Here is a 99,198-nt window from a genome sequence, read left to right on the forward strand (position 1 = left end):
TCTGCTCGGCCAATGCTCGGCCGAACGGTCGGCGATCACAGAGGCGGGCCCGCCGACTCTCCGCCTGGGCGCTCGGGCCGCTCGGGCAGCTGGTCCGTCTCGTGGGTGAGCCAGCGCAGGAAGTCGCGAATGGCGGCACTGCGCTGTCCCGGGCCGAGCATCTCGCCGGCCCTCGACCATAGTTCGGCCTCGATCCGCACCGTCTGGCGCGGCGTCTTCTCTGCGTTGGGCATCAGCGGCTCTTCCGGGGTGTCATGGCGCCCGAGACTACGCCTTGCGGTGTCATGACACCAGGGGTACGGTGTCATGACACCTCGGTCTTCCACCCGGGGTGACGAATGCAACTTGAGAACCCTGCCCTGGAGTCCGTCACCGGACTCCAGGGCAGGGACGGCCGACAGCCCGGGGCTTCCACACACCCAGGCGGGCCTGACCGCACACCCTGACGAGACCAGGAGTCCGGCTGCCATGAATCGTCCCATGAGCGCGCCTGAGCGCGCCTACCCACTGCCCCACCCGGACAGCGCCTCGACCTTGCCGCGGTTCACCCTCGGCCTGGTGCTGGACATCGCCGACGTCCTGGAGCGCCACGGCTTCCCGCCGGTCCGGGCTGGCGAAGACCTCCTTGACCTTCACACGGCCCTCTACCGCTTCCTGTACGGCTCGGGCGGTGGCCAGCGGTGAGCGGGCCCAACCAGATGCCCGAGGGGCTGCGGGAGCTGCTGGATGCCGTTCACGAGGTGCTGGACGTGCCGGTCCACGTCCGGGCCGAGGACGAGACCGTGGCCCACCGTCTGCGCTACACGCGGGTCGTGATCGCCCGTGAGGCGTTGCGCCGTGCCCTCGCCGACGAGCGGCCGGGGCCGGCGGGGTGGGCGGCCGACGCCGCAGCGGCGCGGGCGATGGCTGCCGAGTACCCGGTGACCTACGCCGTGTGGCCGGAGCTGCCCGGCGGTGACCTGTGACCGGAACCCTCCCACCCCTGCCCGCGGACTGGCCGGTGTGGGCGGCCGGCGCGGCCGTCGTGATCGCGGGCTGCTGGCTGGTGGCGCTCGCCGTCGCCGCGGCCCGCCGGCGGCTGGCCGGCACTCCGGCGGCGGTGGTTGTCACCGCCGTGGCGGCGGCCGGCTGCACCGCCTACAGCGGCGACACCAGCTGGCGGTTCGCCGAGCACCACCTAGAGATGGTCAGCACCCCCGAGCGGGCCGCGCTGTTCGCCGCCGGGGAACTGGCGCTGGTTGCCTGCGCCCTGATGGCCCGCCAGTCGCTCGCGGACACCGGCTCGCCGGGCACACCCGGTGTCCTGGTGTGGGTCATCAGCAGCGTCCAGGTGATCCCGGCGTTCGCTGAGGGCGGGGTCGTCGGCGGTTTGGTCCGTGCGTTCTTCGGCCCGATCTTGGCGGCCGTGTTGTGGCACCTCGCCATGGGGATCGAGATTCGGCACGCCCGCCCCGACACCGCCAGCCACGGCCTGCTGGCCACGCTCAGCCGCGACTTGCGGGAGCGGGCCTTGTCCCGCCTCGGCGTCGCCCGCAGGGGCAGGGACGCCGCGCAGATCACCCGCGACCGAGCGACCGCCCGCGCTGTCGCCCTCGCCGCGCACCTCGCCGCCCTCCCCGGGGACGCCCGGCGCCGGCGGGCCCGCACCGAGCGCCGCCTGTCCCGCGCGGTCGCCGCCGCCGAGGTCGGCACCAACCAAGTGCAGCGCCGAGCCCTGCTGGATGCGCTCGCCGCCCGCCGAGGAGCTGCGCAACTCGCCGCCGTCGACGTGCCCGACCTGTGGACCCCGCCCGAGGCGCACCCGGCCGGGGACTCGCCGCGCGCTCTGGCGGGTGCTGAGCTGCGGCGGATGCACCCGGTGGATGCGGTGCGGGCCGTGGCGGATGCGCACCCAGATGCGCATCCCGCGCTGGTCGCCAGCATCGCGACCGAGCACGGCGTCCCGTGCTCCGAAGTCCAGGCCAAGATGGTCATTCGGCAGCGGGGGCGCGCCCTCGACATGGCGACCGGTGTCCCCGAGATGCGCTCGGGCACCGCATCCGGTGCTGGTCAGCCCGACGACGCGCGCACCGGCGCCGAGGTGCCCCAGCCCGAGCCGGATGCGGCCCCGGACGCGCATCCGGAGGGGGAGCCCGAGCACGCGGACGACGAGGACGACCTCCACCCCGACCCGCGGCTGCCCGAGGCCCGGGAGATCGATGCGGCGCACCGCGCCGAGCACGGCCGGCCCGCTGGGCTGCGCATCCTCCAGCGAGAGATGCGCATCGGCCAGCAGAGGGCGCAGCGCATCCGGGCGCAGCTCTGACCGCGCGGCCACCGCCAGCGCGGTCAGGTGAGCATCCTGGGGCCAGCCCGAGCACGGCAGCGCCCCCAGCAACCACCGATTGGTTGCTGGGGGCGTTTGTGCGTGTGGGTCAGTGGGGGATGGCGTTGGGCAGTTCACGGTAGAGGGGGGTACGGGGTCGGTCGGGCGTGGTGGGGAGGCGTTCGGCCACCAGGGGGTGAAGCAGGCGTCGCGCCTGCTGGATGGTGACCAGGTGCCAGCCGTCGATCTCCTCGACCTGGAGCTGCACCTCCTGTAGCGCGTCGGGTGGTAGCGGCGACGTGGTGAAGAGGAGAGCGAGCCGGGGGCGGCCGGGGGTCCGGGGCGGTATCCAGTCGGCGGCGAGTAGGGCGCCGGGGTGCACATGCAACCCCAGCTCCTCGCGCACTTCGCGGCGGGCTGCCTGGCGGGGGGACTCGCCGGGCTCGACCAGGCCGCCGGGGAGCTGCCAGCGCCGACTACGGGCCGCCCGCACGATGAGTACCCGCCCGTTTTGGTCGTGGACCAGGGCGGCGCTGGTGATGGCGAGGGTGGCGGCCGGCACGGATCGGTCTCCCTTTCTGAGGTAGGTGGCCGGCCGGGCCCGGGTGACTCGTCCCGGGTCCCGGCCGGGGGCGGCGGGTTGCATGCCGCCGCCCGCCCCGCGCGTGCATCGCCCAAACGCTGCGCGGGGAGCTGATGGTCAGCGGCCGGTCAGCCGGTTGGCGATGTCGGCAGCATCGCCCAGGGCCTCGTCTCGCTCCTCGGGTGTGGCGTCGCTGGACCTGATCGTGTTCGCGGCATCCCCGAGTGCGGCGACATGGGCGAGAAGCTCGTCGTCGGGCATGTCGTCAGCTGGGCGTCCGGTCATCGGGTGTGGGGTCCTCTCTGTCGGCCGGGGGCCGCGTGGTGAACTCGCGCATCGCCCACAGCAGCACGGCGAGATAGCCGGCGCTGACGGTGGTGGACAGCAGCATCACGAGCACGGGGCCTCCGGTGGGTGGCGGCTGCTCTGTGAGAGCGGCCGGGTGGGCACCCCCCGCCCGGGCCAGGGGGGCGGCTACCGGGCGGGGGGTGGGTCTGGGCGGCTACTGGCTTACGCGCCCGGGGCGGTGGCGGTCGCGCCTGCGGGGCCGGCCTCCAGGGCGTGCACGAGCTGCTGGGCCACGGGCAGGCCGATCCGGCCTAGCTCGATCATGGGTGTGGTGTCGGTGCGCGTGGCGGTCAGCGTGTCGAGTCGGAGACTCGGCAGCGTGATGCCGTGCGCCGCCAGGGCGGCGGCCAGGTCGCGGACAACGGCGTGCTCCCCGTTGTCCGGTACAGGGGTGAGGAGGTGGTCAGGGGGCGCCATCGCCTTCGGCTCCTTCGGTGTGTGGGTGGTGCGGCCCTGTCGCGGTCGGCCGCCTGCGGTGGGGGTGGGGTTGGGTGGCCCGCCCCCGGGGGTGGGGGCGGGCCGGCCCTGCCGCCGGCGAACGGACGGCCGCCAGCAGGGAGTCTGAGAGTCAGCCGCCGCGGGGCGGGCGGCCTGGGTGCGGCTTCACGGGATGAGCCCCCGCATCTGGCGGTCGACGGCGGCCTGGAGTACGGACACGTCGGTCAGGGCGTCACCGGCCGGGCGGCTGTGCCAGCTCACCGCAGGGCCGCCGTCCCATGGTTCGTGGACCAGCTCGGCGGCCGGGACGGCCAGGCGTCGGCCGGTCGTGACGATCTCCACCCAGCCGGGCCAGCCGGGCCAGCCGGGCCAGCCGGCTGCCGACCCGACCGGCACGAGCCAGGTCAGGGTGATGGTCACGAGATTGCGGATCGCGGGGGCTTGGCCGCTGGATGTACCCATGGCGGCGACCAGGTCCATGCCCCGGCCGAGCGGGAGCCGGACGGCGTCCCACCACTGCCCTGCGGGGAGCACGTCCACGCCGGCCGCCTCGGTAGGCATCCATTCTGGTCGGGTCATCGCCGCATCCCGGCCAGCGTGGCGTGGAGTTCGCGCAGCAGTTGGTCGGGCGGGGCGATCACGGCCCGCTCGCCGGGCGGCATCGTCCAGTGCAGCGGCGGGGGTTCGGTGTGGCGGCCGGTGCGCGCGGCCGGCGCTGGCGGGATCTCCATGTGCCCCTCGGTCAACAGCTCCATGCCGGCCGGCACGTCGGCGGGTTCGAATGACCCCACGGGGACCAGCCAGGCCAGGGTGTCGGTCCGCGGCTCCACGATCGCCGGGGCGTAGGACAGTCCCCCCGCGGTCGACCAGACCTGCCGCCGAGGAGCCCGCAGCGCGTGCCACCAGCGGCCGACGGGCAGCCAGGTGACGGCCCGGGCGGGCATCCACTCGGCGACCCGGGCGGCGTGGATCGCCGACATCAGCACAGTCGGGTCGGTGAGCCCGCGGCGCCTGCCCGGCGACGTGGCCCAGTGGATCACTGGGTGCACCGCTGCCCGGCCGTCGTAGACGTGTTCCGCGGGCGGGACCAGCACGGTCCGGCCGGATGGCAGGCGCCGGATGCCTGGGGGCAGACGCCACCAATTCACTGCCTCGCCCGGCACCAGCCACGTAAGCGTTGCCGACCGGCAGTTGTGGATGCCCGGCTGTCGCCGCATCCGCTCCAGGAGAGTCCGCCACTGGGGCAGCTGCGCCTGGACGGCGTCCCACATGATCCCGGCCCGGGCTGGGGTGACAATGTCGCCCTCCCGCTCGGTCGGCAGCCAGCCGGGGCGGTCCGGTTTCTGGTCGTCGTGCTCCACGGTGAGCCTCCGGGATGCGTGGGGAGCTGAGGGCAGAAGCGTCCCCGGAGATGCGAGGTTTGGGGATCTCCGGCGGGGGTTACCGCCTCGGTAATAGACTCACCGCTTTCCGTAGGTGACGATCTGTAGCGTTGCGGAGGTGGCGCACATGACCACACCACCCCAGTTCGACACGGCCTTACTGGACCGCCCCGACCTGCAACGCGCCCTCGCCGAACACGACTTCGCCGCTGCCTTCGCGCTGATCCGCAAGTACGGTGGCCTGAGTCAGAACAAGATCGCGTCGGCCTGCCAGCTCACCCCCGGCAAGGTGTCAACGATCATCCGGGGCACCCACAAGGTGACCTCCTATGACGTGATCGCGCGCATCGCCGACGGCCTGCGCATCCCCGGCCACATGCTCGGCCTCGCCCAGAGACCCTGGGAGTCCGCGAGCGCGCCGCACCCCCCGCCCACGACGGCCGCGCACCCAGCCGCCGACGGCCCATGGTCTCCGGCAGCAACGCGCGAGCGCGTCGCCCGTGTGACGAGGAACGATCTGCTCATGGACCGCCGCACCGCCACCCGCTCGCTCGTCGGCATCGCGATGGGCGCCAGCCTTCTGGACGACGTTGAGGAATGGCTGACCCCCGCGCCCAAGGGCGACGGCCGACGCGTTGGGCGGCTCGGCACGCGCGAGGTGGAGCAGCTGGAGGAGACGGCACGCGTGATGCGTCAGTGGGACCGCCGGCACGGCGGCGGCCTGCGTCGCCGCGCCGTTCTCGGACAGCTCGCCGAAGTTGCCGACGCGGCAGCAGAACACCAGGCCGAGGACATCGCGCGCCGGCTCTACCGCGTGATGGCCGACCTGGCGGGGACGGCGGCGAGCATGGCCTGGGACAGCGGCCAACAGCGGGACGCACAGACGTACTACCGCCTCGCGCTGCGATCCGCGCACGCAGGAGACGACCGAGCGCTGGGCGCCAACGTGCTGGCGGGAATGGCCCGGCAAATGCTTCACGACCACGACCGGCCCCAGGATGCCCTTGAACTGGTGCGGATGGCGCAGCACGGCTCACGGAACGTCGCGACACCACGGGTCTCGGCGATGCTGTACACCCGCGAGGCGTGGTGCTACGCCTCGGCCGGACGCGTGGGGGCGTTCCGCCGGGCGATCGATCAGGCATCCGAGGCGCTCGCCGAGGCCAGCCCGAGCATCGAGGAGCCCTACTGGATCGGGTACTTCGGCCCGTCCGAGGTAGCCGGCGTCGCCGGGAACCGGCTGCTGACTCTGGCGCGCCGGGAACCTGCCCGCTTCGCTGAAGAGGCGAGTACCGCGATCCGGACTGCCGTAGAGCAACGGGGGCCGGAGGGGGTGAAGAGTCGCGCGCTCGACCTGGCGGGGCTGGCCGAGTGCTCGTGGCTGCTCGGCGACACCCGCTCCGCGTTGGAGCAGACCCACCAAGCGGCGAACGCGGCGGAGGCCACGCAGGCATCCCAGGTACGAGCGAAGTTGATGCGGCTGTACCCCTATACCGCGCGGTATTCCACCCCGGAGGCGCGCGAGGCGCGCGACCGTCTCAGGGCGCTACCGTCGGACTGACACTTCACCCCCGAGGGAGAGCACGATCATGACGACGATCGCCGTGACCGGGCACATGGACCTGACTACCGAGACGGTGGCGCTGGTGCGCGCCGAGCTGCGGGCGCTACTGGGCCAGTACGCCCCGGCCGATCTGGTCGGGGTCTCGTGTATCGCCGCCGGCTCCGACTCGCTGTTCGCCGAGGCCGTGCTGGACGCGGGCGGCCAGCTGGTCGTCGTGGTTCCGGGGCGGGACTACCGAGAGCGCAAGGTGAAGCCCGACGAGGCAGAGCTGTACGACCGCCTGGTCACTGCGGCGGCAGAGGTGCACACGGTGCCGATCGATCGCGCGAGCCGGGAAGCCTACGAGGCAGCCGGTGCGGAACTCCTGCGCCGGGCCGACCGGATGGTGGCCATCTGGGACGGGCAGCCGTCCAACGGGCGTGGAGGGACCGCCCACACCGTCGACCAGGCGCGCGCGGCTGGTGTGCCCGTGGACGTCGTCTGGCCCGACGGCGCAGCACGGCGGTAACGCACGGAGAAAGGGGCCCCGTTCACCGACGAACGGGGCCCCTCGTTACGCCTCGGCGGTGAGGTTGATGTGCAGGCGCTCGCCGCCGGGGTTGCCGCCGACGATCCAGCAGCGGGACGCGACCTGGTTTCCGGTCTCGACGTCGGCCAGCCGGCCGGCGTCGTCCGTGATGGTCTTCAGGTGCAGCACGTCGTCGCCGACCGCCGGCGCCGCCGGCAGCTCGGCCGTCCACGACCGGCCGGTGTCCGTGTCCATGTAAATGAGCATGTCCCCTCCGGAGGGTTGGGCTGCTGAGGACGGCCCGGCCGGGACCACACCCAGTGCACCAGCGGGACGGCCGGCCGAGCAACTGCTGGGCGTTAGCGGTTCGTTAGCGCCCCAGATGGGCATGACGAACCGCCCCCGCTCTCCCGGAGGAGAGCGGGGGCGTGGTGCTTCGGGGTCAGCCGATCCAGCGCGCAGGAGTTCACCACTGCCGCCGTGCCGGGTCCAGGGCGCCGAGGAGCGTCCCGGCCGGCGGGGCATCTCCACCGGTCGGCTGGCAGGCGTAGTCCGTGCTGCCCGTGGCCACCGGGGTGCACCGGTACGTCGTGCCGTCCGGCCCCGTCCAGGTCCAGGCGGCCGGCGGCGGGCCGGCGGGGCCGCGCTCGCCGGTGGGGCCGCGGTCTCCCTGCGGCCCGGCTGGGCCCGCGGGTCCGGGGTCACCGGCAGGGCCGGGGGGCCCAGCTGGGCCGTCGGCCCCGTCGGGGCCCGGCTCTCCGTCGTCCCCGGGGTCGCCGGCCGGGCCGTCGCCGCCGTCCGCCCCGGGCTCTCCGTCCTCACCGGGCAGGCCCCGAGGGCCGGGTGGCCCGACCGCGCCCCGGTCACCCGGCGGCCCGGCCGGCCCCGGCGGCCCCATCTCGCCGGACTCGCCGCGGCTCCCCGGCGGCCCGGCGACGGGTTCGGCGCCGAGCTGCTGCACCTGGGCGGCGAGGGCGTCCCGAGCGCGGTTGGCGTCCCGCAGGTCGCCGGCGAGCTGCTGCATCGTGATGACCACCCAGGCCAGCACCGCGACGGCGCCGACCACGCCCAGGGCGTAGGCGAGGTCGCCTCGTGTCCTCCTCTTCACGCGGACCCCGCCCCCCTGGCTGAGAGGTACACCTGGAGCAGCAAGAGCAGCACCGGGGCGACGAGCGCAGAGAACGCCAACCGGCGGTCCGCCGCGCGGCGGCGGTCCCGCTCGGCTTGGCCCGCCTCAACGGCCGCCGCTCGGGCTGCGGCTTCCGCTATGTCTTTCTCCAAGGTCTTCATGCGCAGCTCGAAGATGTCCAAGCTGACCTTGCCGTCGAGCCGGCCGGCGAGTTGGTGCAGGTCTTCCTTGAGGTCGGCGTGGACGTCCGCGAGACGTCGCGCCACCTCGCCCAGGGTCGGCTCATCGGCCACGGTCACCCCCTCGTCAGGATCGCGGCAGTCCGGCGGCGGCCGGCGGCGTGGGCGTCTCGGTCGCGCCGGGCCCGCCCGGGGTGGCCACGGCGGTCAGCACCGCGAGGAGCGCGGCGCCGGCGGCCGTCGCCAACGCAGGGCCCCAGTCCACCGTCAGCAGATCCACGGCGCCGGCGCCCAGCACCGCCACGAGGGTCTGCGCGGCGGTGCGCACCGCGCGCTCCAGGGTGGCTCTCCACCAGGTCCAAGTCGTCATCGTTGTGTCCTCTCGGGTCACGCCGGCCACGCCAGCAGGGACGCGGTCAGCTCGTCTATCTGGATGGGCGCGCTGCCCGTGGCCAGCACCTCGGCCACCAGGCGGTTGTCGTCAGAGCCGGGCAGATGGCCCTGCCAGTGGTGCGCCGCGTGCAGCCGGCCGCCGTCGTGCACGGGGCTGCTGATCGGCCAGCTCTTCGCGCGGGCCCACTCCTGCCCCGGGCGCCGGTGGTTCCGGGCGACGCGCAGCTGGATCTCCTGGCCGCGTGCGAGCCCTTCAGCTCGGATCGCGAAGTCCAGCGAGAACGTGTGCTCCCCCTTGAGGAGCGTCTGCGCGAGGTCGCGGTCGGACCAGCCCTTCTCCGGTGCCCACACGCGGTCCCACGTGATCGTGTACCAGTCGCCCGGCGTCAGCGTCACCGGGTTCCGGCGCTCGTAGTACAGGTGCATCGGGGCCTCCTTGGGCCGCTCGTTGGGCGGGTTGGTGTCGCCGGGGCTCCAGTCGGCCGGATGCTTGAGGCGTTCGGCGACGCGCCGGCGGACGTCGCGCATCGTGATGCCGGGTCCGCGCGGGTCGACCTTGCCCGGCTGCCACTCGGAGTGGCCGATCACGGAGGTGTCGCCGGCCTTCCCCCAGCCGTGCGCGCGCAGGATCGCCGCCGAGGCGCGCACGACCGCCTCGACTTGCGCGGCCGGCCACGGGTCGCGGCCGTCGCCGAGGTTCACTGCCTCGAAGCCGTAGAACCGCGCGTTCCCGTCCGTGTCGGCCTCGTTGTCGGCCGGCAAGGCGCGCTCCGCGATGACCGCGGCCAGCACGTCGCCGTCGCCCAACCCGGCGTGGTTCGCGCGACCGTTGCCGACGAGGTAGACCGTGCCGTCCTTGGCGATCACGCCGTGGCACAGCGGTCCCGGCAGCGCCGAGTGGCCGTCGTAGCAGAGCCGGACGGAGGCGTCGGTGCCGCTGGTCACGGTGTGGTGGATCATCACCCCGTGGACCGGGCCCCAAGGGCCCTTCGCGTTGCGGTTGTTGCTGCGCCAGGAGCGGTGCTCGACCACGCGCACGCCTTCGGCGCGGAGGGCGGCCAGCAGCCGGTCAGCGGACAGCGGGGTGGCCATGGCCACCACCTCCAGACATGGGACAGCCCCGCAGCCGGACGGCGGCGGGGCGGGGGTGGTCAGGCGGGGCCGACGTAGTAGATGGCGACGCTGGGCCGGGTCGACCCGGTCGCGGTCGGTACGGGCGCCGGGTTGTTCTGAAACGGGCACAACTCGACATAGTCAGTGCCGGTAAGCAGCAGCGGCAGATCGGGCGCGGCGAACGCAAGGTAGGTGTCGCCGATCGAGCCGACCCACGGCCGGGTCGTGGCGGCTGGCGGAAGGCCGCCGTTCAGCCGCCAGGACGCACCTCGCAGCGGAGGGCTGCCGCCTGTGGCGCCTTGGAGGCTGGCTGTTCCGGTGACTCGGTACCAGCCGGCGATGGGTGGCTGGTACCGAGTCGGCTGGGCCGTGGACCAGCCGCCCAGCAGGTCCAGCGCCACGTTGTCCCAGGCCAACGCGTCGGACTGCTGGCCGACGGTGTTCGTGGAGATGTTCTGCGCAGCGTCGCGATAGGCGGCGAACACCAACCGGCCGATCAGCAGACCGCTGTTGAGGACGTTCGCGGTCAGGCGCTGGCCGGGCCGGACGACCGGCGGGGGCGTGGACATCAGCTCCTCCTACAGGGCGACGATCATGGGGTGGGCCAAGCGGATATCCGCGCCGCCCGAGTGCCGCTTGGCCACGCCGTTCACGGAGCGGTCCACCGTCATCAGCTGCGGGCTGGCCAACTCGAACCCTCGGTGCGCGACGGTGAGCCCGCTGTTGGTGTTGCCGGCCGACGTCATGGCCACGGTGCCGATGTAGCCGGACTCGATCGGGGCCGGATCGGTGGCGACGGCGTGCCAGTGGGCCGGCTCCCGGCTGGTGGCCGGCCACGCCCGGGCCTGGATCGTGTCGCCTGCCACGCGGGCCCGCAGCCACACCGCAGTGCCCCCGGTGTAGGTGTAGCCGGTCAGGGCCAGGGGGCTGATGGGCGTCACCCCTCGGGCGATCTCGATCCCGACCGTGCCGGCCGGGGTCAGCAGCAGCCGCGGCCAGTACCACTCGCTACCGGAGATCCGCAGCGCTAGGCCGGCCAGGATCGGCGCCCCGGCCGCCACCGCGCTCGGGCTGATGGACACCAGCACCTCACAGGAGGTGTACACCCAGCCGTCTACGAACTGGAAGCGCAGGCCGTTCACCGTCGTCAGCGCGACCAGGCCCTGGCCGCCGGCCACCGACCTGTCAGCCGGCGCGCCGCCGGACAGCACCCACGACACGGGGGTGGTGCACGGAAGCGACCCCCAGCCGGACGCCTCGGTGCGGGCGAAGTCATCCCACACGAAGGGCTCGCAGCTCTCCAGTGTCACCACCTCGCCGCCCACGGCCAGGTCCACCGGCAGGTCGCCCGCCGCCGCCGTCGGCGCGGGGCCGGCGGTGGTGACCCAGGTCGGACCGTCGAGGGTCTGCACGATCAGCTGCCCGCTGGTCGCGTCGACATCGGCCGCCAGCACGGAGCCGTCCGTGTCCACGTGGGTCGGGGCAGCGCCGCCGGCCGGATCGTCCCCGGCCACCTCGCCCACGGTCCACGGGGACGCCGGGGTGCACGTCAACTCCACGCCCCACGCGTACTGACCGAGGTGCTCCGTGTAGGACTGCACGATCAGATCGATTGGTTCGGGCGGCAGCCACTCCGGAGGGTTGGCGATCGTGATCCGGGCGCCGACGTCCAGCCGGTCCAGGTACGCCTGGACGAACTGCTGCATCCGCTGGTTGCGCAGGTTGAGCCGGACCACTGGGTACCGCATCTCGTCCACGGTGGCGAGGTGCAGCCGCCACGCCGCCATGTCCGCCAGCTGCCCGTCGCCGGCCACGTTGACGTCTACGGTCTCGTCGTAGACGCCGATGCCGTCGGGCGGGGCGTGGACGGACAGCGGGCCGGACTCCAGCACCGCCCGCGCAGAGCTTCCCTGGGTGCGGGTGACGGTGATGTCGTTGCGGACGGTCTGGTCGTCGTCCTGGGGCTCCAGAGGCGGCGCGATGTGCCCCGCGGCGTAGTCCAGGGTCAGCGCGGGCGCGCGGTTGAGCAGGCTGAACCGCGGCCGGTAGGCCAGGCCGAGGTGGTCCCGGGTCTCGCCCAGCTCTCCGCCGTCGGCCTCGGCGCACTGGCGCAGCAGGTCCAGCACCGTGGCGATGCGCTGCGGCCCCATCCGGGTGTACTCCGGGGTGATGCCGCCGGCCGCGACGATCGGAAGCGCCTCCTCCTGCGCCAGCCGCCGGATGCGGGCCGTGGCAGTCTCGCCGCGCCAGCCGTCCAACGGGCCCCCGACACCGGCCCCGTAGGGCTGACCGGAAGGGGTGTTGGTGTAGGTGACGTGCCCGATCGGCAGCCCCGCCGCCGACGACGGCCAGACCGTGTTGATCCGGCGCGGCGCGGCGTAGAAGGGGCGGCTGGAGCGCAGGCCCCAGTAGGCCACCTCACCGACCGGGGTGGAGTACATCTCCCAGGTCGCGGCGCTCCCATCGGGGATGGCGGTGAGGAAGAGCCGGCACCAGCCCCACCGCCACCAGGCCAGGATGTCGGGCTGTGTGGTCCCGGAGGTGGCGATCACCCCGCCGTCGGCGTCGTACCAGCGGGCGACCAGCTGAGCGGTGCTGATGGACAGCGTCATGCGGGCGACGCCACCGCCGGCCATGTCCAGCGCCACCAGCAGCGTCTCTGTGGTGGGCAGGGTGTCGAGGTAGTAGATCAGCTCGAACCGCCACCCAGCCGAGCCTGAGGGCAGCGCAGGGAGGGGCGCGGTGATCCGGGTGCCATCGGCCACCGTCGGCAGCGGCGCCGACGAGGGCAAGCCCGAGTTCGCGGCGAAGCGCAACCCTGACGTGGCCATGGCTGGGCCGTCGGGCAGCGCGGACGCGGCCTCGGTGGCATCCTGCCCATCCTCCATCGGCCAGTACGCCAGCAGGCTGGGGCCGTAGGTGGGGATCTTGCGGCGCAGCGTGCTCGCGAGGGGCCGGGCGCCCTGCCCGAGGCGCCGCAGGATGCCGGCTGCCGAGATCGGCACCCACACGTCCGCCTCGGACAGATCCCACCGCGCCGGCCAACTGGAGATCTCCCCGACCCACCGCGGGTACCAGTCGGTCCACTGCGCACCGCCGGACAGCACCCACTCGTTGCCCTGCGGATCGGTCGTGCTGGTGTCGCCGGGGGTGGCGGTGGACCAGTCCGGCGCCGCCGCCAGCGTGCCGTCGATGGCGATGCTGGCGCCGTAGTGCCGGCCGCCGTGCGCGATCAGCCCCTGGCTGGCCACCGCGCCGACGTTGATCGGGACCGCGGCGGCGTAGGGCGGTGCGCCGGTGCCGGACTGCTGCCCAACCTCGCGCCACGGGCCGGCCATGGTGGGCGCGTGGTAGGCGGCCGTCGTCCATGTGCCGCCGGACCAGGTGGCGACCACGCGCAGCGCGAACCGCTCGCCCGAGCGGTAGGGCACCGGGCGGTCGGACATCTGCGCGGTGACGATCGACCCGGCCCCGTTGGTGCCGTCCGTTGACCAGCGGATGGACAGGCCGCCGAACGCGTTGACGGTCAGGTACCAGCTGCGCTGGTCACCGGCCGGGACGTACTGCCCGATGACGTCGGTCCAATCCGCGCGCCAAGGCGCGGGCGCGGTGGCCGGCGTCTGCCCCGGCACCCTGGCCAGCGCCAGGTCCACCCGCACGTCCAGACCGGTAGTCGGGGTAGGCAGCGGGTCAGAGACCGCAGCGTCCATCCGCGTTGACTCGGGCACGTCGAGGTACGGCGCGCCTCCGCGCACACTGACCCTGACGGGGGTGTTGCGGCCGATCCGCCCATACAAGTCGGACCGCGGGTTCCGCGGCGAGTACCGGCCCACCACCCCGTTGACGCGGCTGGCACCGTTGTTGAGCTGGAACGAGGCGCTGCCGGGGTCGGCTGTGGTCGCCTCATCCGGCCGGCCCCGGCTGATCACCGTGGCCTCCCTCGTCCGGACATCCCCGGTGATGTCCTCCCAGCCAGCCCCGGTCCAGATCTCGTAGCGAAGCTCAGGCACGGGACCCCCCTCCCAGCACGGTCTGTACGTTGCCGCCCCGCACCCGCACGGCCCGGCGGAAGAGGCGCACCATGTCGTCGTCAGCACCGCTGAAGTCCAGCTCCAGCACCACGCGTTGCGGCTGCTGCCCGTCGCCGGCTCGGCGGACCGGGGCGGCGACCGACCGCAGCATGGAATCCAGCCGGGACAGCGGGAGCACCGCTTCGTCCTCGGGGCCCTCGCCGATCATCGCCAGGGTGGGGCCGGTGGTCACACCGCCGGCCGCCAGGTACGGGATGTTCGGGGTGTGGAGGGTGCCGCCGCCGATGGAGCCAAGCGGCCCGAGGTCGACGCGCGGCAGAGTGAAGGACAACCCGTTCCAGCCCGAGATGATCTCGTTGATACCGGACCTGAAGCCGCCGGCGATGCCGTCGCCGATGTCCGACCCGAGGTCGGAGAACCAGTTCCACACCTTCCCTGGCAGGCCGCGCAGGCCGTTCCAGATCTCCGTCGCTGTGTTGATCCCGGAGCGGAAAGTACTGGTGAAGAAGTTGACGACGTTGCGCACGGCGCCCTTGATCGTGTCGAAGTGCTTGATCAGCAGTCCGGGGCCCGGCCAGTTCAGGAAGATGTTCTTGGCCAGCTCGAAGCCGGCTTTGACCAGGTCCACGCACCAGTTCCAGGCGGCCACGATGCCATCGCACATGGCCTTCCAGATGTCCTGGAAGATCGTGGTCTGGGTCGCGATGTAGACGATGGCAGCCACCAGCAAGCCGATAGCGACGACCACGAGCCCGATCGGGTTCGCGGTCAGCGCGAAGTTCAAGAGCCACTGAATCGCCACCCACGCGGCGATAGCCGCCACGAGGATCAGCACCCCGGGAGCCAGCGCGCTGATCAGCCCCTGGTTCTGGGCGAAGAACCCCGACGCAAGCTGGAGCACGGGCAGCAGCGCCGTGCCCAGGGTCATCTGGAGCGTGCGTATCGCGGCGTCCATCTGCTGTGCCGGCGACGCCTCCATGTTGTCGACCATGTCGGCGGCAGCGCCGGCGGCGTCGTCAAGGCCGGTGCGGGCGTCCGCGCCGGCCGCCGAGATGTCCAGCAGAGTGTCGCCCATGTCCTCACCGGGCCCGCCGAACAGCTCGGCCTGGAGCATGGTGCGTTCGGTCTGGTCCTCGACTCCGCGGAGGGCTGCGACGACTTGGTCGAACGCCTCCGTGCCCCTGCCCTGGTTGACCAACTCCTGGATCTCGGCGATGTCTAGCCCGAGCTGTTCCAGCGGCTCACTCGCGGCCTCGGTATCCGCTAGTCGCAGCGAGAATTCCTTGAGAGCGTCCGCGACTTTGTCCAGCTCGTACAAGGGGTTCTGCGCCGCCTCGGCCAGGAGCCCCATCGCCTGCGGGCCGCTGAAACCGAGTTGCTCGAAGAAGGTGGCGTACTCGTTGGTGAGCACGGGCAGCTCTTCGCGCATCTGGGCAGGGACCCGCTGAGCGGCGGCGGCCAGCAGGTCGAACGCCTCGACACCGTTGTCTGCGAGACCGCTCTTGATCAGGGCGCCGGCTGCCTGCGCGCTGTCGGCGACGTCGAACTGGAATCGGTCGGCCAATGTCTCGGCCGACTTGGTCATCTGGATCAGTTCGGCGTCGGTGGCCTCGCCCATGTCCTCTACCGAGGAGATGACGGCGGACACGCTGTCGCCAACGCCGACCAGAGACTCACCGAACCCGGCCGAGTAGACCTCGCCCGCGATGCTGCCCGCCTGCTCAGCCTCGGCCGAGGTGAGGCCGAGCTGGTCTTCCAGGCGGGTGGTAACGGAGTCGATGTCCATCGCGGCGGACATCCCCATGATGAACCCGCCGGCGACGGCCGCGCCGGCCGCCGCGGCGGCGATGCCGCCCAGGGATCGCTCGACATCATCGGCCGCGCCCTGCGCGCCGTCGGTCAGCCCCGAGGCGTCCAGGCCGATCGCGACGAGCAGCTCGTCCAGCAGCGCCACCGCCACCACCCCCTACCGTGTGCGTGTGTCGGTGCCGCCGAACGCCGCCGTGATCGCGGTCGCCTGCGCCAGCTGTTCGTCCGGGGACTGGGCGCCGCCGCCGTCCCACTCGGGGATGAAGTCCTGCGGGCGAGCCCGCTTGCCGCGCTTGCCCTTCTGGGCGTTGACCAGGGCGGCGGTCTGGATGCCGTGCAGCGCGTCGGCGCGCTCCGGCCCGAGCGGGCCGGTGACGCGCTCGTAGGCCATCCACTCGGTCAGCTCCGCAGAGCTGACGCGCGACAGCAGCTCGGCCCGGGTGCAGCCGAGGGCGAGGGCTAGTCGGAAGGTGAAGCGGTGTCGGGGGTCGGCTCGGATTTTCCCGCCGCCTCCTCGGCCGCCTCCTTCCCGATGCCGGACAGCCGCCGGGCCACCGCCGCCAGGCGTTCGATGACGGCCGCCGACTTCTCGTTGAGCGCGGCCATGTCCTTGTCGGTGAACAGGCGCTCGCCGTCCTCGCCGATGACGGTGCGCGCGACCAGCCCGACGCGCACGCCCTTCGTGCTCCGCGCCTGGACCGAGCCGTTGGGGCCCAGCCGCAGCATGGACGCCTCCCACGCGTCGCGCTCCTGCCCGGTCAGGGCCCGAACACGGACGGTGCCGCCCCACTCGGGCACGGGTACGTCCTCGTGCGCCAGGTCGTCGGCGGCGGTGATCTGGTCTCGGTTCAGCAGGGCCACGGGGGCCTCCTTACGGTTCGTCGGGGAGGGTGCCGAGCACCGGCTTGCCACTGACCTTGAACGTCAGCGACGCGGCCAGCAGGTCGTCGTAGGGGCCTTCCGGCTCGAACCCGGTCATCAGGGCGGGGAACGTCCAGGTCGTTTGGGCCGTGTCGGGCCACACGATGCGGTAGGTGTGAGGGTCGTTGTCGTCCATGTGGGCGATCAACTCGTCGTGGAGCGACGGGTCATAGCGCACGTCCACGGACACCTCGCCGGGGTCCTTCAGCCCGCCGACGAACTCCATGTACATGTCGGGCGACTGGTGGGTGGTGGCGTCCAACGCTTCCCGCGACAGTCCGGGGCCGGAGATGTTGGTGGACTCGGCGATGGTGGTGAACGTGCCGCCGACGTCGTGCTGGAACTGGGTGCCGAAGCCGTTGATGCCGGCCATGGTTCCTCCCGGGTTGTTGTTGTCTGGGCCCAGGAGTGCGAGCCGCCCCGAGTCCTGGGGGCGCGGGGCGGCTCTACCCGCCGGTGATCAGCCGGGGGCGTTGGTGGTGCTCAGCTACGGGGTTGGTCGGTGCGGACCCGCAGCCGCAGCACGACGTGCCGGATATCGCCCGGCGCCGGGTCGACCAGCGTCTGCATGAACTCGTAGTTCGTGGCGATGTGGTCGTGCCCCTCGATGGCCAGCGGCTGGTGGTCCAGCAGCCCGACCACGCGGGTCGCGATGGCCAGCCCGGGGGCATGCCCGCGTGCCCGCGTCCACACGTGCAGCGTCACGACCGTCTGTCGGCCGAACCCGCCGTGGGTGTTGTCGGGAGTCTCGATCGCCTCGCCGATCACGATGTACGGGTGCGGGGCGGGCTCGGGCACGAAGTCGTACACCCCGCCGCTGGCCAACACCATCAACGCAGTGTCGCCCGTCAGCCGGGCGTAGATGGCGCGCTGGATCGCCGGGGCCGGCGTCGTCGGGGTCGTCACGGCAGCACCTTCTTCACCTCGTCGCGAATGCGGCCGGTGATCTGCCCGCGTTCGCGTTCCAGCGCCGGCTGGAGCTGCGGGTTGGCCGGGATACTGGACGTGCCGAACTCCTGGAACTGGGCGTAGGAGACGCCGGTACCGTCCCAACCGACCCGGGCGGTCAGGCCCGTGTCCCGGTAGGTGATGTCGACGGCGTCGCGCATCCGGCCGGTGTCCACCCGGACCCCCGCCCGCACCTCGGCGCGCACGTCCTCGGCCGCCTCCCGCACCGCGCGGCGCAGCGCGGCCCGCACCTCGTCGGGCAGCTCCTCCAGCCGGTCGCGCAGACCCTCGATGCCCTCCAGGCGCACCGTGATCCCACCGCCGCCCCGGCGTCCGGAACTGCCTCCGCGCCGGCCTCGCCGGCGGGCCATCAGCGGCCCTTCCCCAGCAGCCGCACCGCCCGCGACAGGTCCACGGAGATCGCCAGGAGTACGGCGATCAGCCGCTCAGCCTCGGTCTGTTCGGTGTCCTGCGCCAGCTGGCGCAGCTCGGCCGGCTCCATCGGTGGTGTGCTCACGACGGTTCCCCCTCGGTCTGGATCAGGTGGACGTCAGCGCGGCGGTAGATCGGCGTCGACGGGGAGATGACGGACAGCACCCGGTAGTGCTCGGGCCCGTCGCGCAACTCGTCACCGCGGCGCACATCAGCGCTGGGCAGCAGGTAGACGTTGTGGGTGTGCTCGGACCCGGCCTGCTGCGCCAGCATCCGCTCGCGCGCCGACGGCTGGTCCACCTTGGCGCTGACGGTGCCGACTTGCGCCCACGCGGTGGTCTGCCCGCCAGCCCCGTCCGGCGCGGTGGTCAACCGCCACACGGCCAGGCGGCGGTTCAGCAGGTGCCCCACGCGCAGGCGGGCGCCGGGGCTCACCGGAACCTCACCAGCGCCGCACCGCCGCCGAACCGCGCGGCCAGCCGCTCCCGCAGATAGTCCGGCAACTCCATCTCCGTGACCAGCCCATCCGAGCCGTAGGTCACCGAGTAGTCGCCCAACCGCTCCGAGCGCACATCTCCCGCCGCCAGCCCGCCACCGTCCGGCGCGGACCGCCACGCAACCAGCGCCGCCGCGGCGATCCGGCACACCAACTCGATGATGTCGGCCGGCACGTCGGGGAGGCCGTGCGTGTAGGTGACGGTCACCTCGGCCGGCGGGTCCCCACCGTGCCAACCAGACCGCCGCCACAACGAGTTCGAGCGCAGGCGCCAGTCCGTGACCGGCACCTCGTCGACCGCGACGGCCGCCACGGCGGTCACCGGCGGGCCCGGCAGGTGCAGCCACACCCCCGCCTCGCCCTCGATGTCCACCGTGCTGATCGTCTCGGAGATGGGGCAGCCCGCCGCCTCCCGAACCGCCGCCGAGGCGACGGCCAGCCAGTGAGCGACCAGGGGTTCCTCGTCCTCGGACACAGCTACGCCGGCGGCCCGCAGGTCATCCGGTGTCGCCAACGGGGTCAGCGCCACGACTGGCCCCTCTCTGTCAGGTGATGATGCCGCGGGTCCGCAGCGCGGCCAGCAGCGCGTTGAAGTCGGCCAGCAACGCGGCCGCGTCGGTGGCCTCGGAGTCGGGCACGGCCATCGCCGATCCGGTCATGAGCCCGCCGTGAGAGTGGGAGCCGGCGGCGGCCTGCTGCGCTCCCGTGCCGAGCGTGCGCACCGACGCGGTGCCGGCGGCCTGGTCGGCGGTCAGCCCTGGGTGGGTGTGGTTGCCGGCCGCGACGGTCCCGGCCGTTGTGCCGGTCGTCACCCCGATCGTGGCCGTCTCCTCGTCCCAGGTCACCGGGGCGACCGCCGAGATGTCGCCGGCGGACAGGCCCGGCTCGGGCGCCTCGCCGGCGGGGGCGAGGATCGGTACGTTCCGCACGATCCGGCCGTCGGGGTAGGCCACGTCGTACAGCCCGGCCTCGGCGACCGCCGACCATGCGCCGGTCAGGTCGGTGGCGACCGGGTTTGACAGCGGCACCTCCCCGGCCTCGTCGGCGAACAGGTCGACCAAGTCGACGGTGCCGGCGGCGAGGACGGCGACCCGTCCGGCTCGGATCAGGTCGCCGTTCGCCGCGCGGGCCACTTCGGTGTAGCGGCCCAGCGCCATCAGCCTTCGCCCCCGGCCAGGTCGATCAGGTCGGCCTTCGTCATCGCCTCGGCGTCCTCCCGGGACAGCAGCCCCCGCGAGACGACATGCCCGATCCACTCGGACTTGGGCGCCGCCTGCGCGGGACGGGCGGTCGCCCGGCCGGCGGCCGGGCTATCCGTGCCAGCCCCGTCAGCGCCAGCTGCCACTTGGACATCGGCCGTGCCGCCCTTGTGGGGGGAGCCGTCGCGGTTGACCTGGATCAGCTGCCCGGCCGCCAGCCGGTCGGCGATCGGCTCGGGCAGCGGCAGGTCCATGGGGAAGACGGCGCCCCCCTCCCCGCGCACGTAGATCCGCCCGCCGCTCATCAGGTGTTCCTCGGGATCAGAAGCGCCGCGATGGTGCCGGTCGTCGCGCTCGACTCGATCAGCATCGAGCCGTCGCCCTGGACGAACCGGCCTGACTCGAACGGGCCGACCAGCTGCACGCCAGACGTCGCCGCGACCGTGACTTCGAGGTCGCCCTGACCGGCGGCGATCGCCGGCGGATACGTGCCGGCCTTCACCGTCAGCGTGAGCGCCGAGCCACCGGTGTTCGTCACCCGCAACACCGTCAGCTCCGGACGGGAGTTGGCCAGCTGCATGTTGTCGGTCGGCGCCGCCACCAGCGTGGTGCCGGCGGGCTGCGCCACACCCCCGTTCGGGAGCAGGTCCGTGTACGTGAGTTGCGTAGTCGCCATGATCGTGTCTCCTCTCAGGCGGCTTCGACAAACGCCGCGGCCAGGGCGTTGGGGCGCACGACCTTGGCGCCGTACAGCGCCAGGCCCTTCACCGCGTCAGAGAAGCTGCTCTCCGGCCGGTACGCCTCGGTCTTGTTGATCTGCTCGGCGAAGGTGATCGCCGCATTCGTGCCGGCGGTGATCACGGCCACGCCGGCGGTCGGCTCGGGCACGTTGTTCGACTCGTAGATGTCGAACCCTGCGGCGCGGCCGACCAGACCGTTCCGCAGCCCCTCCGAGGTTCCGCTGTCGCCGACCTTCACGAACCGGTCGTCGTCCAGCAGCGATGCCATGAACTCGGGCGGAACGATGCAGTATCGGCCGGCGGTCGGCACGTTCGCCTTCCGCAGCCGGGTACGCAGCGGCACCAGCACCTGGCTGTACGCATCGGTCGGGGTGGTGTGGGTGTCGATCGGTGCCCCGGGGTCGTTCAGCAGGTTGGTGGCGGCGATCTGCGTGTACAGCGACGCCACGTACTGGTCGACGATATCGGCGACCTCGTGAGCGGCTTCGCTCATGGCCTGCGGCATCAGGTTGCTGCGAGCCTGCCGGGCGTCGACGTCATCGACCGAGAACGCCCAGTACTTCGCCTGGTCGACCACCAGAGTCCGCTGGCCGGTGACCAGCTTCTGCGGGGTGATGACGGTGGAGCCGGGCACGTAGTTGCCGACGGTCGGCCGGCCAACGCTGGTGATGCGGACGGTGTCGCCCGCCTCGGAGATGTCGCCTTCCCAGTCGCGGTTCACCACCTGGGGGCCGGCGTAGACCAGCTCCTTGCGGAGCGCGACAAGTAGCCGCGAACTCCAGATCTCGGGAACGAAGTTCCGGATCGTCATGGCTATGCCTTCCTGGCTATATGCCGCCCATGAGGTCATCGAGCTTCCCGGCCTCGCGGGCGGCGTCGATCTCCTCGGCGGTCATGGACTTAAGGTCGCTCTTGGTGAGCTGGCGTGGCCTGGACGCCTTGCGCGCCGCTCCGCCGTCGCCGGTGCCCTGGAACCTCGGGCGGCCTTGCGCTGCCAGGTAGGGCTTGTTCTTGATCAGCTCGTCGATCGCCTCTTCGATCTCGTCGGCGTCGATCTCGCCGTCGTCCCCGACCTCGAACTGATCGAGGTCCAGGAACGTCAGCGCGTCCTTGGGGTCGGCCAGCTTCCCCTTCGCGGCGGCGCGCACCTCGGCGCGCAGGATGCGGGCGTTGGCCTTCGCCAGCGCGGCGGACTCGGCGGCAGCACGCGCCCGCTCGGCGTCGTCCTGCCCCGCCTGCTGGTTCAGCTTCTCCTCAGCGGCCCGGCGCTTGTCGCGCTCCGCTCGCCACTTCCCCTTCATGGTGGCCAACGCGCGCTTGCCCTTGTCGCCGAGTTGATCGGCGCCTTCGGGGTCCGGGTCGGCGTCGTCGGAGTCGTCGCCCTCGTCCTGGTCGTCCTCGGGCGGCTCCTCGCTCTCGTCCTCGTCGCCACCGTCCGCGTACAGTAGCGGCGCCCACGGGTCGACAACGTAAGGGTGGGACCAGCCGGGCGCGTGCGCGCGGGCGCGGCGGGGCAGGGTACGGCGGTTCATGATTCTCCCGTTGCGGGTCGTGGAGGCCGGGCGTTGCGCCCGATCAGGCAGTGAGGTAGCCGTACTGCCGCAGCAGGGCGACGGCCTGTTCGCGGGTCGTGGCCCGCCGGTAGATCTCGGCCGGGGTGAGCCGCTGCGTCGGCAGCCGGTACCCGCGCGACGTCTGGGTGGCCGGGACGATCCCGGCGTCCTTCAGCCGCTGGAACTCCTGGCGGAACCAGCCGCCTCGGCGGGTCGTTCCTTCCGGCGTGGTGCCGGCCGCGCTCATGCCGCGGCGGGCGTTCACGACCTGGGCGATGTCGGCGCCGTGCCGGATCGCGTCGGCCGCGTCGCGCCCGAACCGGCTGGCCTGCTGCTGCGGCGTCATCCGGTCGAACACGGCGCGCGGGTCCTGCGCGGCCGGGCGGTGCTCGCGCGTGCGCGGCTCCATCCCGCACTGGCAGCGCGGATGCCGTAGGAAGCCCGTCGAGATGCCGTACTCCCGGCCGGCCAGGATCAGGCACCGGTCACACGCCCCGCCCTCCACCACCCTGATGTACGAGGTGACCGTGGGGCGGGTGATCATGCCGACGGTGTCCGCCGCCCGACCCGTGTCCGCGACCAGGGTGCGGACCGTCAGGTCCAGCAGCGCCCGCCCAGCGGAGAACGCCGCCGCGATCGTGGCGCCGCGGCCGATCGCGCCGAGGACGTGCAGCATCGGGCCCATCAGCGGAATGGCCAGCGGGCGGCCGTCCACCGTCGCCCCGACGAGGGAGCGGGCGCTGAGCCGGTTCCCCTCGGCCGGCGCCGCCTCGTCGCCGAGGAGCCGGGTCAGCCACGGCTCTGCCGCCTGCGCGACCGCGAGTTGCCCGCCGGACACCGCCGCGATGACGACCGCCAGCTGCACCCGCCAGGAGCCCCGGATGTCGTCCGGATCGAGTCGGGACCACGCCCTACCGGCCGCCCGCGCCGCTGCTTCGGAGGCGCGCGCTTGCTGCCGCTGGTGCGCGACGGCCGTCGGGGTGGGGCTCACGCCCCAGCCTCGTCTTCATCGGGGTCGCCCTCGTCATCCGGGCCGGGGCCGGGTTGCTCGCCGGCCATCATGCGGGTGATCTCCCCGACCGGGTCCATCTCCGCCTCGCGCTCGCGCATCGCGACCACGTCGGCGACTTCGGTCGGCGTCAGCCCGTACCGCAGCGCCAGCCACTCGAAGGGGAAGCCCAACTGCTTCAGCTTCAGCAGGCTGTCGGCGAGCTGGGAGTGGGAGCGGGACTCGGCGTCCGCCCACAGCACCCGGCCGGCCCGCATCTCGCGCGCCCTGGCGTCCTCGCCGCGGGCCAGCAGGATCAGCCGCGCGACCTCGCGCAACGCCTGGCCGAACCACATCTGCTTCTCGTTGACGCGCTTGACCAGACCGGTCTCGGCCGCAATCAGCGCGTCGCCACTCAAGTTGGCCATCTTGCCGATGAGGTAGTGCTGCGGAGTGCGGGTCTGCGCCGCGAGATGGCCCACAGCAACCTCGATGATCCCGCTGTACGCGGCCAAGTTCGCCGCCTGCCACTCAGCGATCTTCGCGTCTTTACCGGTGATCCACGCCACCCTGTCCACCGCGAACTTGGACAGGTCTACCGGCTGCTTCCCTACGATCTCTCCGGCCGCGTTGAGCTTCGGGATCATCGGCCGCTCAGCACCGAGCACCACCCGCTGCGGGAACGACGCGTAGTCGGAGGCGGTGAACAGCTGCGCCCACAACAGGTTGATGGCGTCCTGCATCGCCGTCACGCCGGACACGTCCGAGATCGGGTCGTCGACCAGCATCGGCTTGTTGGGCAGCTCCACCATCGGCACGGTGGCCATGGGGTTGGGCTGCGGGTTTGGCTCGTCGACCAGCTCGCGCGGCTCCCACTGCGCCAGCTCCTCGTCGACATCCGCCATCTGCGGGCTCTTGTCCTGGCGGGCCAGCGGCCGGGAGAACTTCCACACCTCGCTGGGCAGATACAGGGTGGCGAAGTCCTGGTTGCCGTCCTGCCACCGCTTCAGCGCCGCCCGCCGCCGGCGCCGCGACCCCGGCTCGTAGGCCACGATGCACTGCCCGGCGTCCTCGAACGAGACCAGCGGCGTGTCCTCGTCATCCGGATCACCCCACACCAGCACGAACGACCGCGCAGAGTTCACCGCCCCGAGGAACCCCAACTGCGAGTCGGCGTCCAGGCCGTTTGTCTGCCACACCCGCCACAACTCCTCGTCGGCGCGCAGCTCACCCGGCACCTGGAACCCCGTCACCTCCAACCGCTCCACCGGGGAGTCGGCCACGACCTGAACCCAGTTGTCGGAGAAGTCGCGGTAGCGGTCCCCGTGGAAGCGCCGGAACTCATCCGACGCGAACTTCAGCGGGTGCCGTCCCCGGTAGTAGTCGTCGTTCCGGTCGATCTCACCGCGGCGCCGGATCAACTCCGACTCCAACAGCCCCACCAGGCGCAGGGCCTGCGTCAGCGACGCCATGTCGCCCCCTATCCGCCGTAGTAGAAGCTCTCTTCGCGCTCAGCCAGGCCAGCCGCGATCACGTCACCCAGCGCCTCGTGCGCCAGGATGCTGGCCATGCTGGCGTCGATCTTCTGGGACGGCGCGGCCTTCCTCAGCAGGTACATCCCAGACGGCCGCACAGCCATCCGCGTGTTCTCGATGTGCGCCTGCGTCAGCTCGCATCCGTCGTGCGTGAACGAGCTGGCCCGCTGTCCGTCGGCGGCGTTGCGCTTCAGCACGTCCGTGCGCAGCCGCTCGGCCGCCGAGTGCATCTGCACCAGCCGGCGGGTGTACCAGCGGATCACCCGCTCTTCGCCGTATGTGTCCGCCCACTCGTCGACCTCGGTGTCCCAGTACGGCGGGTCCGCGTACAGCCGGACCACGTCGTACCGGGTCATCAGCTGTTCCATGGCCGCGCGCACCTCGGCGCGCGGAACCTGCCCACCGAAGTCGGCCGGGTTCCAGATCGTTGGGGCATCGTCCGGCCCGTACAGCGGCGTGAACTGGTGGCCATCCATCGTCTCGCCGCGGATCGCCGTCCAGTCGTCCACGTCCGACCCGTCGAAGCCGAGCACGATCCGCGTGAACGGCCGCACGCGCCGCGGCGCGGCCTTCGCCGCCCACTTCTCCCCAGCCAACCAGCCGGCCGAGCCGGCCACCGGCCGGTTGCCGAAGAACCGTTCCCCTTGGGCGGGGTCCTTCTCCATCAGCTCGGCCGTCTCAGCCTCGATGGCGTCGAGGTCGACGTGGGCACTGCCGGCATAGACGATCTTGTGGATTCTGCGGCGGGACCGCTTGTCGCCGTAGGAGAGGGACCGTGGCGCCTGCGGGTGGTACCGGAAGATGTCCTTCGCTCTCGACTCCGACGTTCGCTGGGCAACGGAATCCTCAGACGGGTCCCAGGCGTTCGTCGTCTCCACAGCCCGGCCGCCCATGCCAGCCAGACCACGGCGCTGCGTCTCCGCCACACGCCTCAGCTTGTTGGCCTCGGTCCACGTACCGGTCTCGTCCTGCCCGGCGAACGTGATGGGGTTCCCGAGCCTCGACATCGCCGACGAGGTGACCACGTCGGCCCGCCCGCGGTCGCCGATGCGAATGAACTCTTCGCCCACCCGCATCTGATCGGACAGTGGCCCGAGTTTCACCATGCTCTGCAAGGGCCGGTAGACGTTGGCGACCTGGTCTTCGGAGCTGGCTGTCAACTGGATCAGCGGAGTGGGCCAGGGAACGCCCATCGGCTCACCCGCGCGGTACTCGTACCACCAGCCACACGAACAACCATGGTCCGCGCACCGGTACCGCTCCCCGCCGCGGGCCCAGCCGGCGAAGACCACCGGTCCCGCCGCCTCGGCGGCGATGATCGCGGCCAGCCACGGCCCCTTCCCCGTCTTCTGCGGGGCGACAACGAGGCTGCGCCGGTAGTGGAACGCCGGCGCCAACTGGCCTGCGGCCGCACTGGGCTTGACCCGGTAGTGGTTGACCGTGCACCACAACTGCCACGGGTACAGCTCCAGGTCCCCGCCCTGCTGGAAACCATCCGGCACCGGACAATGGGCCTCGATCCAGTCCGGCACCACCCACAGCGCGGGGAAGTCGACAACGAACCCGGCCTCGGTCGGCTCAGGCACCGCCCTCGATGACCTTCATGCGGTCCCGCGCCGACCGCCGCGCGGGACGCTCGCCGCCGCCCGGCGCCAGCTCCTCGCCCGGCTCCTCGGCGACCGGGGCGACCCGCCACCGGTTCCGCAGCATCCCCGCCACGCTCAGGCCCAGTGAATCCATGTAGCTGCGTAGCTGCTTCCGCCGCTCCGAGCTGGCGTCCGGCTCCTCGACCTCGACCAGCAGCCGCACGAACAGCGCGACCTCCAGCGCCTGGTCCAGCGCTTGCCAGGCCACCGCCTGCGGCCGAGACCACAGCTGCGACCAGAGGACCATCTCCCGCGGCGACGGGTCAGTGAGCGGCCACTCCGGCGCCGGCGCCGACCGGCCACCAGCCGGCAACACCGTCCAACCGGCCTTGTCCGCCGGCCGCTCGCGCCGCAGCGCGTTCGGGTCCGGCGGCGGGCCGGAACGCGTCCGGGCTCCACCACGAGGCATCACGATCACTCCAACCGGTCACATTGCGCAACCAAAAGGCCGCCACATTGCGTGGCGGCCGAATGCCCTTATGAACCTGACTCGCCCCCCGGAGCCCTCCCCGGCGTTCCGGAACCCCAGGTCGGAAGGGGTCCACCCCCACCCCCGCGATCACCCGCAGTCACCAAGCTCGATCGTTCCAGCCTCCTGGCTGCTCTCGCGCAGTGTGCGCAGAGTGATGAGCCTTCGTCATGGCCTGCAAGTTCGCGGGGTCATGTCCTCGCGGTCCCAAGGGTCCGAGTCCGTCCCTGTGGTTGACCTCGGTAGCGCGAGGACGCAGCACCACAGGAAGTTGTTCGCACTGCTCGCACTCGCAGTAGGGATGCTCACGCAGGTATGCCGCTGCGGTGCGTTCCCACCTGGTGTCGTAGCCGCGGGCCCGGGCGCTGAGGCGGCCCTGGGTGGCCTTGGCCTGGCAGGGGGTGCATCTGCCCTGGGGGGTCAGGTTTGGGCACCCCGGTGTTGGACAGACCCCCAGGGATCGGCGACGGGGCATGGTTCACGCTCCCGTGCGTGTGGCTCAGTTGGCGTCGTTCCACCCGTTGTCGATGCAGGCTGTGGCGAAGGAGTCGGCTGCCATCTGCCAGTCGACAGTGTCTCCGGCCCCCTCGGCGACACGAACGAGCGTCGCTGCGGTGTCGCGGATGGGCTCCAGGTCGGAGTGGGGCGCCCACTCGTGCACAGCCTCGGCCAGGTCCACGCGGTCCTGCTGGGGCGCAAGCTCGTCGTAGCGCAAGGCGAAGTCCTCGCAGGCGTAGTACGCCTCGCGCTCCATGCCGTTCACGGTGGCGGCCTCGTCCTCGGAGCAGCCGGTGAGGGCCAGTGCAGCGGCGAGAGGTAAGAGGGCGACGGTTCGTGTTCGTCTCATGTGATGAGCCTGGCACTGGAGTTGAGCACGTGGGGGCGGTGTGATCCATCCGTGATGGTGGGGTGCGGCCCCGGGGCGCCCTCACACCCCCAGGGCCGCTCTCTCCCACTCCACCCGCCCAGGGTGGTCTCATGCCGAAGGGCCCCGACCGGTGTTCCGGTGGGGCCCTTCGGGCATACGTCTGCGGAAAGATCGTGACACAGCGTTCGATGCTGGTCAAGCTGCGGTCGGCCGCCGGGCACGGATCAGCGCTTGGACGTCGGCCCAGGCGTAGTAGGGCTGGCGTGGGCTGCCGCCGGCGCGCCGGAGTTGGCCGCGCCGCACCAGCTGGCGGACGGCGGGGAGTCCGATACCGAGCTGTGCGGCAACCTGGTGGGCGGTGAGGTGCCCGGGCGGGACGTACAGGGGCTCCATGGGGCCAGTGTCGCTCAGGGGGCCTGCCGGTGGCCGGGGCTGGCGCCGGGAGGCAGAAGGGCGGCTTTAACCAGCTCCAGCGCCTCGGCCTTACTGAAGCCGGCGCCCTGGAGCGCAGTGTAGAACTCGTGCAACTGGACGGCCGCCGCCGCCAGGGTGGTGAACGGGGACGGTGGCGGGGTCTTGTCGGTCATGCGGCGTGGACTCCTTCGGGGTTGTGGTGGGCGGCGAGCGTGCCCCAGGTGTCGGGCGGCCAGTGGGTTCCGCACCAGGGGCAGCGGGCGGTGGTGGCGCCCTCGGTGACGTGCACGACGGCGCCGCACGGGGTGCCGGCACCGGTGAGGGCGAGGCAGCAGCCGAGGCGCCGCCGGCGGGGGGCAGGGTCCACGATGCTCATCGCGGCGTGCTCCAGGTCGCGGATCTCACGGGCGAAGTCGCCGGCGGCCGGCCACGCCTCGGCGATCCAGGGGAGGTTGACGGCTAGGCCGTTGGCGGCGGCGGTGACGCGGTCGGTGATGGTGCCGGTGATGCGGGGCGGCTCCCATTCCAGGTCGGTGTGCAGGGCCGCGCGCCAGTCCTCCAGTACCCCGATGATGCCTCCGGGGCCCCGGAGGGTCAGCACCGTCTCGTCGACGGGGAGCGGGGCCTCGGCCGGTCGGGTCCCGCCCGCGTCGGCGGGGCGGCCGGCGGGGGCGAGGAACGCGGCCAACACGGTATGCAGCGAGGGGAGGCGTGCGAGGCGTTCGGGGGTTGCGCGGGTGCAGCCGGCGCACAGGTGATGCTCGGCGCTGTCGCCGGCCAGGTCGCGGTCGCAGAGTCCGCACTGGGCCATGGGTCGGTCCCTCCTCGGGTGCTTGTGGGTCAGTGGCGATGACGGAGGCCCGGCGGCTGGCCCGGGCCACCGGGACTACGGCGTGGGGGTGGCGGGGGTGGCGCGGGCGATCTCACCCGTCACGCGGTCGATGGCGTCGTTCCAGCCAGCGGCGTGAGCGGCGGCCAGCTCGGGGGCGCCACCGGGGTCGGGGGGCAGGATCGTGGCCAGGGCCCGCACGCGGTCCAGCGCGGCCTCGGCCCGGTCGGCGCGGGCGGTCTCCTGCTGGACCTCGGCGAGCACGGCGTGGACGATGCCGACGGGATGGCCGCTCTCGGCGTCGGCCTCGATCGCCGCCGCGATCCGGGCCCGGAGCCCGCCCGCCTGAGCGCCCGAACTGGCGTCCGCCGTCTCCGTGTTCACCCAGGGGGCTGGCGGGGCGTCAGGGGCCCTGTGGGGCGCCACGGTGGGGGCGGTGGCAGCCTTGGCGGCCATGCGGGCGTTGTGGGCCATGGCGGCGCCGATCGCCTCGCCGATGCTCGAATAGCGGTCAGGCATGGTCGGTCTCCAGGTGTCGGGCCAGCGCGGCGGCGGCGGCGAGGGAGCACGCGTCGGGCGCGCAGCCGCACTGCTCGTGGCCGTCCTCGTCCGCCTCGGAGGCGGTGCGCTCCAGCAGAGCGGCGAGCGCGATGCCGGCGGCCGGGCCCATGGCGGCGACGTAGTCGGCGACGGCTGGGAGGACGAACGGGTAGTGGCCGGCGCCGCGGCCACCACCGCCGTGGAGGAGCCGCCGGCCGGGCCCAGCGGTGAGGTCGGCGGCGCCGGCGTGGCGGTGGGAGGCGGTCCAGGTGTCGGTGCCGGACGCCTCGGCTGCGGCGCCGGCCAGGGCGCGGAGCCGGGCCGCGGCGGCGCGGACGGTCGGGATCGGGTCGGTCATCGGGTCTCCTTGGTGGTGGTGCGGAGGTTCTGCCGGTAGGCGCGTTCGGCGGCGCGGCACTTGCCGCAGGGGGTCTCCCCTCGGCGCCGGTGGGCCTCGTAGGAGGCATGGTCGCCGTGCCGCTCGCGGTCGAGGAGCCGTAGGCCGTGGGCGAGGTGGACGGCGTGGGCGAGGGAGCGGGCGCCGAGCGCGGCCCGCAGGCCGGTGCTGTCCTTGCGGATGGTGATGACGGCGCGGTCGAGGGCGCGGGCGATCTGCTGGTGGGTCTGGCCGGCCGCGACCCGCCGCAGGATCTCCAGCTGGCGCTCGCTCAGAGCCGCGGTGGGCGCGGTACCGGCTGCGCGGCTGGCGGTGTGTCGTGTCACCAGATCGCCCCCGTCGGTGCGTCGATGGGCTGGTAGGGCACCCACGGCCAGGTGTCGCCCTGGCGGACGAACTGCGGCCACTCCCGCTCGTCCCGCATGCCGCGCCACGGGATGACCCGACGCCCGCGCGCCCCAGCCTCGTTCGCCGCGGACTTCTCGTCTTCGACCGGGCGTAGGCCGAAGCCGAATTCGGGCCAGCGCATCCACAGCGAGCTGCCGAGGGGGCGCAGGGAGCGGGGGCCGATCGCGCCGCCGTGCGGGGAGTGGGCTTCCATCAGCACGGCGCAGTTCGCCGTGGCGCGCGCCTCGTCGATCACGACGCTGACCTTGCGGGCCAGTTCTTCGTCGTTGGGGTTGCCGGCGTGCAGCCGGTAGACGGGGCCGATGATCAGGACGTCCGGCATGAGGCGCTCAACCCGGCGCATCACCCATGCCCGATCCTGCGGGCGGGTCAGGTCCACGCCGGCCGGCCGGCACTCGATGCTGAACTGGCCGCGCCGCAGGCCCCGCCGCTGCCGCTCGGCCGCGTTCAGCAGCGGCCGGTACTTGCGGCGAGACGCCGGCTCGCCGTTCTCGCAGTCGAGGACCAGCACCCGCAGCGGGTCGATGTGCTGGCTGGGGTTGAACGGGTGCAGACCGGCGGCCATGCACACCGCCATCTGCCGCAGCAGCGTGGACTTCCCGCCGCCTTCACTGGCGGTGAGGATCAGGCGGTCCGCGCGCTCCAGCAGGCCGGGCACCAGCCAGTCGTAGGTGTCCTCGTGCTGCACGAAGTCCAGCAGATCCTGGGTGGGCAGGTCCTCGGTGGCCTGGCCTCGGTCCCGCAGTCCGCGGGCCATGGTGACGGCACGCTCGACCAGGTCGTAGGTGTCGTCGTCGGTGGCGAACCCCATGCCGGCGATGGCCGTGCCGAGCTTGATCAGCTCCCGGCGCAGGTAGCGGTCCTCGATGATCTCGGCGTAGTACTCACCGTTCGCCGCGGTGGGGACGACCTGAACCAAGGAGTGGACGTAGCCCGCGCCGCCGACCTTGGCCAGCTGCCCGGCGTCGGCGAGGTGCTTGGTGACGGTGATGGGGTCGATCGGCTGACCGGTGGCGTGCATTCGGCCGATGCAGTTGAAGATCAACGTGTGGCGGTTCTCGTAGAACGCCTCGGGGTTCAGGACGTCGAGGATCTCGCGGCAGGCCGGCTGGCTGATGAGGCAGGCGCCGAGGACGCTCTGTTCGGCGACTGCGTCGTGGGGCTGGGTGCGGCCCGGGTCGGGCGGCCCGTCCAGAGCGGGGTCCCATGTGATCTCGGTGGTCATCAGAAAATCCCTCGGTCTTCGGGGTTGCTGTACGGGGCGCCTACGGCTCGCAGGTGCGGCGCGGGCCGGTAGACGGGGGTGCCTTCGGGAGGGGCGGGGGGCAGCTCGCGCCAGCCCTGGAGGAAGTAGCGCGCGGAGGTCACCGGGGTGCGGGCGTTTGCGGCGGCGCGGTGCGCGTGCTCGACCATCGCCTTCACGCCGCACGACGTGATGAGCGCGATGATCGGGAACCACTCGTTGCCGCGGAATGGCCAGCGGACGTCCAGCCCGCTGGCGCTCATCGCGTGCACCAGAGGCAGGGCTTGGTCCGGGTAGCGGGCGGTGTCGGCCGCCGGCGCCCCCTCTTGTAGCTCTCTGGGAGTAGTTGGGTAAGGGGGGTCAGAACTTGACCCTCTACGGTTCGCTAGGGGGGCAACCTCTGACCCTCTAGCGGAAGAGTCCCCAACCCGTTGGGGGTCAGAAGTTGACCCGCTACCGGGGCCTTGGGGGTCAGAACTTGACCCGCTACCGTCTTCACCCTGACCCCGTAGAGGGTCAGGGCTTGACCCTCTACGGGGCTGGGGCAGCCGCAGGTACCCCACAGCTTTGGGCAGTCGGTAGAGCGCGGCGCGCCGGCCAGCGGCGGGCTCCAGCTCTTCCAGCTCGCCCAGCTCGATCGCTTCACGTATGGCCGACCGGACGGTGTTGCGTGACACGTTCAGCGCCGACTGGAAGTCGGCGTAGCTGAGCCGCACTTCACACGCCGGGGTGCGCACCTGATCCGCCACGGCCAGCAGCGCGACACGGGCGTTCCCGCGCGCCTGGGAGTGCTTCCACACCCAGCCCATGGCGTCGAGGCTCATGACCGCCTCCCGACGGCCGCCGAGGTGGCGGCCCGCAGGTCTGGGGTGCTGGGGATGCTCACGAACGGCTCTCGCTATCTGGTGGTGCCGACTGGGTGTTCGTGGTGCGTGGGGCCGCCGGGGCACGGGAAGGGCGTGCCCCGGCGGCCATCCGCGCTGCGGGTCACCCGGCGCGTGGTGCGGGTGCGGCGTGTTCGCGGCTGGCGGCGATGACGCTGGTGAGGAGCCAGCTGCCGCCTGGCCCGCCGCCGGCCTGCCGGAGGTTGATGCGGCTGGCGACCGCAGCGAGGTGGCCGCCGATGGCCCGCCCCATCTCGGGGTCCAGCAGCCCGGCGGGCACCCGGACATCGACGACCGAGCCGGGTGGGATGTGGCGGGTCTGCGCCCGCAGCTGGTCGCGCCAGTCACCGGGGCCGGTGAGGTCAATCTCTACCGTCAGGGTCACCTCGATCACGGGTTGCCCCCGTCCGGGGTGTCCAGCGCGGGGCCGCGCCGGGCCTTGCGCAAGGCTTCCTCTTCGGTCAGGTCGGTGCGGAACAGATCGCCTACGGCGTCGCCGTAGGTCTTCCGCAGGGTGAGCCCGAAGTGGTCGCTGGTGTTGTCCATGAACTCTTTGCCCCACGGACTGACCAGCAGCAGTGCGGGCAACCGGTAGTCAGCCACCAGCCAGTCACCGGCGTCCGACCACCGCCGGCCGCCGCCGTCGGGGCGGGCCTCAGGGTCATCGAGGGCGAGGGTCAGGCCGAGGTCGACCAGGCCGCGCAGCAGGTCGTACCCCAAGAGCCCGTCCCCTCTCTCCTCGTCCGCCCGGCGCTGCTCGCGCACGGCCCACGCGTGGTCGGTGTCGGCCCAGGCATGGGCGCGGGGCAGGAACCAGCCGAGGGCCTCGGCGATCTCGGACAGCAGCAGATAGTCGGTGTCGTCGTGCTGATAGTGGACGGGGGCTTCACCGAACCCGGCCAGGTCGCGGACCTTGCCGCTGATCGGGGTCAGCAGCGTGGTCTTCGCGAAGCGCGCGAGCCGGCTCGCGACGGTGATGGTCTGCTGGACCGGGCCTTCATCCAGCAGGTGGTCGACCTGCCGGGCGACGACCAGGCCGGCGAACCCCAAGTAGTCGGTGACGTCGTCCTGCTTCATCGGGCGTTCGCCTCCCAGTCGGCGCGGGCGGCGATCAGGTCGGCGTGTACCTGGTCCAGGCGGTCGCACTGGGCGCGCACCGCGGCGATGACGTCGGCCAGCTGCTCGGGGGTCAGGTTCTCCATCCACTCGTCGCTGTCGCCCAGCACCTCGACATCGACCGTGGGCTGCTGCTGTGCCGCCTCACGGTAGGGGTGGACGGTCATGACCGCCCGCAGCATCGGCAGGGCCAAGGGGCCCGCCGGCCGGTCTCCGTCGGCAGCGCAGAAGATGGGCACGCCGGCCGAGCCGTCGTAGTAGCGGTACATGCCCAGGTCGGGCAGGACGGCGCCGATGCGGTCGGCGGTCACATCCTGGCTGGGGTCGTTCTCGGCCCAGGCGGGGCGATAGCCGGTGATCGGCGTCCCGCCGTCGACGGTGACGGTCCAGGTGCGGGGCCCGGCGTCGGCCTCGGGCGGGTTGGGCTCGTGGACGGCCTTCAGCTGCGTGGTGAAGCGCTGTTCCTGGGCGTAGTCGACGCTGTCGGCGCCCGTGAGAACGGGGGCTACTGTGGTCATGAGGACGTTCTCTTTCCGGCGGCGGCGTGCAGGGGTGGCTAGACCCCGTTGCGTCGCCGTCTGTCTGGTTAGCGCTGGGTGTGGGACGGGTCGTTCTCCGGCGTCGTCGGGTGGCTAGACCCGGCGGCGCCTCCTTCCAAGCCGAGGTCAGCGACGATGTCCACCAGGCGGGCCCTCATTGCCACGCCGACCCGACGGACCGGGATCGGCAACTCGTCGGCCCGAGCCAGTTCGTAGGTGGTCGTGCGCCCGAGCCCGTAGATCCGGCCGACCGTGGGCCAGACCGGGACGACGGCGGGCAGCGCGAGGATCTCGGCCGGGGTCATGGCCGGGGCGGTAGTCATGCTGCGGAAAGATCGTGACACAGCGTTCGATGCTGGTCAAGCTGCGGTCGGCCGCCGGGCACGGATCAGCGCTTGGACGTCGGCCCAGGCGTAGTAGGGCTGGCGTGGGCTGCCGCCGGCGCGCCGGAGTTGGCCGCGCCGCACCAGCTGGCGGACGGCGGGGAGTCCGATACCGAGCTGTGCGGCAACCTGGTGGGCGGTGAGGTGCCCGGGCGGGACGTACAGGGGCTCCATGGGGCCAGTGTCGCTCAGGGGGCCTGCCGGTGGCCGGGGCTGGCGCCGGGAGGCAGAAGGGCGGCTTTAACCAGCTCCAGCGCCTCGGCCTTACTGAAGCCGGCGCCCTGGAGCGCAGTGTAGAACTCGTGCAACTGGACGGCCGCCGCCGCCAGGGTGGTGAACGGGGACGGTGGCGGGGTCTTGTCGGTCATGCGGCGTGGACTCCTTCGGGGTTGTGGTGGGCGGCGAGCGTGCCCCAGGTGTCGGGCGGCCAGTGGGTTCCGCACCAGGGGCAGCGGGCGGTGGTGGCGCCCTCGGTGACGTGCACGACGGCGCCGCACGGGGTGCCGGCACCGGTGAGGGCGAGGCAGCAGCCGAGGCGCCGCCGGCGGGGGGCAGGGTCCACGATGCTCATCGCGGCGTGCTCCAGGTCGCGGATCTCACGGGCGAAGTCGCCGGCGGCCGGCCACGCCTCGGCGATCCAGGGGAGGTTGACGGCTAGGCCGTTGGCGGCGGCGGTGACGCGGTCGGTGATGGTGCCGGTGATGCGGGGCGGCTCCCATTCCAGGTCGGTGTGCAGGGCCGCGCGCCAGTCCTCCAGTACCCCGATGATGGCTCCGGGGCCCCGGAGGGTCAGGACCGTCTCGTCGACGGGGAGCGGGGCCTCGGCCGGTCGGGTCCCGCCCGCGTCGGCGGGGCGGCCGGCTGGGGCGAGGAACGCGGCCAACACGGTATGCAGCGCGGGGAGGCGGGCGAGGCGTTCGGTGGTTGCGCGGGTGCAGCCGGCGCACAGGTGATGCTCGGCGCGGTCGCCGGCCAGGTCGCGGTCGCAGAGTCCGCACTGGGCCATGGGTCGGTCCCTCCTCGGGTGCTTGTGGGTCAGTGGCGATGACGGAGGCCCGGCGGCTGGCCCGGGCCACCGGGACTACGGCGTGGGGGTGGCGGGGGTGGCGCGGGCGATCTCACCCGTCACGCGGTCGATGGCGTCGTTCCAGCCAGCGGCGTGAGCGGCGGCCAGCTCGGGGGCGCCACCGGGGTCGGGGGGCAGGATCGTGGCCAGGGCCCGCACGCGGTCCAGCGCGGCCTCGGCCCGGTCGGCGCGGGCGGTCTCCTGCTGGACCTCGGCGAGCACGGCGTGGACGATGCCGACGGGATGGCCGCTCTCGGCGTCGGCCTCGATCGCCGCCGCGATCCGGGCCCGGAGCCCGCCCGCCTGAGCGCCCGAACTGGCGTCCGCCGTCTCCGTGTTCACCCAGGGGGCTGGCGGGGCGTCAGGGGCCCTGTGGGGCGCCACGGTGGGGGCGGTGGCAGCCTTGGCGGCCATGCGGGCGTTGTGGGCCATGGCGGCGCCGATCGCCTCGCCGATGCTCGAATAGCGGTCAGGCATGGTCGGTCTCCAGGTGTCGGGCCAGCGCGGCGGCGGCGGCGAGGGAGCACGCGTCGGGCGCGCAGCCGCACTGCTCGTGGCCGTCCTCGTCCGCCTCGGAGGCGGTGCGCTCCAGCAGAGCGGCGAGCGCGATGCCGGCGGCCGGGCCCATGGCGGCGACGTAGTCGGCGACGGCTGGGAGGACGAACGGGTAGTGGCCGGCGCCGCGGCCACCACCGCCGTGGAGGAGCCGCCGGCCGGGCCCAGCGGTGAGGTCGGCGGCGCCGGCGTGGCGGTGGGAGGCGGTCCAGGTGTCGGTGCCGGACGCCTCGGCTGCGGCGCCGGCCAGGGCGCGGAGCCGGGCCGCGGCGGCGCGGACGGTCGGGATCGGGTCGGTCATCGGGTCTCCTTGGTGGTGGTGCGGAGGTTCTGCCGGTAGGCGCGTTCGGCGGCGCGGCACTTGCCGCAGGGGGTCTCCCCTCGGCGCCGGTGGGCCTCGTAGGAGGCATGGTCGCCGTGCCGCTCGCGGTCGAGGAGCCGTAGGCCGTGGGCGAGGTGGACGGCGTGGGCGAGGGAGCGGGCGCCGAGCGCGGCCCGCAGGCCGGTGCTGTCCTTGCGGATGGTGATGACGGCGCGGTCGAGGGCGCGGGCGATCTGCTGGTGGGTCTGGCCGGCCGCGACCCGCCGCAGGATCTCCAGCTGGCGCTCGCTCAGAGCCGCGGTGGGCGCGGTACCGGCTGCGCGGCTGGCGGTGTGTCGTGTCACCAGATCGCCCCCGTCGGTGCGTCGATGGGCTGGTAGGGCACCCACGGCCAGGTGTCGCCCTGGCGGACGAACTGCGGCCACTCCCGCTCGTCCCGCATGCCGCGCCACGGGATGACCCGACGCCCGCGCGCCCCAGCCTCGTTCGCCGCGGACTTCTCGTCTTCGACCGGGCGTAGGCCGAAGCCGAATTCGGGCCAGCGCATCCACAGCGAGCTGCCGAGGGGGCGCAGGGAGCGGGGGCCGATCGCGCCGCCGTGCGGGGAGTGGGCTTCCATCAGCACGGCGCAGTTCGCCGTGGCGCGCGCCTCGTCGATCACGACGCTGACCTTGCGGGCCAGTTCTTCGTCGTTGGGGTTGCCGGCGTGCAGCCGGTAGACGGGGCCGATGATCAGGACGTCCGGCATGAGGCGCTCAACCCGGCGCATCACCCATGCCCGATCCTGCGGGCGGGTCAGGTCCACGCCGGCCGGCCGGCACTCGATGCTGAACTGGCCGCGCCGCAGGCCCCGCCGCTGCCGCTCGGCCGCGTTCAGCAGCGGCCGGTACTTGCGGCGAGACGCCGGCTCGCCGTTCTCGCAGTCGAGGACCAGCACCCGCAGCGGGTCGATGTGCTGGCTGGGGTTGAACGGGTGCAGACCGGCGGCCATGCACACCGCCATCTGCCGCAGCAGCGTGGACTTCCCGCCGCCTTCACTGGCGGTGAGGATCAGGCGGTCCGCGCGCTCCAGCAGGCCGGGCACCAGCCAGTCGTAGGTGTCCTCGTGCTGCACGAAGTCCAGCAGATCCTGGGTGGGCAGGTCCTCGGTGGCCTGGCCTCGGTCCCGCAGTCCGCGGGCCATGGTGACGGCACGCTCGACCAGGTCGTAGGTGTCGTCGTCGGTGGCGAACCCCATGCCGGCGATGGCCGTGCCGAGCTTGATCAGCTCCCGGCGCAGGTAGCGGTCCTCGATGATCTCGGCGTAGTACTCACCGTTCGCCGCGGTGGGGACGACCTGAACCAAGGAGTGGACGTAGCCCGCGCCGCCGACCTTGGCCAGCTGCCCGGCGTCGGCGAGGTGCTTGGTGACGGTGATGGGGTCGATCGGCTGACCGGTGGCGTGCATTCGGCCGATGCAGTTGAAGATCAACGTGTGGCGGTTCTCGTAGAACGCCTCGGGGTTCAGGACGTCGAGGATCTCGCGGCAGGCCGGCTGGCTGATGAGGCAGGCGCCGAGGACGCTCTGTTCGGCGACTGCGTCGTGGGGCTGGGTGCGGCCCGGGTCGGGCGGCCCGTCCAGAGCGGGGTCCCATGTGATCTCGGTGGTCATCAGAAAATCCCTCGGTCTTCGGGGTTGCTGTACGGGGCGCCTACGGCTCGCAGGTGCGGCGCGGGCCGGTAGACGGGGGTGCCTTCGGGAGGGGCGGGGGGCAGCTCGCGCCAGCCCTGGAGGAAGTAGCGCGCGGAGGTCACCGGGGTGCGGGCGTTTGCGGCGGCGCGGTGCGCGTGCTCGACCATCGCCTTCACGCCGCACGACGTGATGAGCGCGATGATCGGGAACCACTCGTTGCCGCGGAATGGCCAGCGGACGTCCAGCCCGCTGGCGCTCATCGCGTGCACCAGAGGCAGGGCTTGGTCCGGGTAGCGGGCGGTGTCGGCCGCCGGCGCCCCCTCTTGTAGCTCTCTGGGAGTAGTTGGGTAAGGGGGGTCAGAACTTGACCCTCTACGGTTCGCTAGGGGGGCAACCTCTGACCCTCTAGCGGAAGAGTCCCCAACCCGTTGGGGGTCAGAAGTTGACCCGCTACCGGGGCCTTGGGGGTCAGAACTTGACCCGCTACCGTCTTCACCCTGACCCCGTAGAGGGTCAGGGCTTGACCCTCTACGGGGCTGGGGCAGCCGCAGGTACCCCACAGCTTTGGGCAGTCGGTAGAGCGCGGCGCGCCGGCCAGCGGCGGGCTCCAGCTCTTCCAGCTCGCCCAGCTCGATCGCTTCACGTATGGCCGACCGGACGGTGTTGCGTGACACGTTCAGCGCCGACTGGAAGTCGGCGTAGCTGAGCCGCACTTCACACGCCGGGGTGCGCACCTGATCCGCCACGGCCAGCAGCGCGACACGGGCGTTCCCGCGCGCCTGGGAGTGCTTCCACACCCAGCCCATGGCGTCGAGGCTCATGACCGCCTCCCGACGGCCGCCGAGGTGGCGGCCCGCAGGTCTGGGGTGCTGGGGATGCTCACGAACGGCTCTCGCTATCTGGTGGTGCCGACTGGGTGTTCGTGGTGCGTGGGGCCGCCGGGGCACGGGAAGGGCGTGCCCCGGCGGCCATCCGCGCTGCGGGTCACCCGGCGCGTGGTGCGGGTGCGGCGTGTTCGCGGCTGGCGGCGATGACGCTGGTGAGGAGCCAGCTGCCGCCTGGCCCGCCGCCGGCCTGCCGGAGGTTGATGCGGCTGGCGACCGCAGCGAGGTGGCCGCCGATGGCCCGCCCCATCTCGGGGTCCAGCAGCCCGGCGGGCACCCGGACATCGACGACCGAGCCGGGTGGGATGTGGCGGGTCTGCGCCCGCAGCTGGTCGCGCCAGTCACCGGGGCCGGTGAGGTCAATCTCTACCGTCAGGGTCACCTCGATCACGGGTTGCCCCCGTCCGGGGTGTCCAGCGCGGGGCCGCGCCGGGCCTTGCGCAAGGCTTCCTCTTCGGTCAGGTCGGTGCGGAACAGATCGCCTACGGCGTCGCCGTAGGTCTTCCGCAGGGTGAGCCCGAAGTGGTCGCTGGTGTTGTCCATGAACTCTTTGCCCCACGGACTGACCAGCAGCAGTGCGGGCAACCGGTAGTCAGCCACCAGCCAGTCACCGGCGTCCGACCACCGCCGGCCGCCGCCGTCGGGGCGGGCCTCAGGGTCATCGAGGGCGAGGGTCAGGCCGAGGTCGACCAGGCCGCGCAGCAGGTCGTACCCCAAGAGCCCGTCCCCTCTCTCCTCGTCCGCCCGGCGCTGCTCGCGCACGGCCCACGCGTGGTCGGTGTCGGCCCAGGCATGGGCGCGGGGCAGGAACCAGCCGAGGGCCTCGGCGATCTCGGACAGCAGCAGATAGTCGGTGTCGTCGTGCTGATAGTGGACGGGGGCTTCACCGAACCCGGCCAGGTCGCGGACCTTGCCGCTGATCGGGGTCAGCAGCGTGGTCTTCGCGAAGCGCGCGAGCCGGCTCGCGACGGTGATGGTCTGCTGGACCGGGCCTTCATCCAGCAGGTGGTCGACCTGCCGGGCGACGACCAGGCCGGCGAACCCCAAGTAGTCGGTGACGTCGTCCTGCTTCATCGGGCGTTCGCCTCCCAGTCGGCGCGGGCGGCGATCAGGTCGGCGTGTACCTGGTCCAGGCGGTCGCACTGGGCGCGCACCGCGGCGATGACGTCGGCCAGCTGCTCGGGGGTCAGGTTCTCCATCCACTCGTCGCTGTCGCCCAGCACCTCGACATCGACCGTGGGCTGCTGCTGTGCCGCCTCACGGTAGGGGTGGACGGTCATGACCGCCCGCAGCATCGGCAGGGCCAAGGGGCCCGCCGGCCGGTCTCCGTCGGCAGCGCAGAAGATGGGCACGCCGGCCGAGCCGTCGTAGTAGCGGTACATGCCCAGGTCGGGCAGGACGGCGCCGATGCGGTCGGCGGTCACATCCTGGCTGGGGTCGTTCTCGGCCCAGGCGGGGCGATAGCCGGTGATCGGCGTCCCGCCGTCGACGGTGACGGTCCAGGTGCGGGGCCCGGCGTCGGCCTCGGGCGGGTTGGGCTCGTGGACGGCCTTCAGCTGCGTGGTGAAGCGCTGTTCCTGGGCGTAGTCGACGCTGTCGGCGCCCGTGAGAACGGGGGCTACTGTGGTCATGAGGACGTTCTCTTTCCGGCGGCGGCGTGCAGGGGTGGCTAGACCCCGTTGCGTCGCCGTCTGTCTGGTTAGCGCTGGGTGTGGGACGGGTCGTTCTCCGGCGTCGTCGGGTGGCTAGACCCGGCGGCGCCTCCTTCCAAGCCGAGGTCAGCGACGATGTCCACCAGGCGGGCCCTCATTGCCACGCCGACCCGACGGACCGGGATCGGCAACTCGTCGGCCCGAGCCAGTTCGTAGGTGGTCGTGCGCCCGAGCCCGTAGATCCGGCCGACCGTGGGCCAGACCGGGACGACGGCGGGCAGCGCGAGGATCTCGGCCGGGGTCATGGCCGGGGCGGTAGTCATGCCGCCGCCTGGAGAAGCGGCCCGTCGCCGGTGGCCCGGCCGGCCGGGACCCACAGGACCAGGACGTCCACGCCGATGCGATCGGCGATGGCGTGCGCGGCGTCGGCCGACACGCTGGACGTCACCCCCGTGAGGAGGTTCCCGACGGTGCCGTGGCTGAGGCCGGACGCCGCCGCCAGCTCACGAATCGAGACTGGCGCGCCGGTGCCCGTGCGCCGCATGAGCGTGCGCATCAGGTCGGGATCGGGCAGGCGGTAGGTAGGGCTGGGAGTCGTCACGATCCATCTCCTGGGGTGATTCATCCATCTGTCTGGATGCCTGAAGCATGGCATGCGGTGGATAGATTGTCCATATGGATGGACGTATGGCCGTCGGTGCGCCCCGTGCGCTGCACGTGCGCCCCTAGCCGTGGCGTCCAGATCCGTGGACAATCTGTCCGGCGCATGCAATGGCGTATGCGCTATCCAGGGGGAACGTCACTGGCTCCCCCCTGGTGCATGGACACCCCACGCCCCATGAGAACCCACGGAGTGGCAGGATGATCGTCATGGCTGCACAGGAGGACCGACCTACCGGGGCCCGGGCGCACCTGTCTGACCTGGTGCGCGACCGCCGGGCCGCGCTCGGCATCTCACTGGCCGCGCTGGAGAAGCGCGCCGTCGACCCGGAGTCCGGTGACGGGCTCAAGCGCTCGTGGCTGCATCGCCTGGAGACCGGTGAGCCGGTGATCCCTCCTCAGCTTCCGCAGTTGCGCGCCCTGGCCGCCGGCCTGGGGGCCCCCCTGGAGCAGTTGCAGGATGCAGCTGCGGCGCAGTTCTTCGGCATTGACGCTGTGTATCCGGCGTCCGGCGATGCGCGGGCCTTGGTTGAGCGCGCCGAGCGGCTCACCCCGGATCAGCGGGCCCAACTGCTGCGTCTGATCGACACGTTCGCGCCTGAAGCAAACGGCTAATCACCAAATAGACACAACTTCCCCACTACGGTGTGTAGTTATCGCACACATGGTGTAGTCGAATCCCTTTTCGAGTGCGAAGATGGCTATCCGCTTGGGGGGCGTCACGCATAGGCACTACGGTGTCGATGCCGCACAATCGAACACCTGAGCGATAGCGGCCATGCCTGATGGGGGCACCATGCACGAACAGCCGACCGAACCAGACTCCGACGCAGCCCGCGCGGTCACGGCCAGCGCCCGCTACGTCGTCACCACCGAACTCCCCGAAGGCGAGATCCTCGTGCCCGTGGACTCACCCCATGGCACCGTCATGCTGGTCCGTGAGGGACACATGAGCCCTGAACTGGCTGCGGCGATCAACTCGACCCTTGGCTGGATGACCCGGTGCGGCGTCTGGAACCACAGATAGGACAGACAAGGGGAGGGACATGGCGACAGCCCGACGCGGTGGGGGGATCACCCGGCGCTGCGAATGCCGAGGCCCGGCCGGGAAGCGCCTCGGGACGGCCTGCCCGAAGCTGCGGCAGCGGAAGCACGGCCGCTACGAGATCCACCAGGAGCTACCCGACGACGCCGACGGCAGGCGCCGGCGCTTCCGGCGAACCGGGTACGACGACAGGCCCGCGGCTGAGGCTGACCTGGAGAAGGTCCGGGCCGTCCTGGCCGTGGCGGCCGGGGACGACGAGACTGAACGGCGGCGGGTCGGTGACTTCCTCGCCGGGCTCATGTCGTCCCGGCTGCCGATACCCGAGCCTGACCAGGTGCGGCGCCGACTGGGCATGGGTGCCCCGCTCGGCACGGTGCACACAATGGGCGAGCTGCTCGACCGCTGGCTGGACGCCAAGGGCAAGAGTCGCCGTTCGACCACGGTGAACGGGTACGGCTCCCACGTGCGGGTGCACCTCCGGCCGGCCCTCGCGTCGTACCGTGCGGACAGGCTTAGCCTCGATGCCGTCCAGGCGATGTTCGACGGCATCTTGGACCAGGCCGACGTGATCCGAGCGGAGAACGCCGCGCGCCGTGCGCAGGTGGCGCGCTGCCGGTGGACGAAGCCCGGCCGGCCGCCGGCCGCCGAGCGTGCCAAGCTCGCGGCGGAGCGGGAGCGGCTTGCGGCGATGCCGGCCTTCCGCAAGGTGCCGTCCCTCGCGAGCGTCCACGCCATCCGTCGCTCGCTGCGTGCCGCCATCAACTGGGGGATGCGCCGGCCGGAGTGGGGCATCACCTACAACCCGGCCGAACATGTCGACCTCACCCCGTACCGTCGGCCGCGCGGGCTGCTGTGGACCGAGGCCCGGGTGAAGCGCTGGCGGGAGACGGGTGAGATCCCGTCCCGGGTGATGGTGTGGAGCCCCGCGCAGCTGGGCGCGTTCCTCGACGCGGCCGAGGGGAGCCGGCTCTACGCCGCGTTCCACCTGATCGGCTACCACGGGTTGCGGCGCGGTGAGGCGGTGGGCCAGGACTGGGCGAACCTGGACTCGGAGAACCACCGGTTGGCCATCGCGCGCGAGATTGTGCAGGACGGATGGACGCCGGTGGAGACGGAGACCAAGACCGAGGACAGCGCGGCGGCGATCCGCGTCGACGCGGGCACTGTCTCGGTGCTCCTCGCCCACCAGGTGCGGCAGGTCGCCGAGCGTGCGGAGTGGGACGCCCACGCGAAAGAGGCGCGGGCGCGCGGGGAAGAGGCTGTGCCATGGGTGGACACGGGGAAGATGTTCACGAAGCCGGACGGCACATGGCTCCACCCGGACGACTTGTCTACGGAGTTTCGCCGCATCCGTGACGCCGCCGACCTGCCGCCGATCAACCTCCGGGATCTGCGCCACGGCGCGGCCGGCTTGGTCAAGGCGAGCGGCGGCGACCTGGAGGACGCGAAGCGCCTTCTCAGGCACTCCACCATCACCCTGACCTCGGATACCTACATGGTGCTGTTCGAGGAGGCCGAGGAGGAAGCCGCCGCCGCGCGGGCCGCCGTCGTGCCCCGCGCTCGGATCGCCGAGACGACATCTGTCGGCGCAGAGGAGTAGACTCCAACACAGGCCGAGCCCCCCTCCACCGCAGGTGAAGGGGGGCTTTCTGCTCGGCCAATGCTCGGCCGAACGGACCGGAATTCGATGGACGGGCCCGGACCAGCCAACAGGGTGAATCGTCGGCCAGCCCCCGCGAGCTGGGATTACCTGTACCACGCCCCGTGTATTCGGACGGGATACCACGGGGCATCACGGACCTGATGGCAGAGCAGTGGACTTTTAATCCATTGGTTGTGGGTTCGAGTCCCACACGGCCTACCAGGATGCGGGCGCCCCACCCGCCGCGGAGTGCGGCGGGTGGGGCGCCGTTTCCGTACGCGCGGGGCGCCACGCCAGACGCTCGGCCGGGGAGACCCCGACCGAGCGCCTCGCCAGGCTCCTGGCGACCGCCAGGTGCGGCCTGGTGAGCGAGCCTCAGTCCTGGCTCAGAACCCGCAGTACACGCCGCTGCCGTAGTCGGCGAGCAGGTTGTCCCGTATCCAGCCGGTAGCGCCGGTGGTGTCGTTGCGGACGTAGGTCCAGGTGTAGCCGTCGTTGCCGATGGTGTAGCAGTGGTAGTCGAGCCGGTGCGACGCGTAGGCGACGCCGTTGGAGTTGCAGTGCGTCCCGGAGCCCTGGCGCATGTTGGCCCCGGCCGCCGAGTAGACCCATGTGCTGTTGTCGCGGTCCCCCACGGTGGTGCCGCAGCCGGCGTGCGCCGCTGCCGTGGACGCCGGAGCGACGATGATCGCCGCCGCCACCGTCGCGGTGACTCCGATACTCGCCATGAGACGCCTCTTCATGGTCCCTCCCCTGATAGTCCGGTGACTGGGACCAGGGTGACCGCCCCGCCCGGCGGTGGCTTCGGCAACGCGTGCCGTCGTCTGTGCGATCCGTGCCCACAGCGGCAAGCCCTCCTCCACCGCGGGTGAAAGAGGGCTTGCCGCTCGGCCGGCCGGACCGGGGCCCGACGGACGGGGCCGGGGGTGCCCCCGGCCCCGGATGGGTGGTCAGGAGACCCTGGAGGTGCAGGACGGGCAGTCGTCGTGCGCGTCCCGGCCGAGCCTGGCGAAGATGTAGGCGGCCGAGACCATCGTCATGTGGTGGTGCCAGCCGCGGAACGAGCGTCCCTCGAAGTCCCGCAGGCCGAAGTTCAGTTCCAGGTTGTGCATGTCCTCCCGGCTGCGGGACTCCAGGCGGGCCAGTGCCATGAGTTCGTCGATGCGGTGCTCCTTGAGGTTCGTCACCCAGAAGCGCACGGCCTCGCCCTCCGGGGATATCTCGGTCAGCAGTCGGATCGGGTGCGCCGCCGAGCCGTTGGACCCGGGGATCTTGACGAGCGAGGAGCGGACGAAGGACCGCCGGACCGCCGAGGACACCGGGGCCAGGCTGTGGTTGCGCTGGTGCCGGTTGCCCGTCAACGTGTGCAGGTAGTCCCGGGCGGTGAGCACCGTCTCCAGGGAGGGGCCGACGGACCTGCGGGCCAGCGTGGGCCGGCTCCGTAACGCCGGTGACGGGTGGGTGTCGCCCAGTACCCGCAGGGAGTCGCCGACCTCCAGCACGAACGGCAGACCGCCGGAGGCGAGCCGGGTCACCAGCTCGTTGGTCTGCCGCAGGTGCCGGACGTTGGCCACCACCGGGACCCGGGTGAGCCCCCACCGGTCCGCCATCTCCTGCACCATCGCGGCCCCCTCCAGCCATTCGGGGCGGCTCTCCACGTGGTCGGGGATGCGCGCGGTCTGTCGGGTCAGCGTGCCGTCCCAGGCCTTGGGCAGCAGGATGCGCCAGTTCACCGGGACGCTTGAGGTGGCGGTCACCAGCGAGACGGAGAGCCCGACCTGACAGTTCATCATGCGTCCGGCCTCGGGCAGGAACTGCCGCTCGACCCCCACCGAGCGGTCACCTCGCTTGGGGATCACGACCCGGCCGAGGACCCAGGCCTGGGGCGGCGCCACCGACTGGACGTGGCGCGCCAGCATCGCCCGCACCGGCGCCCAGCGCCACGGGCTCTGGTTGATGAACTGTTGGAGCGACTGATGGGCCGGCATCGCGAGAATACTCTCGGCAATCCGCTTGACGGACTTCTTTCCCTTCACCGACAGAAGGCCCCGTAGATAGACCTCGGCCCAGCGTCGCTGATCGACACGTGGAATGGCGGAGAAAATCTCGCTGGCATAGGAGGCGATGGGATCTCTGGTAAACATGGGTACGACGTCGTTCGCAAGCATTCTGTCCCCCTGGCTTGCTCTCTTGGTCTTGGTCTACGCATCATGTTTCACCACAGCCTAGGGTGACGGGCAAGCGGAACCTAACGTAGTTGCAGAAATTCTGGGGCCCATGACTGGACGCGGTCAGAAGGAAATTCCGACCCCCGGTCCAATAAAACCGGCGAGTAAGAAGTGGCGCGCCGTCTGACAGGCGGCGGCAAACCGTACACGGGTCTGGTTGTTTTCCCGCTGTTCACACACGGGCGGCCGCGACCGCCCGGCTCCGATCCGTCGGCGGTCGCCACCGCGACGGGGCCCGGAACGGGGAAGTGCCCTGACGCTCGCGTGGCCGGAAGCTCTTCATGCTTCCGACAGGCAGGAGCGGCAAGGCACTTCGTCGGGGAGATCCTCGCACACGGGCGCCGGGGTGGTCACGGCGAGCCCGGCTCGTCGAGCCGCTGGTGCTCCTGTTCCTGGCGGGCCTGCCTGGCCTCCCGCGCCTCCCGCACGACCGCGCCGAGCCGCTCCAGCGCCCGCACCGACCGGCCGCCGGCCGGCGCGGTGTAGACGACCAGCCGCTGGTCGATGCCGTCGGACAGCCGCAGCGACTCGTAGTCGAGGCTGAGCCGGCCGACCAGCGGGTGGTCGAACTCCTTCCGCCCGCTGCCCCGGTCCTGCACGTCGTGCCGCGCCCACCAGGTGCGGAACTCGTGGCTCTTGACGGAGAGTTCGCCGACCATCGCGGTGATGCCCGGGTCGTCGGGGTAGTGGCCGGCCGACACTCTCAGCTGGGCGATGCCCTGCCGGGCCTCGGCCTCCCAGTCCACGAGCAGCGTGCGGGCCCGTGGGCTGCCGAACGTGAACAGCAGGAAGTTCTGCGGCGGCCGCGGCTCGGCGAGGTAGTCCTCGGCCAGCAGCGCGGCGCCGGCCCCGTTCCACGCCAGGATGTCCATCCGCCGCCCCATCACGTAGGCGGGCGTGCCCTCCAGCACCCCCAGCAGCTGGCGCACGCCTGGCCGGACCCGGTCCACCATGATCCGCCGGCGCGGGCTGCCGGCGCGGGCGAGCAGGTACAGGTGCTCGCGTTCGTCGGCGCTGAGCCGCATGGTGCGGGCCAGCGCGTCCAGCACGGTGGGCGAGGGCCGGGCGGCCTTCCCCTGCTCCAGGCGGATGTAGTAGTCGACGCTGATGCCGGCGAGTTGGGCGACCTCGGCGCGCCGTAGGCCGGGGGCCCGGCGGCGTCCCACCGGCAGCCCGTGGTCCTCCGGGCGGGTCCGGTCGCGCCGGGACCGCAGGAAGTCGGCCAGCTCGCCACGAGTACCGGTATCAGTGGTCATGGGGGAGAGTGTCGCAGCTGGTTACGGCGCGGTGGCCGATGCCGGCGACAGCCAGTACCAGTATGGCAAGTACTAGCTCTCGCTGGGCTCTTCCGCGTCGCCCTCGCCCGGCGCAGTATCGGAGAGTGGCCTCCGTTGTACCGGCCGTGACGCGGGTGTGACCGTGCGCGTGCCCGGGTGCGCGGCGGGCCCGGCTGAGTGACGACGAGACGAGAAGGGGGAGCGAAGACGACATGGCCCGTGCTCCCGTGATGCCGGCCGACGCCAAGGCGCAGATCGTGCTCGGCGTGCTCCGTGGTGAGACGTCGGCCGCCGAGGCGGCCCGCCGGCACGGTGTGTCAGGACAGACGATCAGCATGTGGAAGAAGCAGTTCATCAGCGGCGGGCAGGCCGCCCTCGCCGGGGAGCTGCGCGCCTTCTCGGACGACGAGGACGAACTGCGCCGCGAGATCGAGCGGTTGAAGATCGCCCTGGGCGAGGCGCACCTGCGCCTGCGGTGGCAGACGCACCCCGGCGGCGCCGTGGCCCGCTGCGGCCTCCAGCCGTCCTGCTGAGGCCGCGGCGCCGCGCCGCCCGGCGGGCCGCCGCGCGCGTCACCGATTCCCGCACCGGCCGGTGACCGGGATACTCCGTCAAGTTGCACAAACCTCGTGGGAAAAGCCCCGATCACTGTTGGGTGGTATCTGGGCTGCCGTTTACTCGTGGCGTTGGCCCGGCAGAGAACGCCGGCCGCTTCAGGAACTCGCTGCGAATTCAGCCCACGGAGGTTTCCCATGAACACGGCGGAGGATACGCGTGCCGTCATGCTCGGAATATTCGACGATCTGGCGGCCGGAAATCTGGCGGGCGTGACGGAGTCACTGGCCCGTGACGTCATTTATGAGAACCCGGCCGGAGAACAGTACGCGGCGCTGCCGGACAGCGGCGTGTGGCGGGGCCGGGAGGCGGTCGTCGAGGCGTTCCGGCGGCGCGCCCAACTCGTCGACGTCCTCGAACTCCAGCAGCGCGACGTGGTCGCCGAGGGCGACCGGGCGCTGGTCGTCACCTACCAGCGCATCCGGCACCTGCTGACCGGTGCCGAGGCGGGCTACGAGGCGTCGGCGCTGCTGTCCCTGGACGACGAGGGCCTGGTGCGCTACTGGCGGGTGCTGTCGGAGAGCGCGGCGGAGGCCGACGTCTTCGACTCCGACCTGGACGAGCGGCTGCTGGCCGCCGTGCGGGCCGGCGACTCCCGGGAGGTCGGCGCGCTGCTGCGGCGCGGCGCCGACCCCAACCACCGGGAGACGGCGACCGGGCTGACCACCCTCCAGACGGCCGCCGGGCTGGGCGAGGCCACCGTGGTCGCGGCGCTGGTCGCGGCCGGCGGCGACGTGCACAGCGCGGACAGCCGGGCCGGCGGCACCGCCCTGCACAAGGCCGTCCAGCGCGGTGACCTGCGCACCATCCGGGTGCTTGTCGAGGCGGGCGCGTTCGTCGACGCGGTGGCCCCCACCACCGGGCACACCCCGCTGATGGACGCCCTCTGGTACAAGTGGCCCGACGTCGTCGCCTACCTGCTGGAGCGGAACGCCGGCCTCGGCCTGCACACGCACTACGGGTTCTCGCTGCGCGAGCACTTCGAGTACGAGCTGAACGTGAACACCCGGGGCAAGGACAAGCTGCTGGTCGCCGAGCAGCTCCTCCAGACCAGGACCCGGGAGGACGAGCGGGCGGCCGGCGAGCAACGGCTGATGGCCGCCGTGACGGAGGGCGACCAGGCCGCCGTGCGGGGCCTGCTCGCCAGCGGCGCGGCCGTCGACGAGCGGTTCCCGGTGCTCAACGGCTTCAACGACCTGCACACGCCGCTGCTGGTGGCCTCCCGCGACGGGCACACCGAGATCGTGCGGCTGCTGCTGGACGCCGGCGCGGACGTGAACGCGACGGAGCCCACCTTCGGCGCCGTCCCGCTGCACAAGGCCGTCTACAACGGGCACGCCGACATCACCCGGATTCTCGTCGAACGGCCCGGCATCGACCTCGACTTCCAGGGCGCGACCAACGGCTACTCGCCGCTGCACGACGCCCTGTGGCACGGCTACGAGGAGTGCGCCCGGGTGCTGATGGCGGCCGGCGCCAGGACCGACCTGGTCGGCCACGACGGCAAGACGCCGCTGGACGTCGCCACCGAGTCCTTCGGCGCCGAGCACCCGCTCGTCCGCGAACTGGCCGCGCTGGGCTGACGCCCCAGGCCGGCCACCGCCGGGCGTCCCGTGCCGCCGGGCCCCGCCCCGTTCCGTCCCGCCCCACCCAGTCCCGTCCTGTCCTACCGAAAGGAACACCCATGCTCTTCTACGTCCAGATGCGCTGGAACCACGAGGGCCGCATCGACCTCGACGAACTCTGGGAGATCGAGCAGGAGGAGGCCGAGCACGCCCAGGAGACCCTCGACTCCGGCTTCTGTGTCGGGATCTGGAAGGTCGCGGCCCAGAAGCGGGTCATCGCCATCATCGACTCCCCCGACGCCGAGGAACTCGACCGCACGGCCCTGGGCCGCCTGCCCATGCGGGACTACCTGGAGTTCGAGGCGGTCTGGCCGCTCCGCGACTACCTGGGGTTCGCCGCGGACGTGAAGGCCCGCTACCGGGTCTGACCGCCCACCGCCCCGCCGGCCCCCGGGCCGCGTCCCCAACCCCCGTTCCCGGCGGGCCGGTTACCCGATCCCGGCCCCCGGGAGCCCAGTTCCCCAGACCTCAGATCCTCAGATCCCCAGTCCCCAGACCCCAGAAGAGAGGGCCGTACCCGTGATCCACCAGCTGATCTTCGCCGCGCCCAAGCCGGGCATGACGGAGGAGGAGTTCCAGCGGTACTGGCTGGACGTGCACGCCGTCCGCTACGCCAGCCGCATTCCGCAGATCCGGCGCTACGCCGTCGACACCAGGATCGCCGAGCCCGGCGAGACCGGCGAGCCGCTGTGGAGCGGCATCGCCGAGATCTGGCTGGCCAACGAGGAGGAGCAGGTGGCCTCCCTCCAGACCCCGGAGTTCCTGGAGGGGGCCCGCCTCGACGAGCCGCGCTGGGCCGCGTTCTGGCGCACCGTGGTGCTGGACACCGACACCGAGATCGTGGTGCCCGGCGCTCCGGAGACCGCCGTGCAGCCCGGCGTCAAGGTCGTGATGCTGGCGAAGCGCCGCGAGGGCATGACCGTCGAGGAGTTCCGGCGCCACAGCCGGCAGACCCACGCGCCGCTGACCAGCCGGCTGCCCGGGCTGCGCCGCTACTACCAGTCGTTCACCAGGGACGGGTGGTACGGGCTGAGCGAGCCGCCGTTCGACGCCGCCTACCACCTGTGGTTCGACGACGTGAGCGCGCTCCGCCAGGCCGCGGGCACGCCCGAACAGGCCGCCGTCGAGGCCGACTTCGGCAACTTCGTCAACCGCCGCTACCTGCACCGGCTCACCGTGCGCCAGCACTGGGTGGTCGGCCCGCAGGGCCGGTGACGCCCGCCGCCCGGTCGGCGGCGGACATCCGAGACAGACACCGAGAACGAGGAGCACCATCATGAGCCTGACCAACGAAGCGGCCGTCACGGAGGCCACTCGGCAGGTCGCCACCACCTGGTTCAACGCCGTGACCAGCGGCGACTTCGAGTTGGCGGTCAGCCTGCTCGACGAGAACGTCGAGTGGGTCAACTACACGCCGGTACCCGGCTTCAACGACGCGATGCCGTGGATCGGCACCCGGCGCGGCCCGGCCGACGTGGTCGACAGCCTGCGGATCTTCACCGGCCTGGTCGACGTCGAGTTCGAGGAGCTGGTGGACCTGACCGTGGACGGCGACAGCGCCATGGGCATCATCCACGAGCGGTCGACCGTCAAGGAGACCGGCCGTGTCTTCGAGATCGAGTTCGTGCAGTACCTGAAGGTGCGCGACGGGCAGATCGTGTTCTGGAAGTCCTACACCGACCCCTCGCAGATCCTGCGGGCGCTGCCGGGCCGCTGACCCGCGCGACCGGGCCCCGCCCGCGCACCCTGGTTCCAACGGTGCGCGGGCGGGGCCCGGTGTCGGGTCCGCCGACGGTCAGGACTCCGGGAAGTTGACGTCCCGGCCGAGCTTCTCCCAGGTGACCAACTCCTGGCGCATGGAGTCGAGATGGGCGAAGAGCCCGTCGAAGGAGTCGTTGCCCAGCGGCAGCCGCAGCGGCGTGGTCTCGGCGTCCAGCGCGGTGAGGATGGCGGCTGCGGCCTTCGCCGGGTCGCCCGGCTGGCTGCCGTCCACACCCTTGATGAAGCTGCGGGTCGGGCCCACCGTCTCGGCGTACGCCTCCAGCTCCGCGGACTCGTGCAGCGCGCTGCCGGAGAACTCGGTGCGGAAGGCGCCCGGTTCGACGATCAGCGTCTTGATGCCGAGCGGCGCGACCTCGGCGGCCAGCGCCACCGACAGGCCCTCCAGCGCGAACTTGGTGGCCGAGTAGGCGGAGAACCCGGCGACCGAGGTCTGCCCGCCGAAGCTGCTGATCTGCACGACCGCGCCGGAGCCCTGGGCCCGCATGTGCGGCAGCGCCGCCCGCACCAGCGCCGCCGGGCCGAAGAAGTGCACGTCCATCAGGTCGCGCAGCTCGCGGTCCGTGGTCTCCTCGACCGCGCCGACCTGGCCGTGGCCCGCGTTGTTGACCAGCACGTCTATCCGCCCGTACCAGAGCACGACCTCGGCGACGACCTCGGTGATCCGGGCGTTGTCGGTGACGTCGAGCTGGACGGCCGCCGCCCGGTCCGGGTGGCTGGCGAGCAGGTCGTTCAGGGTCTCCGGGCGGCGGGCGGTGGCGACCACCGTGTCACCGGCGGCCAGCGCGGCCTCGGCGATGGCCCGCCCGAAGCCCGACGACGCACCGGTGATGAGCCAGACGCGCCCGCTCGCGTTCCGGGTGGGAGTAGGGCTGCTCACGTGGAACCTCCGGGTCTCGTCCCGCGTCACGTCGACACGGAATCAACGCGGAAACGGTGTCGCACCCGCCCGCCCGGTGTCCAAGAGAGAACCTCACTCACGTCATAGAGCGTGTTTATCATCGCAGTATGGAGCTGCGTCAACTTCGGTATCTCGTGGCGATCGCGGACGAGGGAAACCTGGGTCGCGCCGCGCGACTTCTCTATGTCAGCCAGCCGACCCTCTCCTACGCGCTCCGCACGCTGGAATCCGAGTTGGGGGTGCGGCTCTTCGACCGGCATCCGGGCGGGGTGACCGCGACGGAGGCCGGCGGCGAGGTGATCGCGGAGGCCCGCCGCACGTTACGCCAGGCCGACCGCGTCCACGCGGCGGCCGACCGCCACCGGCGGGGTGAGGGCGAGCTGCTGCGGGTGGGCTTCCAGGCCAGCGGCGCCGGCGAGTTGACCGCCAGGGCACGCGCCGAGTTCGCCCGCCAGTACCCGGCGATCCTCGTGCAGCCGTGCCGGTTCGACTGGGGCGAGGAGGGCACCGCGCTCCGCGACGGGCGGGCCGACGTGGCGTTCATCTGGCTGCCCGCCGACCTGACCGGCCTCACCGCCGAGGTGGTGCACACCGAGACCCGGGTGGTCGGCTTCCCCGTCGGCCACCGCCTCGCCGGCCGCGCCGAGGTGCCCCTGGACGCCGTCAGGGACGAGCCGTTGACCTGGACGGAGCGCGCCCCGCGCGACTGGGTCGACTGGTGGGCGGTCAACCCCAGGCCGGACGGCTCCAGTCCGCGGTGGGGGCCCACCAACAACAACGTCGAGGAGATGCTGGAGCAGGTCGCGGCGGGCGTGGCGATCTGCTTCGGGCCCGCCAGCATGGCGCGCTACTACGCCAGGCCCGACCTCGCCTGGGTGCCCCTGACCGGGGTGGACCCGATGCGCGTCGCCCTGGCCTGGGTGCGGGGCGCGGAGACCCTGGCCATCCGGGGGTTCGCCCGGGTGGTGCGCGAACTCGCCGGGGAGGCGGCCGAAAGCTGACCTCGGCATTCCCCTTCCGCTCTCCCGAATCACGCTTTCGTCAACTGCACGTAGTGCGCGAGAAGAATTCCGCGCCACGTGGTCGGCATTCCGGAACCGCACATACTCCCAAGTGTCCGCCGGGGCGACGCTGCCGCCCCGAACCGGCGGGAATCCAACCACGTGCACCGGGAGAGTTTCATGAAGTACGAGATTCTGGGCAAGACCGGCCTCCGCGTCTCCGAGTTGGCGCTGGGCGCCCTGACCTTCGGCGAGGACTGGGGCTGGGGCGCGCCCAAGGAGACCAGCGCGCGCCTCCTCGACCTGTACGCCGAGGCCGGCGGCAACTTCATCGACACCGCCAACTTCTACGTCGACGGCGGCTCCGAGCGGATGCTGGGCGAGCTGCTGAAGGGCCGGCGCGAGCGCTTCATCCTGGCCACGAAGTACACCGTCGAGAGCGACCCCACCGACGTCAACTCGGCGGGCAACCACAAGAAGAGCCTGGTGGCCTCCCTGGAGGCGAGCCTCCGCCGCCTCCAGACCGACCACATCGACCTGTTCTGGGTGCACGCCCACGACGTGCTCACCCCCGTCTCGGAGATCATGCGCATCCTCGACGACCAGGTCAGGGCCGGGAAGATCGGCCACGTCGGCGTCTCCAACTGGCCCGCCTGGGAGGTGGCGCAGGCCAACACGCTCGCCGAGCTGCGGGGTTGGTCCCCGTTCGTCGGCCTGGAGATCCGCTACAACGTGCTGACCCGGGACGCCGAGCGCGAGTTGCTGCCGATGGCCCGCGCGTTCGACATCCCGGTGTTCGCCTGGGGCGCGCTGGCCGAGGGGCGGCTGACCGGCAAGTACCTGACCGGCGGCGCCGGCCGGCTGTCCGTCATCGAGGCCGAGGAGCACACCAAGGCCGGCAGCGACGACGTGGTGCGCGAGGTGGTCCGGATAGCCGAGGAGGGCGGCTGGACGCCGGCGCAGGTCTCGCTGGCCTGGCTGCGCAGCCGGCCGGGCGTGGTCATCCCGATCCTCGGTGCCACCAAGGAGCACCAGCTCGTCGACAACCTGGGCGCCGTCGATGTCACCCTCAGCGCCGAGCAGTTGGCCCGCCTGGAGGCGACCAGCGACTTCACGCTCGGCTACCCGCACGACATGGTGCGCCAGGAGGTGACCCTCTCCAAGGTCTACGGCTCGCGGTGGCGGGAGATCGCCGACCACCGCACGACCGTCGGCCGCGGCGTCAACGACGGCCTGGTCCCGCCGCCGGCCGTCTGAGCCGGCCGATCGAGAGGGATGGCCTCATGTCTGTCAGCGAATCCGTCGGCGGCGACGTCGGCGGTTCCGCCCGCCCGCCGGAGCGCGGCGCCCCGCCGCCGCGCTCCGGCGCGGCCGCGGCCCAGGGACCGGGCGGCCGCCGCCCGTTCCTGATCCTCGCCGTCACCTGCGCGGTGATGTTCCTCGACTCGCTCGACACCTCGACGGTGGGGGTGGCGCTCCCCAACATCCAGGACGACCTGTCGATGAGCACCACCTCGCTCCAGTGGCTGGTGTCCGGGTACACGATCGCCTACGGCGGCCTGCTGCTGGTCGGCGGCAAGGCCGCGGACCTGCTGGGCCGGCGCCGGGTGCTGGTCTGGGGGCTCGGGGTGTTCGTCGTCGCCAGCGTCGTCGGCGGGCTGATGACCGAGCCGACCGCGCTGATCGCGTCCAGGTTCGCCAAGGGGATGGCCGCCGCCTTCACGGCCCCCGCGGCCTTCTCCATCCTCACCACCGAGTTCCGGGAGGGCCCGGAGCGGAACCGGGCGGTGTCCGCCTACGGCGCGACCGCCGGCCTCGGGTTCAGCACCGGGCTGGTCGCCTCGGGGCTGTTGACCGAGATCAGCTGGCGGATGGTCTTCATCATCCCGGGCCTGCTGGGGCTGGTGCTGCTGGTGCTGGTGCCGCTCGTGATCCGGCCGGACACCCCGCGCCCGGCCGGCGTCCGGCGCTCCTTCGACCCCGGCGGCGGGCTGCTGGTGACCTCGGCGCTGGTGCTCTTCGTGCTGGCCCTGGTGCAGGCGGCCGAGTACGGCTGGGGCGCGGTGGCGACGCTGGGCCCGCTGCTGGTCTCGGCCGTGCTGGCGGTGCTCTTCGTCGTGGTCGAGTCCCGGCACCGGGCGCCGATGCTGCCGCTGGAGATCTTCCGCTCCCGGGTCAGGTCGGCCTCCTACCTGGTCGCCGTCCTGCACGGCGCCGCGGCGATCGGCTGGCAGTTCGCCATGGTCCTGTACTTCCAGGAGGTCCTCGACTACGGCGCGGTGCGCACCGCGCTGGCGATGATCCCCATCGGCGTCGCGGTCTTCGTCACCGCGCAGTTCGCCACCCCGCGGCTGGTCGGCCGGTTCGGCACCCGGGCCGTCTGCCTGGCGGGGCTCGTCCTCCAGGCTGGATCGCTGGCGTGGTTCGCCCAGGTCGGGCACGAGGACCGGTACCTGACGCTCACCCTGCCGACCATGGTCCTGCACGCCGTCGCCGGCGGCCTGGTGTACTCGGCCGCGAACATCGGCGGCGTGAGCGGGGTCGCGAACGAGCGCCAGGGGCTGGCGGCCGGCCTGTGCAACTCGGCCTACGTCACCGGCACCGGGCTGGGCACGGCGATCCTGGCGGGCGTCATCGCGACGACGACCGGGGACGCCGCGGCGCCGCCGCTCGCCGCGTTCCAGCACGCCTTCCTGGCCGGTGCCGCGCTGGCGGCCGCCGGGCTGCTGGTGGCCCTGGTCGGGTTGCCGCACGGTGCCCGGATCGGTGCGCACGGCGGCCCGGGGGCGGAGTCCGCCGCGCGCGCCGAACGGGCCGGGCGGGGCGAGGGGCCGGCGCGTTCCGCGCGGTGACCCGTCCCGTCCGTCCCGTCCGTCCCGTCCGATCCTCCGGTTCCGGCCGAGCTACGCGCCCACTCGGGCCCGCACCCGATCTCCTCGTCTCCACCGCCTTCTGCCGCGTTCGGCTGCGTTCGACTGAGTTCGGTTGTGTTCAACGGTGTTGCCGCTGTATTCCACCGCATTCCTGATATCCACCGCGTTTCGCCCCATGTCGTCGGCAGGCCTGTCGGCGGCACGGGGCGGACCGCGTTGGAGTGCGTTCTAAGGGTTCCCGGGGTGGTGAATGGGCAGCGTTGCTTTGGTCACCGCGTGTAGTGTTGGGGGGGACAAGATCCGTTGGGTGTGAAACCGACGATCAGGGCGCTTCGCCGCCTGTCCATGGGGATACCCGGGGGGAGATTCTGTTGGCTATTCAACAGCGGGCGCTACAGACCAGGCGTCGCGTGCTGGAGGCGGCGGCGGTCGTATTCGACGAGCAGGCGTTCAATTCTGCGAGCATCTCCTCGATACTCCGCCGCGCCCGGGTCACCAAAGGGGCGCTGTATTTCCATTTCGGGTCCAAGGAGGAGTTAGCCCGCAGCGTGATGGAGGAACAGAAGCGCTGTCTCGTGCTGACCAACACGGGGCTGCACGTCCAGACCGTCATCGACATCACCCAGGGCGTGGCCCGGCTGATACCCGCCGATCCCACGCTGCGCGCGAGTTTCCGGCTGACGGTGGAGCAGGGCGCGATGGGGCAGGAGGACCCGAGCCTGTACCGCTGGTGGCTGGGCATCTACTGCGCCCACCTCGTCCAGGCCAGGCACGCCGGCGAGTTGGCCGCCGGCGTCGACCCGGAGGACATCGCGCACCTGGTGGTCGGCGCGTTCACCGGCACCCACCTCCTGACCCGGGTGCTCCACTCCCACCAGGACCTGGTCGAACGCGTCGCCGCCTTCTGGCGCACCGTGCTGCCCGGGCTCGTCACCGAACGGGTGCTGCCGCGGCTCGCGCCGTACGGCAGCGGCGACCTCCAGGCCGCGCTGAAGGGGGCGCGCCGGGAGGGCACCGCCGCCACGACGGGCGCGCCCCGGTCGACGGCTCCCTGAGGAGCCTCGTCGACCGGGGCGGACGGTCCCGGACCCGGACGGGTCCGGGCCGTCAGGCGGCCTCGGCGGTGCCGGTCAGCAGGCGGTCCAGCGCCCGGGCCGGCAGCCACGCCCAGTCCGGCCGGTGCTGGACCTCGTACGCCACCTCGTAGACCGCCTTGTCCAACACGTAGGCGGTCAGCAGCCACCGTTCGGCGTCGCGGCCGGCGCCGCCCGCCGCGGCGGCGTACCCGGCCAGGAACGCCCGCTGGTGGTGGCCGGCCCAGCGGGCCGCGCGCGCCAGGCCGCGCCGGTCGTCGCCGGCCCGGTGGTGGGCCGCGTAGTCGAACGACCGCAGCATGCCGGCGAGATCCCGCAGCGGCGAGTCGGGACGGTCCCGCTCCGCCGGGGTGGCCAGCGGCTCGCCCTCGAAGTCGATCACCAGCCAGTCGTCGCCGGTCCGCAGCGCCTGCCCCAGGTGCAGGTCGCCGTGGATCAGCTGCGCCGCCGGCCCGCCCGCGGCGGCCGCCGGCCCGGGGCCCCAGAGCGGCCGGGCCACCGCCCGGAACTCGGCGCGCAGCCGCGCTGCGTGCCGGGCGAGCCGCGGCGCGACGGCGAGCGCCCGGTCCAGCCGGGCGAGGAAACCCTCGGACAGCCGCCCGAAGTCCGCCGCCGTCAGCGGCCGCTCGCCGCCCGCGGTGGCCAGGCCCCGGTGCACCGCGGCGACGGCCGCGCCCAGCGCGCCGGCCTCGGCCCGCAGGTCGCCGAAGGTCCTGGCGTGTTCCAGCGCGAGCGCCCAGCCGTCCACGGCGTCCGGCAGGTACTCCTGGAGCGTCGCGTGGGTGGTGCCGGAGGCCGCGTCCTCGACGGCGCCGAGCAGCGGCTTCACGTTCGGGCAGCCGGCCTCGACCAGCGCCCGGTGCACCGTCAGGTCCCGGTTGGGGCCGGCGGTCTGCCGGCGGAAGACCTTCAGCACGTACCGCTCGTCGATCACCACGGAGCTGTTGCTCTGCTCCACGCCCAGGGGCCGGACGGCCGGCGCCTCGCCGAGCGCGGCGGCCACCGCCGGCGCGGCCCGCGTCAGGAGCGCGGTGACCAGCCGGGGGTCGTGCAGCGCGTCGTACACGGCGACGCCGTCGATGACGGCGACCAGCGCCTCGGCGGGCAGCCCGGCCGGGTGGCCCACGCCCAGCGGCAGCAGGTAGGTGTCGTCGGTCGGGCCGAGCCGCACCGTCGCGAGGACGCCGTCGCCGGCGGCCGTGAACGGCCGCGCCGCGACCACCGCGGCCGGCCCGGTCACGGCCGGCCCGGCGTACCAGCGCTGCCGCGCCGTCCAGGCGGCGAGCGACGCCGCCGGCAGCGCCGCCAGCACGCCGGACGGGTCGGCCCCGCCGGCCGCACGACGAGCCGCGGCACGAGCCGGGGCAGGGGCCGGGGCCGGACGGGACGGGCGGGCCGAGTGGGCTGAGTGGGCTGAGTGGGACGAGTCGGTCATCGCGCGGTCTCCGATGGGACGACGGCGAACCACCGGACGCCCCGGCCGGGCAGCGTCAGCCGCAGCGGCTGGCCGGGGGCCGGCAGCGGCCGGAGCGGCGTGCCGGTCAGCTCGTCGACGATGTCCACCGTGTCGGTGATGTCGGCGATGTCGCAGATCCCGCCGAGGTCGTCGGGCAGTTCGACGGTCACCGTCCTGGGGGTGGCCCCGAGGTTGTTCACGCACACCACCCGGTCCCGCCGGCCGTCCGGCCCGGTGTGGTCCCGGACGAACGCCAGCACCGCGTCGTCCGACGCGGCCAGCGGCTCGAACGTGCCCTCGCCGAAGGCGGGATGCCGGCGGCGGACGCCGAGCAGCCGGCGGGTCAGCCGGAGCAGCGACGCCGGGTCGGCCAGCTGCGCCTCGACGTTGACGGCCGCCTCGTCGTAGCCGGGGCTGGTCACGACCGGCAGCAGGAGCGCGTCCGGGTCGGCGGCGGAGAAGCCGGCGTTCCGGTCGGCCGTCCACTGCATCGGCGTGCGGACCGCGTCCCGGTCGGCCAGCCAGATGTTGTCGCCCATGCCGATCTCGTCGCCGTAGTACAGGACCGGCGAGCCGGGCAGCGAGAGCAGCAGCGCGGTGGCCAGCTCCAGCTGGTCCCGGTCGCCGTCGAGGAGCGGCGCGAGCCGGCGGCGGATGCCGATGTTGGCCCGCATCCGGGGCTCGGGCGCGTACCGCCCGTACAGGTAGGCCCGTTCCTCGTCGGTGACCATCTCCAGGCTCAGCTCGTCGTGGTTGCGCAGGAAGATGCCCCACTGGCAGTCGGCCGGGATGGCCGGCGTGGTGGCCAGGATGTCGACGACCGGGGCGGCCGTCTCCTGCGCGAGCGCCATGAAGACCCGCGGCATCAGCGGGAAGTGGAACGACATGTGGCACTCGTCGCCCGGCACGTCGGGCAGCTGGGGGTCGCCGCCGAAGTAGGCGACCGCGTCGCTGGGCCACTGGTTGGCCTCGGCGAGCAGGACCCGGCCCGGGTACTCGTCGTCGATGATCTTCCGGACGGTCTTCAGGAACGCGTGGGTCCGCGGCAGGTTCTCGCAGTCGGTGCCCTCCTCCTCGAAGAGGTAGGGGACCGCGTCCAGCCGGAAGCCGTCGATGCCCAGGTCGAGCCAGAACCGCAGGGCGTCCAGCATCGCGTCGTGGACCCGTGGGTTCTCGTAGTTCAGGTCCGGTTGGTGGGAGAAGAAGCGGTGCCAGTAGTACTGGCCGCGCACCGGGTCGAAGGACCAGTTCGACGTCTCGGTGTCGACGAAGATGATCCGCGCGTCCCGGTAGGCGGAGTCGTCGTCCGCCCACACGTAGAAGTCGCCGTACCGCCCGTCGGGGTCCCGGCGGGACTCCTGGAACCAGGGGTGCGCGTCGGAGGTGTGGTTCATCACCAGGTCGGTGATGACCCGCATGCCACGGGCGTGCGCGGCGTCCAGCAGCGCGGCGAAGTCGTCAATGGTGCCGAACTCGGGCAGCACCGCGCGGTAGTCGCTGATGTCGTAGCCGCCGTCGCGCAGCGGCGAGGCGTAGAACGGCGGCAGCCACAGGCAGTCGACGCCCAGCCAGGCGAGGTAGTCCAGCCGCTCGGTCAGGCCCCGCAGGTCGCCGACACCGTCGCCGTCGCTGTCCCGGAAGGACCGGACCAGCACCTCGTAGAAGACGGCCCGCCGGTACCAGCCGGGCTCCTCGGCGGCCGGCCGCGCCCGCGGCGCCTCGGCCACCACCGGCACCGCGCCCCGCGGCTCGGGCCGGCTCACGACTCGGCCCTCACCAGGACGCGCGCCACGGACCGCCCCGGGTCGATCCTGACCCGCGCCGTGTCGCCGAAGAGCGCCACCTCGCCGTCCACCTCGTCGCGCAGCAGCAGCGTCGCGCCGGGCGCCGCGCCCAGCGCCTCGGGGATGCCGTGCACCGTGCCCTCCGCCACCTCGTGCGGGTCGAGGGTGACGACGCACAGCACGGCGTCGCCCGTCGCCCGGTCGGTCTTCACGTACGCCAGCAGCGCGTCGTGGTCCACGTCGAGGAACGTGATCCGGCGCAGCTGCCGCAGCGCCGGGCGGGCGCGCCGGATCTGGTTGAGCAGCGTCAGCCAGGGCGCCAGCGAGCGGCCGGCGGCCTCGGCGGCGACGTGGTCGCGGGGCCGCAGCTCGTACTTCTCCGAGTCGAGGTACTCCTCGCCGCCCGCGCGCAGCGGCCGGTGCTCGTACAGCTCGTAGCCGGAGTACACACCCCAGGTCGGCGACAGGGTCGCGGCCAGGGCGGCACGCAGCGCGAACATCGCCGGCTCGCCCGACTGGAGGCCGACGGGCAGGATGTCCGGCGTGTTGACGAAGAGGTTCGGCCGCAGGAAGTCGGCGTCGCCGGCCAGCTCCAGGGCGTAGGAGGTCAGCTCCTCCTTGCTGGTCCGCCAGGTGAAGTACGTGTACGACTGGGTGAAGCCGCCCGCCGCCAGCCCCTTGAGGATCGCCGGCCGGGTGAACGCCTCGGCCAGGAACAGCACGTCCGGGTCGGCCGCCCGCACCTCCCGGATCAGCCGGCTCCAGAACGCCAGCGGCTTGGTGTGCGGGTTGTCGACCCGGAAGATCCGCACCCCGCGGTCCATCCAGAACCGCACGACCCGCAGCACCTCGGCGTACAGGCCCTCGGGGTCACCCTCGAAGTTCAGCGGGTAGATGTCCTCGTACCGCTTGGGCGGGTTCTCGGCGTGGGCGATGGTGCCGTCCGGCTGCCGGGTGAACCACTCGGGGTGCTCGCGGGTCCAGGGGTGGTCGGGCGAGCACTGGAGCGCCAGGTCGAGCGCGATCTCCAGGCCGTGTCGGCGGGCCGCCGTGACGAGGGCGTCGAAGTCGGCCAGGGTGCCGAGCGCGGGGTGGACCGCGTCGTGGCCGCCCTCGGCCGCGCCGATCGCCCACGGCGAGCCCACGTCGTCGGGGCCGGCGCTGAGCGTGTTGTTCCGGCCCTTGCGGCCGGTGTGGCCGATGGGGTGGATCGGCGGCAGGTACACCACGTCGAACCCCATCGCCGCGATGCGCGGCAGGTCGGCGGCGGCCGTCGCGAAGGTCCCGTGCACGGGCCGGCCGGCCGGGTCGGTGCCGCCGGTGGAGCGGGGGAACATCTCGTACCAGGACCCGAAGAGCGCCCGCGGCCGGTCGGCGTGCACGTGGTGCACCCGCGAGCGGGTCACCAGGTCCCGCAGCGGGTGGGCGGCGACCAACTCGGCGATCCGCCGGCCGGTGGCCGCCCGCAGCCGTTCGGCGAGCGGCAGTTCGGCGTTCCGCAGGAGTGCGGCGGCCGCCACCGGGTGCGCGTCGTCGACGACGGTGGCGAGGCGTTCGAGCAGCCGGGCGCCGGTCTCCAGGTCGTTGGCGAGCAGCGGCAGCGGGACCCGGGCGGCGGTCTTGGCGTCGATCGCGCGCCGCCAGGTCGCCCACGGATCGCTCCAGGCCACCACCTGGAACGTCCACGGGCCCTCGTGCTCGGGCACGATGTGCGCCTGCCAGCGGTCCAGGCCAGGGACGACCAGCTCCATGGGGACGGTGACGGTGCGGCCGCTGCCGCGCCGCGCCGGGCGCGGTGGCGCTTCCGCGTCCTCGTGGACCGGGCTCAGGACGACCTCGGCGGCGACGGCCTCGTGGCCCGCGCGCCAGATCGTCGCCTCGACGGCGACGTGTTCCCCGACCACCGCTTTCGCGGGGTGTGTTCCGTCGCCGATGACCGGAGCCAGGTCGGATATGACCAGGTGACCACTCATTGTGGTACCCCCTTTCAAAGGCTTCCGCAGAGATAGTGCGAATCCGGGGGGAATTCATACCGGGCCGTCCGGCGGAATCTCGCACTACGTCAACTCGGCGAAGTCACCCAGGTCGCCATTGCGTGAAGTTGGCCAAGTCGCCAGCCGAACCCGGGAATCCTTGCCGCCGCCCGAATGCCCGGGCTGTACTTCACGTGTCAGAACGACACCGCAGACACCACGGCAGTGCGAGGAGAAAAAGATGTCCAAGCGGATACTCGTCGTCCTCTCCGAATACGGATACTGGGGCGAGGAACTCGTCGGCCCGGTCGAGGCATTCGACCGGCAGGGCTACCAGATCACTTTCATGACGCCCACCGGAAAGCGCCCGCACGCGCTGCCGCCGAGCCTGGACGCCGAGTACGTCGACCCGCCGCTCGGCCGCTCCGTCACCACGCGTGACATGGCCCGCCGCGCCACGGAGCTGGACGAGTCCACCCGGCTGGACAACCCCGTCAGCCTCCAGGCGCTCATCCCCGAGCGGCCCTACTACAGCGCGCTGAACCACCTGCGGGAGGTCGAGGAGTACCACCGGCAGCTCGACACCGCCACCGCCGACCTGGTCTCCGGCTTCGACGCGCTGGTGATCGTCGGCGGCAGCGGCCCCATCGTGGACCTCGCCAACAACGAGCGGCTGCACGAGGTCGTGCTGGCCTTCGTCAGCGCCGACAAGCCGATCCTCGCCGAGTGCTACGGCGTCGCGGTCCTGGCCTTCGCCCGCGACCTGGAGGAGCGCGGCAGCCTGCTGTGGGGCAAGCACGTCACCGGCCACCCCAAGGAGTACGACTACAAGGACGGCACCGGGTTCCTCGGCGTCGACTTCAACATGGGCCCGCCGCCGTACCCGCTGGAGTACATCCTGCGCGACGCGACCGGCCCCGACGGTGGCTTCCACGGCAACGTCGGCAAGGAGACGTCCGTGCTCGTCGACTACCCGTTCGTGACGGCCCGTTCCACCCCCGACTCCGTCCCCTCGGGCGAGCTGCTGGTCCGGGTGCTGGAAGACGGCCTGCGCCGGCACGGCTGGTGAGAGGACGCTTCCCCATGCGCGCGAGGCCAGGAAGAGCCGCCATCTTCGAGCAGTTCGCGGCCGACGGCATCACCCACATGTTCGGCAATCCCGGAACGGTCGAGCAGGGCTTCCTCGACGAGATGCGGAACTCCCGCATGTCGTTCGTGATGGCCCTCCACGAGGGCGCGGCCGTGGGCATCGCCGACGGCTATGCCCGGGTCACCCAGAAGCCGGCGCTGGTCCAGCTGCACAGCGGCGTCGGCCTGGGCAACGGCATCGGCATGCTCTACCAGGCCAAGCGCGGCGGCTCGCCCCTGGTGACCGTGGTCGGCGAGGCCGGTGTCCGCTACGACGCGATGGACGGTCAGATGGCGGCCGACCTGGTCGGCATGGCCGAGCCGGTCGTCAAGTACGCCACCCGCGTCATCGACCCGAACTCCACGCTCCGGGTGCTGCGTCGGGCGGTGAAGATCGCCATGACCCCGCCCCGCGGCCCCGTCGTGGTGGTGCTCCCCGCCGACGTGCTGGACCGGTCCACGACGGAGCCGGCGGTGCCGACATCCATCCCCGACACCCGGGTCGCGCCGCCGACGGAGACCCTGCGGGAGGCGGCCCGGCTGCTGACCGCCGCCCGCCGGCCGCTGATCCTGATGGGCGACGGGGTCGCCGTCAGCGGCGCCCAACAGGAGCTGGCCCAGGTCGCCGAGCGCCTCGGCGCCCCGGTGTGGGGCGTGAACTCGTCCGAGGTGAACATCGACACCCGGCACCCGCTCTACGGCGGGGGACTGGGGCACATGTTCGGCCGGGACAGCGCCCGGGTGGTCGGCGACGCGGACGGCGTGCTGATCGTCGGCACGTACGTCTTCCCCGAGGTGTTCCCGCTGCTGGACAGCCCCTTCCGGTCCGACGCCAGGATCGTGCACATCGATCTGGACGCCTACGAGATCGCGAAGAACTTCCCGGTGGACCTCGGGGTCGTCGCCGACCCGAAGCTGGCCCTGGCCGGGCTGGCCGAGGTGCTGGGGCCGCGCACCCCCATGGTGACGCGGCCCGCGGCCCCGACGCCGCCGGCGCCGGCGGAGGAGTCCCTGATGGACCACTTCGCGCGGGCCCTCGCCGAGCGGTCCCCGGCCGACCTGGTCGTCTTCGACGAGGCGCTGACCGCCGGCGGGCCGCTGGCCCGGCACCTGCCGCCGCGGGTGCCCGGCCGGTTCTTCCAGACCAGGGGCGGCTCGCTCGGGGTGGGCATCCCCGGCGCCATCGGCGCCCGGCTCGCCCACCCGGAGCTGCCGGTGGTCGGCTTCACCGGCGACGGCGGCAGCATGTACACCTTCCAGGCCCTGTGGACGGCCGCCCGGGAGGGCATCGGCGCCAAGTTCGTCATCTGCAACAACGGCCGCTACCGGCTGCTGGACCACAACATCCAGGAGTACTGGCGGGAGCAGGGCATCACGCCGCACGCGTTCCCCGACGCGTTCGACCTGACCCGGCCCCCGATCGGCTTCGTCGAGCTGGCCGCCGCCCTGGGGGTCCCCGGGCGTCGGGTGACCGAACCCGGCGAGGTGGCGGCGGCCGTCGACGCGATGTGGGCGCACGCCGGTCCCTACCTGATCGACCTGGCCGTGTGAGCCGTCCGCCCCGCCGGCCCGGCTGGCCAGCCACCCCGACCCTCGCCGCCAGCCGGGCCGGCGGCCCACGGGCCGCCGGGTCTCCCGCGTGGTCCCCGTCGTGCGAGTCGTGAGAAAGGAACTCCCACCCGTGGCACTTCCCACCGTCACCCCCCTCCCGTCGTCCTCCGAGGGGCCCGCCGCCCCCGTCCCGCCGCCCGCCGCCCCGGCCGCCGTCGACCGCCTGTCGGCCGACATCGTCGAGACGCTGGTGCGCGACTGGCACCAGTGCCTCGCCGACCGCGCGCCGGTCGCGCTGCTGACCTCCGACCTGGCCAACGGGCTGCGCCTCGACCTCCCCGGCGGCGTCGTCCGGGGACTCGCGGAGTTCCGCCGCTGGTACGCGGCCGGCGACCACCTGCCGTTGGCCGGCCGGGGCGTGTCCCTGACGGACGTCCGGGTGCGGCTGCTCTCCCCGGTGCACGGCGAGCTGACGACCACCGCCGGCGGTGGCGCCCCGGGCGCCGCCCCGACCCGGCAGGAGTGGCTGGTGGTGCTCCAGGACGGGGCGCCGCGCATCCGCAGCGTCAGCGTCGAGCCGGCCGCCCCGGCCGCGCCGGTCGCCGCCGGCCAGGCCGCCGTGCTCAACGCCGCCTGAACCGCCGGGCCCGGCCGGCCCGGCGACCAGACCGCCGGCCGGGCCCGGCACCCACCCCAACCACGACGCCACCCGCCTCACCCCAACCACGACGCCACCCACCACCCACCATCCACCGCCACACCGCACCGCCAAGGACGTGATCACCGTGACCACCCGACCCACCCCGTCCCCCAGCCGCCTCGCCGGCCGGCGCATCGGCATCCTCATGGAGAACGACTTCGTCGAGGAGGAGATCTCCTACTACCGACGCCGCTTCGCCGAGGAGGGCGCCGAGGTGGTGCTGCTGACCAGGCTGTGGGGACAGTCCCACCTCTCCTTCAACGGCGCCGAGTTCCGCGCCCCGGTGACCGTCTCCGACGACCTGGAGGCGCTGGACTACACGCAGCTGTCCCGCTTCTCCGCGCTCGTCGTGCCCTCCGGCCAGGTCTCCGACCGGCTGCGCTACAGCGAGGACGTCGAACAGCCGGCCCCCGCCGTCGAGTTGATGCGCCGCGCGTTCCGGTTGCCCAACCTGGTGAAGGCGTTCTCCTGCCACGGCCTGCTGCTGGTCTCGGCCGCGCCCGAGCTGATCCGCGGGCGCGAGGTCACCTGCCACAACAACCTCGTCGGCGACGTCCGCAACATGGGCGGCAACTACACCAACCAGGACGTGGTGGTCGACCGCGACCTGGTGACCAGCCGCACCGTCGCCGAGTGCCACCTGCTGGCCCGGTCCGTGATCGACCTGCTCGCCCCGCCGGCCACCGGCGCCGCGCTCGCCGGCCCCGCCGCCGGAGGCACCGCGTGACCGGCCACCCCTACTCCGACACCACCGCCGGGTACGTCCTGCGGCGCGCCGGCGACCGGGTCGCCCTGCGCGCCCTGGACGGCCGGGAGGTGACCGTCCACCTGACCGCCACCACCTCCGGGCAGCGGCTGCGCAACCTGGGCGAGCCCTACGCGGACGCCACCACCACGCTCCACGACCACCTGACCCCCGGCACCTTCGTCTTCTGCTACGGCCCGGTCTACCCCGAGCCCGACGGCCCGCACCTGCAGGCCGGCCAGCTCGTCGTCGTCACCGAGCCCGGCGCCCGGGCCGGCGCCGCGACCTGGCCGTTCGAACGCCCCGGCTGGTGGACGGAGCAGCTGCGGCAACTCGCCGCCTTCTACGACGCGGCGCAGTTCGGCGGCCCGGGCCACGCCATCGACTTCGGCGACTACCGCACCGACCTCCGCAACAGCGGCGAGAAGGCCGTCCGGCAGGTGCAGGAGACCGACACGATCTCCCGCATGGTCTACGGCATGGCCAGCACGTTCCTGCTGACCGGCGACGAACGCGCGCTGGCCGTCGCCGAGCGCGGCTCCCAGTACCTGCACGACCACATGCGGTTCGTCGACCCCGAGGCGGACGTCGTCTACTGGTACCACGGCACCGACGTCACCGGCGGCCGCGAACGCAAGCTGTTCGCCTCCGAGTTCGGCGACGACTACCGCGCGATCCCGGCCTACGAGCAGATCTACGCGCTGGTCGGCCTCGTGCAGACCTTCCGGGCCACCGGCGACGCCGGCATCCTCGCCGACGTCGAGGGCACCGTCCGGCTCTTCGAGAAGTACTTCCACGACCCGCGCCTGGGCGGCTACTACTCGCACATCGACCCGGTCACCTTCAGCCCACACGAGGCGAGCCTCGGGCCCAACCGCTCCCGGAAGAACTGGAACTCCGTCGGCGACCACGCGCCGGCCTACCTGTTCAACCTCTACCTCGCCACCGGCGAGGAGCGGTACCGCCGGATGCTGGAGCACACCTTCGACATGATCGTCACCCACCTGCCGGACCGCACCCCGGGTGGCAGCCCGTTCGTCAACGAGCGCTTCCACGCCGACTGGACGCCGGACCACGGCTGGGGCTGGCAGCGGGACCGCGCCGTCGTCGGCCACAACCTCAAGATCGCCTGGAACCTGATGCGGATGCAGGCCACGCTGCCCAAGCGCGAGTACCGGGCGCTGGCCGAGGAGATCGGCCGGACCATGCCGGACGTCGGCGGCGACCGGCAGCGCGGCGGCTGGTACGACCTGGTGGAACGCCGCGCAGACCGGGGCCGGCACCCCTTCGTGTGGCACGACCGCAAGGTGTGGTGGCAGCAGGAGCAGGCGATCCTCGCCTACCTCATCCTCGCCGGCCACACCCGCGACGACGACTTCCTGCGGCACGCCAGGGAGTCCGCCGCGTTCTACAACTCCTTCTTCCTCGACCACGACGAGGGCGGCGTCTTCTTCACCGTGCTCGCCTCCGGCCTGCCGTTCCTGGTCGGCGACGAGCGGCTGAAGGGCAGCCACGCCATGGCGATGTACCACAAGGCCGAACTCTGCTACCTCGCCGAGGTGTACACCCGGCTGCTGGTCCACCGCGAGCCGCTGGACCTGTACTTCCGGCCGCGCCCCGACGCGGCCTTCCCCGACCGGCGCTTGCGGGTCTCGCCCGACGTGCTGCCGCGCGGCGCGGTCCTGCTGGACCAGGTCACCGTCGACGGCACCCCGTACGACGACTTCGACCCGACCGGGCTGACCGTGCGGCTGCCGGACTCCGACCAGCCGCTCCTGGTCCGGGCCCGGGTGCGACCGACCGGAGGCGACTGACCGTGTCCGCGTCCCGCGACCCGGCGGCCGCGCCGGGCGGCCTGCGCGCCGAGGCCGGCACCCCCGCACCGCTCGGCGCCACGGTCGTCGACGGCGGCGTCAACTTCGCCGTGGCGACCGCCCCCGGCCGCCGGGTCGTGCTCGTGCTGTGCGACCCGGCGGACGGGGCCGTCACCGCCGAGCTGCCGTTCCCCGCCGAGCCGCACCACGGGCCGCACGGCGACGTCCACGCCATGACCGTGCGCGGCCCGCACCCGGCCCTCTCCCACTACGGCTACCGCGTCGAGCCGGGACCGGCCACCGTCCTGCTCGACCCGTACGCCCGCGAACTCGCCGGCACCGGCCCGTTCGGCACCCGCCCCGCCTACCGCTCGGTCGTGCCCGACCCCGAGGCGGCCGCGTTCGACTGGGGCGACGACCGGCGGCCCCGCCACCCGGCCGGCGACCTCGTCCTCTACGAACTCCACGTCCGTGGCTTCACCCGCGACCCGTCGTCCGGGGTCGCCCACCCCGGCACCTACGCCGGCCTGCGGGAGAAGCTCCCCTACCTGGCCGCGCTCGGCGTCACCGCCGTCGAACTCCTGCCGGTCTTCGAGTTCGACGAGACCGACAACACCTACGCGGCGCCCGGGACCGGCGAACCGCTGCCGAACTACTGGGGCTACAACACCGTCGCGTTCCTCGCCCCCAAGGCCGGCTACGCCGCCGACCGGGGCCCCGGCGGCCCGGCACGCGAGCTGAAGGAGCTGGTGCGGGCGTGCCACGCCGCCGGCATCGAGGTGATCCTCGACGTCGTCCTCAATCACACCGCCGAGGGCGACCACCGCGGCCCCACCCTGTCCTTCCGCGCCCTCCACGAGGCCGCCTACTACCTCCTCGACGCCGACGGCCGGCACCGCAACCTCACCGCGACCGGCAACACCGTCAACGCCAACCACCCGGTGGCCAGCGCGTTCCTCCTGGACTGCCTGCGCCACTGGGCCACCGAGTACCACGTCGACGGCTTCCGCTTCGACATGGCCAGCATCCTCACCCGCGGCACCGACGGCGCCGTGCTCGAGGACCCGCCGCTGGTCCGCGCCATCGCCACCGACCCGGTGCTGGCCGACCTGCGCCTGATCGCCGAGGCCAGCGACGCGGCCGGCACCGAACAGGTGGGCTCCTTCCCGCACTTCGGGCGGTGGAGCGAGTGGAACATGCGCTACCGCGACACGATCCGCCGCTTCCTGCTCGGCCGCCCGGGCAGCACGGCGGCGTTCGCCACCCGGCTGGTCGGCTCCCCCGACCTCTACCCGGGCCGCGGCGCTGCCCCCTCGATCAACTACGTCACCTGCCACGACGGCTTCACGCTCGCCGACCTCACCGCCTACGACCACCGCCACAACGCGGCCAACGGGGAGGGCGGCGGCGACGGCATCCCCGGCGAGGACAGCTGGAACCACGGCCACGAGGGGCCGACCGACGACCCGGCGATCCGCGCGCTCCGGGCCCGCCAGGCGCGCAACGCCCTGCTGCTGCTCCTGACCAGCCGGGGCGTGCCCATGCTGCTGGCCGGCGACGAGCACGGGCGCACCCAGGGCGGCAACAACAACGCCTACAGCCAGGACAACCCCACCAGTTGGCTCGACTGGAGCCTCGCCGACGCCCCGCCGGGCGCCGCACTGCTCCGCTTCACGCGGCGCTGCCTGGCGTTCCGCCGCGCCCACCCGGTGCTCCGCCGCCTCGACCACCCCGAGGGGCGCCGCCGGCCGGGCGCGCCCCACCCCCCGGTCAGCTGGCACGGCGAGACCCCGGACCAGCCCGACTGGTCCGCCGCCTCGACGCTGCTGGCCGTCCTGCTGCACGACGAAGCCGCGGACGACACCGTCTACCTCGCCGCCAACACCGGCGACGCCCCCCGCACGGTCCGGGCCCCGGCCCCGCCGCCCGGCCGCCGCTGGCACGTCTTCGCCGACACCGCGGCGCCCCCCGGCGCGGACGCCCACCCGCCGGGGGCCGAACCCCCGTGCCCCGACCCCGACCGCCTCACCCTGCCGCCGCGCGCCACCACCCTGCTCGTCGCCCACCCGCTCTGAAGGGAGCCCTCATGTCCAGCTCCGCCACCGACGCCCCCCGTCCGTTCGACGCCTCGGTCGGCGCCGTCGGGTCCAGCACGGTGCTGCGCCTCTCCGGCGACCTCACCGAAGCCGACGTGCCGGCGCTGCGCGGGCTCGTCGACCGGGCCGTCGCCGAGACCGCCGACCGGGCGGCCCGGCGCCTGGTGATCGACGTGCACGAGCTCGGTTCGATGGCCCCGGCCGGGCTGCGCTGCCTGGCCTTCGCCCAGCAACACCTGCCGCCGACCACGGAGATCGCGATCGACGGCGCCTCGCCGAGCTTCCACGCCGCCCTCGACCGCGGCCGGCTGACCCAGTCCATGACCGTCATCACGGCCACCGCCTGAGCCCCGCCCAACCCCCGCGCCCTTCCCGGGCGCGGGGGTTGGGGCGCGGGAGAGACCGCCCAGCTGGCGTCACGCGGTGTGTGTGGTCGGCGGCGTACCGAGGGAAGACGGCGTTTACTGAACCTTTTCGCTTCCTGCCGCGTGGAGCAAAGAGACCGGGCCGCGTCGGCGCGCCCCGGCAGCCCGACATGGACCGCGCCCGCCCTGGCGCGGGAAGGGAGCCCGCCGACCCCGCCCGCACGCCAGGAGACGAAAGGTGAGACCAGCGAGTGTTCAGGAGAGAACGCGGCTCAGCGCCCGAGCAACATCCCCGAGGGGACGAGGACCCGATCGTCCCCCGCCCCGGTTCGGCGAGGCCTCGCGGCTTCGCCGCCGCCTTCACCCGGGACCCGGCCGTGGCGCGCCGGGGACTGGTGCCGGGGCGGCGGGTCTTCACCTCGCTGGGCTGGGGCGTGGCGGGCACGTGCGTCGCCGGCCTGGTCGTCGTGCTCGTCGGAGGGCTGCTGACCCCGGACGCCGGCACCGCCAACGCCGCCCCCGAGCCGACTGACCGCGCCACCGGGGAGGCGCCGCGCCCGCCCGCCGACCCGGACGAGGAGCCGCCGGAGCGGACGGACGCCACCGACGAAGTGGCGGGTGAGGAGGACGCGGAGCGGTCGGGGGACGAGCCACCCGCCGAGGCGGGCGGGCCGGACGACGCCGGGGAGCGCGGGGCGGACGACGCGCCCGCCGTGCCGCCCGCCGAGGCCGCGCCGGACGGTGGCGGCGAAGCGGACGCCGGCGAAGCGGAAGCCGAGGCGACCGAGGTGACCGAGGAGCGCGCGCCGGACCCCGAGTCGACGGGCGGAGGGGCGCGGCGGGAGTCGACGGAGAGCCTGGCGGCGGGGGTGGCGGACGGCGGGGTCTACCGGGTGGTCAGTCCCGGCGGGCGCTGTCTGAGCGTCAAGTACGACTCGCGGGAGCCGGGCGGCCGGATGGTCTGGCTGGACTGCGACGGCCGGGGGAGTCAGGACTGGCGGCTCCGCGCCGACGGCTCCGGCGCGGTCACGGTGAGTGTCGGCTCCAGCGGACTGTGCCTGGACACCGAGGAGGCGTCCGCCGAGGTGAAGGCCAAGGTGGTGCAGTGGACCTGCGACGCCGGGCGGAACCAGCGGTGGCGGCTGGTGGAGGCCGGCGGCGGCTACGTCCAACTGGTGTCGGTCCGCGCCGGTCTGTGTCTCACCGCGAGCCAGTACCAGAACGAGGACCTCATCCACAGCCGGCTCTTCTCGTGCGCCAGCGACCAACCGCAGGAGTGGCGGCTGGAGCCGCGCTGAGCCACGGTGGGTGCGCGGTGCGCGGTGCGCGGTGCCGGCAACCGGCGTGCCGGTGGACGGAGTTGGCGACCGGGCCGCGGTGGAGTCACCTCCGCCGCCGGGTCGGCCGGCCGCCTGAGAGGATGCCGGCATGGAGCGACGCGCGTTTGACCGGTTGGGGCGGCGGGTCTCCGTCGTGGGGCTCGGGACCTGGCAGCTGGGCGGTGACTGGGGCGAGGTCCCCGAGGCCGCCGCCCGCCAGGTGCTGGACGCCGCGGTGGAGTCCGGGGTGGACTTCCTGGACACCGCCGACGTGTACGGCGACGGCCGCAGCGAGCGGCTGATCGGCCGCTACCTGCGGGACCGGCCGGACGCCCGGCCGCTGGTGGCGACGAAGATGGGCCGCCGGGCCGAGCAGCTGCCCGAGCACTACACGTTGGACAACTTCCGCGCGTGGACCGACCGTTCGCGGGCCAACCTGGGCGTGGACCGGCTCGACCTGGTGCAGCTGCACTGCCCGCCGACCGCGGTGCTGGCGAGCGACGCGGTGTACGACGCGCTGGACACCCTGGTCGCCGAGGAGCGGGTGGCCGGCTACGGGGTGAGCGTGGAGACCTGTGCGCAGGCGCTGACCGCGCTCGCCAGGCCGGGGGTGGCCAGCCTCCAGATCATTCTCAACCCGTTCCGGCGCAAGCCGCTGGAGCGGGTGCTGCCGGCGGCCGCGGCGGCCGGGGTCGGGGTGATCGTCCGGGTGCCGCTGGCCTCCGGGCTGCTCTCCGGGCGGTACACCGAGGCCACCGTCTTCGCGGACGGCGACCACCGCACCTTCAACCGGCACGGCGAGGCGTTCGACCAGGGGGAGACGTTCTCCGGCGTGGACTTCGCCACCGGCGTGGCCGCCGCCGCCGAGTTCGCCGCGCTGCTGCCGACGGCGGTGAGCCCGGCGGCCGCCGCGCTCCGCTGGGCGGTGCAGCAGCCGGGCGTGACGTCGGTGATCCCCGGGGCCAGGTCGGCCGAGCAGGCCAGGGCCAACGCGGCGGCCGCCGACCTGCCGGCGCTGGACGAGGCGACGCTGGCCGCCGTCGCCGACCTCTACGACCGGCGGTTCCGGGCCCAGGTCCACCACCGCTGGTGAGCCGGCCGCCGCGCGCCCCGGGCCGGCCCGGCGCGCCGGCCGGGGGCCGCACCACCGCCGGTGTCCCCGCACGCCGTTCGGCGCACCGCGCGCCCCGTTTTCGCGCCCCTGGGGGACGGAAAGGCTGCCGGTGGGCAGCGCGGCGCTGCCGTCCCGTGGGAACGCAGGGGGTCCGATGAGGCGGTGCGGGAAGCGGCCGGTGGTGGGTTCTGGGGTGCCCGCTCGGCTTTCCCCCGGCGTGTCCCGGCCGATACGCGGCGATCGGCCGGGCGACGCCTGATCAGCGCATCGGTGCCGCACGGCCGGAGACGGCCGTGTCGTGGCGTGGCCGGGCTGCTGGGGCCCGGCCACCCCACCGTGCTCCGGTCGCGGCGCCGCTGCCCCGACCGCAGAGTGGGATGGTGTGGACGCGAGAGCCTGGCGTGGGTTGGTGGCGGCTGTACCCCGGCGTGCCCGGGGCGCTGCTGTTGATCGGTGCCGTGCTGGACTTCGTCACGCCGCCCCATGTCACCCTGACGCCCTGCTATGTGGCGGCGCCGATCGCCGCCGCGCCCGTGCTCTCGTTCTGGGCGACCGGGGTCTACGGCCTGCTGGCCACCGCGCTGGTCGTGCTGGAGATGACGCGGATCGTGCCGCACGGCCCGGAGGCCGCGATCAAGATCGGCACCGTGGCGTCCATGGCGCTCTTCGCCCTGCTGTTGAACCGGATGCTGTTCCGCAGGGACGAGCGGATCGCCTCGGTGCGGCGGATCGCCGAGACGGTGCAGCGCGCCGTGGTGCCGGAGCCGCCGGACGAGGTGGGGCCGCTGCGGGTGGCCGCCCGCTACCGGGCGGCCCAGCGGGACACCCTGATCGGCGGCGACCTGTACTCGGTGCGCCGCACCCCGCACGGCGTGCGGATGCTGGTCGGCGACGTCCGGGGGAAGGGGCTCGGCGCGACCGAGGTGGTGGCGGTGCTGCTCGGGGCCTTCCGGGAGGCGGCCGAGACCGAGCCGGAGCTGAGCGCGGTGGCCGCCCGGATGGAGGACACCCTGCTGCGGGAGCGGCGGCACCACCCCTCGTTGGAGTCCAACGAGGGGTTCACCACGGCCGTGCTGGTCGAGCTGCCGGACGATCCGCCGGCCCGGCTGCGGATGATCAACCGGGGCCACCCGCCGCCGGTGCTGCTCGGCCCGGACGGGGCCGCCCGTTACCTCTCGGCGGGGGCCGTCGAGGCGGCCGGGCGCCCGGGCCGGGAAGCGCCCCCCGGCCAGGACGGGGGCGCGGAGGCCGGCCCGGACGAGCGCCCCCGCCGGGGCGGGGCGGCGGACGGCGAGCCGCCCGCCGACCCGGCCCTGCCGCTCGGGCTGCGCGAGCTGTACGACCGCCAGGACCAGACCACCACCATCGCCGCGTTCCCGCCGGGCGCCCTGTTGTTGCTGTACACCGACGGGCTGAGCGAGGCGCGGGACGCCGACGGCGTGTTCTACGACCCGGTGGCCGGGCTGGCGGGCCGGCGCTTCGCCTCGCCGGCCGAGCTGCTGGACGCGTTGCTGGCGGACGTGGTGGCGCACAGCGGGGGCGGCCTCAAGGACGATCTGGCGCTCCTCGCCGTGCAACATCCCGCCGCCCGATCCGTTCCCAACGCCGAAGCCGTGGTGTTAACTTGACCCTCTGTGCCCAGCTCTGTGCGCAGCGGTGCGGCGTGGGGGGACCCGGGGCGGCGGGCGTTCCGGGACGCGTGGCGAGGGGTGACCAGCGTGGCGGAGTACGTGTCGGACGCGGAGCACGGGGACCGCGGCCAGCCGAGCGAGGACGGGGCGCCGGCGGTCCGGCTGCGGATCGGGGTGGCCGAGTCCGAGCCGGCGGAGAACGACCTTGAGCTGTTACGCGCCTGGCTGGCCAGCGATCCAGGGCTGCCCAGGACGGAGCTGTCCACCCCCGAGGGCCGGATGGGCACCGGGGAGGAGATCCTGGTCGCCGTCTTCGACGTGGCGGTCCGGGTGGCCCTGGGCGCGCTGCTCCGCTCGCTCGCCAACCACGTCAGCAACCGCCGGAAGAAGCTCACGGTGCGGGTCACCCTGCCCGACGGCACCGAGGTGACCCTCTCCTCCGCCCAGCACACCAAGGGGGAGCTGCGCGACCGGGTGGAGAAGCTGGCCCGGGCGATCGAGCGCGACCAGCCGGACCGGCCGGGCGGTGACGGGCCGGACCGGCCGGGCCGGGCGGGCGACGACGACGAGCGGGCTCCGGAGTAGCCGGACCGTGGCCCAGGTGCCCGACGCCCGCCGCTCGCGGGTGCTGCTGATCGGCGCCGCCGAGTACCGCGACCCCACCTGGGGCGACATCCCCGGGGTGGCCCACAACCTCCGGGGACTGCGGGACGAGCTGCTCGGCCAGGACGAGGCCGGCCGCGCGGTGCCCAGCACCTGCGAGCTGTCCCACTCACGGGACCGCGAGGCCGTGCTCAACGCGGTGCGGCGGGCCGCCGACACCGCCCGCGACCTGCTGCTGGTCTACTTCAGCGGCCACGGCCAGCTGCACTTCGACACCCGGCGCGGCAGCACCGAGCTGCTCCTGGTGCCCGCCGACTGCCCCAGGGAACGGGTGTGGGAGCACGCCATCCCCTACTCCTGGCTGCGGGACACGGTGCGCAGCTCCCCGGCCCGCCGGGTGGTGCTGATCCTGGACTGCTGCCACTCCGGGCAGGCGCACCGGGAACACGAGCCGGGCCGGACCGCGTTCGCGCTGCTGACCTCCTGCCGGGCGCACGAGGACCAGGACCGGGGCGACGGCCTGGGCCCCACCCCGTTCACCCGGGCGCTGCTCACCGTGCTGCGCGCGCACCGGTTGCGCCGCCAGCCCCTCACCGTCGCCGAACTCCACCGCAAGCTCCGCCTGTTGGCCGGCCGGGCCGCGCAGCGGGCGGCGGCGGACGCGGACAGCCACCGCAACGACTGGGCGCCCCGGCTCACCGCGTCGGCCGCCGGCGCCACCGTGGTGCTCTCCCATGTCGCCCAGGGCCCGGAGCCCGGCCCGCTGGCCCGGCTGGCCGCCCGGCGGCAGCGGTTCCGCGCCACCTGGGGGCACTTCCGCGAGCGGGCGCACTGGCGGCCGCTGGCCGGGCTGGTGCTGCTGGCACTGCTGCTCCCGCTGGGCGCCGGCGGGCTGCTCTGGGACCGGTGGCGGGAGCGGGACGCGGCCGCCGACCGTTGCCGGGTGCCGCTCCAGCTGCGGGTGTTGACCACCCCCGAGTACCAACAGCCGCTGGCCCGCGCGCTGTCGGCGTTCCAGCCCGACCCGGCCGCCGCCGACCTCGTCGGCCCCGGGCCGCGCGACTGCCGACGGGTGGAGGTCCAGGTCTACGGCGCGCCGGGGGCGGCGGTGGTGGACGCCTTCGGGCACTCGGCCGACTGGGTCTCGCCCGGCCGGCCGTGCGCCCCGCCGGCGCCCGCGTCGGCCACCGACCAGCCGTGCCGCGAACTCCCGCGCGACGTCGGCCCGTTGCCGGACGTCTGGCTGCCGGCCTCGGCGACCGCGGTGGACCGGGCCCGGCCGGCGACGCTGGCCAGGGAGAGCCGGGTCGACCTGGGGGAGGCGACCGAACTGGCCAGGACGCCGGCCGTGTTGGCGGTCGCCGGCGAGCTGGCCGGGGTCGCCCGCACCGGCGAGCCGCTGGCCCGGCTGCTGGCCGCGGCCGGCGACGGGGTGCGGCACGCCGCGCCGCACTCCTCGGACGCCGCCCTGCTGCACGGCCTGCGGGCCGGCCGGGACTGGACGCCGGACCCGGAGCCGGCGCCGGACGACCAGCGGCTGCTGTGCGGCCTCAGCCCGGACGAGCCGACCCCCCACCTGCTGCTCGCCGAACGGTCGATGCTGCCGCTGGTCGGCGAGTCGCCGGCGCCCTGCCTCCCGGAGGGCGGCTGGCGGGTCGGCCTCGGCGAGCGTTACACCGCCTACTACCCGGTGGACGTGCCGCCGCTCGACCTGACCTTCGTGCCGGTCAGCTGGCGGGACGCGGACCGGGACGTCACCCAACGGCGGGCCGCCGTCGAGCTGTTGCGGACGTGGCTGACCTCGGACGCCGGCCGGGCGGCGCTCACCGCGGAGGGCTTCCGCCAGCGGGAGCCGTGGGCCGACGGCTTCGTCGGCGACCCGGAGCTGCTCAACCGGCGCCCCTTCGTGCACGGCCTGCCCGCCCCGGCGGAGCCGGCCGACGCGGCCGCGGTGGCCGAGTACCTGGCCGCCGGGGCGGCGGACCGGGCACCCCGGCGGGTGGTCTTCGTGCTGGACGTCTCCGCCTCGGTGCTGGGCGCCGATGGCCGGCTGGCGGTGGTGCGGGACACGCTCCGGCAGGCGGTCGGCGCGCTCACCGCCGAGGACGAGTTCGCCGTGGTCAGCATGCCGGGCCCGGGCGGCGCCGCGGTCGGCGTGCCGCGCGACCTCGGCCCGCCGGACGCGTCGGGGATCGACGGACTGCTGGCCGAACTCGCCCCGGTGCGGGGCGAGGTGGCGCTGGAGGTGCCGATCGCCGAGGCCGACCGGCTGCTGGCCGGGCGGGGCCGCGGCGCGGCCACCGAGGTGCTGGTGCTGATCACCGACGACGGGCACCGCACCGACGCGTCGGCCGCGCTGGCCGCCGCGGACGTCGACAGCACGCTGGTGGTCTCGGTGCTGGACGGCGGCTGCGACCGCTCCCCGGTCGACGAGCTGACCCGGGCGGACAGCTGCCTGGACGAGCCGGGCGGACAGCCGGTCGCCCTGGCGACCTGGCTCCGCGGCCTGGGCGAGGGGTGAGCCGCTGATGCGCGAAGCGGCCCTGGTCGGCGCGGCGCTGCTGGCGCTGGCCACCGCCTGCACCGGTGGGCCGGCGCCGGCCGCGATCACCCCGGGACCGGCCCCGCCGGACGACGTCCCCCTGGTGGTGGTCAGCGCCGCCGACCTGACCAGCCCCGACGAGAGCGGGGTGCGGCAGTCGTTGATCGACGCGTGGAACGAGCGCAGCCCCATCAAGGCCCGCCTGGTGGAGCTGTCCAGCACGGACGGGGACGCCAGGGCCGAGGTGCTGGCCGGCCTCCAGTCCGGCGCGGCCGAGTACGACGTGCTCAACCTGGACGTCAGCTGGATACCCGAGTTCGCCGCCGCCGGGCTGGTCACCGAGCTGGACGAGCGCCTGGTCGAGCCGGAGTTCGTGGCCGACGTGGCACGCACCGGCTGGTGGCGGGACCGCCTCTACGCGGTTCCGTTCAACACCGACGTCGGGCTGCTCTACTACCGGCGGGACCTGCTGGAGTCGGTCGACCTGTGGGGCGACTCGCTGCCCGCGCTCTACGCCGGCCGGGCCGGCGGCCAGCGGACCGCCACCTACGTCACCCAACTGCGGCCCTACGAGGGGCTGGTGGTCAACGTGCTGGAGGCGCTGTGGACCGCCGTCCCGGACCGCGCCCTGGTCGACGCGGACGGCGACTACGTCGGCACCCTGCCCCAACTGGAGGCGGGTCTGGGCCTGTTGCGGGACATCGCGGACCGGGCGCACCTGAGCACCGCCGCGCTCGACGCCGACGAGACCGGCGCCCTGGAGGAGTTCGCCCGGCTGGACGGGGGCACCGCGCTGATGCGCAACTGGCCCTTCGCGCTCAACCGGGTCGCCGACCGGCTGGCCGCCGACCGGGTGCCGTTCGGGGTGACCAGGCTGCCCGGCGTCGCCGCGCTCGGCGGGCAGAGCCTGGCCGTCGCGGCCAGCAGCCCGCGGGCCGCGGCGGCCGAGGAGCTGATCCGCTTCCTGACCGGCGACCCGGCCAACCAGGCCAGGCTGCTGGACGCCGGCTTCGCGCCCGCGTTGAGCGCCGCCTACCGGCTCCCGGCCGACTTCGGCCGGGCGGACTGCGAGCCGACCCTGCGGGTGGCCACCCCGACCACCGACGACGGCTCCGGCTGGGCCGGCACGTCGGGGAGCGGGGAGGAGGCCCGTTGGCGGCCGGACCGGCGGGCCCACGCCGCGCTGCTGTGGTGCGCCCTCCAGGACGCCAGGAGCCGCCCGGCGACGCCCTACTACCGGCAGTTCTCCCAGGTGATCCAGGAGGAGGTCGGCCGGCTGCTGACCGAGGACCCGGCCCGTGGGCAGAGCGTCGAGGAGACCGCCGAGCGGCTGCACGCCCGGCTGCCGTTGGCGCTCCAGGGCCGGCTGCCGCCCCCGACCGGGCCACAAGATCACGGAGGGTGAGAGGGAAGCCCCGCTCCGCATAACGATTGACGCACTATCAGAATGCGACACAGGCCACACCGGTTTGAAATTATGACCGTTTTGCGGGAGTTGATCAGTGAAGGTCCCCGCAACCCCTAAGGGTTTTTCCTGGGAACACTTGGAATCCGGCGGGCCCGTCTATTAACGTTCGATAACGCAGCGCGGTAGTCGCCGCCGTCGCAGAGGACGGGGCCGCGTCGCATCGCCGAATCCGGCGTGTGCGCCACCAACGCACATCAGGAACCGGGGAACCACCACTTGGGGTGAATCGGACGGCCCCCCAGCCGCCCGTAGGAGACCTTCCTGCTCCGAACCCGTCAGCTAACCCGGTAGGTGAGAAGGAAGGAAAGGAGAACGCCCCTGTGGCGTCGAACCGGCACGCCCCCGTGGACTCCCTGGACGTCCACCCGCTGGAGCGCACCCCGCAGGACGGATACGGCGCCTACGCCTCCTCCTACGGCAGCCACCCCACCTACTACGGCCCCAAGGCCGTGGAGGACGAGCCCGTCACGGAGTGGAACCCCAGCGAGGATTCGCTGCGCCCGGTCCGCGGCCGGCACCGGGTAAGCCGCCAGCGCGGCGGCACCATCGCCCGTAGCCGCGCCGTGCTCGGCGTCGGCGTGATCGCCGCCGTCGGCGCCGGTGGCATGGCCACCGCCAACGACGAGGGCGCCGGCTCCGTCCCCGGGATGAGCGGCGCCGCCAACACGGTCGCCAACATCCCCGTGCTGAGCGCGCTGGTCGGCTCCAGCGATTCCGAAGCCGCCGCCACCACCGCCGTGTTCACCACCGCCGGCCTCACCGACACCGAGGTCGAGGCGGGCACGGACGCCGGCGAGGCGCTGCGTGCCCGCATCCTCCAGCAGGCCGACCAGCAGGAGACCAGCGCCGAGACCGACGCCAGGACCACGGCCGTCGAGGACGCGCGGTCCGCCGCCGTCGAGGAGGCCGCCATCCTGGCCGAGGCCGAGCGGGTCGCCGAGGAGGAGCGGCAGCGCGCCGAGGAGGAGGAGCGGCAGCGCGCGGAGGAGGAGCGCCGGCTCGCCGAGCTCCGCGCCAGCTACACCCTCCCGCTGAGCACCTACCGCCTCACCTCCAGCTTCGGCGACAGCGGTTCGATGTGGCAGTCCAACCACACCGGCACCGACTTCGCCGCCGCCACCGGCACCCCGGTGAAGAACGTGCACACCGGCGTCGTCAAGGAGGCCGCCTGGGCCGGCTCCTACGGCTACCGGATCATCGTCGAGCAGGAGGACGGCACCGAGCTCTGGTACTGCCACCTCTCCTCGATGAACGTCTCCACCGGCACCGAGGTCACCACCGGCGACGTGATCGGCCAGGTCGGCTCGACCGGCAACTCCTCGGGCCCGCACCTCCACCTGGAGGTCAGGCCCGGCGGCGGCGACGCCATCGACCCGCTCGCCTGGCTGCGGGACAAGGGCCAGTCCATCTGAGACGGCCCCCACCAAACGCCGGCGGCTCTGGCGGCGCCCCCCGACGCCAGGGCCGTCGGTCCCCCCTTTCCACCCTCCGGGCAGCGGTCCGCCTAGGCTGGCCCACATGACAGCAACGACCCGCGCCGTGGGCGCCCTTCAGGTCTCGCCGCTCTGCCTGGGCGGCAACGTGTTCGGCTGGACCGCCGACGAGGCGGCGTCGTTCGCGGTGCTGGACGCCTACACCGCCGGCGGGGGGAACTTCCTCGACACCGCCGACACCTACAGCTCCTGGGTGCCGGGCAACGCGGGCGGCGAGTCCGAGACCGTCATCGGCCGCTGGCTGGCCCGCCGGGGCCGCCGGGACGACATCGTGCTGGCCACCAAGGTCGGCCAACACCCCGACTTTCCCGGCCTGTCCGCGACGAACATCAGGCGCGCCGCGGACGCCTCGCTCGGCCGCCTCGGGGTGGACCACATCGACCTCTACTACACCCACTTCGACGACGAGTCGGTGCCCGTCGGCGAGATCATCACCGCCCTCGACGAGTTGGTCACCGCCGGCAAGGTGCGGGAGATCGCCGTCTCCAACATCAGCCCGGAGCGCCTCGCCGCCTCCCTGGAGTTCTCCCACCGCGAGGGCCGGGCCCGCTACGTCGCCATCCAGCCGCACTACAACCTGGTCTCCCGGGACACCTACGAGGGCGAACGCGCCGCGCTGGCCGCCGAGTGGGGCCTGGCCGCCGTCCCCTACTACGCGCTCGCCGCCGGCTTCCTCACCGGCAAGTACCGGCCCGGCGCCCAGATCGACAGCCCCAGGTCGAGCGGCGCCGCCGGCCACCTGGAGACCGCGCGGGGCCGCGCGGTGCTGGCCGCGCTCGACGAGACCGCCGCCGCCCGGGGCGTCGTCCCGGCCACCATCGCCCTCGCCTGGCTGCTCGCCCAGCCCACCGTGGTGGCGCCCATCGCCAGCGCCCGCACGGTGGACCAGCTGCCCCCGCTGCTGGCGATGGCCGAACTGACCCTCACCCAGGCCGAACTGACCCGCCTCACCGAAGCCTCCAACGTCAGCTGACCCCCGCCGGCCGCCGGCTGGGCACACGGTCCTCTGCCCGCGCCCGGCCGGCCGCCTCGGGCCTGAGCATGCCGGGTTCCGCCGGTTGGCGGCCCGGGGCCCCGTCCCACCTGGACACGCGCCGCCCCCGGTCCGGGCCGCCACCCTTGTGCTGGGACCCGCGCGGGGTCCGGCGGGTGGCCAGCGCCGGCACCCCTGACTGCCCGCCGGGCCGCGCCGCCGCCGGCGGCGAAGCGTGCCGCCCCGGCAGGGGACCGTGCCAGCCGCTTCGACGAAGCCGCGCCGGCCGCACGCCGCTTTCCGGGCCTGGCCGGTCCCCGCGCCGGACCGCCGCTCTCGTGTCGGGACCCGCGCGGGTCCGGCGGGTGGCCAGCGCCGGCACCCGCCGGCCGGCGGCCCCGCCCCCCGCATCGCGGGGTGGCACCCGCCGGCTTCGGCCGCCCGCCGCCGCCCGGCGGCCCGCCGCCCTTCCGGTCCCGCCGGCCCGGCGCGGGCCGGTCCGTTCCGCCTCGCCGGCCAGGCGCCCGCTCCGGGGCGTTCGCCAAAGTTCACCTGCCCGGTGCCCGGGGGCAACGCGGCCGGGGGGATCGACCGGGAAGGTCGCGACCATGAAGGCCATCAGAAGGCCCAGGGCCACCCACCGGACCGGCCCCTGGCCCGGCAGCGTCGCCCGCGCCGAGGATCTCTTCGCGGGCTGTGTCCGGGAGTGCGCCGGATTCCTCAGCCGCCTGACCGGGCCGGCGACCGCCCCGGGCGAGCACCGACTGATCGTCGCGGCCGGCGAGTTGGTCCGGGAGCGGGCCGCCGTCGAACCGTGCCGGGACCGTTCCTTCACCGCCCTGCTGCGGGCCGGCGACGCGGCGATAGCCGCCGGCCAGGTGCGCCTGGCCCGCCGGCTGGCGGACGCGGCGGTCGCGCTCGGCAGCCGTTCGTCGCACGCCTGGCTGCTGCGCGGGCGTGCGCTGGCCGCCGACGGGCGCGCGCTGGAGGCGAGCGACGCCTACCGCCGGCACCGCGCGCTGGCCGAGCCGGGCACGCCGGAGCGGACGCCGCTGGCGCTGGCGCCCGAGCCGCTGACGGTTGACGGTCTGCGGGAGTGGCTCGCCGGCCGCACCGTCTGCGTGGTCGGCGGCGGCGAGGCGGTGGCCGCCAGCGGCCTCGGCCCCCGGATCGACGGCTACGACCTGGTGATGCGGCTCGACTCGTACCAGCCCCACGCGCCGGGCACCGGGGAGCGCACCGACCTGCACGCCGTCGCGCACACCAGCGGCGGCCCCGGCTGGCGCCGACCCGCCGAGGTGCGGCTGGTCTTCGGCGCCCGCGCCGAGGCGTGGGCCGAGGCGGTCAGCCTGCGGCTGGTGCCCGGCGCGCAGACCCACCTCGGGGACCGGTCCCTCAGCCACCCGGTCAGCGACCCGGCGCTGCTCGGCGAGCCGCGCTGGGCCACCGACCCCAGCACCGGCTTCTCGCTGGTCAGGCTCCTCGACCACCTCGACGTCAACCCCACCATCGACGTCGTCGGCCTGGCCGTGCCGGGGCAGCTCCGGCCCGAGGAACACCACTGGCTGCGCGCCCACACCCGCCGTCACCACGGACTGGTCAGCGCGCTGCGCTGAGCCCCGAGTCCCCGGCGGCGGCCGAAACCCACTGCCGCAGCGCGGGTTTGGCTGCCAGGCTGGCTGACCATGACCGGATACGAACTGCTCCTCATCGGCGGTGGCGCCGGCGTCGGCAAGACGACCGTCGGGTGGGAGGTGTCGGCCCTGCTGCGGGCGGCGGGGACCGCGCACTGCCTGGTCGAGGGGGACTACCTGGACCAGATACACCCCGCCCCCGCCGACGACCCGCACCGCTCGGCGATCACCGAGCGCAACGCCGCCGCGATCTGGGCGAACTACGCCGCCCTCGGCCAGCGTCGCCTCGTCTACACGAACACGGTGAGCGTCCTGGAGGAGCCGATGCTCCGACGCGCCATGGGGGGCGGCGAGATCAGCGTCACCCGGGTGCTGCTCACCGCCACCGAGGCGACCGTGCGGGAGCGGCTCGCCGGGCGGGAGATCGGCTCCGGCTTCGACGCGCACCTCGACCGGTCCCTGACGATGGCCCGCGAGTTGGCCGCCTCGGCCCCCGAGGGGACCGTCCGGGTCCCGACGGACGGCCGCCCGGTCGGGGCGATCGCCGCCGACGTGCTGCGGGCCGCCGCCTGGTAGCGGCCGACCGGCGCGAGCCGCCGGCCGGCGATGGCGGGTCGGGTGGGGACGAGCCGCCGGCTGGTCGCGGCGGGTCGGGTGGGGACGAACCGCCCCCCGGTGAACAGCGAGTCCGATCGGGACGAGCCGCCGGTGACGGCTAGTCGGGCCGGGCCACGGTGCCGGTCGGAGGCGGCTCCGCCGTGGCCAGGGTGGTGGCGGACGCGAACTCGCGGTCCTGCCAGAGGCGTTCCAGCAGCCGGTGCTCCCGGCCCGGGAAGTCGCCGGTGTCCCGGCCGAGCGTGGCCTCGTTCCGCAGCCGGGCCAACTCGGTGGCCGTGCGCTGGTAGTCCGCCAACGCCCGCGCCCCCGCCGCGCCCCGGGCGTGGCGGGCGGCCCGGCGCGCCCGGGCCCGGTCGCCCGGCGAGCCGAGCGCCGCGGGCTCACCGGGCGCCAGCCAGCCGGCCGCCACGTAGTGCGTCAACGTCCGCCGGATCATCCGCAGTTCGCGCCGCCGCAGGCTGACCGCCAGCCAGCAGACGACGCCGAGCAGCGGCAGCGTCAGCAGGTAGACCGCGGCGAACCGGAAGAAGCTGAGCGAGGTGGCCGCGTTCCACACCGAGTGCAGCACCATCGCCAGGGCGAGCCCGGCCAGCGGCAGCGCCACCCGCCAGCGGTGCCCGTTGCGGCGGGCCCGCTCGCGGGCCGGGCCGAGCGCCATGGCCAGCCCGAAGCCCAGCCCGGTGAGCGCGCTGAACAGCGGGTGCGCGAACGGCGCCACCACCATCCGCACCACGAAGGTGACCGCGGTCGCCGACTGCGACAGGCTCCAGGAGCCCAGGCGTTGGTCCTGCTCGAAGGCGCTGCCCAGGTAGAGCACGTTCTCCGTGAAGGCGAAGCCGGCCGCCGCGCAGCCGGCCACGGCCAGTGCGACCAGCACCCGGTGGCCGCGTGCCGCGCCGCCCAGCCAGACCACCAGTAGCGCGCCCGCCTTCGCCGTCTCCTCCACCATCGGGGCGATCACGGTGAGTTCGAGGGTGTCCGGCTGGGACGGCGCGAGCCGCGCCGGCTCCGCCGTCAGCCAGCGGACCAGCAGCCCGTTCACCGTCAACGCGACCAGCGTCGCCACACAGGCGCCCCAGCCGAACGCGAACAGCGCGGCCCGCCAGGCGGCCGGCGCCACCGGGCCGAGCCACCGCACCGCCAGCGCCACGACCGGCAGCGGCAGCGCCGCCAGGCCGACCCCGACCCAGAACCCGCCGGTGCCCGTCTCGCCGTGGATCACCGCCCCGACCACCAGCCCGCACAGCGCCAACAGGGCGCCGATCAACAGGGTTCGCGGCCGGCTTGCGCCGAGGCGTGGGGGAAGCGAGAGGCGCACCCCACGACCCTACGGCCTGCGTCCGGCCGATGACAGCGGGGCGGGGACCGGCGCTGGACCGAACCGGCCGGCACGCCGGCCCCCGCCGCCGGTCAGGGAAGCCGGCGGAAGACCAGGTCGCGCACCTCGTGGCCCTTCGCCAGGCCCTGCCGCTCGAAGCGGGTCAGTGGCCGGCCCGCGGGCCGCGGCACGAAGCCGCCGTCCGCCGCCGTGTTGGCCAACAGCTCACTGCCGCTGAGGACTTCGAGCATCCAGTCGGCGTAGGGCACCCAGTCGGTGGCGCAGTGCAGCGTCGCGCCCGGCGCCAGCCGGGAGGCGGCCAGCGCCACGAACGCCGGCTGGATCAGCCGCCGCTTGTGGTGCCGCTTCTTGGGCCACGGGTCGGGGAAGAAGATCCGCAGGCCGGCCAGCGAGCGCTCCGGCAGCATCTCGCGGAGCAGCAGGATCGCGTCCCCGTTGGCCACCCGGACGTTCGTCAGGCCGGCGCGCTCGGCCAGCCGCAGCAGGTTGCCCTGGCCGGGGGTGTGCACGTCGGCGGCGAGCAGCCCGGTGTCCGGGTCGGCCGCCGCCATCTCGGCGCTGGCCTCGCCCATCCCGAAGCCGATCTCCAACACCACCGGCCGGCCGTCGAACAGCGCGGTCAGGTCGAGCCGGGTCCGGCCGTCGATCTCCAGGCCCCAGCGGGACCACAGCCGCAGCAGCGCCTGCCGCTGGCTGTCGGTGACCCGGCTGCGGCGCGGCTGGAAGCTGCGGATGGCGCGGTCCGGCGCGGTGCCCTCGGTCGGGTCGGCGGCCGGGCCGACGCCCGGCGGGAACATGCGGGGCCGCTCGGCCGGTTCGGGCTGCCCGGCGGGGGGCGCCGGCGGCTGGGCCGGCCGGGGCGCGGGCGGTTCGGGCGCGGCGTCGGCGGCCGGGCGGCCGACGGGCGGGGCGGTGGATGACTCGGACACAGTGCCTTCGATGGTACGGCCGGCAGGAACCGCCCGGTGCCGGGGGAACGTCGGACGGGGAGACGGCCCGACCCGGCACCCCGGGCGGGCGGCGGCGGAGTGGACGCGGCGGGGGGAGTCGTGGTGGCCGAGAGCGAGGGACGGATAGGGCTGGCGGCGACGGTGGGCGTGGTCCTGCTGGCGCTGCTCACCGTCTGGGTGGTGGTCTTCAGCCGGGAGGACGGCGTCGGGCCCGACGCCGAGCCGGCCGGCGAGACCACCACGCCCGGGCCGCCCGCGACGCTGGAGCTGGCCGAGCTGTGGACGGCGCCCGCCGGGGCGGCCCCGGTCCGCGGCCAGGGCGGGCGCACGATCCGGGTCTGGGCGCACGACGGGACGGTGACCGTGGTCACCGCCGCCGGGGTGCGCGGCCGGCTGGCGGTGGACGGCCGGGAGGCGTGGGCCGCCGACCCGCCGCCGGGCGCCGGGCCGCCCTGCGCGGCGGCCGGCGCGACCAACGCGGCCGGCCTCGGCGCCGTGGTCTTCACCGCGGCCGACGGCGGCTGCTCGGTGCTCGGCGTGCTGGACGTGACCGACGGCGACCTCCGCTGGTGGCGCCAGCTGACCGGGCCCGACGCCACCCCGGCCGACCCGGCCGGGGTGGCCGTCGAGCTGGGCGAGGGCACGGTCGCGGTCGGCCTGGACGCGGCCGGCACGCCCGCCGCGTTCCACCGGTTCGCCGTCGCCGACGCGACCCCGCTGCCGCTGCCCGCGCCACCCGACGGGGCGGCGGCCGGCTGCCCGGACGACCGCCGGCAGCCGCGGACCGTGCGGCAGCGCGGCAGCCGGCTGCTGGTGCTCAGCGACTGCCCGGGCGCGCGGCGGGAGCTGAGCGCCTACGGCGCGGACACCGGGGAGTGGCACTGGAGCCACGCGGCGGACCAGGAGACCGAGCTGACGGCCGGCGCGCTGCTGGCCGGCGACCCGGTGGTGCTGGTGCGCGGCCGGGACACGGAGGCGGAGCTGGTCGCCTACGGGGAGAGCGGCGAGGAGCTGTGGCACCGCCCGCTGGGCGCCACCGAAGCGGCGGCCGGGCCGCGCCCGGGCCCGCTGCCGGGGGAGCACGCGGTGGTCGCCGGCGAGGTGTTGATCACCCGCTACCAGGCGCCGGCGGACGTGCGGGACGGGCCGGCCGCCGAACCAGCGGCCAGCTGGGCGCTGGCCGGCTACGAACTGGCCGGCGGCCAACCTCGCTGGACCACCGAACTCGCCCCCGGGACACAGCTGTTGGGCGTGGCCGAGCTGGGTGTCCCGCTGCTCGCCGAGCCGACGGCCGACGACCGGCTGCGCATCCTCACGCTGGACCCGGGCACCGGCGGGACGACCCGGCTCGGCACCGTGCCGCTCCACCCGGACCGGGCCTACGACCACCAGTTCACCGCGTTCGACGAGCACCAGCTCTATCTGCTCACCGCCTTCGAGGGCGGCACGCCGCGCCTGCGGCTGGCCGCCTACGAGCGCTGACCGCGCCCGGGCGGCCAACCCGGGGCGGCAGGCCAACTGCCCGTGCCCGTGTCATGTGCCCGGTCATGCCGGAGTGGCCAGGAGTGGGCGGGCCCGCTCCTGGAGCTCTTTGACCAGCGGCTCGTCGCCGTAGGGCGCCAGCCGGTGCAGCAGGTTGCGGACGTAGTCCGTGGTCCGCGCCGACGATATCCGCCCGGCCACCTGCAACGCCCTGGCGCCGGCCGCGCAGGCCGCGTCCAGGTTCCCCGACTCCAGCTCGGCGACCGCGGCCACCACCAGCCGCAGCCCGTGCGAGCGGACGAACTCCTCGGTCGGCTCGGAGAGCGCCTGCTCGGTGAACCGCCGCACCTGACCAGGCACCTTGAGGTCGATGTAGCACTCGGCGGCGTCCGCGGCCAGCCGGTCGTAGGCGTAGAAGTCGAGCCAGCCCGGGTCCCCGTCGCCCGCCCTGGACCGCTCCAGCCAGCTCTCCGCCGCGGACAGCGCCGCGCCGCAGCCGGCCGCGTCGTGCGCCTTGGCCAACGCCCTGGCCTCCACCAGGTGGAAGAAGCTCATGGTGCGCGCCGTGGCCAGCGAGCGGTTCCGCTCCAGCGCGGCCTGGGCCAGGTCGACGCCCTCGTCGGCGAAGCCCCGGTAGGTCGCCTGGAGCGACATCGAGGCCAGCACATAGCCGCCGAGCGGCACGTCGGCCGCCGCCCTGGCCAGCCGCAACGCCTGGATGTAGTACCGCTGGGCAGCCTCCTGCTGGCCGGTGTCGAAGGCCATCCAGCCGGCCAGCCTGGTCAGCTCCGCCGTGGCGCGGAACAGCGAACGCCCCACGTCGTCCGCGTAGGAGCCGAGCAGCAGCGGCGCCGCGTCGGTCCGCAGGCACTCCGGCACCATCGACGAACGCCAGTCGCCACCGCCGTACTTGGAGTCCCAGCGGCGCGCCTCCTCGGCGGCCTCGCGCAGCTTGGAGACGTCCGAGTGCCCCACCCGGCCGGCCCCGGCCGGCCCCGGCCCCTGGGCCGCCCGCCCCACATAGGCGTCGGCCGGGGTGATCAGCCACCGGGACACCGGCGTGGCGTACGCGGTGACGGTGAACGAGCCCGCCAGCGACTGCCAGATGCCCTTGCCAGGGGCAACATCGAGGCGATAAAGCTCCGTTGCCGAGTCAACCGCTCCCCGCACGTCGCGCGGGAAGGCCAACCCGACCTCCGGCGCCGGGTCGGTGTCGGCCAGGCCGATCTCGTGTAGTGGCACCCTCCGGCCGAGCTTGCTGCTGATGGCCGCGGCGATCAGGTGGGGGGCGGCGCCCTGGGGGATCATCCCCTTGGTCACCCAGCGCGCCACCGACGTCTTGTCGTAGCGCAGCGTCAACCCCCGTTGAGCGCCTAGATCGTTGACCCGCCGGGCGAGCCCGGCGTTGCTGATCCCCGCGAGGGCGAGAACCGCACCCAGCTTCTCGTTCGGCCCGCGTTGCTCCCTGGACATGCGCGCACCCCTGACACACCAACGGCAGCCCCGCGACCGGCGCGGGGCATTCCCGTGCCTCCGCGAACCCAGCGTAGTTCGCCGCCTGCTTACCGTTAAGGGGGTGAATGCCGGATGGCGGGATTATGTCCGTACCCGTGTGCGAGCGCCGGCCGGCCGGCGGGATGTGCTCCGGGCATGTGGCCGTGCGCCCGGGTGTGCGCTCTGGGCAGTCCCCGGGGGGAGCGCTTCCATGAATCCGCGTGGGTCGATCCGCTGCCGTGAAGGTCGGCGGGTCGGGGGAAGCCGTCGTCTCATTCCCCGCGGGCGACGGTGTGATCCGGGAGACAGCCAGCGTCTCCCGGATCACAAGATCCCCCCGGTCGGGTGATGCCCCATCAAGTAGCTTTCCGCAGAGAGAGTTTGGCCGAAAACAACCGCCCGCCCGTGCGGGTGGACAGAAGCGTTCGGTGGGCCTGAGCGGGCCCGCCGCCCACCGAGGTGGTTCGCCACGCCCGCGAACTACCTCCCTGGTATGCCCCGTTCGCGCCCCGCCCATGGCAGCATTGGCCCAACACCTACGTGACGGCCCTGGTCCGCGCGGGACCACAGGCCCGAAACTTCAGTGGGGGAGGCGCCGATGCGGTGGTTGGTCGGGTGGAGCGGGGCATCCGCCAGCGCGGCCAGAGACATCCAGCCGTTGGGAGCGCAACTGCTCTGGGACGGCCCCGACCCGCTCTGGGCGGTCGGGGACTGGCGGCCCGACGAGATCCGGCTGGTCTACGGCGACGGCGACACCCATCTCGCGGTCTTCGGCTACTGCGGCGCCGACGACGCCACGCTCCGCCGTGCCCTGGTCGCCGCCCGCGCCGGCGCCCTGCGCCAACTCACCACCTGGCCCGGGAGCTACACGGCGGTCGCGCGCTTCGGCCGGCGCACCGTGATCCCCGCCGACCTGGCCGGGACCCGCCCCGTCTTCCACACCGACTGGGCCGGCGGCACCGCCTACGCCACCGCCGCCCTGCCGCTGGCCGACCTCACCGAGGCCCAGCTGGACGTGGGCCACCTCGGCGCCCTGCTGGCCTGCCCCGAGTCGCCCGAGGCCCTCGGCGACGGCACCCCCTACGACGGCGTCAGCCGGGTGCCGCCCGGCCACGCGCTGCTGCTGCGGGAGGGCGGCGCCCGCGCCGTCTCCGACTACGAGCCCGGCCCCTCCCTGGTCGTCGCCGCGCCCCCGCTGGAGCGCGAGGCCGCCGTCGCCGGCGTCCGGGAGGCCCTGGTCGAGGCCGTCCGCACCCGGCTGGCCGCCCCCCGGCACGCCCCGGCCAGGGACGCCGGGCCGGTGCCCGGGATGGGCCCGGCCGACCGCCGGGCGGCCCGCTCCGGCCCCGACCCGGCGCCCGGCGTCGGCGCCGACCTCTCCGGCGGCAGCGCCTCCGGCACCCTGGCGCTGCTCGCCGCCGGCCTGCCCGGCGCGCCCGGCACGGTCTACGGCACCGGCGCCACCCTGGCCGGCGAACGACTGCTCGCCGTCACCTTCAACGACCTGCCGGCGCTCGACGGCCAGGCCGCCGTCGACCGCGCCGCCGAGCTGGGCCGGGCCCGCGCCATCGGGGAGAACCCGCGGCTGCACCACGTGGTGGTCGCCGGCGGCCTGGACACCCTCCCCTTCGGCGACCTGGAGTCCGGCCCGCTCACCGACGAGCCGGGCCCCGGCCTCGCCCTCGCCACCCGGCACCGGCACCGGCTCGCCGCCGGCAGCGCCGACCACCTGATCGGCGACGGCGCCCGCGAGGTGCTCGACGCCCACCCGGCCCGGCTGGCTGACCTGGTGCTGGACCGCCGGCGCCGTCATCTGCTGCGGCCGGCCACCGCGTTGGCCAAGGCCAACGGTGGCGGCGGCCGCTCCGTGCTCGTCCCCTTCACCGTCTACCGGGCCGCCCGCCGGCTGGCCCGCACCCCGTACCACGAGGGGCTCAACAACGCCGCCTGGTTGCTCCGCCAGCCGATCGACGACACCGGCGCCGCCGAGGGGGCGCTCGGCGCCTCGCTGGCCGCGCTCGCCTGGTGTCGCCCGGGGCCGGCCGCTCGCTGGCTCACCGGGGAGGCGCTCGCTGAGGTGTCGATGCGGCTGGACGCGGTCGCCGCCAGCCCCCGCAGCTACACCCTGGCCGGCCGCCCCGGCGCCCGCCGGGCCCGCGCCGTGCTGGCCCGGCACGCGGCCGACCACCGGGTCCTGGAACAGGTCGCCGAGCTGCGCCACCAGCGGCTGCACGCGCCCTTCTACGATAACCAGGTGGTCCGCGCCTGCCAGGCGCTGCCGGAGAGCGTCCGGGTGCAACCAGGAGCGCGCGCCGAGGTGTTGCGCGCCGTGTTGACCGGCGCGGGCGTCCGCGACCTGCCCCCGGGCTGGGGCGCCACCAGCGCCACCGCGCACGCCGAGTCGCTGCGCACCGGGCTGCGCACCCACATCGGCCCGCTGGTCGACCTCTTCGACGCGCCGCTGCTCGCCGACGCCGGCCTGGTCGAGGCCCGGGTGGTCCGCAAGGCGCTGCGCGCCGCCGCCCAGGGCGAGCGGGTCCCCCTGGACGGGCTGGCCGAGTTGGTCTCCGTCGAGCTGTGGCTGCGCCGCCTGCTGCTGCGCCGCGGCTCGTGCTGGACCGCGGAGGGCCACCACGACCCGCGCGCGGTCACCAGCGGCGTCACCCCCTGACCGGCCGTTCACCACGCCCGCGGGCGTGGTGGGTCGACCGGCCGCCGTCGGGTCCGGTTACCCGCAGGCGATCACGCTGTCCGCCCAACTGCCCAGAGCCAACGCCCCCAGCGGGCCGCGCGGGGCGATGTCCAGCCGCAGTTCGCTGACTCCGTTCAGCGGGACGGAGAGCGGCGTCGCCAGCTGGCCCGAGACGATCTCGGGGGAGCGCCACAGCTCGACGCCGTCCCCGTACACGGAGAAGACCGCGCCGCCGAGCGCCGGGGTCAGGTCGTCGATACCGACCACCGCCGAGTAGCTGGTGCAGGTGCGGTTGAGGTCGATCAGCACCGAGGAGAAGGCCGGTACGGACACGCCGTGTCCGTGTGTGACGCCTCCGATGGAGAGGCTGTCCCGCTGCCAGATCGGGGTGCTGCCGGCCAGCCGCACGGTGGGCTCGTCGGCCTCGCCCCACAGGTCGTAGGACAACTCCCGCAGCTGGTACGGCGCCTCGGGTTCGGGCTCCGGCTCGGGTTCGGGCTCCGGTTCCGGCTCTGGTTCCGGTTCGGGTTCTGGTTCCGGGGTCGGTTCCGGTTCGGGCTCCGGTTCGGGTTCTGGTTCCGGGGTCGGTTCCGGTTCCGGCTCGGGTTCGGGTTCTGGTTCCGGTTCGGGTTTCGGTTCGGGCTCGGGTTCGGGCTCGGGTTCCGGGGTGGGCTCCGGCTCGGGGGTCGGCTCGGCCGGCGGCTTGGCGTCCGCCGCCTCCGGCGGCGCGGGCGGCTCCGGCTCGGAGCCCATCATGGCCAACGCCAGCGCCGCGGCCACCGCGGTGGCCACCAGCCCGGAGATGATCCCCGCCTTGACCGGCGCCCCGAGCCCCTCGCTCACCGCCCCGGCCCCGGCCCCCGCGCTCGCTCCCGCTCCGGCCCCGGCCGCTGCCCCGGCACCCGCCGCTCCCGCGCCCGCCACCGCCCCCGCTCCGGCACCGGTACCAGTCCCCGCCGCCGCCCCTGCGCCCGCTCCCGCGCCCGCCGCTGCTCCGGCACTCGCCGCGGCGCCCGCGCTCGTGCCGGCCCCCGCGGCTCCCGCGCCCGCCACCGCACCGGCGCCGCCGCTCGCCGCCGCCGCGCCACCCGCGCCGGCGGCCGCCGCCGCACCGCTCGAACCGGCCCAGAACAACCCGCCCTTGACCCCGGCGTCCACCGCGAACCAGCCGATGAAGGCGACCGGCAGCAGCGCGCCGATGTTCTCGTTGATCGCCCGCACCTCGGACGCCGCCGTGGCACACCGCGCGCACTCCGCGAGGTGCTGGCGCAGCCCGCGCTCCGCCCGGGTGCGCAGCCCGCCCCTGGCGAACGCGCCCAACCGCTCGGCGAAGGCGGCGCACTCGCCGCCCTCGGTGAGCGTCCGACTCACATGCTCCTGCAGGAACGCCTGCTTGAGGCCCTCCCGCGCCCGATGCGCCAGCACCGCGGTGGCGTTGGGCGTCAGCCCCAACAGCGGCGCGACCTCGCGCGGGCTGGCCTCCTCGACCGTGGTGTGCCAGAGCACCGTCTGCCAGCGCTCCGGCAGGCTGCGGAACGCCCGCACCGCCATGGTGCGTTCGGCCTCCTGCATGGCCCGCACCTCGGCGGCCAACTCGTCCGCGCTTGCCCGGCCGGCCCGCACCGCCGCGTCGGAGAGCGCGAACACGGCGAAGTCCTCGACCAGTTGCTCACGCTTGGCGGTCCGCGCCCAGTCGGCGGCCACCCGGCGGACCGAGGTCAGCAGGTAGGCGCGCACCGCGGTGCGCGGCCCCGCGCCGGCCCGCACCGCCTGGAGCGTCGCGGCGAACACCTCGTTGGTCAGGTCGTCCGCGGTGTCGGCGTCCCGGCAACAGGTGCGCGCGTACCGGCGCACCGAGTCGGCGTGCCGCCGGTACAACTCGTCGTACGCCCCCTGCTCACCCCGCCGTAGCCGGGCGATCAGTTCCAGATCCGCCGTGCCGGCACTCTCCTCGCGCTGCCGCGGCACCGTGGACTCGTCGGAGTGTTCGTCCCGCCCCTCGAAGTCCATCAGGCCAGCCCCTATTGCCCAGTGCCGTCGCGGTGACCTTCCGGTCACGACAACGGTCGCCACAACGGTGTCAGTACCGGCATCAGGCTGTCATGCCCGGGTACCTGGCGCGGACCAGGGCTCCGCAAACCACCCTTTCGGGCGGGGTACCGAGCACACTTCCAGCGTGGGCGCGGGCGCCAGGCCGCACCGAGGGGCGCCCACGCCGGCCGGCGCGCGCGGGGCGGCGGCCATCCCGGCCCACCTGCACGGCCGCGCGCTGGCGGGAGTTCGGCCGGCCCGCGCCGCCTCCCAACCCGCGCCCGGGGGGCGCGGGCACGGGGTCAGCGGCCGCTGGCGCGCAGGCCCTGGAGCAGTATCTCCAGCAACCGCGCCTCGGCGGCGGTCTGATGGGTCGGGTCGTCCAGCCGGGGCGGCGTGGTCGCTATCACCAACAGCAGGTCGGCCACCGTGACATCCGGCCGCAACTGCCCGGCCGCCCGGGTCCGTTCCACCAACTGCTCGACCGCGGCCAGCAGTTCACTCGACTCGGAGGGCACGTCCGGCTCCTCGGCCGCCGGCTCGGGCCGGCCGCCGCCCGGCGCCGACGACGCCGTCCGCTGCTGCGGCACCCGCTCGCCGCGCGGCCCGCCGGCCGTCAGCAGCTCGGGCGGCAGCAACCGCCCCGCCCCGGCGGCGGCCGACCGCTGCACGAAGCCGGCCAACGCCCGCCACGGCTCGTCCTCGACGGCCAGCGCCTCCCTGGCCCGCTCGGTCAGCCGCTGGGTCTCCTCGGCGGCGATGTACCTGACCAGCGCCTCCTTGTTGGGGAACCGCCGGTACACGGTGCCGACGCCGACCCGCGCCCGCCGCGCCACCTCCTCCATCGGCGCCCCGTAGCCCTGCTCGCCGAACACCGCCCGGGCCGCGCTCAGCACATGGCGCAGGTTCCGTTGGGCGTCCACCCGGAGCGGCGTCTGCCGCCGCTCGCCCGGCCAGCGGGCCCCCGGGCCCACCCCGGTGGCCGTCCCGGTGGCTGCACCGTCAGCCGTCGACTCCTTGACACGCATAGTGACCCCCCGATGCCCGCTCCCGCGCGACGCGGGGCCGGGCCGTTCCTCCGAGATGCGGCTGGCCGCTCCCGCTACGAATACGAATCTGGTTGAACCTCTGGTTCCGGGACCCTGCCAGGCACGATAGGCCGCGCGGTGCGCGACCCTCCCAGAACCCGTCAAACGCGTTAATGCGTCAAACATCAGAACAGAGCGGAATTCCATCCGACTTTCTCGTGCCTCATACCTCCCAAACTCGCCCGAGTCAGGCCCCGTACGGAGCCACCCTCCGTACGACCTGTGGACAAAACTCCGTTCCCCGGTGCCTCATGGTCGGGTGACCAAGCACCCCGCGCACATCGTCGTGGCCGGCGGCGGCTATGTCGGCCTCTACTCGGCGCGCCGCCTCCAGCGCCGGCTGCGGCGTGAGCTGCGTGGCGGCGACATCCGGATCACCGTGGTCAGCCCCGATCCCTACATGACCTACCAGCCGTTCCTCCCGGAGGCCGCGGCCGGCTCCCTCTCCCCTCGCCACGTCGTCGTTCCCCTGCGCCGGGTGCTCCCGGACTGTCGCTTCCTGGCCGGTGCGGTCGTCGGGGCCGATCCCGAGCGCCGGTTCGTCACCGTGCGCACGGCGGCGAACGCCGACGCCGCTGGCGAGCCGCTCCGGCTGGACTACGACGAGCTTGTGCTCGCCCCTGGTTCCATCTCTCGCACGCTGCCCGTCCCCGGGCTCGCGGACAACGGCGTGGGCTTCCAGAGCCTGGAGGAGGCCATCGGGCTGCGAAACCATGTGCTGGAGCAACTCGACATCGCCTCATCCACCCGGGACTCGGCCGTCCGTGACGCGGCTCTGACGTTCGTCTTCGTCGGCGGCGGCTACGCGGGTGTCGAGGCGCTCGCCGAGTTGGAGGACATGGCGCGGTACGCGTGTCGTTACTACCCCAACATCCGCCCGGACGAACCGCGTTGGGTGCTTGTCGAGGCCAGCGACCGGATTCTGTCCGAGGTCGGCCCCGAGATGGGTGCCCATGCTTTGCGGGAGCTTCGCGGTCGCAACATCGACGTCCGGCTCAACACCCGCCTGGTCACCTGCGAGGGCCGCGTCGCGGTGCTGGACGACGGCTCCCGGCTGCCCGCCCGCACCCTGGTATGGACCACCGGCGTCCGGCCGCACCCGGTACTCGCCGAGTGCGGGGTCCCGCTGCACCGGGACGGCCGGGTGCGCTGCGCCGCCGACCTGCGGGTGGTTGGCGTCCCCCACGTCTGGTCGGCCGGCGACGCGGCCGCCGTGCCGGATCTGGCCGCGCCCTCATCCGCGCCCGCCGAACCGGTCACCGAACCGGCCACCGAGCCGGGGGAACCCGGCACCGGGCCCCCGCCCCACCGCCGCGCGCCCAAGAACGCATCTCCGCACTCCGATGCGCCCCGCGCGCGAATCGACGGAGCCGGCGCCCACACTCCGCTGTGCGCCCCCAACGCCCAACATGCCGTCCGCCAAGCGGAGCGCCTCGCCGACAACCTGGTCGCCAGCCTGCGCGGCGAGCCCACCACCGACTACCGGCACCGCACCGTCGGCTCCGTCGCCTCCCTCGGCCTGCACCGCGGCGTGGCCAGGGTCTACGGCCGAAAACTGCGGGGCCTGCCGGCCTGGCTGGTGCACCGTTGTTACCACCTGAGCCGGATGCCCACCGGCAACCGGAAGGCGCGGGTGCTCGCCGAATGGGCCCTTGCGGGATTGTTCAAACGTGAGATCGTCTCACTCGGCTCCCTGGAACACCCGCGGGCCGAGTTCGAACGGGCCGCCGACCCCGACCGCCGCCGAAAACCGTCCTGAGGGCGCCGTCCGGGCCGGGACCGACCCGGACCGACCCCGAGACGTGTGACCATGGACAGGACGCCGCTCACCAGAGTTCGAAAAGACTCGCCAGAGTGCGGAAGACCAGAACGAGTCCCGGAACGAATCGGATCGGAACGCTGTGAATTTGACGCGCTGGGGAATCCGGCTGCCCGGAGCACAGCGCCGGCACGGCGCCGCCGACGGTCGCTCCCAGGCCCCCACGGCCAGCGGCCAGGAGCCGGCCGGTGGCGTGCCGGCGGCCCGCGGCGAGCCCCGCGAGCCCGCCGGCCCCGGCGTTGACGCGCACGCCGTGCACCAGCTGCTCGGCCAGGTGCCGGCCCCGGTCGCCGTCGTCCACGGCTCCGACCACCGCGTCGCCTACGTGAACGAGGCCTACGCCGCCCTCTTCGGCAGCCGCCAGCCCGGCGCCCCCGCCCGCGAGGCGCTCACCGAGCTGGTCGAGCTGGGCCTCCTCCCGCTGATGGACCAGGTCCGCCGCAGCGGCACGCCCCGCACCATGAAGTCCCGCAGCGTCCCCGGCGAGCACCGGGACAGCTACTTCACCTTCACCTGCACCCCGATCCGCCTCACCGGCCCCGAGTCCGGCCGCGCCCAGCGCGGCGTGCTGGTCTTCGCCGCCGACGTCACCGACCAGGTGGTGAGCGCCGAGCGGCTCCGGGAGAGCGAGAGCCAGCAGCGCGCCGCCGCCGTCACCCTGCAACACAGCCTGCTCCCCCAGAAGCTGGAACAGCCGGACGACCTCAGGGTGGCCGCCACCTACCAGCCGGGCGGCCTGGAGGCCGCCGTCGGCGGGGACTGGTACGACGTGATCACCCTCGGCGCCGGCCGCACCGCCGTGGTGATCGGCGACGTGATGGGCCGCGGCGTGCGCGCCGCCGCCGTGATGGGCCAGCTGCGCACCGCGGTCCGCGCCTACGCCCGGCTCGACCTGCCGCCGCACGAGGTGCTCGGCCTGCTCGACGGCCTCGCCGCCGACATCGACGCCAGCCAGATCGCCACCTGTGTCTACGCGGTCTACGACCCCAACGAGGCCACCCTCACCTACGCGTCCGCCGGCCACCTGCCGGCGCTGATCCGCGAGCCGGACGGCACGGTCCACCGGGTGACCGACCCCACGGGCCCGCCGTTGGGCACCGGCGGCTGGGTGCACACCTCGGGCAGCGTCCCGTTCCGCCCGGGTGCCCAGGCCGTCCTCTACACCGACGGCCTGGTGGAGCGCCGGGACGCGGACATCGACGACGGGCTCGAAGCGCTGGAGCGCGCCCTGGCCGGCGCCGGCGACAGCCCGCAGATCATCTGCCACCGCCTGTTGCGCGCCCTCGGCATCACCGAGGACCACGACGACGACGTGGCCGTGCTCGTCCTCACCTGCCCGGAGCGGCACGGCGAGGAGGCCGACCTCTTCCGGGGCGCCGCGCTCGACCTGCTGGGCGGGGTGGAGGCCACGCCCCGGGCCCGGGCCTTCGCGGACGGGGTGCTGGCCAGCTGGCGCTTCCCCGAGGAGCTGCGCGAGCTGGGCGTGCTGGCGACGAGCGAGCTGGTCGCCAACTCCCTCACCCACGGCCGCGCCCCGATGCGCCTGCGGCTGCGGCGCACCGACCGCCGGCTGATCGTCGAGGTGACGGACGGGGACGAGCACCTGCCCCGCCGCCAGCAGGTCGAGCTGGGCGACGAGGCGGGCCGTGGCATCGCCGTGGTGGCGGCCATCGCTGCCGAGTGGGGCGCCAGGCGGCTGCCCGAGGGCGGCAAGGCGGTCTGGGCGGAGTTCGCCCTTCCCCACGCGAGTTGACGCCGCCGGGGTGAACGCGTACTGTTCCACAGGCGCTCGTCAAGGGCGCCACTTTGCCGCCCAGTGCGGCGCCCCACTTCGCTAGATCCTGATTCCCGTTGAGGGTTTCCTCGGCATGTCCGAGGTGTGCCTGAAATGGGGGCCCGGAGCCCGGATTTGGAAATCGGGCGGGGATGGATCTAAAGTAGTGGACACACCGAAGGGAAAGCCCGGAGGGCCTCGGAAGAGGTTCGAAGGAAGCGTCCGTTCCTTGAGAACTCAACAGCGTGCCAAAAGTCAATGCCAGATTTTTGAGTTATTTGCGAGGATGTTCGAGCATCTT

Annotated in this window: 107 protein-coding genes, 1 pseudogene and 1 riboswitch; of the genes and pseudogenes, 38 read left to right on the forward strand and 70 right to left on the reverse strand. The window is 73.6% G+C overall.

Features of this window, described 5'->3' with window-relative positions:
• Window positions 1-35: 35 nt before the first annotated feature.
• A complete protein-coding gene (locus RM844_RS28570; RefSeq protein WP_311670312.1) occupies window positions 36-233 on the reverse strand; it encodes a hypothetical protein in 198 nt (65 codons plus the stop codon).
• A 247-nt stretch (window positions 234-480) separates the two neighbouring features.
• Between RM844_RS28570 and RM844_RS28575 the strand changes: the two genes are divergently transcribed.
• From RM844_RS28575 to RM844_RS28585, 3 genes are read left to right on the forward strand one after another with little or no spacing between them, the layout of a single operon-like run.
• Complete coding sequence (locus tag RM844_RS28575) at window positions 481-684, forward strand: hypothetical protein (protein ID WP_311670313.1); 204 nt, start codon at window positions 481-483, stop codon at window positions 682-684.
• Window positions 681-965, forward strand: a complete 285-nt coding sequence (locus RM844_RS28580) for a hypothetical protein (RefSeq protein WP_311670314.1) — start codon at window positions 681-683, stop codon at window positions 963-965. Before RM844_RS28575 ends, RM844_RS28580 begins: the two co-directional genes overlap by 4 nt.
• Window positions 962-2,305, forward strand: coding sequence for a hypothetical protein (locus RM844_RS28585; protein ID WP_311670315.1), 1,344 nt, complete (start codon window positions 962-964; stop codon window positions 2,303-2,305). Before RM844_RS28580 ends, RM844_RS28585 begins: the two co-directional genes overlap by 4 nt.
• A gap of 109 nt (window positions 2,306-2,414) precedes the next feature.
• On the opposite strand, the gene RM844_RS28590 is transcribed toward RM844_RS28585, so the two are convergent.
• The 6 genes from RM844_RS28590 to RM844_RS28615 all read right to left on the reverse strand — a co-directional run bounded on the left by RM844_RS28590 (window position 2,415) and on the right by RM844_RS28615 (window position 5,035).
• Window positions 2,415-2,867 (reverse strand): NUDIX hydrolase, encoded by a 453-nt coding sequence (locus RM844_RS28590; protein WP_311670316.1) that lies wholly within the window; start codon window positions 2,865-2,867, stop codon window positions 2,415-2,417.
• Between the two features lie 138 nt (window positions 2,868-3,005).
• Entirely contained in the window at window positions 3,006-3,149 is a 144-nt protein-coding gene (locus RM844_RS28595) for a hypothetical protein (protein WP_311670317.1), read from the reverse strand.
• A 4-nt stretch (window positions 3,150-3,153) separates the two neighbouring features.
• Window positions 3,154-3,288, reverse strand: a complete 135-nt coding sequence (locus RM844_RS28600; protein WP_311670318.1) for a hypothetical protein — start codon at window positions 3,286-3,288, stop codon at window positions 3,154-3,156.
• Window positions 3,289-3,398: 110 nt separating this feature from the next.
• Window positions 3,399-3,653, reverse strand: coding sequence for a hypothetical protein (locus tag RM844_RS28605; protein ID WP_311670319.1), 255 nt, complete (start codon window positions 3,651-3,653; stop codon window positions 3,399-3,401).
• 186 nt (window positions 3,654-3,839) lie between these two features.
• Window positions 3,840-4,253, reverse strand: coding sequence for a hypothetical protein (locus RM844_RS28610; RefSeq protein WP_311670320.1), 414 nt, complete (start codon window positions 4,251-4,253; stop codon window positions 3,840-3,842).
• Window positions 4,250-5,035 carry a hypothetical protein gene (locus tag RM844_RS28615; RefSeq protein WP_311670321.1) on the reverse strand — a complete coding sequence of 262 codons (786 nt, stop codon included), beginning with the start codon at window positions 5,033-5,035 and terminating at the stop codon, window positions 4,250-4,252. Before RM844_RS28615 ends, RM844_RS28610 begins: the two co-directional genes overlap by 4 nt.
• A gap of 148 nt (window positions 5,036-5,183) precedes the next feature.
• On the opposite strand from RM844_RS28615, the gene RM844_RS28620 reads away from it, so the two are divergent.
• Both RM844_RS28620 and RM844_RS28625 read left to right on the forward strand, forming a co-directional pair.
• Window positions 5,184-6,617 carry a helix-turn-helix domain-containing protein gene (locus tag RM844_RS28620; RefSeq protein ID WP_311670322.1) on the forward strand — a complete coding sequence of 478 codons (1,434 nt, stop codon included), beginning with the start codon at window positions 5,184-5,186 and terminating at the stop codon, window positions 6,615-6,617.
• Between the two features lie 28 nt (window positions 6,618-6,645).
• A complete protein-coding gene (locus RM844_RS28625) occupies window positions 6,646-7,128 on the forward strand; it encodes a hypothetical protein (RefSeq protein ID WP_311670323.1) in 483 nt (160 codons plus the stop codon).
• Between the two features lie 45 nt (window positions 7,129-7,173).
• Here RM844_RS28625 and RM844_RS28630 read toward each other — a convergent pair whose 3' ends face one another.
• The 51 genes and pseudogenes from RM844_RS28630 to RM844_RS28880 all read right to left on the reverse strand — a co-directional run bounded on the left by RM844_RS28630 (window position 7,174) and on the right by RM844_RS28880 (window position 41,082).
• On the reverse strand, window positions 7,174-7,383 hold the full coding sequence (locus RM844_RS28630) for a hypothetical protein (protein WP_311670324.1): 210 nt from the start codon (window positions 7,381-7,383) through the stop codon (window positions 7,174-7,176).
• 211 nt (window positions 7,384-7,594) lie between these two features.
• Window positions 7,595-8,236 carry a hypothetical protein gene (locus tag RM844_RS28635; RefSeq protein ID WP_311670325.1) on the reverse strand — a complete coding sequence of 214 codons (642 nt, stop codon included), beginning with the start codon at window positions 8,234-8,236 and terminating at the stop codon, window positions 7,595-7,597.
• Window positions 8,233-8,550 carry a hypothetical protein gene (locus RM844_RS28640; RefSeq protein ID WP_311670326.1) on the reverse strand — a complete coding sequence of 106 codons (318 nt, stop codon included), beginning with the start codon at window positions 8,548-8,550 and terminating at the stop codon, window positions 8,233-8,235. The genes RM844_RS28635 and RM844_RS28640 overlap by 4 nt, the downstream gene beginning before the upstream one ends.
• Window positions 8,551-8,563: 13 nt before the next feature.
• Window positions 8,564-8,806, reverse strand: a complete 243-nt coding sequence (locus RM844_RS28645; RefSeq protein ID WP_311670327.1) for a holin — start codon at window positions 8,804-8,806, stop codon at window positions 8,564-8,566.
• 473 nt (window positions 8,807-9,279) lie between these two features.
• Window positions 9,280-9,921: pseudogene (locus RM844_RS33655) on the reverse strand (N-acetylmuramoyl-L-alanine amidase); the annotation flags it as partial.
• A gap of 59 nt (window positions 9,922-9,980) precedes the next feature.
• A complete protein-coding gene (locus RM844_RS28655; RefSeq protein ID WP_311670329.1) occupies window positions 9,981-10,511 on the reverse strand; it encodes a hypothetical protein in 531 nt (176 codons plus the stop codon).
• A gap of 9 nt (window positions 10,512-10,520) precedes the next feature.
• A complete protein-coding gene (locus RM844_RS28660) occupies window positions 10,521-13,952 on the reverse strand; it encodes a hypothetical protein (protein ID WP_311670330.1) in 3,432 nt (1,143 codons plus the stop codon).
• Window positions 13,945-15,927 carry a phage tail tape measure protein gene (locus RM844_RS28665; protein WP_311670331.1) on the reverse strand — a complete coding sequence of 661 codons (1,983 nt, stop codon included), beginning with the start codon at window positions 15,925-15,927 and terminating at the stop codon, window positions 13,945-13,947. The genes RM844_RS28660 and RM844_RS28665 overlap by 8 nt, the downstream gene beginning before the upstream one ends.
• A gap of 12 nt (window positions 15,928-15,939) precedes the next feature.
• Window positions 15,940-16,281 (reverse strand): phage tail assembly protein T, encoded by a 342-nt coding sequence (locus RM844_RS28670; RefSeq protein ID WP_449657335.1) that lies wholly within the window; start codon window positions 16,279-16,281, stop codon window positions 15,940-15,942.
• A complete protein-coding gene (locus RM844_RS28675; RefSeq protein WP_311670333.1) occupies window positions 16,242-16,643 on the reverse strand; it encodes a hypothetical protein in 402 nt (133 codons plus the stop codon). The genes RM844_RS28670 and RM844_RS28675 overlap by 40 nt, the downstream gene beginning before the upstream one ends.
• A gap of 10 nt (window positions 16,644-16,653) precedes the next feature.
• Entirely contained in the window at window positions 16,654-17,076 is a 423-nt protein-coding gene (locus RM844_RS28680; RefSeq protein ID WP_311670334.1) for a phage tail tube protein, read from the reverse strand.
• A gap of 110 nt (window positions 17,077-17,186) precedes the next feature.
• On the reverse strand, window positions 17,187-17,609 hold the full coding sequence (locus RM844_RS28685) for a DUF3168 domain-containing protein (RefSeq protein ID WP_311670335.1): 423 nt from the start codon (window positions 17,607-17,609) through the stop codon (window positions 17,187-17,189).
• Complete coding sequence (locus tag RM844_RS28690; protein ID WP_311670336.1) at window positions 17,606-17,959, reverse strand: HK97-gp10 family putative phage morphogenesis protein; 354 nt, start codon at window positions 17,957-17,959, stop codon at window positions 17,606-17,608. The genes RM844_RS28685 and RM844_RS28690 overlap by 4 nt, the downstream gene beginning before the upstream one ends.
• Window positions 17,960-18,021: 62 nt before the next feature.
• Complete coding sequence (locus RM844_RS28695; RefSeq protein WP_311670337.1) at window positions 18,022-18,168, reverse strand: hypothetical protein; 147 nt, start codon at window positions 18,166-18,168, stop codon at window positions 18,022-18,024.
• Window positions 18,165-18,518: a phage head closure protein gene (locus tag RM844_RS28700; protein WP_311670338.1), complete on the reverse strand. Its 354-nt coding sequence runs from the start codon at window positions 18,516-18,518 to the stop codon at window positions 18,165-18,167. The genes RM844_RS28695 and RM844_RS28700 overlap by 4 nt, the downstream gene beginning before the upstream one ends.
• Window positions 18,515-19,108, reverse strand: coding sequence for a hypothetical protein (locus RM844_RS28705; RefSeq protein WP_311670339.1), 594 nt, complete (start codon window positions 19,106-19,108; stop codon window positions 18,515-18,517). The genes RM844_RS28700 and RM844_RS28705 overlap by 4 nt, the downstream gene beginning before the upstream one ends.
• Window positions 19,109-19,124: 16 nt before the next feature.
• A complete protein-coding gene (locus RM844_RS28710) occupies window positions 19,125-19,736 on the reverse strand; it encodes a hypothetical protein (protein ID WP_311670340.1) in 612 nt (203 codons plus the stop codon).
• Window positions 19,736-20,083 (reverse strand): hypothetical protein, encoded by a 348-nt coding sequence (locus RM844_RS28715; RefSeq protein ID WP_311670341.1) that lies wholly within the window; start codon window positions 20,081-20,083, stop codon window positions 19,736-19,738. Before RM844_RS28715 ends, RM844_RS28710 begins: the two co-directional genes overlap by 1 nt.
• Entirely contained in the window at window positions 20,083-20,454 is a 372-nt protein-coding gene (locus RM844_RS28720) for a hypothetical protein (protein ID WP_311670342.1), read from the reverse strand. The genes RM844_RS28715 and RM844_RS28720 overlap by 1 nt, the downstream gene beginning before the upstream one ends.
• 14 nt (window positions 20,455-20,468) lie before the next feature.
• Entirely contained in the window at window positions 20,469-21,329 is an 861-nt protein-coding gene (locus RM844_RS28725; RefSeq protein WP_311670343.1) for a P22 phage major capsid protein family protein, read from the reverse strand.
• 16 nt (window positions 21,330-21,345) lie between these two features.
• Window positions 21,346-22,050: a hypothetical protein gene (locus tag RM844_RS28730; protein WP_311670344.1), complete on the reverse strand. Its 705-nt coding sequence runs from the start codon at window positions 22,048-22,050 to the stop codon at window positions 21,346-21,348.
• A 43-nt stretch (window positions 22,051-22,093) separates the two neighbouring features.
• On the reverse strand, window positions 22,094-23,062 hold the full coding sequence (locus tag RM844_RS28735; RefSeq protein ID WP_311670345.1) for a hypothetical protein: 969 nt from the start codon (window positions 23,060-23,062) through the stop codon (window positions 22,094-22,096).
• Window positions 23,059-24,531: a phage portal protein gene (locus RM844_RS28740; protein ID WP_311670346.1), complete on the reverse strand. Its 1,473-nt coding sequence runs from the start codon at window positions 24,529-24,531 to the stop codon at window positions 23,059-23,061. The genes RM844_RS28735 and RM844_RS28740 overlap by 4 nt, the downstream gene beginning before the upstream one ends.
• An 8-nt stretch (window positions 24,532-24,539) precedes the next feature.
• A complete protein-coding gene (locus tag RM844_RS28745; protein WP_311670347.1) occupies window positions 24,540-26,180 on the reverse strand; it encodes a hypothetical protein in 1,641 nt (546 codons plus the stop codon).
• Window positions 26,173-26,649, reverse strand: coding sequence for a phage terminase small subunit (locus RM844_RS28750; protein ID WP_311670348.1), 477 nt, complete (start codon window positions 26,647-26,649; stop codon window positions 26,173-26,175). Before RM844_RS28750 ends, RM844_RS28745 begins: the two co-directional genes overlap by 8 nt.
• Window positions 26,650-27,208: 559 nt before the next feature.
• Window positions 27,209-27,556 carry a hypothetical protein gene (locus tag RM844_RS28755; RefSeq protein WP_311670349.1) on the reverse strand — a complete coding sequence of 116 codons (348 nt, stop codon included), beginning with the start codon at window positions 27,554-27,556 and terminating at the stop codon, window positions 27,209-27,211.
• A 216-nt stretch (window positions 27,557-27,772) separates the two neighbouring features.
• A complete protein-coding gene (locus tag RM844_RS28760; RefSeq protein ID WP_311670350.1) occupies window positions 27,773-27,970 on the reverse strand; it encodes a hypothetical protein in 198 nt (65 codons plus the stop codon).
• Between the two features lie 14 nt (window positions 27,971-27,984).
• Window positions 27,985-28,164: a hypothetical protein gene (locus tag RM844_RS28765; protein ID WP_311670351.1), complete on the reverse strand. Its 180-nt coding sequence runs from the start codon at window positions 28,162-28,164 to the stop codon at window positions 27,985-27,987.
• A complete protein-coding gene (locus RM844_RS28770) occupies window positions 28,161-28,802 on the reverse strand; it encodes a hypothetical protein (RefSeq protein ID WP_311670352.1) in 642 nt (213 codons plus the stop codon). Before RM844_RS28770 ends, RM844_RS28765 begins: the two co-directional genes overlap by 4 nt.
• Window positions 28,803-28,877: 75 nt before the next feature.
• The gene (locus RM844_RS28775) at window positions 28,878-29,339 is read right to left on the reverse strand and encodes a hypothetical protein (RefSeq protein WP_311670353.1); all 462 of its coding nucleotides are present in this window, start codon (window positions 29,337-29,339) and stop codon (window positions 28,878-28,880) included.
• Window positions 29,332-29,718, reverse strand: a complete 387-nt coding sequence (locus RM844_RS28780; RefSeq protein WP_311670354.1) for a hypothetical protein — start codon at window positions 29,716-29,718, stop codon at window positions 29,332-29,334. Before RM844_RS28780 ends, RM844_RS28775 begins: the two co-directional genes overlap by 8 nt.
• The gene (locus RM844_RS28785) at window positions 29,715-30,083 is read right to left on the reverse strand and encodes a LuxR C-terminal-related transcriptional regulator (RefSeq protein ID WP_311670355.1); all 369 of its coding nucleotides are present in this window, start codon (window positions 30,081-30,083) and stop codon (window positions 29,715-29,717) included. Before RM844_RS28785 ends, RM844_RS28780 begins: the two co-directional genes overlap by 4 nt.
• Window positions 30,080-31,390 (reverse strand): DnaB-like helicase N-terminal domain-containing protein, encoded by a 1,311-nt coding sequence (locus RM844_RS28790; RefSeq protein ID WP_311670356.1) that lies wholly within the window; start codon window positions 31,388-31,390, stop codon window positions 30,080-30,082. Before RM844_RS28790 ends, RM844_RS28785 begins: the two co-directional genes overlap by 4 nt.
• Window positions 31,390-31,671, reverse strand: a complete 282-nt coding sequence (locus RM844_RS28795; RefSeq protein WP_311670357.1) for a hypothetical protein — start codon at window positions 31,669-31,671, stop codon at window positions 31,390-31,392. The genes RM844_RS28790 and RM844_RS28795 overlap by 1 nt, the downstream gene beginning before the upstream one ends.
• A 724-nt stretch (window positions 31,672-32,395) precedes the next feature.
• The gene (locus RM844_RS28800) at window positions 32,396-32,686 is read right to left on the reverse strand and encodes a hypothetical protein (RefSeq protein ID WP_311670358.1); all 291 of its coding nucleotides are present in this window, start codon (window positions 32,684-32,686) and stop codon (window positions 32,396-32,398) included.
• Window positions 32,683-33,369, reverse strand: coding sequence for a hypothetical protein (locus tag RM844_RS28805; protein WP_311670359.1), 687 nt, complete (start codon window positions 33,367-33,369; stop codon window positions 32,683-32,685). The genes RM844_RS28800 and RM844_RS28805 overlap by 4 nt, the downstream gene beginning before the upstream one ends.
• A complete protein-coding gene (locus RM844_RS28810) occupies window positions 33,366-33,926 on the reverse strand; it encodes a DUF6907 domain-containing protein (protein WP_311670360.1) in 561 nt (186 codons plus the stop codon). Before RM844_RS28810 ends, RM844_RS28805 begins: the two co-directional genes overlap by 4 nt.
• Window positions 33,927-33,994: 68 nt before the next feature.
• A complete protein-coding gene (locus RM844_RS28815; protein WP_311670361.1) occupies window positions 33,995-34,270 on the reverse strand; it encodes a DNA-binding protein in 276 nt (91 codons plus the stop codon).
• A gap of 36 nt (window positions 34,271-34,306) precedes the next feature.
• Complete coding sequence (locus RM844_RS28820; RefSeq protein ID WP_311670350.1) at window positions 34,307-34,504, reverse strand: hypothetical protein; 198 nt, start codon at window positions 34,502-34,504, stop codon at window positions 34,307-34,309.
• Between the two features lie 14 nt (window positions 34,505-34,518).
• Entirely contained in the window at window positions 34,519-34,698 is a 180-nt protein-coding gene (locus tag RM844_RS28825) for a hypothetical protein (RefSeq protein WP_311670351.1), read from the reverse strand.
• The gene (locus RM844_RS28830; protein ID WP_311670362.1) at window positions 34,695-35,336 is read right to left on the reverse strand and encodes a hypothetical protein; all 642 of its coding nucleotides are present in this window, start codon (window positions 35,334-35,336) and stop codon (window positions 34,695-34,697) included. The genes RM844_RS28825 and RM844_RS28830 overlap by 4 nt, the downstream gene beginning before the upstream one ends.
• Window positions 35,337-35,411: 75 nt before the next feature.
• On the reverse strand, window positions 35,412-35,873 hold the full coding sequence (locus RM844_RS28835; protein ID WP_311670353.1) for a hypothetical protein: 462 nt from the start codon (window positions 35,871-35,873) through the stop codon (window positions 35,412-35,414).
• Complete coding sequence (locus RM844_RS28840) at window positions 35,866-36,252, reverse strand: hypothetical protein (RefSeq protein ID WP_311670354.1); 387 nt, start codon at window positions 36,250-36,252, stop codon at window positions 35,866-35,868. Before RM844_RS28840 ends, RM844_RS28835 begins: the two co-directional genes overlap by 8 nt.
• Window positions 36,249-36,617 (reverse strand): LuxR C-terminal-related transcriptional regulator, encoded by a 369-nt coding sequence (locus RM844_RS28845; RefSeq protein WP_311670355.1) that lies wholly within the window; start codon window positions 36,615-36,617, stop codon window positions 36,249-36,251. The genes RM844_RS28840 and RM844_RS28845 overlap by 4 nt, the downstream gene beginning before the upstream one ends.
• Entirely contained in the window at window positions 36,614-37,924 is a 1,311-nt protein-coding gene (locus RM844_RS28850; RefSeq protein ID WP_311670356.1) for a DnaB-like helicase N-terminal domain-containing protein, read from the reverse strand. The genes RM844_RS28845 and RM844_RS28850 overlap by 4 nt, the downstream gene beginning before the upstream one ends.
• Entirely contained in the window at window positions 37,924-38,205 is a 282-nt protein-coding gene (locus RM844_RS28855; RefSeq protein WP_311670357.1) for a hypothetical protein, read from the reverse strand. Before RM844_RS28855 ends, RM844_RS28850 begins: the two co-directional genes overlap by 1 nt.
• Window positions 38,206-38,929: 724 nt before the next feature.
• Window positions 38,930-39,220, reverse strand: a complete 291-nt coding sequence (locus RM844_RS28860) for a hypothetical protein (protein WP_311670358.1) — start codon at window positions 39,218-39,220, stop codon at window positions 38,930-38,932.
• On the reverse strand, window positions 39,217-39,903 hold the full coding sequence (locus RM844_RS28865; RefSeq protein ID WP_311670359.1) for a hypothetical protein: 687 nt from the start codon (window positions 39,901-39,903) through the stop codon (window positions 39,217-39,219). The genes RM844_RS28860 and RM844_RS28865 overlap by 4 nt, the downstream gene beginning before the upstream one ends.
• Complete coding sequence (locus RM844_RS28870) at window positions 39,900-40,460, reverse strand: DUF6907 domain-containing protein (protein WP_311670360.1); 561 nt, start codon at window positions 40,458-40,460, stop codon at window positions 39,900-39,902. The genes RM844_RS28865 and RM844_RS28870 overlap by 4 nt, the downstream gene beginning before the upstream one ends.
• 68 nt (window positions 40,461-40,528) lie before the next feature.
• On the reverse strand, window positions 40,529-40,804 hold the full coding sequence (locus tag RM844_RS28875; protein WP_311670361.1) for a DNA-binding protein: 276 nt from the start codon (window positions 40,802-40,804) through the stop codon (window positions 40,529-40,531).
• Window positions 40,801-41,082 carry a helix-turn-helix domain-containing protein gene (locus tag RM844_RS28880; RefSeq protein ID WP_311670363.1) on the reverse strand — a complete coding sequence of 94 codons (282 nt, stop codon included), beginning with the start codon at window positions 41,080-41,082 and terminating at the stop codon, window positions 40,801-40,803. The genes RM844_RS28875 and RM844_RS28880 overlap by 4 nt, the downstream gene beginning before the upstream one ends.
• Window positions 41,083-41,351: 269 nt before the next feature.
• On the opposite strand from RM844_RS28880, the gene RM844_RS28885 reads away from it, so the two are divergent.
• The 3 genes from RM844_RS28885 to RM844_RS28895 all read left to right on the forward strand — a co-directional run bounded on the left by RM844_RS28885 (window position 41,352) and on the right by RM844_RS28895 (window position 43,786).
• Entirely contained in the window at window positions 41,352-41,756 is a 405-nt protein-coding gene (locus RM844_RS28885; RefSeq protein WP_311670364.1) for a helix-turn-helix domain-containing protein, read from the forward strand.
• Window positions 41,757-41,937: 181 nt separating this feature from the next.
• Complete coding sequence (locus RM844_RS28890; protein ID WP_311670365.1) at window positions 41,938-42,168, forward strand: hypothetical protein; 231 nt, start codon at window positions 41,938-41,940, stop codon at window positions 42,166-42,168.
• Window positions 42,169-42,568: 400 nt separating this feature from the next.
• Window positions 42,569-43,786, forward strand: coding sequence for a tyrosine-type recombinase/integrase (locus tag RM844_RS28895; protein ID WP_311670366.1), 1,218 nt, complete (start codon window positions 42,569-42,571; stop codon window positions 43,784-43,786).
• A gap of 428 nt (window positions 43,787-44,214) precedes the next feature.
• Here RM844_RS28895 and RM844_RS28900 read toward each other — a convergent pair whose 3' ends face one another.
• From RM844_RS28900 to RM844_RS28910, 3 genes are all read right to left on the reverse strand, one after another.
• The gene (locus RM844_RS28900) at window positions 44,215-44,556 is read right to left on the reverse strand and encodes an SH3 domain-containing protein (RefSeq protein ID WP_311670367.1); all 342 of its coding nucleotides are present in this window, start codon (window positions 44,554-44,556) and stop codon (window positions 44,215-44,217) included.
• 222 nt (window positions 44,557-44,778) lie between these two features.
• Window positions 44,779-45,996 carry an IS701 family transposase gene (locus tag RM844_RS28905; protein ID WP_311670368.1) on the reverse strand — a complete coding sequence of 406 codons (1,218 nt, stop codon included), beginning with the start codon at window positions 45,994-45,996 and terminating at the stop codon, window positions 44,779-44,781.
• A 410-nt stretch (window positions 45,997-46,406) separates the two neighbouring features.
• A complete protein-coding gene (locus RM844_RS28910; protein ID WP_311670369.1) occupies window positions 46,407-47,312 on the reverse strand; it encodes a helix-turn-helix transcriptional regulator in 906 nt (301 codons plus the stop codon).
• Between the two features lie 233 nt (window positions 47,313-47,545).
• Here RM844_RS28910 and RM844_RS28915 point away from each other — a divergent pair, with 233 nt between their 5' ends.
• The 5 genes from RM844_RS28915 (at window position 47,546) to RM844_RS28935 (ending at window position 51,290) form a co-directional block, all read left to right on the forward strand.
• Complete coding sequence (locus tag RM844_RS28915; RefSeq protein ID WP_311670370.1) at window positions 47,546-47,866, forward strand: transposase; 321 nt, start codon at window positions 47,546-47,548, stop codon at window positions 47,864-47,866.
• 249 nt (window positions 47,867-48,115) lie between these two features.
• Complete coding sequence (locus RM844_RS28920; RefSeq protein ID WP_311670371.1) at window positions 48,116-49,531, forward strand: ankyrin repeat domain-containing protein; 1,416 nt, start codon at window positions 48,116-48,118, stop codon at window positions 49,529-49,531.
• Between the two features lie 101 nt (window positions 49,532-49,632).
• On the forward strand, window positions 49,633-49,941 hold the full coding sequence (locus tag RM844_RS28925) for a muconolactone Delta-isomerase family protein (RefSeq protein WP_311670372.1): 309 nt from the start codon (window positions 49,633-49,635) through the stop codon (window positions 49,939-49,941).
• Between the two features lie 151 nt (window positions 49,942-50,092).
• Window positions 50,093-50,788 (forward strand): EthD domain-containing protein, encoded by a 696-nt coding sequence (locus RM844_RS28930; RefSeq protein WP_311670373.1) that lies wholly within the window; start codon window positions 50,093-50,095, stop codon window positions 50,786-50,788.
• 61 nt (window positions 50,789-50,849) lie between these two features.
• Window positions 50,850-51,290 carry a nuclear transport factor 2 family protein gene (locus tag RM844_RS28935; RefSeq protein ID WP_311670374.1) on the forward strand — a complete coding sequence of 147 codons (441 nt, stop codon included), beginning with the start codon at window positions 50,850-50,852 and terminating at the stop codon, window positions 51,288-51,290.
• A gap of 78 nt (window positions 51,291-51,368) precedes the next feature.
• Here the strand turns inward: RM844_RS28935 and RM844_RS28940 are convergent, their stop codons facing one another.
• Window positions 51,369-52,232 (reverse strand): oxidoreductase, encoded by an 864-nt coding sequence (locus RM844_RS28940; protein ID WP_311670375.1) that lies wholly within the window; start codon window positions 52,230-52,232, stop codon window positions 51,369-51,371.
• 128 nt (window positions 52,233-52,360) lie between these two features.
• Here RM844_RS28940 and RM844_RS28945 point away from each other — a divergent pair, with 128 nt between their 5' ends.
• The 4 genes from RM844_RS28945 (at window position 52,361) to RM844_RS28960 (ending at window position 57,182) form a co-directional block, all read left to right on the forward strand.
• Window positions 52,361-53,254, forward strand: coding sequence for a LysR family transcriptional regulator (locus tag RM844_RS28945; RefSeq protein WP_311670376.1), 894 nt, complete (start codon window positions 52,361-52,363; stop codon window positions 53,252-53,254).
• Between the two features lie 180 nt (window positions 53,255-53,434).
• Window positions 53,435-54,511, forward strand: coding sequence for an aldo/keto reductase (locus RM844_RS28950; protein ID WP_311670377.1), 1,077 nt, complete (start codon window positions 53,435-53,437; stop codon window positions 54,509-54,511).
• Between the two features lie 26 nt (window positions 54,512-54,537).
• Window positions 54,538-56,106 carry an MFS transporter gene (locus tag RM844_RS28955; protein ID WP_311670378.1) on the forward strand — a complete coding sequence of 523 codons (1,569 nt, stop codon included), beginning with the start codon at window positions 54,538-54,540 and terminating at the stop codon, window positions 56,104-56,106.
• 392 nt (window positions 56,107-56,498) lie between these two features.
• A complete protein-coding gene (locus RM844_RS28960; protein ID WP_311670379.1) occupies window positions 56,499-57,182 on the forward strand; it encodes a ScbR family autoregulator-binding transcription factor in 684 nt (227 codons plus the stop codon).
• Window positions 57,183-57,234: 52 nt separating this feature from the next.
• Here the strand turns inward: RM844_RS28960 and RM844_RS28965 are convergent, their stop codons facing one another.
• The 3 genes from RM844_RS28965 to RM844_RS28975 all read right to left on the reverse strand — a co-directional run bounded on the left by RM844_RS28965 (window position 57,235) and on the right by RM844_RS28975 (window position 62,434).
• A complete protein-coding gene (locus RM844_RS28965) occupies window positions 57,235-58,533 on the reverse strand; it encodes a maltokinase N-terminal cap-like domain-containing protein (RefSeq protein WP_311670380.1) in 1,299 nt (432 codons plus the stop codon).
• Window positions 58,534-58,652: 119 nt separating this feature from the next.
• Window positions 58,653-60,413, reverse strand: coding sequence for a maltose alpha-D-glucosyltransferase (gene treS, locus RM844_RS28970; RefSeq protein ID WP_311670407.1), 1,761 nt, complete (start codon window positions 60,411-60,413; stop codon window positions 58,653-58,655).
• A 23-nt stretch (window positions 60,414-60,436) separates the two neighbouring features.
• Window positions 60,437-62,434, reverse strand: a complete 1,998-nt coding sequence (locus RM844_RS28975; protein ID WP_311670381.1) for a maltotransferase domain-containing protein — start codon at window positions 62,432-62,434, stop codon at window positions 60,437-60,439.
• 241 nt (window positions 62,435-62,675) lie between these two features.
• Here RM844_RS28975 and RM844_RS28980 point away from each other — a divergent pair, with 241 nt between their 5' ends.
• The 17 genes from RM844_RS28980 (at window position 62,676) to RM844_RS29060 (ending at window position 84,186) form a co-directional block, all read left to right on the forward strand.
• A complete protein-coding gene (locus RM844_RS28980; RefSeq protein ID WP_311670382.1) occupies window positions 62,676-63,503 on the forward strand; it encodes a type 1 glutamine amidotransferase domain-containing protein in 828 nt (275 codons plus the stop codon).
• A gap of 14 nt (window positions 63,504-63,517) precedes the next feature.
• On the forward strand, window positions 63,518-65,113 hold the full coding sequence (locus tag RM844_RS28985; RefSeq protein WP_311670383.1) for a thiamine pyrophosphate-binding protein: 1,596 nt from the start codon (window positions 63,518-63,520) through the stop codon (window positions 65,111-65,113).
• Between the two features lie 130 nt (window positions 65,114-65,243).
• The gene (locus RM844_RS28990) at window positions 65,244-65,750 is read left to right on the forward strand and encodes a hypothetical protein (RefSeq protein WP_311670384.1); all 507 of its coding nucleotides are present in this window, start codon (window positions 65,244-65,246) and stop codon (window positions 65,748-65,750) included.
• A 148-nt stretch (window positions 65,751-65,898) separates the two neighbouring features.
• The gene (locus tag RM844_RS28995; protein WP_311670385.1) at window positions 65,899-66,540 is read left to right on the forward strand and encodes a DJ-1/PfpI family protein; all 642 of its coding nucleotides are present in this window, start codon (window positions 65,899-65,901) and stop codon (window positions 66,538-66,540) included.
• Window positions 66,537-68,372 carry an AGE family epimerase/isomerase gene (locus tag RM844_RS29000; RefSeq protein WP_311670386.1) on the forward strand — a complete coding sequence of 612 codons (1,836 nt, stop codon included), beginning with the start codon at window positions 66,537-66,539 and terminating at the stop codon, window positions 68,370-68,372. The genes RM844_RS28995 and RM844_RS29000 overlap by 4 nt, the downstream gene beginning before the upstream one ends.
• A 2-nt stretch (window positions 68,373-68,374) precedes the next feature.
• Entirely contained in the window at window positions 68,375-70,447 is a 2,073-nt protein-coding gene (locus RM844_RS29005; protein ID WP_311670387.1) for a glycogen debranching protein, read from the forward strand.
• An 11-nt stretch (window positions 70,448-70,458) separates the two neighbouring features.
• Window positions 70,459-70,815 carry an STAS domain-containing protein gene (locus tag RM844_RS29010; protein WP_311670388.1) on the forward strand — a complete coding sequence of 119 codons (357 nt, stop codon included), beginning with the start codon at window positions 70,459-70,461 and terminating at the stop codon, window positions 70,813-70,815.
• Window positions 70,816-71,210: 395 nt separating this feature from the next.
• Window positions 71,211-72,131 (forward strand): RICIN domain-containing protein, encoded by a 921-nt coding sequence (locus RM844_RS29015; RefSeq protein WP_311670389.1) that lies wholly within the window; start codon window positions 71,211-71,213, stop codon window positions 72,129-72,131.
• Window positions 72,132-72,261: 130 nt separating this feature from the next.
• A complete protein-coding gene (locus RM844_RS29020) occupies window positions 72,262-73,245 on the forward strand; it encodes an aldo/keto reductase (RefSeq protein ID WP_311670390.1) in 984 nt (327 codons plus the stop codon).
• A 422-nt stretch (window positions 73,246-73,667) separates the two neighbouring features.
• Complete coding sequence (locus tag RM844_RS29025) at window positions 73,668-74,894, forward strand: PP2C family protein-serine/threonine phosphatase (RefSeq protein WP_311670391.1); 1,227 nt, start codon at window positions 73,668-73,670, stop codon at window positions 74,892-74,894.
• Between the two features lie 90 nt (window positions 74,895-74,984).
• Complete coding sequence (locus RM844_RS29030; protein WP_311670392.1) at window positions 74,985-75,482, forward strand: effector-associated constant component EACC1; 498 nt, start codon at window positions 74,985-74,987, stop codon at window positions 75,480-75,482.
• A 7-nt stretch (window positions 75,483-75,489) separates the two neighbouring features.
• Window positions 75,490-78,021, forward strand: a complete 2,532-nt coding sequence (locus RM844_RS29035) for a caspase, EACC1-associated type (protein ID WP_311670393.1) — start codon at window positions 75,490-75,492, stop codon at window positions 78,019-78,021.
• A gap of 7 nt (window positions 78,022-78,028) precedes the next feature.
• A complete protein-coding gene (locus RM844_RS29040; RefSeq protein WP_311670394.1) occupies window positions 78,029-79,447 on the forward strand; it encodes an extracellular solute-binding protein in 1,419 nt (472 codons plus the stop codon).
• 214 nt (window positions 79,448-79,661) lie between these two features.
• Window positions 79,662-79,819: riboswitch (cyclic di-AMP (ydaO/yuaA leader) on the forward strand.
• An 11-nt stretch (window positions 79,820-79,830) separates the two neighbouring features.
• Window positions 79,831-80,922: a M23 family metallopeptidase gene (locus RM844_RS29045; RefSeq protein ID WP_311670395.1), complete on the forward strand. Its 1,092-nt coding sequence runs from the start codon at window positions 79,831-79,833 to the stop codon at window positions 80,920-80,922.
• Between the two features lie 106 nt (window positions 80,923-81,028).
• Complete coding sequence (locus tag RM844_RS29050) at window positions 81,029-81,976, forward strand: aldo/keto reductase (RefSeq protein ID WP_311670396.1); 948 nt, start codon at window positions 81,029-81,031, stop codon at window positions 81,974-81,976.
• Window positions 81,977-82,584: 608 nt separating this feature from the next.
• On the forward strand, window positions 82,585-83,592 hold the full coding sequence (locus RM844_RS29055) for a hypothetical protein (RefSeq protein WP_311670397.1): 1,008 nt from the start codon (window positions 82,585-82,587) through the stop codon (window positions 83,590-83,592).
• A 69-nt stretch (window positions 83,593-83,661) separates the two neighbouring features.
• Window positions 83,662-84,186, forward strand: coding sequence for a nucleoside/nucleotide kinase family protein (locus tag RM844_RS29060; RefSeq protein WP_311670398.1), 525 nt, complete (start codon window positions 83,662-83,664; stop codon window positions 84,184-84,186).
• A gap of 139 nt (window positions 84,187-84,325) precedes the next feature.
• Here the strand turns inward: RM844_RS29060 and RM844_RS29065 are convergent, their stop codons facing one another.
• Together RM844_RS29065 and trmB are read right to left on the reverse strand one after the other, a co-directional pair.
• A complete protein-coding gene (locus RM844_RS29065) occupies window positions 84,326-85,546 on the reverse strand; it encodes a PrsW family intramembrane metalloprotease (protein WP_311670399.1) in 1,221 nt (406 codons plus the stop codon).
• A 92-nt stretch (window positions 85,547-85,638) separates the two neighbouring features.
• Complete coding sequence (gene trmB, locus RM844_RS29070) at window positions 85,639-86,496, reverse strand: tRNA (guanosine(46)-N7)-methyltransferase TrmB (RefSeq protein ID WP_394814622.1); 858 nt, start codon at window positions 86,494-86,496, stop codon at window positions 85,639-85,641.
• 123 nt (window positions 86,497-86,619) lie between these two features.
• Here trmB and RM844_RS29075 point away from each other — a divergent pair, with 123 nt between their 5' ends.
• On the forward strand, window positions 86,620-87,999 hold the full coding sequence (locus tag RM844_RS29075) for a PQQ-binding-like beta-propeller repeat protein (protein ID WP_311670400.1): 1,380 nt from the start codon (window positions 86,620-86,622) through the stop codon (window positions 87,997-87,999).
• A gap of 63 nt (window positions 88,000-88,062) precedes the next feature.
• Here RM844_RS29075 and RM844_RS29080 read toward each other — a convergent pair whose 3' ends face one another.
• The gene (locus RM844_RS29080) at window positions 88,063-89,472 is read right to left on the reverse strand and encodes an MFS transporter (RefSeq protein WP_311670401.1); all 1,410 of its coding nucleotides are present in this window, start codon (window positions 89,470-89,472) and stop codon (window positions 88,063-88,065) included.
• Window positions 89,473-90,091: 619 nt separating this feature from the next.
• Between RM844_RS29080 and RM844_RS29085 the strand changes: the two genes are divergently transcribed.
• Entirely contained in the window at window positions 90,092-92,164 is a 2,073-nt protein-coding gene (locus RM844_RS29085) for an asparagine synthase-related protein (protein ID WP_311670402.1), read from the forward strand.
• 57 nt (window positions 92,165-92,221) lie between these two features.
• Here the strand turns inward: RM844_RS29085 and RM844_RS29090 are convergent, their stop codons facing one another.
• A complete protein-coding gene (locus RM844_RS29090) occupies window positions 92,222-94,195 on the reverse strand; it encodes a sigma-70 family RNA polymerase sigma factor (protein ID WP_311670403.1) in 1,974 nt (657 codons plus the stop codon).
• 323 nt (window positions 94,196-94,518) lie between these two features.
• Window positions 94,519-95,244, reverse strand: a complete 726-nt coding sequence (locus RM844_RS29095; RefSeq protein ID WP_311670404.1) for a TetR/AcrR family transcriptional regulator — start codon at window positions 95,242-95,244, stop codon at window positions 94,519-94,521.
• 319 nt (window positions 95,245-95,563) lie between these two features.
• On the opposite strand from RM844_RS29095, the gene RM844_RS29100 reads away from it, so the two are divergent.
• Window positions 95,564-97,063: an NAD(P)/FAD-dependent oxidoreductase gene (locus tag RM844_RS29100; protein WP_311670405.1), complete on the forward strand. Its 1,500-nt coding sequence runs from the start codon at window positions 95,564-95,566 to the stop codon at window positions 97,061-97,063.
• Window positions 97,064-97,205: 142 nt separating this feature from the next.
• Entirely contained in the window at window positions 97,206-98,876 is a 1,671-nt protein-coding gene (locus tag RM844_RS29105) for an ATP-binding SpoIIE family protein phosphatase (RefSeq protein ID WP_311670406.1), read from the forward strand.
• The last annotated feature ends 322 nt before the right edge of the window (window positions 98,877-99,198 follow it).

The organism is Streptomyces chisholmiae (genome assembly GCF_031845445.1).
Lineage (GTDB): Bacteria > Actinomycetota > Actinomycetes > Streptomycetales > Streptomycetaceae > Streptomyces > Streptomyces chisholmiae.

Excerpts from the sequence above, each read along its gene's own strand:
- RM844_RS28570 (WP_311670312.1), bottom strand. The coding sequence starts at position 233 with ATGCCCAACGCAGAGAAGACGCCGCGCCAGACGGTGCGGATCGAGGCC.
- RM844_RS28575 (WP_311670313.1), top strand. The coding sequence starts at position 481 with ATGAGCGCGCCTGAGCGCGCCTACCCACTGCCCCACCCGGACAGCGCC.
- RM844_RS28595 (WP_311670317.1), bottom strand. The coding sequence starts at position 3,149 with ATGCCCGACGACGAGCTTCTCGCCCATGTCGCCGCACTCGGGGATGCC.
- RM844_RS28605 (WP_311670319.1), bottom strand. The coding sequence starts at position 3,653 with ATGGCGCCCCCTGACCACCTCCTCACCCCTGTACCGGACAACGGGGAG.
- RM844_RS28610 (WP_311670320.1), bottom strand. The coding sequence starts at position 4,253 with ATGACCCGACCAGAATGGATGCCTACCGAGGCGGCCGGCGTGGACGTG.
- RM844_RS28620 (WP_311670322.1), top strand. The coding sequence starts at position 5,184 with ATGACCACACCACCCCAGTTCGACACGGCCTTACTGGACCGCCCCGAC.
- RM844_RS28625 (WP_311670323.1), top strand. The coding sequence starts at position 6,646 with ATGACGACGATCGCCGTGACCGGGCACATGGACCTGACTACCGAGACG.
- RM844_RS28630 (WP_311670324.1), bottom strand. The coding sequence starts at position 7,383 with ATGGACACGGACACCGGCCGGTCGTGGACGGCCGAGCTGCCGGCGGCG.
- RM844_RS28645 (WP_311670327.1), bottom strand. The coding sequence starts at position 8,806 with ATGACGACTTGGACCTGGTGGAGAGCCACCCTGGAGCGCGCGGTGCGC.
- RM844_RS28655 (WP_311670329.1), bottom strand. The coding sequence starts at position 10,511 with ATGTCCACGCCCCCGCCGGTCGTCCGGCCCGGCCAGCGCCTGACCGCG.
- RM844_RS28680 (WP_311670334.1), bottom strand. The coding sequence starts at position 17,076 with ATGGCCGGCATCAACGGCTTCGGCACCCAGTTCCAGCACGACGTCGGC.
- RM844_RS28710 (WP_311670340.1), bottom strand. The coding sequence starts at position 19,736 with ATGGCGCTGGGCCGCTACACCGAAGTGGCCCGCGCGGCGAACGGCGAC.
- RM844_RS28715 (WP_311670341.1), bottom strand. The coding sequence starts at position 20,083 with ATGAGCGGCGGGCGGATCTACGTGCGCGGGGAGGGGGGCGCCGTCTTC.
- RM844_RS28720 (WP_311670342.1), bottom strand. The coding sequence starts at position 20,454 with ATGGCGACTACGCAACTCACGTACACGGACCTGCTCCCGAACGGGGGT.
- RM844_RS28725 (WP_311670343.1), bottom strand. The coding sequence starts at position 21,329 with ATGACGATCCGGAACTTCGTTCCCGAGATCTGGAGTTCGCGGCTACTT.
- RM844_RS28730 (WP_311670344.1), bottom strand. The coding sequence starts at position 22,050 with ATGAACCGCCGTACCCTGCCCCGCCGCGCCCGCGCGCACGCGCCCGGC.
- RM844_RS28740 (WP_311670346.1), bottom strand. The coding sequence starts at position 24,531 with ATGGCGTCGCTGACGCAGGCCCTGCGCCTGGTGGGGCTGTTGGAGTCG.
- RM844_RS28750 (WP_311670348.1), bottom strand. The coding sequence starts at position 26,649 with ATGCCTCGTGGTGGAGCCCGGACGCGTTCCGGCCCGCCGCCGGACCCG.
- RM844_RS28755 (WP_311670349.1), bottom strand. The coding sequence starts at position 27,556 with ATGAGACGAACACGAACCGTCGCCCTCTTACCTCTCGCCGCTGCACTG.
- RM844_RS28760 (WP_311670350.1), bottom strand. The coding sequence starts at position 27,970 with ATGGAGCCCCTGTACGTCCCGCCCGGGCACCTCACCGCCCACCAGGTT.
- RM844_RS28765 (WP_311670351.1), bottom strand. The coding sequence starts at position 28,164 with ATGACCGACAAGACCCCGCCACCGTCCCCGTTCACCACCCTGGCGGCG.
- RM844_RS28770 (WP_311670352.1), bottom strand. The coding sequence starts at position 28,802 with ATGGCCCAGTGCGGACTCTGCGACCGCGACCTGGCCGGCGACAGCGCC.
- RM844_RS28775 (WP_311670353.1), bottom strand. The coding sequence starts at position 29,339 with ATGCCTGACCGCTATTCGAGCATCGGCGAGGCGATCGGCGCCGCCATG.
- RM844_RS28780 (WP_311670354.1), bottom strand. The coding sequence starts at position 29,718 with ATGACCGACCCGATCCCGACCGTCCGCGCCGCCGCGGCCCGGCTCCGC.
- RM844_RS28790 (WP_311670356.1), bottom strand. The coding sequence starts at position 31,390 with ATGACCACCGAGATCACATGGGACCCCGCTCTGGACGGGCCGCCCGAC.
- RM844_RS28795 (WP_311670357.1), bottom strand. The coding sequence starts at position 31,671 with ATGAGCGCCAGCGGGCTGGACGTCCGCTGGCCATTCCGCGGCAACGAG.
- RM844_RS28805 (WP_311670359.1), bottom strand. The coding sequence starts at position 33,369 with ATGAAGCAGGACGACGTCACCGACTACTTGGGGTTCGCCGGCCTGGTC.
- RM844_RS28810 (WP_311670360.1), bottom strand. The coding sequence starts at position 33,926 with ATGACCACAGTAGCCCCCGTTCTCACGGGCGCCGACAGCGTCGACTAC.
- RM844_RS28815 (WP_311670361.1), bottom strand. The coding sequence starts at position 34,270 with ATGACTACCGCCCCGGCCATGACCCCGGCCGAGATCCTCGCGCTGCCC.
- RM844_RS28820 (WP_311670350.1), bottom strand. The coding sequence starts at position 34,504 with ATGGAGCCCCTGTACGTCCCGCCCGGGCACCTCACCGCCCACCAGGTT.
- RM844_RS28825 (WP_311670351.1), bottom strand. The coding sequence starts at position 34,698 with ATGACCGACAAGACCCCGCCACCGTCCCCGTTCACCACCCTGGCGGCG.
- RM844_RS28830 (WP_311670362.1), bottom strand. The coding sequence starts at position 35,336 with ATGGCCCAGTGCGGACTCTGCGACCGCGACCTGGCCGGCGACCGCGCC.
- RM844_RS28835 (WP_311670353.1), bottom strand. The coding sequence starts at position 35,873 with ATGCCTGACCGCTATTCGAGCATCGGCGAGGCGATCGGCGCCGCCATG.
- RM844_RS28840 (WP_311670354.1), bottom strand. The coding sequence starts at position 36,252 with ATGACCGACCCGATCCCGACCGTCCGCGCCGCCGCGGCCCGGCTCCGC.
- RM844_RS28850 (WP_311670356.1), bottom strand. The coding sequence starts at position 37,924 with ATGACCACCGAGATCACATGGGACCCCGCTCTGGACGGGCCGCCCGAC.
- RM844_RS28855 (WP_311670357.1), bottom strand. The coding sequence starts at position 38,205 with ATGAGCGCCAGCGGGCTGGACGTCCGCTGGCCATTCCGCGGCAACGAG.
- RM844_RS28865 (WP_311670359.1), bottom strand. The coding sequence starts at position 39,903 with ATGAAGCAGGACGACGTCACCGACTACTTGGGGTTCGCCGGCCTGGTC.
- RM844_RS28870 (WP_311670360.1), bottom strand. The coding sequence starts at position 40,460 with ATGACCACAGTAGCCCCCGTTCTCACGGGCGCCGACAGCGTCGACTAC.
- RM844_RS28875 (WP_311670361.1), bottom strand. The coding sequence starts at position 40,804 with ATGACTACCGCCCCGGCCATGACCCCGGCCGAGATCCTCGCGCTGCCC.
- RM844_RS28885 (WP_311670364.1), top strand. The coding sequence starts at position 41,352 with ATGGCTGCACAGGAGGACCGACCTACCGGGGCCCGGGCGCACCTGTCT.
- RM844_RS28890 (WP_311670365.1), top strand. The coding sequence starts at position 41,938 with ATGCACGAACAGCCGACCGAACCAGACTCCGACGCAGCCCGCGCGGTC.
- RM844_RS28895 (WP_311670366.1), top strand. The coding sequence starts at position 42,569 with ATGGGCGAGCTGCTCGACCGCTGGCTGGACGCCAAGGGCAAGAGTCGC.
- RM844_RS28900 (WP_311670367.1), bottom strand. The coding sequence starts at position 44,556 with ATGGCGAGTATCGGAGTCACCGCGACGGTGGCGGCGGCGATCATCGTC.
- RM844_RS28905 (WP_311670368.1), bottom strand. The coding sequence starts at position 45,996 with ATGCTTGCGAACGACGTCGTACCCATGTTTACCAGAGATCCCATCGCC.
- RM844_RS28910 (WP_311670369.1), bottom strand. The coding sequence starts at position 47,312 with ATGACCACTGATACCGGTACTCGTGGCGAGCTGGCCGACTTCCTGCGG.
- RM844_RS28915 (WP_311670370.1), top strand. The coding sequence starts at position 47,546 with ATGGCCCGTGCTCCCGTGATGCCGGCCGACGCCAAGGCGCAGATCGTG.
- RM844_RS28920 (WP_311670371.1), top strand. The coding sequence starts at position 48,116 with ATGCTCGGAATATTCGACGATCTGGCGGCCGGAAATCTGGCGGGCGTG.
- RM844_RS28925 (WP_311670372.1), top strand. The coding sequence starts at position 49,633 with ATGCTCTTCTACGTCCAGATGCGCTGGAACCACGAGGGCCGCATCGAC.
- RM844_RS28935 (WP_311670374.1), top strand. The coding sequence starts at position 50,850 with ATGAGCCTGACCAACGAAGCGGCCGTCACGGAGGCCACTCGGCAGGTC.
- RM844_RS28945 (WP_311670376.1), top strand. The coding sequence starts at position 52,361 with ATGGAGCTGCGTCAACTTCGGTATCTCGTGGCGATCGCGGACGAGGGA.
- RM844_RS28950 (WP_311670377.1), top strand. The coding sequence starts at position 53,435 with ATGAAGTACGAGATTCTGGGCAAGACCGGCCTCCGCGTCTCCGAGTTG.
- RM844_RS28955 (WP_311670378.1), top strand. The coding sequence starts at position 54,538 with ATGTCTGTCAGCGAATCCGTCGGCGGCGACGTCGGCGGTTCCGCCCGC.
- RM844_RS28975 (WP_311670381.1), bottom strand. The coding sequence starts at position 62,434 with ATGAGTGGTCACCTGGTCATATCCGACCTGGCTCCGGTCATCGGCGAC.
- RM844_RS28980 (WP_311670382.1), top strand. The coding sequence starts at position 62,676 with ATGTCCAAGCGGATACTCGTCGTCCTCTCCGAATACGGATACTGGGGC.
- RM844_RS28985 (WP_311670383.1), top strand. The coding sequence starts at position 63,518 with ATGCGCGCGAGGCCAGGAAGAGCCGCCATCTTCGAGCAGTTCGCGGCC.
- RM844_RS29010 (WP_311670388.1), top strand. The coding sequence starts at position 70,459 with ATGTCCAGCTCCGCCACCGACGCCCCCCGTCCGTTCGACGCCTCGGTC.
- RM844_RS29020 (WP_311670390.1), top strand. The coding sequence starts at position 72,262 with ATGGAGCGACGCGCGTTTGACCGGTTGGGGCGGCGGGTCTCCGTCGTG.
- RM844_RS29040 (WP_311670394.1), top strand. The coding sequence starts at position 78,029 with ATGCGCGAAGCGGCCCTGGTCGGCGCGGCGCTGCTGGCGCTGGCCACC.
- RM844_RS29050 (WP_311670396.1), top strand. The coding sequence starts at position 81,029 with ATGACAGCAACGACCCGCGCCGTGGGCGCCCTTCAGGTCTCGCCGCTC.
- RM844_RS29055 (WP_311670397.1), top strand. The coding sequence starts at position 82,585 with ATGAAGGCCATCAGAAGGCCCAGGGCCACCCACCGGACCGGCCCCTGG.
- RM844_RS29060 (WP_311670398.1), top strand. The coding sequence starts at position 83,662 with ATGACCGGATACGAACTGCTCCTCATCGGCGGTGGCGCCGGCGTCGGC.
- RM844_RS29080 (WP_311670401.1), bottom strand. The coding sequence starts at position 89,472 with ATGTCCAGGGAGCAACGCGGGCCGAACGAGAAGCTGGGTGCGGTTCTC.
- RM844_RS29085 (WP_311670402.1), top strand. The coding sequence starts at position 90,092 with ATGCGGTGGTTGGTCGGGTGGAGCGGGGCATCCGCCAGCGCGGCCAGA.
- RM844_RS29090 (WP_311670403.1), bottom strand. The coding sequence starts at position 94,195 with ATGGACTTCGAGGGGCGGGACGAACACTCCGACGAGTCCACGGTGCCG.
- RM844_RS29095 (WP_311670404.1), bottom strand. The coding sequence starts at position 95,244 with ATGCGTGTCAAGGAGTCGACGGCTGACGGTGCAGCCACCGGGACGGCC.